This window comes from Bacillus sp. FJAT-27225 (assembly GCF_001685025.1).
In the GTDB taxonomy this organism is placed as follows: Bacteria; Bacillota; Bacilli; order Bacillales; family Cytobacillaceae; genus Bacillus_D.
The window spans coordinates 115,343-230,685 of the sequence record NZ_MAYU01000024.1 but is presented as its reverse complement, the minus strand read 5'-3'; the positions used below and the strand labels follow the sequence as shown (position 1 = coordinate 230,685).

Genomic DNA, 115,343 nt, shown 5'->3' with positions numbered 1-115,343 from the left:
ACCTCATCAATTGCTTCCTTTGTTGCCACACCTTCATACAGGGTGTAAATGGCCTCATTGATCATCGGCATCAGGATCCGGTTCGATACAAACCCAGGGAAATCGTTTACCTCAACAGGCACCTTGCCGAGGACACGCGTCATCTCTTCAATCTGGTTGTACACCTCATCAGCCGTAGCCAGTCCACGGATAATCTCCACAAGCTTCATGACTGGCACTGGATTCATAAAATGCATGCCAATTACCTTTTCAGGCCGTTTCGTGGCGGCTGCTATTTCCGTGATTGGTAGGGAAGATGTATTGCTGGCAAGAATGGCATGCGCCGGCGAATACTCATCCAGCTTCCGGAAAATATCAGCTTTTACTTCCATATTTTCAACTGCTGCTTCGATTACAAGGTCAACGGAGGCGGCATCCTCAAGTGAAGTAGATGCCGTTATGAGACTGATTGCCGCTTCCATTGCCGAAGCTTCAAGCTTTCCCTTATCAACGCCCCTGGCAAGATTTTTCTTAATTCCTGACAAGCCTCGTTCCACAAATTCCTGCTTCAAATCATTCAGTAAAACCGAATAACCCGCCTGTGCGCATACCTGGGCAATTCCTGATCCCATCTGGCCCGCGCCAATCACCATAACGTTTTTGATTCCCATCCTGTCCCCTCCATTCATGAAACTAGCAATCTATCGTTTTGGAACCTCAATCATAATCGCATCTCCCTGGCCGCCGCCGCTGCAAATTGCGGCAATTCCAATCCCTCCGCCACGCCGATTCAGCTCGTGCATCAATGTGACGATAACCCGGGCGCCACTCGCTCCAATTGGATGTCCCAGCGCAACCGCGCCGCCATTGACATTCACCTTTTCGGGATCAAGCCCTGCTATCTTATTGGAGGCAAGAGCAACCGCTGAGAATGCCTCATTGATTTCAAATAAGTCAATATCCTCAAGCGGCCTGCCTGTTTTTTGCAAAAGCTCGTTGATAACCAGGCCCGGTGTTTGCGGAAAGTCCTTGGCTTCGAGAGCAATGGCCGTATGGCCCACGATTACAGCTCCAATCTCACGGCCTTCGCGAAGTGCGCGTTCTTCACTCATTAAGACAAGTGCACTTGCCCCATCATTAACTCCAGGTGCATTACCGGCTGTTATGGTACCATCATTATCAAACGCCGATTTTAGAGTGGACAGCTTTTCAAGTGTTGTATCTTTCCTAACTGATTCATCAACTTTGATAATGATTGGGTCGCCTTTTCGCTGAGGAACTGATACAGGGACAATTTCCTCTGCGAACACGCCATTTTCCATTGCCTTTACGGCAAGCTGATGGCTTCGAAGCGCCCATAAATCCTGTTCCTCACGGGTAATCCCCATTTCCTCCGCTGTTGAATTTCCATACGTCCCCATGTGAACACCGGTAAAGCTGCAGCTTAAGCCATCCACAATCATTAAGTCCTTCAACTGGGCATCACCCATCCGGAATCCAAACCGTGCTTTCGGCATAATATATGGTGCGTTGCTCATCGACTCCATTCCGCCGGCAACGATTACTTCCCCATCCCCAACTCTGATAATTTGGTCGCCAAGTGTTACACTCCTCATCCCAGAGGCACATACCTTATTGACTGTCTCTGTCTTGACCTCCCACGGAATACCGGCAAACTTTGCTGCCTGCCTCGATGGAAGCTGTCCCTGGCCGCCCTGTAGAACCGTACCAAGAATGACCTCATCCACTTCTGTAGGTTCCACCCCTGCCCGGTTGAGCGCTTCCTTTACAGCAATGCCTCCCAATTCTGCTGCGGTGAAACTGCTCAGCGCACCGCCAAATTTTCCGAATGGCGTACGCACCCCGCTTAAAATGACTGTCCTTGCCATCTGAACATCCCCTTTGTTTGATATAATCATTGAACAAGTGAAGCACTTGACGAAATTCCTTGCGTTTTAAGAATCAACCACTCTAATCTTAAGATTTTGTTGTTTTGCGCGTTGAGACCACTCTATCAACGACCTTAATCCGGTTTTTTACTGTTTTCGGGCGTTGATACTGCTCTATCAACGACCTTAATCCGGTTTTTTACTGTTTTCGGGCGTTGATAATTCAATGACCTAGAACCTCTGGTTGGGTTTTCACTGGTTCAATACAATCGTCCTATCGACTGAACGCTCGCTCAACTGACACTCACAATGAAAGCGCTTTAACTACCAGGTATAATTTTACATGAATAAAAGCAGGAACTGAAATTTAAAACACAACATTGTTAATTTTGTGTCTCCTTCAGTCCCTGCTTTCAATCTACTAGCTAGGATACGAGTGCTGACGGCGTTCCGACCACCGCTTTCTCAAGCAGCTCGGCTACATCGTAAGTACCGACGCTTTCCTCGACTTCCTTTGCCTTCGTCCCATCCGACAACATGGTCAAGCAATATGGACAGCCTGAGGAAATCACAGATGGATTGACAGCCAGTGCCTGCTCGGTCCGCGCGACATTTATTCGATGCCCGGTTTCCTCCTCCATCCACATTAAGCCGCCTCCCGCTCCACAGCACATGCCATTTTCACGGTTTCGATCCATTTCCACAAGCTTGACCCCCGGAATTGATTTCAGGATTTCCCTAGGTGCATCATATACATCATTATATCTGCCGAGATAGCATGAATCATGGAAGGTAATGGTTTCATTCACCTCGTAGCGAGGCACGAGCCTTCCATCCCTGACAAGCTCGAATAACAGTTCTGTATGATGATAGACCTCTGCTTCAAGCCCAAAATCCGGGTATTCGTTTTTAAAAATATTATAGGCATGGGGGTCAATCGTAACGATTTTCTTTACTTCGTTTTTCTCGAACTCTTCAATATTTTTTGTCGCCAGCTCCTGGAACAGGAATTCGTTCCCAAGGCGTCGCGGCGTATCTCCCGAGTTCTTTTCCTTGTTGCCAAGAATGGCAAACTTGACGCCCGCCTCATTTAGCAGCCTTGCAAAAGAAAGAGCAATTTTCTGGCTTCTGTTGTCATACGAACCCATTGACCCGACCCAGAACAGATACTCGAACTCTTCGCCAGCCTTCTTTGCTTCTTTCACAGTTGGTACATGGACGTCATCACGGGCGTCGCGCCAGTCTTCCCTTTCTTTTCGATTCAAGCCCCATGGGTTGCCCTGGCGTTCAATATTGGTCATTGCACGCTGCGCATCAGGCTTTACCTTTCCTTCTGTTAAAACAAGATACCGGCGCAGATCAATAATTTTATCAACATGCTCATTCATAACCGGGCACTGATCCTCACAATTACGGCATGTCGTACAAGCCCAGAGTTCTTCCTCCGTAATCACATCTCCCACAAGACTAGGGCTGTAGGAAACGCTGGCTGCCGCTTCACTAGCGCCGCTTCCCGCCGCAGCCAATGCCAGTTGGTTACCGGTTGTATTGGCAAATGCATAGGTCGGCACCCATGGCTGCTTTTGGGTAACCGCCGCACCATAGTTTGTAAGATGGTCACGCAGCTTGACGATAATATCCATCGGCGACAGCATTTTTCCCGTACCTGTCGCTGGGCACATATTCGTACAGCGGCCGCACTCAACACACGCATAAAAATCTATCATTTGCAGCTGATTGAAGTCTTCAATTTTCCCGACCCCAAAGCTTTCCTGTGATTCATCTTCAAAATCAATTTTCTTAAGTTTTCCCACTGGACCTGTCCGGCTAAAGTAAGTATTGACCGGGCCGGCAATAAGATGGGCGTGCTTTGACTGCGGCACATAGACAAGGAAAGACAAGAGCAGCAGCAAGTGAAGCCACCAGGAAATATAAAACAGGGTGATCGCAGCATTCGTTCCCAGCCATCCAAAGGCAGCGGCAATTGCCGAGGCAACCGGCTCAGACCATGATTGGTCCCCTCCATGCCAAATAATCGCCATTGCATTGCCAAAAAGAACTGAGAGCATCAGACCGCCAATGAAAATCAATACGAGCCCGGACTTGAAGTTCCGCTTAAGTCGGACCAGTTTCTCAACATAGCGGCGGTAAAACGCCCAAATCACTGCAATCAGGATCACCAGCGTAACAATTTCCTGAAAGAACGTAAAACCGGAGTAAACCGGCCCAAATGGAAGGTGGGAACCTGGCTTTATTCCTTTCCAGATAAAATCAATTGCCCCGAATTGGACAAGTATGAAGCCATAAAAAAACATAACATGAATGATTCCGCTCTTTTTATCCTTTAACAGCTTCTTCTGGCCAAATACATTTGTCCAGATTTTCTGCCAGCGCTCCTTGGCGGAAGCATCAAATTCCGCCTTCTTGCCCAGCTTAATATAGGCAATGCGCGTTTTTACCACATACGCAAACAAACTGGCTGCGTAAGCGGTTACAATTAAAAATGCAATCAAGTTAACCCATAACAAGCTTTCCATGAAAGTCCCCCCTTCGGATTCTCCATTGCCTTGATAAGCCCTTTAGAATATTCAGAACTATCTAATTGTATTATAAAAATGAATGAGCATTCAGTCAACATTTAAGCGCTCATACAACCTGCCGTTTATGTAAAAGCTATCTGTAAAAAACACCTGACTAAAGGAGGCGGGCCCCATTCTTGTTCTTGGACTTTTCTTACTGATTGCTGCCTGGCTCGCCGCAGACTACCATCTTGGCCGGAAAAAGAGAATTACGTCTTCCCCACCCTCTTATCCGCGCCGATACGGGGCAGTCCGCATCTTCACCAAGGGAGGAGAGCTCTTCGCAGATTATTTTGAGGAGTTAAAACGAGCCAGGGACTATATTCATGTCATATTCTACATCCTTAAGGAAGATGCCCTAAGCAAGGAATTTCTTGAAATTTTAATTGATAAGGCAAGGGCTGGGGTCGAGGTTCGCCTGCTAGTCGATTGGGCTGGAGGGCATGCCTTGAAAAAACAAACGATATCCACCCTCATGAGTGAAGGGATTTATTTTGCTTTTACACATAAGCCCGGACTGCCTTATTTGTTTTTTTCCCTGCAGTCCCGAAACCATCGGAAAATTACCATCATTGACGGCAAGCTTGGCTATCTGGGCGGTTATAACGTAGGAAATGAATATATTGGCGGGAATCCAAAACTTGCTCCATGGCGTGATTACCATCTCAAACTGTATGGAGAGCCTATTTCAGATTTACAGCAAGTCTTCCTTACGGACTGGAAGGATGCAACAGGAGAGGATTTAAGCAATTTCCAATGGTATAAACGGAAAAACGGCAAAGGGCCGGCACTTTACCAGCTAGTCCCGACTTCATTAGGAACCGCCCTTGAGGACATGTATATTGAAACGATAGGAAAAGCTAAAGAGCGGGTTATTATTGGGTCTCCTTACTTTATTCCGTCAAGAAAACTGCTTCAAGCCTTGCTCCACTGCCTTGACCGTGATGTTTCCGTTTCAATCCTCGTTCCAGGGAATTCCGATCACCCGCTTGTTAAGGAAGCCGCCTACCGCTATTTTCGCGTGCTTATTAGAAAGGGAGCAAGGGTATACCAATTCATGAATGGCTTTTACCATGCCAAAACACTATTGATAGACCGAACAGTCTGTGACATTGGGACAGCTAATTTTGATAAGAGAAGCTTATTTTTAAATAGCGAAATTAACTGCTATATGTATAGCGAGGAACAAATTTTGGAGGCCGAGGCTATCATAGAGGCGGATATTGCCTGTTCCAAGGAATTGGAGCTTGCCTGGCTTGAGAAGCCGAACCTGATCCGCTCGGCAAAGGAGCTTGCCGCCGGGGCTATTTCGATGTTCCTTTAATTTTCGCGAGGGGGAGTAAAGTTGAAAATTCGATTTGGATATGTGTCTACCGCTCTTTCCCTCTGGGAAGCTTCGCCTTCGAGGACAATGACATTTACCCGCTACAAGCTTCTTGGAAAAGAGGAACGCAAGGAAAAACTGCTTGCCCTGACAGCAGAAAACCTGAAAAATACGTTGCGGATGCTTTATTATAATATAGCTCATGGAATTGAGCTGTACCGGCTATCCAGTTCAATTGTCCCACTTGCGACACACCCCGAAGCAAGCTGGGACTTTGCAACCCCTTTTAAAGACGAATGGCTTGAAATCGGCTCCGTTGTCAAAAAGCACGGGCTTAGAGTCAGTTTCCACCCAAACCAGTACACTCTTTTTACTTCACCAAAGACGGAAATAACCGTAAATGCGGTCAGGGACATGGAATACCATTATAGGATGTTCACCTGCATGGGCCTCGAGCGGCTCGGAACCCACAATATCCATGTTGGCGGTGCCTATGGGGACAAGGACGCCGCCATTGGCCGGTTTCATGAAAATATTAAGCTCCTGCCTGTCCATATTAAAGAAATGATGACACTTGAAAATGATGATAAAACATATACAACCGAAGAAACACTTTCCGCCTGCATAAGAGAGAGGATTCCGCTTGCCTTTGATTATCATCATCATATGGCAAATCCGTCAGAACTTCCCCTTGAGGATTTGCTTCCGTTGGTTTTTTCGACATGGACAGAAAGGCCTCACGTTCCGAAAATCCATATCTCTTCTCCAAAATCGGACAGACTCTTTCGTGCTCATGCCGATTTTGTTGATTTGGAGTTTCTAATGCCCTTACTAAAGCTGCTCAAGGATATAAACCAGGATGTGGACTTAATGATTGAGGCAAAAGCCAAAGATCAGGCACTCCTTAAGCTTGTACCGGAAATCGCTGCAATCCGGGGTATCAAACGGATTGGCGGGGCCGCAGTGGAGTGGAAATGAATGCGAACAGTGCCTGTCACTTCCCGGTTTTTCTTGTTTCACAAAATGTTCCACAGCGGAAACGTGTTACCCATCGTGTCAAAGTACAAAGCGGCCCCCTGTTTTTAGAGGGCCGCTTCAATTTCAGTCGACATCTTCTATTAAATTTAGGACTGGAACATCTCGTTCTTGTTCAGGATTTTCCTTCCAGTAAATACGCGCCATTTTGGCCGTCTCGTCCACATTTTGGATAAGGACACGTTTTCCTTCGTAGGTTACATTTATAGTTTCCGCAGACTCCATAATTTCCTTTGCCCGGCCTACATTCATGAGCTCCCACTCCTCAGATAGATTTGTCATCATTTACTATATGGAAATAGGCAAGATTTTATCCGCATTACGTACCAAGGATATCCGATACATATTGCTAGTGTTTAATAACTAAATAAAGCGGGAAAAGGCAAAATGTAAGGCTAAATACTAAAGGAGATGACATCAAATGAAGTATAGAAACCTTCTATTGTCGATCCCGTTGAGTACAGGAATGCTTTTGGCAGGTTGTGCCGGGGAACAGAATCCCCCTCCAGCTGATGATAACTTTGAAATGGAAGAAGACAATCAAGAGCCAGATGTAACTGAAGAGCCTTCAGAAGAAACCAATGATGAAGAAGAGCCAGATATGGATGAAGAACCTTCCGAGGAAGATGGAAATTAGTTTTGATATAAAGAACCTATAAAAAAGTGCCGGAGCAAAATCCGGCACTTTTTCTGTTAATTACATTCTTTCAGGTGCTGAAACACCGATAAGTGACAATGCATTTTTCATTGCTATTTGAACTGACCTCACAAGAGCCAGGCGTGCCTTTGTACGCTCACCCTGCTCAGCGTCAACGACTTTTTCAGCATTGTAGAAGCTGTGGAATGTTGAAGCAAGATCAAATACATAATTGGCAATTCGATGAGGTGTGCGCTTCTGTGCCGCTTCACCGACAGCCTGCGGGAATTCGCCGAGTTTTTTCAGCAAATCGTATTCCTTTTCAGAAGTGATTTGTGACAAATCGACATCCTTTTCAACCGTGAAACCTTGCTCCGAAGCCTGTCGTAAAATGCTTGAAATACGCGCATGGGCATATTGAGCATAATAGACAGGATTTTCATTTGATTGGGAAACTGCCAAGTCGAGGTCAAAGTCCATATGAGTATCGGCTGAGCGCATTGCAAAGAAGTAACGGGTTGCATCAAGGCCAACTTCTTCAACAAGCTCACGCATTGTAACAGCCTTGCCGGTGCGCTTGCTCATTTTCATTTTCTCGCCGTTTTTGTAAAGATGGACGAGCTGGATAATCTCAACCTCAAGCACATCTTTATCATAGCCGAGAGCCTGAATGGCCGCTTTCATACGCGGGATGTAGCCATGGTGGTCCGCTCCCCACACATTAATCAGCTTTTCAAATCCGCGGTCAAGCTTATCTTTGTGATAGGCAATATCCGGAGTCAGGTAGGTATACGCACCGTCCTGCTTAATCAGCACACGGTCTTTATCATCTCCAAATGGAGTTGAGCGCAGCCATGTCGCTCCTTCTTCTTCAAAAATATGGCCATTGTCCCGAAGCGTCTTCAATGCCGCATCGATTTTTCCATTGTGGTATAAAGAGGTTTCAGAATACCATACATCAAACGATACCCGGAAATCCTCAAGGTCTCTCTTAAGCTTCGCCATTTCAATTTTCAGTCCATGTTCACGGAAAAAGGTAAAGCGCTCCTCTTCTGGCATGGAAACGAACCTGTCGCCATGCTCGGCAGCAAGCTGCTTCCCAATCTCTTTAATATCTTCCCCGTGATACCCGTCTTCCGGCATGTCCTTATCGAGACCAAGCGCCTGGAAATAACGAGCTTCAACTGATAAAGCCAAATTATTGATTTGGTTCCCGGCATCATTGATGTAATATTCACGTGAAACATCGTAGCCAGCCTTCGCAAGAATATTTGACAGAGAGTCACCAACTGCGGCACCGCGCGCATGGCCAAGATGAAGGTCGCCGGTAGGGTTTGCCGATACAAACTCAACCTGAACCTTTTGGCCCTTGCCGACATTGGTTTCCCCATATCCGTCTCCAGCTTCAAGGACGTTCGGGATTAACCCGGTCAAATAGCTATTATCCATGTAAAAATTAATAAAACCCGGCCCAGCAAGCTCAATCTTTTCAATCGACGCTTTCGAGCGGTCGAAATTCTCAACAATTGCATCAGCAATTATACGGGGTGCCTTTTTAGCGACACGGGCAAGCTGCATCGCCATATTCGTTGAATAGTCACCATGGGCCTTTTCCTTTGGTGTTTCCAAAACCACATCGGGAAGTTGCTCTTCTGTAGCAAGCCCCGCCTTCAGCACGGCCGCTTTTATTTCATTTTTCAAGTTTTGTTGCATCTGTTCAACTAAGTTCATACCTCTTCCTCCTCAAACATGATCGCCAAGCTATATGTACCTGCGGGTGCGCCCGCTATCATCAAGTCATATTTTAGCCTGAATACGCCGCCTCTCCCGTTTTCACGGATGGCTTGCGCAAGCCGGTCGGTAACGGCTGAAACAGGCAGTGTTCCGTATTGCGTTTCATAGCTGCCCCGTGTTTCCTCACCAAGGCGAAATGGCATCCGCATCTTCACAGCCCCGCTTCTCAAAAGCAGCGCTTTGCCGCTTTCCATTTTGAGAATGGAGCGAATGCTTCCTTCGGGAGACAGTTCCTCATATTGAAGATAGGCTTCATTTCCTTTTTTATAAAAAAAGCCATTCCCTCCGGTGACAAGTTCATCCTTGTTGCCGTCCTGGGAGATTGCCGTACTCACTGTAACTATGACGGGTTTCGGATCCATCCGGCCACTTCCTTTACTATCTGTCAAAATAAAATATTTTAGTGTCTCTTTTTGCGACCAGCTCAAGCGCTTGTCATGTCTGATCTAGGTGCTTGCGCTATTGTTCTAAATATGGAATTATATCATGATTTCTAAACATGCTCTACCTATTATTTGGTCAAGACTCATTCCCTTATTATATCCTTCCTGCCCTTACAATTCAAAAAGTGCCTGCTTCGGATTGAAACAGGCACTTTTTGCGACTGACACAAAAACTTATTTGACGAATCCAAGTAACATTTCACGGATCATTTTGCTTGCGGTGTTGGCAGTTTGTTCAGATGGGTCATAGATTGGCGCGACTTCAACAAGATCGGCTCCGACAACCTTCACCTCTGAACGTGCAATTTCATGGATAGAAGCAAGCAGTTCACGGGATGTAATGCCGCCTGCATCTACCGTCCCTGTTCCTGGAGCATGTGCCGGGTCAAGTACATCAATGTCGATTGTTACGTATACCGGACGCCCGGCAAGCTTCGGCAAAATTTCCTTCAATGGCTGATGGACATCGAATTTTGAAATGTGCATTCCGACACTTTTTGCCCATTCGAACTCTTCCTTCATCCCGGAACGGATTCCAAATGAATAAACATTCTGAGGGCCGATGTGCTCAGCGATTTTCCGGATCGGCGTAGAATGAGAAAGAGGTTCTCCTTCATACTGCTCACGCAGGTCGGTATGGGCATCAAAATGGATGATGGCCATGTCAGGATATTTCTTATAGACCGCCTTCATGACTGGCCAGGAAACAAGATGCTCCCCGCCCATGCCAAGCGGGAACTTGCCTGCAGCCAAGATTTGGTCAACAAACTCTTCAATCATATCGAGGCTGCGCTGAGCGTTCCCGAACGGAAGCGGAATATCTCCAGCATCATAATAGTTTAAATCGACGAGATCACGGTCTAGATAAGGGCTGTATTCTTCAAGGCCAACGGATACTTCACGAATACGGGTCGGTCCAAAACGGGATCCGGGGCGGAAGCTGACAGTCCAATCCATAGGCATGCCGTAAAGAACCACTTTGCTTTCTTCAAAATTAGGATGGCTTTTAATAAATACATTTCCTGAATAGCTTTCATCAAAGCGCATGGTATGTTTTCCTTTCTACGTACAGCGAGAGGGAGACGATGCCTCCCTCCGCTGTGTTCTTAAGTTTAGTGTAATCTTAAAATACGACAAAGCTGCTATTCTGTATATAGAAATTTATTTGACAAGATCGCCTACAAATTTCGGCAGGACAAAGGCAGCCTTATGGAGCTCCTTTGTATAGTATCTTGTTTCAATATCATGGAAACGCTCGTCAGCTACTTCAAGCGGATCATATTTCTTTGAACCAATTGTAAACGCCCACATACCGCTTGGATAAGTCGGGATGTTTGCAATATACAAACGGGTAATCGGAAAAATTTCCTTCACATCACGCTGCACGTCGCGAATTAAATCTGCCTTGAACCAGGGATTATCAGATTGGGCAACAAAAATCCCATCTTCTTTTAAGGCCTTGGAGATTCCCGCGTAAAAACCCTTGGTAAAAAGGTTTACGGCCGGGCCGACCGGCTCAGTGGAATCAACCATAATTACATCATAGTCGTTTTCGCTTTCAGCAATATGCATGAAACCGTCGCCTACCTTGACCTCAACACGAGGATCATCAAGCTTTCCGGCAATCTCCGGCAAAAATTTCTTCGAGTATTCAATTACCTTCCCATCAATATCAACAAGGGTGGCTTTTTTTACTTCGGGGTGTTTAAGCACTTCACGGATAACCCCGCCATCGCCGCCGCCAACTACTAGTACATTTTCAGGATTTGGATGGGTGAACAACGGTACATGCGCAACCATTTCATGATAAACGAATTCGTCCTTGATTGATGTCATCACCATTCCATCAAGAAGAAGCATATTGCCCCATTCCTCTGTCTCCACCATATCAAGCTTTTGGAATTCAGTCTGTTCTGTATGTAAAGTCTGTTTAATCTTCATTGTGATTCCGAAATTATCGGTCTGTTTCTCAGTAAACCAAAGTCCTCCCATTTCCATCTTCCTTTCCATTTATTATTGCCAAGAAACGTTCAATATCCATATAACAATAATTGTTGTATAACTCTATTGCTATAGTTCCCCAAATGAATGAATGCAAACACACCCCAAAAAGGTGAATGGAAACCCCTAAAAAGTATAAAATATATGCCAAAAAAAGCAAGAAAAATATTCATTCTTCTCTCTATAAAACGTTTAAAACACTTCCATTCTTTTCATACTGATGATATGGCCCCGGATGGGCCAAATTTTTCCGATAAAGGAAACGGGGTGATGAGATGGAAGCAATCACAGGCAAAGGGTTAAAACAGGCAGTAAAGTACGTACGGGCCGGTGTTTTCCTTGGTCTGATTTTAATGGGAATTGCGACGGTGTTTGTAACCGGGATTCTCATCTATGCAAGGGTGTTAGGCTCACCCCCGCTTGCTGTACCACAATCCACCCTTTATTTCTCGGATGATGGAAAAGTCATTGGGGAAACAAATACCGGGCAAAAAAGGTATTGGGTAAAGCTCGATGATATTTCTCCCTATCTCGTTGAAGCGACCATTTCCATTGAAGATAAGAAGTTTTTTGAGCATAAAGGTTTTGACCTTAAACGGATTGCCGGTGCCGCACTTGCAGACATTAAAGCGTTTGAGAAGGTCCAGGGTGCCAGTACGGTAACCCAGCAATATGCCAGGAACCTGTTTCTTGAGCATGACAAAACCTGGAGCAGGAAATTGCGGGAGGCGATGTACGCGATCCGTCTTGAAATGAACTATTCCAAGGAGCAAATCCTTGAAGGCTATTTAAATACAATTTATTACGGAAACAGGGCGTACGGTATCCAGGCGGCCAGCCAATATTATTTTGGAAAGAATGCATCGGAGTTATCCCTTGCAGAGGCTTCGATGCTTGCAGGTATTCCAAAAGGCCCCGCTGCCTTTTCCCCGTTCGCCTCAATGGAAAGAGCAAAACAACGGCAGGGGCTCATTCTTGATGCGATGACAAAGAACGGGTATATAAAAGAAACAGAAGCAAAGGCTGCTGTAAAAGAAGGGCTTGCCCTGACAGGGACAGATCCTCATAGGGAACTCAAAGCTGCTCCTTATTTCCAGGATGCTGTTGCAAATGCGCTCCGCTATCAGTTGGGAATTGATGAGCGCACCATTGAGCTTGGCGGCTTGCGCGTTTATACAACGCTTGACCAAAAACAGCAGGAAGCAGCAGAAAAGCAAATAAAAGCGATTATTGCAGCTGACTCCGACATACAGGCCGCACTTGTTGCTGTTGACCCCAGGAGCGGCCAAATAAAAGCGATGGTCGGCGGGCGTGATTACGAAAAGAGCCCCTTTAACAGGGCCGTACAGGCAGTCCGTGAGCCGGGTTCAACGATTAAGCCACTCCTTTATTATGCAGCACTGAGCCATGGCTTCACGCCTGCCACTACGATGCGAAGCGAGCTGACAACGTTCCGGTTTGAAACTGGCGACCCTGATTATACGCCTCATAACTACAATAATAAATACGCCAATAGCGATATTACGCTTGCACAAGCTTTAGCTGTTTCCGACAATGTCTATGCTGTTAAAACACATTTGTTCCTTGGGCAGGAGACACTGGCCGAAACAGCCAAAAAACTTGGGATTTCAACAAAAATGGCCACTGTTCCTTCTCTTGCACTTGGAACCTCTGGTGTACGGGTTATTGAAATGGCCAATGCGTACGGGATGTTTGCCAACGGCGGGAAATATATTGAACCGACACTCATTACCAAGGTCGAAACCTCAGATGGAAAGATCATTTACAAAAAGGATAACAGCGAGGAAAACATCCTTGACCCAGCTAAAGCCTATGTTATGACGCATATGATGACCGGAGTGTTTGATACAAAGCTGAATGGCTATGCAAACGTCACAGGCAGCACGATTGTAAAAGGATTAACACGGCCATATGCCGGTAAATCAGGGTCCACCCCAACGGATAGCTGGATGATTGGGTATTCGCCACAGTTAGTCTCGGCTGTCTGGACCGGATATGACGATGCCCGGACAATCGATATTGTTGCCGAAAAGTCCTACGCCAAACAAATCTGGGCTAAATTTATGGAAGAGGCATTGCAAGGCAAAACCGTTAAATCATTTAAGCCACCAAAGGAAGGCGTCACCGGGGTTCATATTGACCCAGCCAATGGGAAATTGGCAACAAAGGAATGCCCAGTGAGACGGTTTACGTATTTTGTCTCCGGAACGGAACCTGATGAATATTGCACCGACCATCTCGAAAATGGCAAAACGAAGCCTGGGAAAGGACCGTGGCGTTCCGAAAAGAAATCATGGTACAAGAAGCTTTGGGACTGGGGCGGCTAAAAACAAGAATAGAGCCGGGGCATTGTGCCCGGCTCTTCCTATCTTCACTACTATTCCTCGTTAAGTCCGGTTTTTAGTTCACCTGTTGAATTCTCCCAAAATGCTTCATTGTGGGCCTTCAAGAAATCAGCGAGAATTTTTTTAGATTTGTCGTCCATATGGTCAACGATGATATGCCGTTTGAGCGATTTATCCATTCGGTTGACATGCTCTGCAAGTACTTTGTAGCCGCGCCGTATTTCACGGTTTACCGTCATTTCACAAGCGGTAACCCCGGCATAATACGGTCCATTTTCATTTCGGTCAATGGTTACCCAAACGAGCCAATACGGCTTGGCATTCGGGACTTCATCCTTATTGGGAAGGAACTTGATACCCTTTTCAACAACGCTTCTCGCATGCATCGCGCCGATATCAATAACAGCTTCTCCTTCCTCGACATCAATGATGACAGGCGCTATATTATCGAGTGTGAGTGAGCCCTTTCCGAAGCCTTTATGATTATCGAGCGGGTCATTTTTAATTATATTAAAGCCAACCTTTTTCTTTTTTTCTTCCATTCCAACAACCTCCTGAAAACACTTTTTACCTATGTGAAAAAAGGAATTAAGAACTCTTGAATATTTTTATTAAGCGCAGGCAGGACAACCTGGAAAAGCGGTGTAATCGTATAGTCTCCGAGCGGGGTGAGAACAAGTATCAGGAAAATCAACGAGCCATATTGCTCATATTGGGTCATCTTGGCCCGTAACCCGGCTGGTGCAAGGTCTTCAAGGATACGATACCCGTCAAGCGGCGGGAACGGCAGCAGGTTGAAAACGAACAGGACAAGATTAAGCCCTATAAAAACTTCAAGGAATTCTCCAAGAGTAACTGTAAATGAAGAATGACCGCCATATACAATTAAGGAAAATAAGGTGATAAATCCAATCAGTGCCAGAAAGAAGTTCTGATCGGACCTGCAGCAGAAACGACGATTCCCCCAAGCCTCGGATATTTAAAAAAGAAACGGTTTACCGGAACAGGCCTGGCCCATCCAAACCCAATCACCAAAATAAGAATCGTACCAATCGGATCAAGGTGGCGAATTGGGTTTAACGTCAGCCTGCCCTGATTCTTCGCAGTGTCGTCTCCAAATTTCCAGGCCATAAACGCATGTGCAAATTCATGGACTGCAAATGCAATTGCCAAGGATAGTACGGCAAAAATGATTCCCTCAACTGTTCTGTACGGAAATAGCAATAGTTTTCCCCCTATGATTTATCTCTCTTTATCTGATAATAGCCCGTAATCTGGCAGCCAGTTATTAAAAGTATACACGAACATATAAAGAAAGTGAAAACAGCCTGCACCTTGCTTGCGCTTTTTTTCCATTTGTGAAAAACTGAAGCTACAACCAAGCAAGGAGGAATAAAAAGATGCCAATCGTAACAGTAAAAATGCTTGAAGGCCGCAGCGATGAACAAAAAAAGGCGCTTGTTAAAAAGGTAACTGAAGCTGTAGTGGAAACATCCGGAGCACCTGCTGAGAATGTAACGGTCATCATTGAAGAGATGGCAAAGACCAATTACGGGAAAGCGGGCGTAAGGGCCAGCGACCAATAAGTTTAATAAAGATGAATATACGAAAAGCTAAGCATCCGTTAATGGAGCTTAGCTTTTTCCTTTAATGCAGAAATATAAGTATAAGCCTGGTCGACTTCCTCTTCCGTATACCGCTGGCTGCTTTTTAACGTAAAGACCTTTTCTGCAACCTCCGAACGCTCCAGGCCGTCAAAATAAAGGACAGTTGAAACAAGCTCGAGGAAGCGTGCATTTTGGCCATTCATATCTTTTAAACATTCCTCCAGATTGGGAATATCCACCCCGCTCATTACCAGGAACTCTTTACCGGCCTCTGTCAGGCAGTAGCGATACTGGCTGTATCCGCCCTTGTTTTCTTTGCACTCCTCCAGGAAGCCCATATTGCAGAGCTCCTCGACTCGAAGTGTCAATTCCTCAGAATAGGGGCCGTAAAAATGGAACTGGAAACGTTCCTGAAACGGAAAGGCCATTTTTTTCGCAATATAAATCATCTTCTGCAGTTTTTTCCTTCCAATAATCTCTCCGGAAACCAGCACTGCATGCATCAGTTTGGCATGATCATTTAACAAGCTTCTTCATCTCCTGCTCCCTCAAAGGGAAGAAAATCGTTCTCTGGTTGGGCTCGTGCCTAAAAACAGGCACTCCCACTCTGTCTCGTGTCTAAAGCAGCAAATTCAAGAACAGCTATCTGCCGCTTCCGCTTTTCTCTGTCCAGCTGCAGCGGCTAGCCAGTTTTCCTCCTGAATAGGCTACTTGAGTATCTTGTAACAAACATTGCGACAGCAATGATTGTTACAGCTCGGGGTCTCAAGCCGTGCCTCTCCGGAGGTCAGGACCTCCTGCGCGGCCTTATCTTTTGCTGGTCGGGGCTGGTCAAGCCGCTTTTCGCTTTTCTACTGTCTAGCTCCAGCGGCTAGGGGCTCGGGGTCATAAGTCAAATCTCTCCGGAAGGCAGGCCTTCCTGCGCGATTCGTCTTATGCCCGTTGCCCCTGAACAGCCGCTTCCGCTTTTCTTTCTATATCTCAAGGATGCTGCGAATTTGTTTTTTTACATTTTTTTTTGAAGACTCATCATAAAGGAAGTCGTGTGGAAAATAGAGTTTATGATCCGTCCGCCGTTTACCGGAAATCGCATCGACAATCGCCGATTCCCGGGAAAGCTCCCTAATATCACCATTTTTCATTAACAAATGGATAGGCAGGCGCTCCTCTTCCTCGCCAGGCCGGTAAAAATCATAGGGCAGGTCCGAGGATGAATCGACCACAAGGTAGTAATCCGGATCAATTCCGGCTTTCCTGAACAGCCCTGTCAATTCAGCCAGCTTCCGGTATTCCTTGGCCGGGTCAAACTCAGAAAATTTGAAGAGGTTACGGTTCACAAACCGTCTGCACAAATCACTCAAAATCGGATCGTCTTCTTCCTGCCAGGTTTGGAAATAGTAAAGGATAATCGATTCATCAAGCTTCAGATAATCGTCGAGCGTCATCGTCCCTTCAAAAATTGAATAAAAGTGAAGCGGCTCATTCCGGAAGGCATACCCATCTTCATGAAGATGCTTTGCGCGATGCAGGATTTTTGTCAGTATGACCTCTGCACCGCGCGAAACAGGATGAAAATACACTTGCCAGTACATTTGGTAACGGCTCATTATGTAATCTTCAATCGCATGCATGCCACTATGTTTAAACACGACTTGATCTTCCCGGGGCCTCATGACCCTCAATATGCGTTCCATATCAAAAAAACCATAGCTGACCCCTGTAAAATAGGCATCGCGCTGGAGATAATCCATCCTGTCAGCATCAATTTGGCTGGAAATAAGCGAGATAACCTGTTTTTTATCCGAGGTCTTCGCAATAATTTCAGCAACCTGCTTCGGAAAATCTCTCCCGACTCTGGATAAAACCCTGTTGACTTCTGTGTTGCCAAGGATAATCGAACGGGTGAATTCTTCATGGTCCAAATCAAAGACCTTTTCAAATGCATGCGAGAACGGGCCATGGCCTAAATCATGGAGCAGTGCTGCACAAAGGCTCAACAATCGGTCCTCGTCATTCCATTCAGGCCGGCCTTTAAACACATCATCTACAATTCTTCGAATAATCTCATAGACACCGAGGGAATGATTAAACCGGCTATGCTCCGCCCCGTGAAAGGTCAGGAATGTCGTACCGAGCTGTTTAATTCGCCTCAGCCGCTGAAACTCCCTTGTTCCTATCAAGTCCCAAATAACTTTGTCGCGGACATGGACGTAGCGATGGACGGGATCCTTAAAAACTTTTTCTTCATTTAGTTTTTCCGAGATTGCCATCTTTTTCCCCTGCCCCTCATAACTTGTCTCTATTATATCCCCATTTTGATTGTGAATCATCCCTCTTTCAGCATTTTCCAACAGCATTTTTCGACATAAATAATTTAAATCTTTTATAAACGTTCTACTTTCTAAGTAACTTTGCATAATAAAATTTTGTGACATAGTCGTTAATAGATGGTCTAAGTGACTTTGTATAGTAAATTTTTATGACAAAGTCACTAATAGAGGCTCTAAGTTACCTCGAATAGAGTTTTTATTTCGCTATTAATCATTTAAACCGATTTGTAGAAAAGAAAAATCACCCCAGCCTAAGCCAAGATGATTGTGATTAATTTTTTAGCTTTTTGCTAACCTTCTCCATTAACTCATCCTCTGTCAGTGCCGCAAGAGGCCTGTTGTTAACGAACGCAAATGTCTTTTTCCTGCCTGGTCCACAATAGGATTGGCATCCGATTTCTATTTTCGCTTCAGGATCGAGTTTTTTTAAGCGCGGGATGAGCGTTTTTAGATTGACTGCCTGACAGTCATCACATACGCGGAATTCGTTAGGCATTCCGGTTCAATCCTTTCGGTACTAATATTAAACCTCTATTTTACAAGATATTAATTCCATCTTGTGTGGCTGAAAGCAATATCGCCAATTACTAAAACCGCAAAGCCCTGAACGGCTTAATATGCGTATTTATCCTTTGGTATTTTACAGCTTATTGACTGCCTTTGCAAGTTGCCCTAGTTTCAGATTCTACTATCCTTTTAAACATTTCTGTATAAAACTTGAAAAACATGTCCATTATATTGCTAGGAACACAAAACTTAATTTTTGCTGGCACTTATCCGCCAGCACGGAGGCTGGTTTTTCAATGAATTCGGAAATGAAAACAGAAAAGGAGTGTTTTGAAATGAAAGTGCGCCAGGATGCCTGGACAGAAGAGGATGATTTATTGTTGGCAGAAACAGTGCTTCGCCATGTTCGGGAAGGAAGCACACAGCTTAATGCTTTCGAGGAGGTTGGTGATAAACTTGATCGAACATCGGCTGCATGCGGATTCAGATGGAATGCAGTCGTACGCCATACGTATGAAAAAGCGCTTCAGCTGGCAAAGAAACAACGAAAACAGCGTCAACGATTGCTTGGGAAGGACCAGGGCGGCAAAAAGAAACTTCTTTACACCCCACCTTTAGAAGTACCCGAAGAGTTAGTCGCGTCCGAAATGTCTATGGACACGTCTATGGAAACATCTATGGAACTGGATGTACAACCAGCTGCCATAGTGGATAGCTTTGATTTGGAAAAAATGGTTGAGGAACTGAATGGGAAGCCTGCTGAAAAAGCCCCCGCTAACAGATTTGCAGTTTCACAACCTGCAGCACCTTCCTTCCAAACAGGCTCAATGCTTCAGGCAGTACCGCAAGGGTTAACCATGCAAACGGTTATTTCCTTTTTGCAAAACTATGATAGTACAAACGTCCATGTTGAGGCATTAAAAAGCGAGAATGACAGATTGAAGCGGGAAATTGCCAATCTTCGCAAACAGAATGAAGAGATGGAAGCAAAAATTAATGATCTTGAGCAAAATACGGGTGTGATTCAGGAAGACTATGAAACACTTCTAAAAATAATGAACAAAGCACGAAAGCTAGTTCTCTTTAACGAAGAAGAAGAGCGGCCAGCTACAAAGTTTAAAATGGACCGGAATGGAAATCTTGAAAAGGTAGCGGAATGACTGCCTGATCATGATGTGAGTGTTGAAGCAGAAAAAGAAAAGCCGTAAATCGACTTCAGTCGTTTTACGGCTTTTCCAATAGGGCATTACGTTCCGCTATTCTCTCATAGTAGCCTGGCAAAAGGTCGAGCTCATGCGGTGTCAATTGTCCGGAATAGAGGTAACCGCTTCTTGCTTTCAGCTCAACAAGAAGCATAAGCATGACATCCTGGACTGTAAGCGGCTTTCCAAGCAACTCGGAAAGGCTTGCCATAACTTCAGGCCTTACAGTGGGGTATGTGAATTTTGTTATCTCTCCTTTTAAGGCAAGAGAATAAAATTCTTTTATTAACTCGGCTCTCCGTCCGCCACTGTCTTCGACACTTAGATAAATTTGAACTGCTACTCCTCTTCTAAGTCTTCTTTGGGAGATTCCTGCAAATTTTTTCCCGCCGATACTTAAGTCATAGCTGCCGGGGCAGTATGAACCGATGATTTCCCTGGCTTCAATGTTTTTTCCGCTCTCAGCGAACATCGAGCGAATAAGCTCCAACATCGCGTCATATCCCCTATTTATGTCTATCCCTTTTTCTTTTTCGGGTAAAATAAGTGAAATATTCAAGACTCCCTTATCGAGGACAACGGCAAGGCCTCCTGAATTCCTTACAATGGGCTTGAACCCTTCTGAACGAAGATAGTCAAGGCCCTCCGCAAGATAAGGCAGCTTGGTGTCCTGAATGCCCAGGACAACGGTATTGTCATGTACCCATGTTCGTGCTGTAGCTGGCGCGAGATGTGCGCCAACAGATGCACACAAGGTATCATCCATTGCAAAGGATTGAATAGCAGGCATAATCAGCCCTGTCGTGGATTGGTCAATTAGCCGCCACTGGTCCTGGCTCAGCAGCGACGGTGCACTTTCGATCATAATGGTGCCTCCAGTTCATATCTGTGCAGATATTATAGCATATTTAAAAAGAAGTCCATTGCGGTGGTTATCACCAATCAATTTCCTGCATTTGATTGTGGACTAGTAGTTTCCCATGAGATAAAATGTTTACCAAAGGAAACTTTTTAAGCCAAGCGCATATATTAATTTTACAATTGAGGCACACCTCAAAAAAAGTATCCTCTAACGAGGTTTGCCAATACTGTATAGAAGTGGTTTTATACTATGAAAGGGGAATAAATATGAGCGAAGAAATCCTTTTCGCCTTTGGGCTGACTTTGTTTGCAGGTCTCGCAACTGGCATAGGAAGCTTAATGGCGTTTTTTACCTCCACAACGAATACAAAGTTTCTCTCGGTGACGCTCGGATTTTCCGCAGGTGTCATGATATATGTATCGATGATTGAAATTTTTCAAAAAGCAAAAACGGCACTTGTTACAGCGCTGGGCGTGCAAGGAGGAAACTGGGCGACCGTTGGCGGTTTTTTCGGAGGAATCCTTTTGATTGCTCTAATTGACAAGTTTATTCCGAAACAAGGCAATCCACATGAATTGAAAAAGGTAGAGGATATGCAGCCCGGCTCGGCAGCCCAAGATGCCGCCCTGCTGAAAATGGGTACGTTTACCGCACTGGCGATTGGCATTCATAATTTTCCTGAAGGAATTGCAACCTTTACCTCTGCAATCGAGAACCCGGCTCTTGGCGTAGCCATCGCGATTGCAATTGCCATACACAATATTCCGGAGGGAATTGCTGTGTCTGTACCGGTTTATTTTGCTACAGGCGACAAGAAAAAAGCGTTTAAGTTATCCTTCCTGTCGGGATTATCCGAACCCGTCGGAGCGTTGGTGGCCTATCTATTCCTGATGCCTTTTCTTAATGACGTCATGTTTGGAGTCATTTTTGCTGCAGTGGCGGGAATTATGGTGTTTATTTCTCTTGATGAGCTGTTGCCAGCAGCAAAAAGATATGATGAAACACACCTGCCCATCTATGGATTGATTGCCGGAATGGCTGTCATGGCGGTTAGCCTGCTTCTCTTTATATAACGAATGAAAAGCCCGGACCTGTAAAGGCCCGGGCGAATTTTTTTATAGCGGGTCTGCTTCCATCGACCAGGAAGCGTATCCCTTTTTATTGCCTTAGCGCCTGTGCAGCGGTGAGCAGCGCAAGGTTATACACATCATCTGTGTTGCAGCCGCGCGACAGGTCATTGACCGGACGGTTCAAGCCCTGGAGCAGTGGTCCAACAGCTTCAAAGCCGCCTAGCCTTTGGGCAATCTTGTATCCGATATTTCCAGCTTCCAGGCTTGGGAAGACGAAGACATTTGCATCACCTTGGAGGACAGAATCAGGTGCCTTGGCTGCTGCTACAGATGGGACAAACGCAGCATCAAACTGGAACTCTCCATCGACAATCAAGAGAGGATCGCGGCGCTTCGCTTCTTCTGCAGCTGCCATAACCTTCTCTGTTTCAGGAGATTTCGCGGAACCTTTTGTCGAGAAGCTCAGCATCGCGACGCGTGGCTCCATATCAAACATTCTCGCAGTACGGGCGCTCTCGATTGCAATTTCAGCAAGGTCGTTGCTGTCAGGTGCAATATTGATTGCGCAATCAGCAAATACATATTGTTCATCTCCGCGAACCATGAGGAACACACCTGAGGTTTTCGAAACGCCTTCTTTTGTCTTAATGATTTGCAGCGCTGGCCGTACCGTATCGGCAGTGGAGTGGGCTGCACCGCTAACAAGGCCGTCCGCTTTGTTTGCATAAACAAGCATAGTCCCAAAATAGTTTTCGTCCAGCAAAATCCTGCGGGCATCTTCCTCGGTGGCTTTGCCTTTCCTTCGCTCAACAAATGATGCAACAAGCTCGTCCATCATCAGGTAATTGGCAGGGTCATAGATTTCAGCTGCCTCAAGGGAAATATCAAACTGCCTTGCCTTTTCCTGAACTTGCTCAATATTGCCGATGAGAACAGGGGTCAGGATGCCTTCTGAAGCCAAACGTCCCGCGGCTCTTAAAATTCTCTCATCCAGACCCTCTGGGAAAACAATCTTCAGATTATGTCCGGAAAGCTTCTCTTTAATTCCTTCAAATAAATCGCTCACGCTGTTTCTTCCTCCTTTTTTACACATATTCAGGATACCCCAATGGTGTCAAAATTCAAGAAAAAGACCGCTTGTATATAAATGTCGGTTTTTTCAAAAAGTTTAGAAGTGCTGACCATGGTTTTCACCTAAGAACATGACTTTATTTTCATCTTTCTTTAGACAAAATATCCTTTTTGGCCAGGAATTAAACGGACAGCCGGCAATAGGGCATCGAATGGGGATTTTAGTAGAAACTATGATATAGTAAACGAGTATAAAGAGCAGAACGAATTGGGAGTGATTTGGATGAACGAAGCAGCAAAAACGTTGGATGGATGGTATTGTTTGCATGATTTTAGAGCGGTTGATTGGACGACCTGGAAAATGACACCTGCGGATGAACGCCAGGCCGCCATAGATGAATTTAGGGGCCTTATAGAAAAGTGGAATGCTACCCAGGAAAGCAAAGAAGGCAGCCACGCGCTTTATACGATTGTCGGCCAAAAAGCTGATTTCATGATGATGATCCTCCGCCCTACAATGGAAGAATTAAATGAAATTGAAACGGAGTTCAATAAATCGAAACTGGCTGAATATACAATTCCCTCACATTCCTATGTTTCGGTAGTGGAATTGAGCAATTATTTGAATGATGGCGAAAATCCATACGAAAACCCTCATGTGCGAGCAAGGCTGTATCCTACTTTGCCAAAGGCTAAATATGTTTGCTTCTACCCAATGGATAAGCGCCGCCAGGGCAATGACAACTGGTATATGCTTCCGATGGAGGAGCGCAAGAAACTGATGTACAGCCATGGCATGATTGGACGCCAATACGCTGGCAAGGTTAAACAAATCATTACAGGCTCCGTTGGCTTTGATGATTATGAATGGGGAGTAACATTGTTCTCTGACGATGTGCTTCAGTTTAAAAAGCTTGTATACGAAATGCGTTTTGATGAAGTCAGCGCCCGCTATGGCGAATTTGGCTCATTCTTTGTTGGCAATATCTTTGGAGAAGAGAAGGTTGAAAGCTTCTTTGCAATCTAATCCCCTTACCCCTGCCTTACTGCGGCAGGGGTTTTTGTTGTTTTCGGTTCGCCTCAATATCTATGAGCCAAATCACCTTCTATATAAGACTGATATGACCCAATTTAGTATCAAATGGGTAGTATAATAATTTTATGTAATTGATTCATTGGATCAAGTAGCTGGCACTATATTTTGATTTTTGCCTGGCAGTTTTGGCTTCGTTATAGGCCTTGCACACACAAAAAACGCCTCCATAGCGTCGGGAATGTGATTGAGAATTTAGACATTTTTTAGAAATTAGACAGACCACATCCCTACCCACTTTTGAGGAAACATCAGCAGCCTAGCTCGGTTTTCCAAATAAGTCATAAAACCCTGTCTCGCCTCATATGATTGAAACAGCGAGTCTTCAATTCCAACTGGGATATTCACGAACCAGGAATTGAATAATCGGCAATTATGGCAGCGGAGGCTGACCTAGTCGGCCGACCTCCAATGCGCAACTTATGAGGAGGGAATGAAAAATGTATCCGTACGGTAATTATAGTTCAGGCCAACAAGGTTTCCAGCCCTATTCAGGAACAGGAGGGGTGCCCGCCGGCCCCGACTACGCAAGGCAACAACCATCTTTCGGAGGCGGCCAACAAATGGGCGGCTTCGGCATGAGCCCTGGCGGCGGATTTCAGATGCCTTTTCAGCCAAGCGCACCAGTAGCGGGCCAACAACCCGGAATGCTCCCCTTGGAAGAATCCTATATTGAGAATATCCTCCGCCTGAACCGCGGGAAGCTGGCAACTGTTTACATGACATTTGAAGGGACTCGGGATGGCCAGCGAAGGCAGCAAGTTTTCAAAGGGATTATTGAAGCGGCTGGACGCGATCACATTATCCTCAGTGACCCTCAAACAGGGATGCGCTATCTTCTTTTGATGGTTTATCTTGATTATGTGACTTTCGATGAGGAAATCGAGTATGAATATCCGTTTGGAGCAGGTGGCGGTGGTTTCAGCGGCAGCGGCGGCCCCGGACATGGCCAAAGCACTCAACCGCCACGGTAAGGTAGGGATAAAAAAAATGAAAGGAGGATAGGCCGAAATGGCTATCCTCCTTCTCTTTTATAGATACTTCGTTGCGCCGATGACCATCAATACCCACGCTGCCAGGAAAGAAACTCCTCCGAGCGGAGTAATTGCACCAAGGATACTAATTTTAGTTAGTGTCAATACATAAAGGCTTCCGCTGAACAATATGATCCCGATTAGCATCAGCCAGCCAGCTGTGGTGAACAAAGAACCAGCAGGTACCTTCCCGAGCAGGATTCCAATTACTAAAAGCCCAGCAGCGTGGAACATTTGGTAGGTTACCCCTGTTTTCCAGGTTTCCAAATATTTCGGTTCCACCCGCCCCTCGAGCCCATGGGCCCCAAACGCCCCAAGAGCCACTGCCAGGAATGCATTAATGGCTCCGATGATGATGAATGTTTTCACGTTAAATCCCCCTAAAAGTCAAAAATTGAATCCCCGTTCGCTCCATCATCCACATCCAGCTTTTTCGGAGGAACTGTAACAGGTCCACCATTCTCCACTCGTATGGATGGGGTTGCCGGAATTGGGTTTACTGTCGTGAAATTCGTTCCCCCTTCAGCAAGGATGACTTCGCATAATGCTTTGATTGTATAAATTTTTTCACGAACTTCCGCCTCGGTAGAGCCTGATTTTGCCCGATTCAGTTCCTCGTCCATTTTCCTTAAAAGAGTGTGTATATGTATATTCAAAAAATCAGCTCCCTGTACCATTTTGCAATATCCCTATTGTACAGTATTCATGATGAATTCGCACATATGCCGGCAAACCACTGCCTTCATTCCGGCAGTGGTTTTTTTGGCTTTTCACTTTTATAGCGGCGGCAGTGCCCAGTCGATTTCATCATATCCAAGCTGCTTTAATAGCTCATTTGTTTTCGAAAAAGGCCTGCTTCCGAAAAATCCCCTTCTTGCCGATAATGGACTCGGATGTGCCGAGGTAATAATTTTGTGCTTATTCGTATCGATCAATGAAAGCTTGCTTTGAGCCGGTTTTCCCCAAAGGATGAACACCATCGGCTCTTCCCGTCCACTGAGCTTGGTGATCACCTGGTCAGTGAACCGTTCCCAACCCTTGCCGCGGTGGGAGTTGGCCTCTCCCTGCCTTACGGTCAGAACCGTGTTCAGCAGAAGTACCCCTTGTTCTGCCCAGCTAACAAGGTAGCCATGTTCAGGGGTTTCAATATCAAGATCGCTGCATAGCTCTTTAAAGATGTTTTTAAGAGATGGCGGCGGGTTGATTCCCGGCTTCACAGAAAAACTCAAACCATGTGCCTGTCCTGGCCCATGATAGGGATCCTGGCCGAGGATAACAACTTTTACATCATCATAATCAGTAAACATCAATGCATTGAAGATATCACGGTATTCCGGATATATGGTCTTTGTCTTGTACTCTTCTATTAAAAATTCCCGCAATGCTTGAAAGTAGTCTTTTTGAAATTCTTCTCCCAAAACTTCAGACCAGCTGCCAGGCAAGTTATTCTCGAGCATATTACCCCTCCTTCTCCTCTCTATTCCCCATTTTACTGCCATTCTATCATTCTTTTACAGATTGGGCTCTTTCAGCTTTTTACATGTTTACTGTTTTGCGGAGAGGTTAAATAAATGGTGTGAGGATAATTAAGTTTGATTAGAAGGAGGAACCAATTATGTATAAAGTAGAAGTAGTGGAAAATGGAGTCCAAGCCAAGGATAAGCTGTCCCTTTTGGCAACGGAAGGCTATAAGAAGGATGACATCTATTTATTTGCACATGATAAGGAGCGCGAGTCCGATCTCGCTAAGGCGACTGGAGTAGAAGAGGTCGGATTAATGGACCAGGGCTTAATCAATTCGGTAACAGGTGTATTTAAAAAGCGGGGCGATGAACTGCGCACCCAATTTCAGTCGCTTGGACTTTCCGAATCAGAGGCGGACCGTTATGAAAAAGTGCTGGACGAAGGCAGACTTGTCCTTGTAGCATGCAAGAAATAGGCAGGAACGAACCCCGGAGAAAGACTCTCCGGGGTTTTAAATGGAATAATGCGCATTCTTTTATTCCTATTACAGTTTATCCCTCACCCAACGGCTGACAGCGATAGGTATGTCTCGAGCCTGCGTTTTAGTAAAGCGCTGTATCATGGTGGGTTGTCACGGAATACTGAGTTTTAGGAAGCCGCAAAGTCATACCAGTCCTCCTAATTCCAGATACATCCCCATCTGTATAATACCCACTAGAAATTTTGCTTATCTTTTCTCCTTTGGACCCGTATTTTTCAATCACTTCATCAGGTTGCCCCTCAGGTAAAAAATACACCTCGATCGTATAATCCTTTTCCCGGTCAGGTCTATCCATTTTCAATGTAAAACTTCCATTCTTGTCAACCTCAGCATCAGCAGTTGCCGCAAGGTTATTCGTCTCCATATCCAAGAGTTTTCCGGTGACAATCGCTCCCTTTGGAAGATTTGATTTTCCCCAAACGGTGACGAATCGGGCTGTACCTCTGCTTTTGCCTTCAAACTTTACATTCTCATTAGTGACCGTTGCTGTAGTTTCTTTTATCGAATCCTTGATACCTTTTGCCATCTCCCTAACCGGCTCCAGCGTTAGTCCAATTAACAAGAGAACGACTACTCCCCCAACAATCCAGATATACTTTTTCATCCACTTTTCCCCCTTAACTAGCAGCCATCCAGCCAAATCAAATGAAACAGCCCCTATTATTTCTCTTTACCTCTTTAGTTTATAAACTTCCTTGTTATCAAAATGACATCCATAATTCCCTATTTCACCCCAGTGTTTAATGCCACATTTTCAATATTTATCCATAACTATGTGTTCCTATTTTACTTACTATTGATTACAAAATCGAAAATTTAGGAGGAAGAGAAAATCGCGTTCCTTCGATGTTTCTGAGTGAATTAGCGGATTTAATTGAAAAATGTCGAAAGACGAAAACACCATTTTTCAAATACAAAGGCCAACCCGGCATTTCCGGACTGGCCTTTGTGTTTACCCCGCATTAACGGGCTGTAAGACCCCCACCTCAAGGCCTTAGATGATTCGCAGAAGCGTAGGTGAGGGCAACAGCCCGTAAAAGCCCGATTGGTTCAACTTTCAATCAGTGGAAAATCGCCACTGATTGGAGTTTCACTTTACCCCATAATCTTTTGATAAATCGATTTTGCATGCGTCAAATCTTTCGTTCCGTGAATGAGAGCGCGGCCATCATTAAAGATGACCATCCGTTCTTTGCCAAGCTCAACCGAAATAAGATATGGATTTCCTTTGACCGTATAGCCCAGAGAGTCCAATTGGCCTGAGAGCTGTTGGAGTGACACTTCCCCTCGTACCGATGGACGAATTTGCACCGTGTCCCGGCCGCAAAGAACAGTGGTTTTTGTCATATTTTCCGTATCCAAATATGGATAAGTACAATGCTCCCCACAGGAAAGACAGCCTGGAAATTTTGCTTTTCCCATTTTCATCGATGTAAACTCATTGCGCCACATATCAAAGCTAACAAACGCTGTCCTGACCGCATCCCAATCCTCCACCAGTATTTTGAGGGTTTCGGCTGTCTGATGGGAAATGACCATCTGCACAGCCGGACCGATAATTCCGCCTGTATCACAAGTAAGGCCCTGAAGCGGGATGGCTCTGAGCAAACAATTCAGGCAAGGAGTCACACCAGGGATAATCGTAAAACTCATTCCATAGCTTCCGACACACGCTCCATAAATCCACGGAATTTTGTATTTCTGTGAAACATCATTGATCACCATACGCGTTTCAAAATTATCGGTTGCATCGATAAGGAGATCCGCACCCTCCACAAGCTCTTCAAGTAGCTCTGGGGTGGCATCTCCAACAATAGCCTCTATAACGACATCCGAGTTAATTGCCCTAAGCCTTCTTTCTGCGGCTGCGGCTTTTGGAAGTTTTTCTGCAACATCTTGCTCAATATAAAGTTGCTGCCGTTGCAGGTTGCTTGCTTCCACATAGTCACGGTCGATGATGGTCAATTTGCCAACCCCGGCCCTGGTCAAAACTTCAGCGTTACCTGAGCCAAGCGCTCCGGCTCCAACCATCAGCACATGCTTTGAACGGATTTTCTCCTGCCCTGCCTTGCCTATCCCAGGAAAAAGGATTTGCCTTGAATAGCGTTCTATCATCCTTATGTCCTCTTTTCTATGATTCGTTCCTTCTAATTCGGCAAACAAGGCTTCCCAGTAAGGAAGCCTTTGTAAAAATTCGTCTATAAACTCAGCCGCCGCTGACTGGAGGAATGAAGGCAATTACATCGCCTTCCTTGATGGTTTCCTCATTAGTCGAGAACTCTTCATTTATGGCTGCCATAACCGTATCCATTTTTGGCAGGCTGTACTTGTTTGCCAATTCCGATTTTAGCTCCCCGACTGTTTTTCCAACTGCATTGATTTCAATGGAATCAACCCCTGCGGTATCCCGCAAATGGGCAAAAAACATCACTTTATTCATTTAAATCATCCTCCTCTGGTCTGCCTGTTGGATAAGCGACTGTTTCCAGCTGATTGCCGACCCATTCCTCGCCATCCTCCCAATGCTCTTTCTTCCAGATTGGAACGATTTCCTTAATTCGTTCAATGGCATATCGATTTGCTTCATATGCATCTGGACGATGCGGAGTCGATACCGCAATCACCACGGCCACGTCTGTTATGTCCAGCCGCCCAACCCGGTGGGTGATCGCCACTTTCGATCCCTGCCAGCGCTCCTCGATTTCACGGCCGATTTGTTCCAGCTTTTTGACCGCCATTGCTTCATATGCTTCATATATTAAAAATAACGTTTTCTTGCCATGAGTGAGTTCACGGACCGTTCCGATAAACGTTGTAATCGCGCCCGCTTCGCGCTGGACCACCTTATCAATGACAGATTGGATATTGATAGGTTCCTTTGAGATTTCAAACATGTCTTACCCTCCATGCTTACACGAGGCGTTTTGCCTTTACGTGTTTGTTATGCTGCTTCCCCTTTACAAGCCAACCTTTGGGCCAACACCGGCCACAACTTCGTATCCGCCAATCTTGTTGACTTCTCTTCTGAAGTCTTCCGATTGAATGATGGAAAGCAGCATCCTGCCTTTTTCACTCTCGTAAAAATCCTTGGTCATAATCAAATCATACTCTTCATCTGCAAGCGGAATAAACGAAAGACCCATCGACTTCGCCGCAGGATAGATACCAAGTCCGACCGATTCCTGATCGCCCTTTACCTCTGCGGCCACACTGAGGTGGGAGAACATTTCCCTGCTGTAACCGGTTATGTGTTCCGGGGTAAGCCCCGCATCCTTCAGCAGCAGGTCGAATAGAATCCTGGTTCCGGCGCCTCTCTGCCTATTTACAAAATGGGCTTCGGTTCTGGCAATATCCTCTACCGTTTCAATCCCAAGCGGATTCCCTTCCGGAACAAACCAGCCTTGTTTCCTTTTTAAAAAAGGATAAAGTACAATGTCAATTCCCGCCAAAAGCTTTTTAACATAGGGCAGATTGTATTCCTTCGTTTCAGGGTCAAGCAAATGGATTCCAGCTACATGAGCTTCTCCCTTGCGGATGGCCATAAGGCCGGCCATGCTGCCGACATGGGAAGATATGACCTTCATATCGTTCCTCTTCCGTTTTAGTTGCGAGGATAAAAGATCGATTGTTAAATCGTGGCTGCCGGTAAACACAATGCTATTCTTTATCTCTTCGAGCGGCCTGAAAAGTTCAATTTCAGCCTCATCACCCTGTTCATAGCCCAGCACATCAGAAGGAACGACCAATAAACCATCTGCCCGTACATAGGACATCGTGACTCCTGCAGCGCGTGTAAGTGGATTGGCAACATACTGGCCGTTTACATAGCCAATATTCATCCTGATAAAATCTTCCTGGCCCATTGTCGAAACAATACGGCGGCCCAGCTTAACCGTGACTGTTTGCCGTTGCGGCACTGGGATTTGCAAGTATTTGCAAATAAGCGGCTGTACAAACCATTCTAGCGCCAAATAGGCGGATACCGGATAACCAGGCACCCCAACGACCGGTTTCCCATTGATTTGCCCAAGAATGACCGGCTTGCCGGGACGCGCCGCCACCCCATGTGTAAAGACTGTACCGATTTCCTCTATAATATGGACAGTAAAGTCTTTGGAACCGGCAGACGATCCCGCATTAATAACAACAATGTCCGCTATCTCGGCTGCTTTCAAAAGTGCTTCTCTTATTTTTTCGGGCTCGTCTTTTACAATGGGGAATAAATGAGGCATTCCGCCCCATTCCTTCACAAAATTAGAAAAAACGGTTCCGTTGAATTCAATGATTTTGCCTGGTTCAGGCTTGTCTTTCACATCAATCAGCTCATTGCCAGTCGGAATGATGGCAACAGAAGGCTTTTTTATGGCCTCAAATTCAGTGATTCTGGCTGCAAGGAGCGAGCCGAGGTCAGCAGGGCGCATTTTATGCCCTTGCGGAAAAATCATTTCTTCCTGAACGATATCCTCCCCAATTGGGCGGATATGCTGCCAGGGTGTCGCTGGTTCGATGATTTCAATTGTTTGCTCATCAATCACATTCACATTTTCAATCATAATAACGGCGTTGTACTGGGATGGTATGGCATTCCCTGTATCAACATACTCAAACTGCTCCCCATGAGTCAGTCTAAGCGGATTCTTTTCATGCGCACTGTAAGTTTCCGCGGCAAGAACGGCAATACCATCCATGGCCGATGCATGATAATGGGGCATGGATGTACTCGCATAGATTGGGTTGGCTGTGATTCTGCCAAGGCCCTCATCCACGCTTATTTTTTCCGTTTGAGACGGCAGGTCGAAAGCTGCCAGCAATTCTTCCCGTGCCACAGCCCTGGACTTGTCCTCCAGATAGATTTTCCGTTTATACCGCTTCTGGTCCATTTCCCGCTCCCCCCCTACCTTGATACAATGACCGGGACATATTCGCCCTGGGCGATGCCCTCTTTTTCGGAACTAACTTCTACAATTCCATCGCTTTTTACCAATGTAGTGATTAGCCCGGATTTTCCAATAATCGGGTCTGCCCACCATTCATTTTCCTGTTCAAACAGCCTTACACGAATATAGTCCGAGCGGCCGGGGCTCGATGGGATGTTCTTTGTGATTCGCGCATAAATTCTGTCTGCCCGTTTTTCAAGGGTTTCGCCTTGCAGCCTTTTTAATACCCTCTCCCCGAACAATCGAAAAATAATCATAGCAGATGCAGGATGGCCCGGCAGCCCAATGATGGGTTTCCCATCAGCCATTGCAAGAATTGTCGGCTTGCCTGGCTTTATGGATATGCCGTGGACATATACACCCGGACTTCCCAAAGACTGGATGACATCAGTTGTATAATCCTTTGCTCCTACAGAGCTTCCTCCTGAAAGAATAAGACAATCAACCTGTTCATACAGAATGCTTGCTCTTTTTTGGAATTCTTCATAGGTGTCCGGGACGATCCCTCCATATACTATTTCAATCCCCCATTCGCGGGCGAGGCCCGCAATCGTCAGAAAATTGATGTCGCGTATTTGTCCTAACTTCAGCTCGGCTGTTTCAAACGGGACAATTTCATCCCCGGAGGACAAGTATCCTGCCTTGATCCGCCTGTATACCGGAACCTCGATTATTCCTAGTGAAGCAAGGGCACCAATTTCCTGGGGCCGCAATCGGGTGCCTGCGTCAAGAAGAAGCTCACCCGCCGCTATATCCTCGCCTTTTCGAATAATATTTTCTCCCGGAGCTACTTGTTTATAGGTATTCAGCAGGCCGCCGATTTCCTCACAATGTTCAATCATGATTACACTGTCGCTGCCATTCGGAATCATTCCGCCGGTCGGAACGTATACAGCTTCTCCAAATCCGACTGGAATAGAAGCATATTTGCCCATTTCCACTTCCCCGGCCACAGTCAAAAACCCCGGCATTGATTCTGAAGAACCAAAAGTATCCGCCGCCCTAACTGCATAGCCATCTACAGTAGACCGGTCAAACCCCGGAACGTCTTCCCGAGCCTGTACCGGCTTGGCCAATACATATCCAAGCGCATCTTCCAGTCTCCGGTTTTCAATTTCCGCGATTCCACTGACTTTTTCATCAATCAACCTGAAGGTTTCCTCGACTGTTTTGACCTTGAAAAATTGCATAAGCCCGCTCCCATTCCCTTCCCGGCAGGTTTCACTTACAACCTGTTTTTATCTTTAACTGCTTTCCTGGCATATTCATATTCTTCCGGATGGTTCATATTGAAAAAAACCTTCTCCAGTGATATAGCGGAATATGTTTGAAGTTCTTTTTTATCTATATAAACAGCATCTATGTTCCTTAAAAGATCCTTAATCCGCAGCCTTCCTTCTTCAATGCAAGACTGTATTTCTTTTATTATACTCTTTTTGTATACAGCGAAAAGGGGATGGTGCGTCCCCCCGATCATCGGAACAATTGCATCGTGATTCCCAAGCCTTCTGATAAGGCTTTCTGCTAAATCCCCGGATACAAATGGCATATCGCATGCAACGACAAAACCCGTATCATAGCTTGAGGCCTTCAGCCCGGCATGGATACCGGCAAGGGGGCCCTTTCCTGGAAAATCATCAGCCACTGTCCGGACATTTAGAAATTCATATTGCCCCGGGTCGTTTGTTACGAGAATGATCTCATCGAAAATGCCGGCCAGCTCATCTCTGATTCTTTCAATATTCGGTTTCCCGCCAATATCCAGCAAGGCCTTATTGGTTCCCATCCTGCTGGACTTGCCCCCGGATAGAAGTATTGCTGTCGCTTTCATGTTTACCATCCTCTTCTCACAAAGCCCTTTCACTGCTAGGCTTGTTCGTTATGGCCCTTATTCCCGCCAGTATAATAGCCGTGTTCCTGGGCAATAAAGTCAAGATGGATAGAATTTAAATCCAGCATCGCTGGTGAAGGCTTTTCAATATATTGGCGAGTGTCAATAATCTTAATATAGCCATGGCATTTATCACATGCCTGGATTTGGGATACTGAATCTCCCTCAACCGTAATAAATTTCATGGAATCATGATCATCATTGCCGCAATGGGAGCAGGTAATCCTTTTATCGTGCCAGTGTGCCAGGCAGCGCGGACAGTGAAGTTCCTTCTTCCCTTCCCCTTCAAGCTGCGCCAGCCTTACTGGTTCGCCGCACACTGGGCAGCCCGCTCCATGAACGCCTGAATGAAGGCCAGGCTGCGCCTTTTCAGCTGCAAGCTGCAAATACGGGCGTACAGCAGTTTCGGCAAGAAAATGAGGAATCCACTTTTCCACACCATGTTGCTCCGCAAAATCAAAGAAATACATATCGTTAAACGCAAGCGCCTCATCAACCCAGCGCCGCGCAGTATTTTCATCAATCAAATTGCTTGAAAAAGTGAGTTTATCTTCCATGCTCTGATTATTCTTCACCAACAATGCCTTCAATTCCTCTATCCACTGTAGAAATAGTGGAATATCAAAATCAAAAATCGCTACGGCTGCCAATGGCACCCCTTCAGATAAAGAAGTTTTATCCACCTTTACATTTACTGCTCGTTCGCTAAGGCTAGCTTTCCATTTTTCTTGCAGACTGATAATCTCTTTTTGTAAATTCAAATACTCTTTGGATACGACGGATGTTTTCACCCTGTGCACCTCTTTTCATGTATTGTACTGCTGAAGGACAATGCCTTCTTTAAGGTTATATCTATAATTATAAAATTAAAGAGAAAATACAATTCGAGAATTGTCCAGCTTCACAAGTAATGCTTCGGCAGCATAAGCACCGCACGAAGCAAAAGTGCTCTTCTTTTGCGAGGAGCGCCTAGCCAGTTTTCACCTAGAATTAGCATCCCTGTGTATCTTGTAACAATCATGGCTTGGGAAAAGCGATGATTGTTACAGCTCGAGGTCTTAAGCTGGTCGGGGCTGACCGGGGCGCTTACGCTTTTCTTAGAAGGAATGGCTGCCTTTACAGACAGCCATTCCCCTTTTTGCTTTTATTGAAGCGCATACAAGTATTTACTCTTATTATGCACCTTTGTGTTTTTTCTTGTCCAGCTTATCAAGGTCAGGGAAGTTACCTTTCTTCACTTCTTCATCATACCAGTCGGCATAGTGACCCTTTGCCCACCGGGCTGGGACCTTTCCAGTCACAACTCCAGTCCAGCCTGGGCGGGAATGCTTATGGATAACACTAAGATAGATGTGCCCCACAATTACTGCAATTCCTAGTGCGAAGCCGACGTTGTGAAGGAAGTAACCCCATTGCACAAGTGCCTTTGGGAAATAGGCAGGGAACCACATTGTAAACCCTGATCCAATAACCAGAATGGCACAGAACATCTGGAGAATTGAGTTGATTTTTTCACCAGCGTTAAAAAATGTTTGTCTGACATGGTCAAACTTGAAACCGAATAGTTCCTTTACAAAGTTCCCGAAAAATGCCATGTCTCGTTTTTTCCATGTAATTAATTCCTTCATCCAAAGCATAAACCACTTTGGACTAAAAATTAACAGGATAAAGGTTGGCAGTATGAAAGCAACGGCGAAAATTCTGTGCAGCAAACGTGCTCCCTCCGGTCCGCCAAGGACTGGATAAAGCCAGTCGAAGAATTCGGTGTACATAGGCAAAGCGGTAATATAGAGCGCAAAGAACGCAATACCATTTATCGCATGAGCCCAGACAAACGCCTTAGGAAAACGGCGGATTTGTACATCACTCATTTTCTGCTTACTCATTGCTGTCACCACCATTCTCATGTTCGGCAACTTCTGTCTTCTTGCTTACAATTTTATTGGTTACAAACGCTCCTACTAGCGCCATGGTCGTCGCACCCAGCATCATCTTGCCAAGTGGCTGGGCGTAGTCCTTCCAAAGGACAGCTGAAGTAGGGACTTTAGGATTTTCAGGCAAACCGTATACAGATGGCTTTTCAGCAAGGACGTAAACAGTATGGGTACCGCCTACTCCCTGCGGGTTGTAAATCATAGCATTCGGGTAGCGTTCCTTGATTTCACTCAAGCGCTTTTCTGCCTTTTTGATCATTTCGTCTTTGCTGCCAAACTCCATTGCCCCAGTGTGGCAAGTTGTTACACACGCTGGCTGAAGGCCTTCTTCAATCCTGTCTGTGCACATTGTACATTTATGGGACTTCTTATATTCCTTGCCGTTTTTGTCGATATACGTTTTTAACGATATAACATCGAACGGGCAGTTTTGGACACAGTATCCGCAACCTACACACTTTTCCTGGTCAATGACAACTGTCCCAAATTCAGTGTAGGAAATTGCATCCTCAGGGCAAACCTTTTCACAAGCCGCATCTGTACAATGGAAGCAGGCAGAGTGGCGGAACAGGTAATCAAGATTGCCTTTTGAGTCTTCATGCTCAATGTATTGCAAAACATTCCATGTATCAGCGGTAACCTTTGGATGTGACTGGACGCTGCCCAGGAAATCCGTTTCCTCTGCAGGAAGGTCATTCCAGTTCTTGCAGGCTACCATACAGGCACGGCATCCATCACATTTGGTGACATCAACATATTTTACAAATCCTGGCATTAGCCCTTCCTCCTTACGTCACAAAGGAATGCTTTATACTCTGGGATGGTTGTGTTGGCATCGCCGATATGCGGTGTCAAATGGTTTGCCGAATCCCCTGTTGCGTATCCTTTGTAACCAAAATGCCAAGGCATGCCAATATGATGGACCTTTTTGCCTTTGATTGTATATGGCTTGAAACGTTTTGTAACCATGGCGTAGGCTTCAACTTTTCCACGGGCTGATGTAACAATTACTTTGTCCTTATTCTTTATGCCTTTTTCTTTTGCCAGTTCCTCACTGATTTCTACAAACATATGCCCTACAAGCTCGGACAGCCATTGCTGGTTCCGTGTCATGGATCCGGACTGCCAATGCTCGCTCACCCGATAGGTTGTTGCAACAATTGGGAAATCTTTGTTATCGCCTTTAAGGTTAAAGTCGCCTTCAAAGATTTGGACTGCAGGGTTTAAGTTTTGCTTCGAGAATAGATTGGAAATAGGACTTTCGAATGGCTCATAGTGCTCAGGGAAAGGACCTTCATTCAGGCCAGCAAAAACCCCTGCGACTCCATCCTTCAGCATGATAAACGGATTTTGTCCGCCCGGATCGGATGGCGCCCTGTCGGCTACAAAGTCAGGAACATCGTTTCCGACCCATTTTTTCTGGGCAGCATCCCAGCTGATAACTGCTTTTTCCTGGCTCCATGGCTTGCCATTCAGGTCGGCAGACGCACGGTTGTAAATGATACGGCGATTCATCGGCCACGCATAGGACCAGTTCAGGAAGTTCGGGCCGCCTGTTTTCGCATCACGGTTTTTCGCCCTGTTCTTGCCTTCTTCAGGGTAGAAGCCTGAATAAATCCAGTTACCGCTTGAAGTTGTTCCATCGTCCATCAGTTTGCCAAAACCAGCTACCAGCTTGCCGGTTGTGAGATCATAGCCGTTAATTTCCTTACAGACAAGGTCTATATCAGGATGGTTTCCTTCGCCAAAGTTCCAATAAAGCGCATTGATTGGCTGGGCAACTGGCGTATTTTCATTTTTGTACAGAGCCTTAATCCTTGTTGCAAACTCATGGATGATTTCAAGGTCTGCCTTTGCTTCTCCCCTGGAATCGATTGCTTTCCAGCGATATTGCATCCAGCGCGAGCTATTCGACACAGACCCTTCTTTTTCAAATGAAGCCGATGCTGGGAGCAGGAATACTTCTGTTGCAATCTTATTTGGATCGGCGCCAGCTTCCTTTTTCCAAAATGCAGACGATTCTGTTTCCCACAAGTCAACTGCCACTAGCCATTTCAGGTTGGCAAGCGATTCTTTCTCTTTGCCAGCATTAGGGCCCCCTACAACAGGGTTAGTCCCAAATAGGAACAATCCATCGATTCCCTTGTTATACATGGCATGGAACAGGTTGATATGGGAGTAGTTTTTATTGCCTTTTGGCAGGTATTGATAACAAAATTCATTTTCCTTCGTAGCATTCGGGCCGTACCAGGCCTTCAGCATACTGACCAAGAATTTAGGCTTGTTGCTCCAGTAGCCTGTTTTAGGCGTTTCTTTTTCGTTGTAGCCAGCAAGAGTTGCATGTTCTGGAACAGTCGCTTTTGGCACTCCAACGTAACCAGGCAGGTCCCCGTAAAGAAGGGCGAAGTCTGTTGATCCCTGTACGTTTGATTCACCGCGCATTGCTGCAAGACCGCCTCCAGGAATCCCGACATTGCCGAGAAGAAGCTGAAGTATCGCCATTGCACGGACGTTTTGCGAGCCGACCGTATGCTGGGTGATACCCATTGCATACATAATGACACCTGATTTGCCTACCTTGCCAGTTGAACAGAAAGCTTCACAAACTTTCAGGAAGTCTTCCTTAGGAGTACCAGTTGTTTCAACAATTTTTTCGATTGTGTAACGGGAATAGTGATTTCTCATCATTTGGAAAACGGAACGCGGATGTTCAAGGGTTAAATCCTTGACCGGTGTGCCATCTTCATTCGTTTCAAAAGCCCATTGTGTTTTATCATAACTGCGCTTTGCTTCATCATAGCCAGAAAAGAGGCCATCATTGAAGTCGTAGCTGTCTTTGAGAATAAATGAAGCGTTTGTATATTTAGCAACATACTCTTTGTGGATCAAGTTGTTGTCGATTGCATAATTGATCATTCCTGCTAGAAAAGCGATATCCGTACCTGAACGAAGGGGTGCGTAAACATCTGACATTGCGGAGGACCTTGTGTAGCGTGGGTCGACCGAAACAATTTTCGCTCCTTTTTCCCTTGCCTTCGTTAGCCATCTGAATGAAATCGGATGGTTTTCAGCAGGGTTTGCCCCCATAATCAGGGCACAATCGGTATATTGCAGATCATTCCAATGGTTAGTCATTGCTCCACGACCAAAACTAGGTGCCAGACCGGCAACCGTAGAACTATGTCATATTCGTGCCTGGTGTTCGAGATAAACGACGCCAAGCCCTCTCATCAGTTTCGCGAGCAAATAGCACTCTTCATTGTCGAGCGCTGCTCCGCCCATACTTGCAATTCTTTCTGTCTTATTTACAGTTATGCCATCTTCACTTACAACAAAGGATTGATCACGGGTTTCTTTCGTACGCTTGGCAATGGTTTCATACATCCATTCCCAGTCTTTCTCTTCCCAAACATCGCTTCCCGGTGCACGGTAAAGCGGTTTGGTCAAGCGTTTTTCCGAAGTATAAAGCTGCCTTAAGGTTGTTCCCTTAGAGCAAAGTTTTCCTTCATTGATTGGGTTGTCCGGATCTCCTTCTGTGTATACGACAGTATCATTTTTGGTATGCACAAGGATACCGCACCCCACGCCGCAAAAGCAGCAAATGGTTGGCGTTACTTTTGCATTGGCTGTTTTCAGCTCTTTCGATTTCGCATGGGCTTTCTTTTCATCGAAGCCCAGCTCCACGATGGCCAATGTAGCTGCTGTGGCGCCAGACAATTTTAAGAACTGCCGGCGATTCAGGTTGATTTCAACCATCTCTCTGTCTCCTTCCCTTAATTAACTAAAGCATCCCTTAATTCCCCGAAGTGAATAGCATCAATGATGTTTTTTCCCTGAGTAATTCCCCCTTTCAATTTACTTCTGCAGCAACGGATTCTCTGAGATCACTGCGGACCCTTCCAGCAGAGGTATAAATAACAGCCATTTTCCCCCTTAAATAGCCCACTACTTCTATATTTAAATATTTGGCTAGTTGGATAGCCTGCTTTGTGGCGGCTGTCCTTGAGCCGATAACGGCGAAGCCAAACTTTGCTGCCTTGGATAGCATTTCATAGGAAACACGTCCAGTTGTAAGAAGGATTAAATCCTCGGGGTTAAGCTGGCTGCGGATTGCATAGCCAATGATTTTATCCACGGCGTTATGCCTGCCGATGTCTTCCCGGATCACTAAATTGCCTGCCTGGTCAACAATGCATGCCCCATGCATGCCTCCTGTCTCCAAATAGAGCTCGGAAGCCTGTGCAAATTCAGCACGTTTCTTCAACAAATAGCTTAAGGAATATAGTTTATTTGAGCGGTTCTTTTCGAACTGCTTTACATCTGTCATTGAGAAAAAAGTAACTCCCCGGCCGCACCCGGCAGTATAATGCTTCTTTTTCGAGAACATCTTTTCGCCATCGAAAGAATTATTCAATGTGACCTCGAGTGTTGCAGTACCTTCATGAAACTCTACATGCTTTATATCATTTGCCGTATCAATCATTCCCTCTGAAAAGAGATAACCATACACCCAGTCTTCCAAATCAGATTTCGTTAACTGGAAAACGGCAATTTCATATCCGTTGACTGCAAGATTGATGGGATATTCTTCAGGACAGCTTTTCCTGTTCATTGTCCTTCCTCCTTTTCCGTCCGGTGCCATTTCACCTATCTTCATTGTAGAAACCCCCGGCGAATGCAGCAGTGATAATTCTCACTCCTCTGAAAAATGGGCCCTTTCTTTGAAAACCCTTGCAATTCAAGGCTGGCGCAAGTGTGACTACTAAAATTTATATTAAAAACGGCCAATAAAGTGGTTTATATTTGACAGATTGATTGCACTTTTGTGTCTAAGATTTGTATATTTTGTGACTCCCAAAGATAATAACCGTGAAGATAGAAATAATAAGGCAGCGTTTTCAAACATTGCATTGCTGCCACTCTTACGGTGTATAAATAGATTAAGCTTGATGGTTTTTTTACGCAGTAATATTTATCACGTTACCGGTAATTAGACACAAAATCGTAACAATCCACCCCAACAGTGGGGATATGAGCCAATCCCAACTCTTAGTGATAAAATGCCAATGTTCTATCCTGTGTATTGATATGCTGCTCCCTTTTCTTTACAAAGGGGGCTTTAACTGAGTAAAATGAGGTGTATAAAAATTTAGTAGATCCAGGGAAAGAAAAGATACACCCTGGTTGACCTGTAAAAGGAGGCAGCATTTATGTCGATTAAAAAGGTTATGACACTTGCCGGTTCAGATACAAGCGGAGGCGCCGGGATTCAAGCCGACCTAAAAACATTTCAGGAGCTTGGTGTTTACGGCATGACCGCTTTGACAACCATCGTCACCATGAAGCCTGAAGGATGGCACCACGAGGTTCACCCGCTGCCAGTCGAAACGCTAAAAAAGCAACTGGATACAATTCTTTCGGTTGGTATTGATGCAATGAAGACAGGTATGCTTGGAACTGTCGAAATTATCGAGCTAGCTGCAAAGGTTATAAAAGAGCACAAATTGGACAAGGTTGTCATTGACCCTGTTATGGTCTGCAAAGGAGAGGATGAAGTCCTTAATCCTGAAACAACCGATGCAATGCGCGAGTTGCTTGTCCCAGTTTCTACTGTTGTCACCCCTAATCTTTTTGAAGCTGGGCAGCTTGCCAAAACCGGCCCAATCCGGACGATGGACCAGCTGAAAGAAGCTGCTGCCACCATTCACGACCAAGGGGCAAAGTATGTTGTCATTAAAGGCGGAAGCAAATTCGACTATGAAGGCGAAGCAATCGATCTCCTTTATGATGGCAAAAACTATCACCTTTACCGGACACCAAAAATTGGTACAACCTATACACATGGGGCAGGCTGCACCTATTCTTCAGCCATTGCAGCCGGCCTTGCGAAAGGCTTGGAAGTCCAGGCTGCAATTGATACAGCTAAGCTGTTCATCACTGAGGCCATCCGTGAAGGCTTCCAGCTTAATGAATATGTGGGACCGACCTGGCAAGGTGCTTATCGGAAAACCCAAAACAGTTAATCGACAAGGGCCTGGAAAAATTCCAGGCCCTTTCATTTGATTCAATTAGTGCATGGCCTTCGCATTTCAGAGCCAACTTTAGTATGATAAACAATATTAAACTGCATAAATAATCTTGGCAGACATCTGCAGAAAGGGGAGTTAGATGGAACCAGTTAACGCAAATAAAATCCAGGCCGCAATAAACAAATATTGCGGGCAGGAAGTATATATACATCTGGAAACGACCAATGGCGCCTATGCTTCACACAATGACCAATCATTCTTTTCCTCAGGCGCGTATATCCGCAATGCCAAGGTCCAATATGACTATGGAAAAATTACAGGTAACGGTCCATACAGAGTAGGGTTGAAAATTCCATTCGGCTGGGTTTACGCAGAAGGAATAACACATTATGAGGTTGATGAAAAGGGCAGGCTGCTGATGGCAGGACACGATTTTAGCGGCAAGCTTGCAGTTGCTCTTGAAATCAGCCCGGCACCGTTTGAATAAAAAGGAACAACCTAGGCTGGAGAAGAAGAGCCGGCCGACAAAAGGAGAGATAGTATGGAGAAAGAACGCCATGTACTTGTCGTCTTTCCGCACCCGGATGATGAGGCTTTTGGGGTATCAGGGACGATTGCTTCCCATGTAAAAATGGGAACCCCAGTAACATATGCATGCCTCACTCTTGGAGAAATGGGGCGGAATATGGGGAATCCTCCCTTTGCAACGAGAGAATCCCTTCCCTCTATTCGCCGTAAGGAACTTCAGGAGGCAGCGCGGGTACTTGGAATTGAGGATCTGCGTATGCTCGGATATAGGGATAAGACTGTTGAATTCGAAGATGAGGCAAAGCTGGCAGCAAACATCGCCTCCATTATTGAGGAAACAAATCCATCCCTCATCATCACTTTTTATCCTGGTTACTCCGTTCACCCTGACCATGATGCAACAGGAAGGGCAGTTGTCAGGGCAGTAAGCGGGTTGCCAAAGGAAAAAAGGCCGAAGCTTCACTGTGTCGCATTTTCCAACAATTGCGTTGAAGAGCTTGGGGAAGCAGATATTGTCCATGATATTACACCGGTAGTGGATAAAAAGCTCGCAGCAATCAAGGCCCATATATCGCAAACATCCTGGACTATTAAGGATATGGAAGAAAAGTTGAAGAACCAAGATCCTCAAATGATGGTCTGGGTCAACAATGAACGATTTTGGACATATGAATTGGACTAACAGAAAACCGGATCAGCTCAGCTGTCCGGTTTTTTAGTGCATCTTTTTCAAAGTTAAAGCGATGGCCCTGTTCCTTCCATTGAATCTTTCAAGTATATCATTTGATTCCCATCTTCTTTTTTAAGCATATTAACAATTAATCGTTTCGTCAGCATCATCTTCAGGCCAGTCGTTTTAATCGTTGCCTCAAAGTGAGCGTTTGTTCCATTTTCTGCTTGGTTAAACGTGTAGCTGTAAGTGGTCTGGAGACCATTTACTTCACTTCGGTAAGAAAAGCGTTTATTTTCTTCATTTTCGAGAATTTCAAGTTCAGTGGTTGTCTCACGGCCGCGAATGAGCCGCGTTTCTACCACCTTATCGCCTGGTTTCAACGGCTCTTTTCCTGGCTTGTCTATTTTGACTATGTTTGGCATAAACTCGGGCATGTTTTCCATGCTGCTTACATAGTGGTAAACTTCTTCAACTGGTTTATTAATGACGACACTTGATTCAAAATCGGCCAAATTCATTGCACCTCTCTCAATAACGTTAGACATTATTATAGCCTTTTTAATTGATGATTTCCTTGATTGGGGCTGACTCTGTTTCTTTTTTTCCAGTGAGGGGTAAATTTTAATAGCCAAATACAAGCCTAGGAGGTAAACTTTTTATCATTCAAAAGGGGGAGTTCCTTTGCTAAAAAAAATCTGTTTTCCCTTGCTTTTCATTGTATTGCTTGCTTCGGGATGCAACTCAGGCCCGGAATACACGGTTACCCTTATGCAGCCGCTCTATGCTTCAAATGAGGAAGTTCCGTTCACCATTCGAGTCACAGAAAATGATAAGCCGGCAAAAGGCCTGGATATTGTAGCAGAAACGGATATGGTCCAAATGGCTCACGGTGCCTCTCAAACCAGGTTTAAAGAAGAAAAGGATGGCGTCTACTCGGGCACTGTTAAAATTCCTATGACAGGAAAATACAAAATTGAGATGACGATTAAAAACGGTAATAAGGAAACGAAAAAAGAGATGGAATATACAGTAAAGCCAGCACAATAATGATCAGCAATGTCAGCCCCAATCATCCCCAGCCAAAAGCCGGGGCTTTTTTGTCGAAAAATATATTTTTTAAAAATAGTAGGTTCACTTCATTTAACGGAGCGACTATCATATAATGAACTTGAACAATGAGTGATTACTCACTCTGTTCTCCTTACTAAAGAGAGGTGGGCGTCAATGGGCTCTGAACCAATCGTTTCTATTAAAGATGTCTCTAAATCATTTGGCCGCCAGCAAGTCTTAAAGAATATTAATCTCGAAATCAGACGCGGAGAAATCTTTGGGTTGCTTGGTCCTTCGGGGGCAGGGAAAACGACAATTGTCCGGCAGTTGATTGGCCTTGAAATTCCTACGGAAGGGGAGAACTGGCTTTTCGGCGAAAAAATGCCTTCACTTAAACTGGTTGAAAAAGCCGGTTATATGTCGCAGTCAGATGCGCTTTATGCTGAATTATCGGCAAAGGACAATCTCGAATTTTTTGCGGCATTGTATGGCCTAAAGGGAAGGAAACGGCAGGAGCGAATTAGGGAAGTCATGGATCTGGTCCAGCTCGGAGATGACTTGAACAAACCCGTTTCGGCCTTTTCAGGAGGAATGAAAAGAAGGCTTTCACTTGCGGCAGCCATGCTGCATGAACCGACTCTATTAATCCTTGATGAACCAACCGTGGGTATCGATCCCGTTCTACGTAAAGGTATTTGGGATCAGTTTTATGAGCTGAAGGAAGCCGGAACAGCGATTATTGTTACGACCCATGTTATGGACGAAGCAGAAAAATGTGACCGGCTTGGAATGATCCGGAATGGTGAATTGATTGCGATTGGTACTCCAGGCGAACTGAAAGCGAATACGGGAACAGAAACAATTGAACAAGCATTTCTTGTTTATGGGGGTGCCTTCTAATGAGGATACGCGCACTTATTATCCGGATTCTTAAGCAATTTTTCCGCGATAAACGAACAATGGCGTTAATGATCCTGGCTCCGATTTTAATTCTAACTATGCTGAACCTTGTTTTTAACGGCAAGGATTATATTCCTAAGGTAGGACTCGTCGACATCCCAGAACAGCTCAAGGAACAATTGGATCTTTCGGATGCTGAAATAAAGAATTTTGACTCTGAACCAGCCGCCAAACAGGCCCTAAAGGACCGAGAATTGGACGGATATTTGATATTTGAAGGCATCAAACCATCAATTTTACTCGAAGGAAGTGACCCGACGGCGAATAGGGCTTTCATGCTTTGGCTACAGTCTGCTCTTGCTCCGGTTATGCCAAAAACTGAAACACAGGCATTTTCGGTAAAATATATGCATGGTTCCGAATCTATGAGCCAGTTTGATTATTTTGGCCCTGTCCTGCTGGCATACTTTGTATTTTTCTTTGTATTTTTGATAGCTGGTGTATCTTTCCTGAGGGAACGAACAAGCGGCACTCTAGAAAGACTGCTGGCTAGCCCGCTTCGAAGGTGGGAAATTGTACTCGGATATGTGCTTGGATTTGGAATCTTTACCACCATCCAGGCAGCCATCATCGCCTGGTACGGTATTTATATTCTTGATATGCTTATGGAAGGGTCATTCCTCCTCGTTCTTGTGACGACCCTGCTGCTTTCCCTTACCGCCCTGACACTCGGGATCCTGCTTTCAGCTTTTGCGAATAACGAAATGCAAATCATCCAATTCATTCCACTCGTCATCGTACCACAGGTGTTTTTTTCAGGGTTATTCAACATTGAAACAATGTCCGATTGGCTTAGCTGGATTGGACCATTGACTCCTCTCTATTATGCAGCTGATGCAATGCGTGATGTCATGGTGAGGGGATACGGACTAGGAGAAATTTATCCTGATTTGCTGCTTCTATTTGGATTGTCAATTCTGTTCATGGTTTTGAATAGTATAGCGATTCGAAAGCACCGAAAAATATAATGAAGGAAGGGAGGGGATACGATGGCTGATATTGACACATCCATCGAAGATCTTTTTGAAGAAGGGGAAATGACAGAAAAACAAAGGAAAATTCTGATTGCTGCCATTGAGTCTTTTTCCCAAAAAGGCTACGCTGCAACATCCACAAATGAAATTGCAAAAAAAGCCGGTGTTGCCGAAGGAACAATCTTCCGACATTACAAAACCAAAAAAGATTTGTTGATTAATATTGTATCACCTGTCATGGCAAAACTCGTGGCACCTTTTGTTATAAGGGACCTTGAAAAGGTCCTCAACAAAAGGTTCGAAACCTACGAAGAGTTCCTTCGCGCCATGTTCATCAACCGCCGTGAGTTTATAGAGAAAAACAGCAACATTATCCGAATTCTTGTCCAGGAGATTCCATTCCAGCCTGAGCTGCGGGAGCAATTCAAGGAACACGTCGCATCCAGGCTATATGAACGGTATACAAAACTTGCAGACTACTACAGGAAAAAGGGGGAAATCATCGATATCCCCACACCGAGCGCACTAAGGTTGACCGCATCCTCCATTATTGGCTTCTTTATAGCCAAATACTTATTCTTTGAAGAAGGACACTGGGATGACGATACAGAAATGGAGCGCACGATCCAATTTATTTTGCATGGGCTTGGCACTTCAAAGAAGTAATCATTAGAGCCTGCCGAAATGATTCGGCAGGCTGCACTTTTTTAGATCATTTTAACACTGGTTGAGCACGGCTTATTGCAGTTCCGTTAATAAAATCCGGTAAAGCTTATCATCTTTCTCCATAGGATCACCGCGTCCGTCCGTATTATTGCTGACAAAATATAAATATTCACCATCAACAAGTACATCACGAATCCTGCCCAACTTGTTAATTAATACTCTGGTTGTATCAGCTTTTACATCGAATTCCCGAACAGCATTTCCTCTTAATGTCGCTACATATAACTTCTCTCCATCCGTACTCATGCCGGAAGGAGCCCAAGTCTCATTCCCTGAATGAAAGAGTGGGGTTTCCATTCCTCCCTGCTTTTCATCACCGGTGATAGTTGGCCACCCATAGTTTTTACCGGCTTCTATTCGGTTTATTTCGTCATGGGCGGACTGGCCATGTTCACTTGCATACATCGTTCCATCCGATAACCAGGCAATCCCCTGAGGGTTCCGGTGGCCATAACTATATACATAGGAATTGGAAAATGGATTGTCAGCCGGTATGCTGCCATCCAGATTCATGCGAAGGATTTTGCCGCCAAGTGTCGTGGGATCCTGGGCAGTTTCCGGCTTGGCCGCGTCCCCTGCAGTAACATACAGTTTTCCATCCGGCCCGATTTCAAGCCTGCCGCCATGATGAACCGGGCCGCTTGGCAAACCATCAAGAAGTGTTTCTTCCTCCCTCCAACCGGTGCCATCATAGCTTAGGACAATCACCCGATTCTTTTGGCCGACGGCATCATGATACGTGTAATAAGCAAAGGCAGAAGTCTGCTTTGGAAAGTCTGGGTGTAGGACAAAGCCAAGCAATCCGGCTTCGGAAGCATCCGAAAGTGTTTTCTTTAGTTCAACCTTTTGCCTTTCCAATTGACTATTTTCTATTTTTGCAATTGTGCCAGGCCTTTCGGTAATAAAAAACGTTTCACCTGACTTGGCTATCGACCACGGGACCTCCAGATTTTCGGCAAGAACTTCATACCCCTGGACACTGACTGCTTCATCGCCATTTTGAACCTTACCATTTGGCGTGACCCCATCGCTGTTTGATGTACATCCTGTTAAGACTGCCGCTGTGACTGCCAAAATGGAAATCCATTTTCTCATTGATACAGCTCCTCCCGCCTTCAATGTATAAGCCCTATCCCATCAAATTAATAGCCGTACGGTCGACCTTACTATTGGCCTAGCATCTTTACAATTGCATTTGCAACACCATTCTCCTCGTTTGTGGACGTAACTTCTGAACATAAAGCCTTTATTTCATTTGGTGCATTCCCCATCCCAACTGGCAGTCCAACCTTTTTAAACATCGAAACATCATTATAATTATCGCCGATAGCCATTGTCTCGTTTAGGGATATGCCCCGCTTCTTGGTAAACGCCTCAAGAGCAATCCCCTTTTGAGCAGTTAATGAAGTGATTTCAATATTTTCTGCTCCCGATGAACTAATTGCAATATCCGGGATACCGGCAAGAGCTGTTCTTGCGTTGGCGAGAGTGTCTGGATCAAGCGAAAACGCCAGAAATTTCAGGATTTCTGTATTTTCTTCCAAAAGAGGCGCATAACTTTCAACTTTTTTTACCAGCCCTTTATGAAACCTTTCTTTAGCAGCAGCAAGGACCTTTTCTACATCTGCTTCCGGATTGGCAGTCAAAAGGATATCGGACATGATGGTAACTGCCTTATCATAACTGTCGGTGAAAGTCCCTTTGCTTGTATACAGTTCAAAATACACTCCGCTCTCCTCAAGGCACTTTGCAATTTGTCTTACTTCAGCGTTGCCAAGTGGCTGGGAAGCAAGGACCATCCCCTCCTCGGACCGTATTTCTGCCCCGTTTACGCATATCATTGGGCAAACGATACCGGCCTCTTCAAGAACAAATTTGGCTTCCAGGTAGGAACGGCCGGTCGCAACAACAAACTCGACCCCCATACTCTGGGCTGCTTTAATTGCCTCGCAGTTTTCCTGAGTAATCTCCTGTCCCGATGTAAGAAGCGTCCCGTCCATATCAGATGCAATACACTTTATCATGATGTTATCTCTCCATTCGCAAGCGTCAATCCGCCTTTCTTTCCCTGCCATTCTACCGTATTTCTTTTTATCAATCCCGTTCCAGGACTCCCTGTTGGTGAAATCCCCGGCTGTCCCGCTTACCCGAGGTATTTTGATCCTTCCCTCCTGCTTAGTGAGGCAAGCTCAGTACTCAAGATAAACTTCTTCACTGATTCTGGATTTGATTTCGAATATTCCCGGAGCGCCCAGCCAATTGCCTTTTGGATAAAAAACTCCTTGCTGTACGCATTTTGACTGATGTATGTATACAATCGTTGTTCATCTGTCTCGTTTTTATATTTAAGTTGATGCAGGATAGCTGTACGCCGCAGCCACATATTTTCAGATTTTGCCCAATCGTCCATAACACTTTGGATTTCAGGATATTGTTTCGCTAGCATTCCAACTGGCTTCGTCGCAAGCGCATCAACTGTATCCCACCAGGATTTTTCGGTAAGCATCCATGTTAAAAGAGGAAGCGACTCAGTACCAAGCCTCTTGCAGAATTTCTCTATATAACCAAGCGCCACATATTGGTATTCACGCTCCGGCAGCTTCCATAATTCTTCGACAAATGACCTGTTAAAGGGTCTTTTTAACAGCCCCGTTTTTGTATAAAATTCCCGTTCTAGCATCTTACGTTCAGGCATTTTCAAACCCAGGAACGGAAATAAATCCTTCATGTACTTTTTCATGTTCTCCGCATTAACAGGGTTTCGGTGCTTCTCAAATAACGCGCGGATTTCTTTAAGCTCATCCATCCCACATACTCCCCCCCAGTTTTCCCTCTGGATTTATCCTTTCCAAACCTTTGTTATTCAGCCCTTTTTTACTGGACGAGAAACTCCTGGCAAAGGATTTTCTCATTTTCCTCATTATCTTTATACTCCTCATAAGGAATTCCGAGATTGGTATAAACACGATGCCAAAACCTGACTGCAGGCTGATTTCGTTCAAGCTGGGCAACAAAGTAACTGCCTGGTTTTTGTTCAAATAGAAGCTGTGCCGTTCTCAATCCAACCCCTCTTTTTCTGAATCGCTTATAAATAAAAAAATCATTAATGAGATAATCAATTTTCTTGGTAAATGGAGGCTCGAGCAGGAGGATAAATCCGGCTTTTTCACCGTTTGCTAGAATAAAATACGGGTTGACTCCTTCCTTCTCCCAAAGCAGTGAGAATGAATCAAATTCATAGGTTCCCTTACTATTTTCCCTAAGGGAATCCGAAAAGGCCGATAAATCATGCAAATAAAGAGCATACATATTTTTTATAATTTCGGCATGGTCACATTCCGCCTTTATCAAAGTAATGTCCATTATTCCACTCCTAAATAGTTTCTATTTCTATTTTATCATTTATGGAACTTTGCATGATTCCCGAATTGGTTGCCAAACTACTAAGGAAGCTTGAGGGGGTGAGGAAGGTGACTAAAAAATTCAACAAGGGGAGCAATAATCAAAACTCTCCGGAGGCTGGACATAATCAAATGGACATCGCTCTTGAAAACAGTGGGGATAATAGCAAGGGGAATGTGCGGGGCAAAACCCAGAACACTAAATCAAAATAACAGAGGGTCATAAAAAATGCCCGGCTGCAGATGTCTGCTGCGGCTCGGGCTTATCTTGTTATACTCATTGATGATAATCCTCCCAAACTTGTTGATATATTTCGTGGGCCGTATCCGAAAATGCAAAGTCAATCAACGCGAGAAATATCCAAAACACTTTTTTGATCCAAATAACCTCTATCTGTGCAGTAAACAGCGCAAGGACGATGGAAACGAGAACAACAAACGTGAACACCCTTTTGCGGGTATTGCCCTTGCTTTCCGCCATGTTAACACCTCCTTTTTGCTTCGGAACTTCCTAATTTCTCCACTAACCCCTCCTTGTGAAATATTGAACAATATTTTTCCATTTAAGACCAGCACATGTAAACGTGCTGGCCTTATGTCTATACCTTATTTACGTATTGTTTCCTGTTTGGTTTCAACTTGATGCAATTAAGTTAATCCTTTGGCTGCTGATAAATATTCGTCCTCATGGTTGGGCCTTCGTCTTTTTCCCCGTAAAACTCTTCCTGTAAAGAAAGATTGGCCTGCTCCGTTTTATTTTTTGGGGTGGCATCACCCTGATTGGCACTGTTGCCGCCTGTCAATTTTTTATCCAATTCAAGATTCGTTTCAATCGCTTCATTTTTATTTTCTTTGGCCATATAGATCCCTCCTTCGTCTTATCCTAAGTTTTCTCGTTTCCTTGTTGATTCAAACCCTGACATTTCTCCATTAATGAGGAAAAAAGGGTGAGGAAAATCGAAACACCACTTTCTAAAGCTCCCTGAGGACCTGGAAGCTTTTAATGCCTCGATATCTCGTCTGGAACCAGTTTCCCGAAAGGAATGTTTTGAAAGAATTGCGGGAATTTAGGCCCCTCGCTGATGCTTCATTAACGCAATAGGGACACTGCTCAGCACTGGTTGCTGTACTTCGCAACAGCCTCGGCCGGGAAGACGATCTGGAGTTTGCAGCTTACTTTGAGAATGAATAACAAAGAGTGCGTGCAGGAAGTTGATAACCCGCACGCACTCTTTGAGTAACTAGAAGCACCTGAAGGAACGGATTCTCCTTAGGTCTGTTCCATAAAATGACCAGCGCCCTCTTCTCCAACGCCAACCAGCAACGGATGTCCTTCCTACAAATATTGGGAAGAACCAGAAGCTGTTGCCATTATTCAGCCAAATGAATGTGTAGCGGTGAAGGCAAAACCTAATCCCTCCCGGGTCAACCGCGAACGTAGCCTGGGATTCCAGCGGTGTCGCAAAGGGAGGCGGTCCGGATGGTGGTCCATCCTGGCCTCCTCCTGGAAAGCCTCCTCCACCTGGGAATCCTCCTCCGCCCGGGAATCCCCCTCCGCCCGGGAATCCTCCTCCGCCTGGGAACCCTCCTCCACCTGGGAATTGCTGAGACTGTCTTACATCATCTTGTTCCTGACCGGGAACATACCCGTATGGATAGAAATTATTAGTGTAATCCAATGTAATTCCTCCTTGAGTTTTATCCTTAGTGGACTTTTACCTCTGCCATAGTACGAATTTGGCCAGCAACCTTATCACGGATTGAATCTACCTTTTTAAAATCCATGGCAGGTATATAAATTGCTTCCAATTCATCATGCAGCTCTTTGGCTCTTGCCAAATGGGAAGTTGCTTCCTTCATTTTTGCCTTATACCTTCCTGCAATCGACTCAAGCCTACCCGCAAAAATCTCATCCGTTGCAGGCGCTATCAAGAGCTCATACATATCAATGATTTCATCTCCATCACGGCTCGGAAAGTATTCATGTGGGGAGGTACTGTCAAAAATGGCAATTCCAATCTCACGGAAAATAACCATGTCGAGACTGTGTGGATCAAAGCCACAATGGTAAACCTCAACGTCAATACCCCGGTCTTCTGCACCTTTAGCAAGTTTCTTTAGCATTGTGGACTTGCCGCTGCCAGGACGGCCCTTGATAAAATATCTCTTTTGTATATCCTCGGTAAGGCTTGGAACAAAGTCTACGGCACCTGCAGGCGTAGCCGCACCGAGGAATCTGTGGCGGACGTCGCTTGATTTATTTAGCTTGATTTTTCCAAAAAACTGATCAATCAGCTTTCCAGTCAGTTCGTCTGCCTTTTGGAAATCCATACTTTGTATATAAATCAATTCCCATTCATCGTGGATTTCGAGCGCATCCTTAAAAGTTGAATACGCCGTCTTAAAGGCTTCTGCAATTTTCTTGTTTAACCCGAGAATTTTGTCTTTTTGCAGCTTTAGAGCCGATGAGTCCCATGCTTCACCAAGATTTATATATTCTTCAATTGCCCCGGGTGCTGATGGCTCAATTACATGTGGATATGTTCCGTCTACAATACCAACCTTTAACGCTGGAATAATGACACCATCAATCGATTGATTATCTGATGAGCAATGAAGAAGCTCAATGTCTAAGCCCCGCTCGGTCCACTCCCTGCCAATTGCCTTCATTAAGGAAGATTTACCCGTCCCAGGCCCGCCCTTTAGGATGAACAGCTTTTCAAGTCCCTGCAGATTGGAGTCATACAAACTGTGAAAGCCCCTTGCCGTATTTCCACCGGCAAAGTAATTCCTAATCTTTCCCGCCACTTGCACACACCCCTTATTTAAACAAATAGATTGTTTCACCCACTATCGTATGCACGAATCCGCCCATGGGTGAATGCCCACATGGTGAAAGATTTTCACCAAAAACCAACATTCACCGCAACGAGTTTAAAACGAAATATCCCGGGAATAGTAGCTGTAACAACGCATTCTCCGCCCCGGGGCGGTTCACATATATATTAAGGAAAGGACTCCGATTCTGGAGTCTTTTTCTGCATAAAGTGAAAATCCATCAGTGATTTTTGCTAATGGTTAGTTAAACCAATCGGGCATTAAGGAACTTTTAGCCTCTGAAATAGGCTTACTGATCCTTAATGCGGGATAAAAAAGTTGCATTTCATCCGTGGATACGGACATGATAAACTCATTTGAAAAACAATTAATGGAGGAGTATGATGAGGGACGTAACACTTGAACAGATTTTCAGGCACCACATTGCTCAAAAATACTTGAACCGTTCAGGAATGGCCCATGCTATTGCGGTTGCCTATCATGCTTTCAGTTTGGCAAAAGACCACGGCCAAGACGTAGACATTGCAGCAAAAGCTGGGTTTCTTCATGACATGGGCCACTACACCTGGTATCGGAATGGCAAGTGGGATTATGATTTATACAAGAAGAATGATATTCATGCCATTAAGGGCGCCGAACGGGCACACAAGTTATTAATTAGACTTGGTGAAAATCCTGTTAAGGCGAAGACTATAGCATTGGCAATTTTGTTTCACACCGATTCTTTCCTGCCAACAAACGATATTGTCAGAACCCCCCTTCAGCAAATCGTTAAATGGGCGGATGAAAAGGATGAGGAGGAAGGTGGGGCACATCATTACAGGAAAATCGAGTACGACAGAGCATTGAATAGCTTAATACGTCTGGATTCTCGAATTGATGAAGAACTGCAAAAAGAAAACCCTGACCAGGCCTCTTAGGAGGAGATCAGGGTTTCTTATTATAAAAAACTCACTGCCATTCTTACATTCCTCTGAGTTTTAAAGGAATCGGTCAGCCAAATTTCGAGAAATCGGGGTATTTCCTAGGGAATAACTGCTGCTTTTGTCGAACAAAGTAGTATAAAGAAATTCCAAAAAAAACTGATATTAAAGTATGTACGTTAAATCTTATTTAGTTAAGTTTACTACCTCTGCACAAACGCTATCTACGAGCGTATCAGGGGAAAGTTCAATTTGCACGCCTATCTTGCCGGCGCTGACAATGATAGTTTCCTGTTCTTGAGCCTTGCTGTCCATAAAAGTCCTGTACAGCTTCTTCATACCAATTGGCGAGCAGCCGCCCCTGATATAGCCTGTAAGCTTTTGTATATCTTTAACGGGTACCATTTCAACCTTTTTCTCCCCTGCTGCCTTGGCCGCCTTTTTCAAATCAAGCTCTTCTGCTACAGGAATGATAAACACAACTATCTCCTTTGATGTCCCTTGGGCAACCAATGTTTTGAACACTTGCCCAACTGTTCGGCCAATTTTTTCAGCTACTGATATGCCATCGATTTTTCCATCACCCGTTTCATAGGAGAGCATGGAATAATCGGCCTTTTTTGAATCCAGAATTCTCATTGCATTTGTTTTCCCGACTGACATAACGGTTCAACTCCTTATAATCAAAAGCATAAGCGCCTTCGAGGCTTGTGGTAAGAGCACCTGCCTCTGCAATCATTATGCTGTCGAAGCCACTTCCTTATGTAACAGGCACAAATTGGGGTTGGTAGACCAAAATTCCTTCCCCGAGGGCGAATAATAATTCACTAAATTGGGTTTTGTGGATGAATCTCCCTCCGACCGTTCACGATTAATCCACAAACCTGGGTTTCGTAGATTAATCTCCCTTCAACCCAACACGATTAATCCACTAAACTGGATTTCGTAGATTAATCTCCCTTCAACCGAACATGATTAATCCACTAAACTGGGTTTCGTAGATTAATCTCCCTTTACCAAACCACGTTTAATGCACAAATTTCACGAAAGAGTTATCCATAGTCGTAAAATTCTATAGTCTGGTTTATTAAGAAAAAAAGGATTCGGCATCATCCCGAATCCTTTGCGTTCTATTATATAGAATACCTTCTTCATTCAAAATTTGAAGCGGAAATTATAAATTAGTGACAATATAATTATTGAAACCAGGCCTGGAACCATCGGGTTGACGCTACAGCATAGTCAGCACGCGTTACCTTTTTAGCTGGCTCAAACACCGCTTCAATCGTCGGCTTCAGATCAAAGGCTCCCTGTTTTACACTGTATTTGACGTTTAGAATATTAAGGGCAATGGCAGCCTGGACATATCCCTTCAGGTCGGCGGGAATACTGCCACTATCCTTCAGTACAATTCTTTCCCCATTATAAAGGAACGTTACATCTCCTGAATGCCCCTTGGCAAGTTCCTGCTGGCCCAATGCCTGAACGAGCGAGTATGCCAGTTCTGCCCGTGTAAACGTGCCATTTGGATTGAAGTTGCCATTGGAGTCAAGGCGCATGACTCCATTTTGTGAAATTAAACCATCCTTAATAGCTGCACCCTTTGCTATGGCTGCAAGTGCGTATGGAAGGTCAGCAGCAGCTACATCCTTTGCAGACCCTGACAGATTCTGGCGAATGCCTGCTCCCATAACAAGGTAACGGGAAAGCTCTTTTCGGAGAAGATACTGGTCTGGCTTGAAAGTTCCGTCGGTATAGCCATCCATTAACCTTTCACTGACCGCCATCTGAATTGCGGAGGCTGCAGCATGGCCGGAGATATCATTGAGCCCTGAATATCCGTTTACCTTTGTAAATGCAAGGGAACCTGTCATGGTTTCAGGCAATGCAAGCCCGATCGGATTCAGTTCATTTCCTCTTAAGCCCCTAACCTCTGCTTTCCATGTCCCTGCCTTTGGTGACGTAACTGAAACCGTACGGTCCGGATAAAGGGCAAATAGGAGATTAACTCCTGAGCTATACTCCGTTCCATCTGGCGCAATTAAAACCAGATTAACTGGGTTGCCTGTCTGTCCCAACAGTCCATAGGCATCAATTCTTGCTGTAAGCTGGGAAACCCCTTCCGAAACAGTAAATTTATGTTGGGTTGGAACTATAGGGTTATATATCACTTCGAATGGGACCCGATCTATTTTTGTATTGACGTTACTATTAAACGTTTGGTTTTCATTTACTGTTTTCCCGTACGTTTTGCCAAACAAGACCGCTTCCAGGGCAGCATACGCATTAACATAGCCCGAACCTGCTTCCCACGTTTCGTATCCTGGCATGTTGGTCGCAGTGTCCTGAAGGATTTTCTTAATTTCATCCGGTGAAAGCGCAGGGTCAGCTTCCAGCATTAATGCTACGATACCTGCTACATGAGGGGTTGCCATAGATGTACCGCTCATCGATGTATAGAAAGGCAAATAGGCTGGTTCAATCATGTTAGCGTCATCTGTAATTGCAAGTGAAGAAACTGGTGCAAGTACCCTCGTTGAGATAATGTTTACACCAGGAGCCGTAATGGTTGGCTTGTCTTCCCAGGTGTAGGTTTCGCCACCTATTTCAAATGTGCCGCCAACACCTTTAGTGCCTCTTGATGAGAAATCTGCCAATGAACCATCTTTTTCACCTGCGGCAACCGAGATCACCCATGGAGCTTTCGCATAAGGGTTATGGGTATTTTCTGCTGGCCCTTCGTTACCTGCAGCAAAAAGAACCGTAATGCCGCGATCGTGGGCCGCCTTTGATGCAATATTGATTGGATCATTCGGGTCAAAGGCTCCCGATCCGCCCCATGAGTTCGTAATAACACGGATATTGTATCTTGATTGGTTGGTAATCGCATAATCAAATCCGCCGATTCCATCAAGAACGAGCAAGGCGGCACCCGAGCCATATCCAATCAAATCTGCACCGGGAGCAACGCCTTCATACTTACCGCTTGAACTTGCCCCAGTACCTCCTACTGTACCGGCTACGTGCGTGCCATGGCCTGAATTTGTGTCTGTATTTACTACATTTTCAAGGTACGATACTGGCAGAATCCCGGGTGCAAGCGAAGCTAGATTGATGCTTCCAAGGACGTTTTGAACAAGGTTTTTGCCAAATTCATGGTCGCGGTGGGTTCCATCCACCCCGCTGTCATTGATAACAACTCCAACACCCTTTCCCGAAAGAGGGAAGCCTCCATTTGCCTTTTGCATGGCTGCATCCGTCTTGGCCTTATCCACGCCAGTTAATGCTGTTGAGTCATAGTTATAGTATTCAAGCTTGCGATTCAAGTAGAGGGACTTTACGCCTTCGGATGATGCCAGCTGCTTAATCTGGTCTTTTGTGGCAAGTACTCCTGCGATCGGCAGTGACTTCATCGTTACACCGGTCGAAATTCCAAGCTTCTTAAGCAGGTCCAACTGTGGAGTTGACGGTCCACCTTCTCCTTCAAAGGTTACAATAACCTGGAGACTGCCGGTTGCTGTTTCAAGTGCTTTTTCCAGGTGGCTGTCGACTACGGCAGGAAGAAGTGCCGCTTTTGTTTTCGTAAAACCAGGTGCAAATAATGAAAGTAATAATAACAAACTGACAATGACGGATACCCATTTTTTCATTATGCTTTCCCTCCTAAATTTATTTCGTTTCCCACTATGATTATCGTAAAAATCCGAACGGTCTACTATTCAGCAAACGGCGTAATTTGTTTTTGAAAAAGTACTATTTTGATGTCATACGAAAGTTATAGATAAAAAACCGTCTATATCCCTGGTAGTAGAAAATCCCCGCTTTGGCAGCGGGGATCTCTGATTTAGTTAGTTTTACTGAGCGGCAGGGTGATAGCTGGAGAAATAACGAGTAATCGCCACTGCGTAATCAGCTCTAGTTACTGTTTTGCCCGGGTCAAACTTTGCAGTAATAGTTGGTTTAAGATCAAAAGGTCCCTGGACAACTGAAAAGTAAGCGTTCAATATATTCATATCAAGGGCGAGTTGGACATGTCCCCTCAGCTCTGCCGGGATAGAAGAGGCATCCTGGATTGGCACCCTCGTACCATTGTACTGGACTGTCAGTACTTGCCCTTTTAATTCCCCAGCCTCTTTCTCTAGTCCCAACGCCTGAACGAGTGAGTATGCCAGCTGAGCACGCGTGACCTTTTCATCCGGTGCGAATTTTCCTGCGGCTGCCAGAAGCATAACGCCTTTATCATCCTGATTAACGTCCTTCAATGCTGCTCCTTTGCCAAGGACCGCTTCAACAAATGGCAGATCTGCTGATTTGATGTCTGATACACTGTTTACACCTGTTATAGGGAGCTGTTGCCTTACCCCGGCCCCCATTACGAGGTAACGGGCTAGCTCAGACCGCTTCAATGGTGCATCTGGCTCAAAGTTCTTTGTATTTTTTCCGTCAATTAATCTCTTGGATACAGCAAGCATGATAGCGGATTCGGCAGGATGTCCCGCAATATCATTCAGTCCTGTATAACTGCCCGCCTGTTTTGAAACAACCTCGATAGCAAGCGTTTCAGGTAGTGCCAGTGCTCCTTCAAGGCCCTCTACACTTACTTTCCAGGTACCGGGCTGTGGGTTTACAACTTGGACTGTGCGGTCAACATATAACGGGAAGAGCAGGTAAATCCCTGATGTATATCTCGTTCCATCTGGCGCAGTCAAGACGAGGTTTACCGTATTGCCGGTCTGGCCAAGCAGCCCATAGGCATTCGTACGGGCAACCAGCTCAGTTAAACCTGCAGGAACATTAAATGAAGACTCATTCGTTAGCGCCAGAGGGCTATAATCCAATGAAATCTGCTGGCTCTTGGTACTCATTTGTGCTGTAGAATTAAAAACGAGATTACTGTTCAATGTTTTTCCATAGGAACGGTTGTTTAATGCCGCATCAACTGCCGCGTATGCATTGACATAACCTGCACCCACTTCCCAGCTTTCATGGCCTGGCATATTGGTTGCAGTTTGTTCAAGTATTTGTTTTACCTGAAGTGGATTCAAGGCAGGATTGGCATCAAGCAATAGTGCAACAATTCCTGCAACATGCGGTGCAGCCATCGATGTACCACTCATTGTTGTATAATATGGCAGATAAGCCGGAGGGATAAGGTTGATGTCATCAGTTGCACCGAGAGCTGCAACTGGTGCAAGAACACGGGTAGAGATGATCGTTTGCCCTGGTGCTGTGACAGTTGGGCGATCCTCCCACTTCCATGTCTCAGAGCCAACCAGAACCGTACCTCCCTTGCCCTTTACACCCCGGGATGAAAAATCGGCAAGCTGGCCTTGCTTTGTCCCGGCTGCCACCGTGATAACCCATGGAGCTTTCTTATAGTTCCCTGATATGGTAGAGTCCCCAGGTCCTGAATTCCCTGCTGAAAATACTGTAACAATCCCTCTATCATAAAGCTTCTTGGTAGCAATATTGATTGGGTGATATGGATCAAAATCTGTACCCGCGTCACCGGTATCACCCCATGAATTCGTTATTACACGGATATTGTATTCTGCCTGGTGAGTTAGGGCATAATCAAAACCGCCAAGTGTATCAAGCATGGCAACAGCTGCCCCGGAGCCATATCCAATTAACTTGGCACCAGGTGCAACCCCTTCATATTCTCCTTTTGACATTGCACCAGTACCTCCGACAATACCAGCAACATGTGTCCCATGGCCAGAGGTTGAATCTGTATTTGGCACATTTTCAACCCAAGTAACTGGTAATAGTTCACTCAGTGCGTTTAGGTTTGTTGCCCCCAGGACATTTTGGACAAGATGGCCCCCAAACTGGTGGTCTTTATGTGTCCCATCAACACCGCTGTCATTAATGACAACCCCCACACCCTGCCCGTTAACAGGAATGCCACCGTTCTGCTTTGTAAAGGATGCCTCAGTCCTTAACCTGTCTACCCCTGTTAATTCCGTTGCTTCCTTATTTTCGTACTTTAGTTTTTTATTTGGATAGATCGATAAGACCTGTTCATGCTGGGCAAGCTTTTCGATCTGGGTCTTTGTCGCAAGTACCCCCGCAATTGGAAGTTCTTTTAATACAACCCCTTTCTCAAGCCCAAGAGAGTTCAAAAGCGTAAGAACTTTTGATTGTGTAACAGTATCATCATCTTTAAATGTAACAATCACTTGCTGGGGCTCGAGGCTCCCTGCAAGTTTGGATAAAAGTCCTTTTTCAATCACAGCTCCGCCGGTTGCAGCGGCCTTGCCCGGAACAGCTTGGAAACTACTGAAAAAAATACTGGCTATAAGCATAAAAGACAAAATCAATGATTTCCTTTTCACTATTATGACCTCCCGTCCAACTTATTAACTCTATTATTACATTAACTAAATTGGAGTCCTATTCTACACAGGGAATATTTGCGGCTGCAAAGGTACTAACTTTTAATAAGCCTAAAGTAGTAGACATCAAAAAACGCCCCGTTTAAGCAGGGCGTTACCCAAATAGTTTCGTTAAGGGAGAGGAACAAGCTGGTGCTGAACCGCATAGATAACAACCTGTGAACGGCTCTTCACGTCAAGTTTCTTGAAGATTTTGCTGACATGAATTTTAACTGTTTTATCACTGATGAATAGAGCCTGGGCAATTTCCTTATTATTCATCCCTTGGACGAGGCACAGCAGGACTTCCTTTTCCCTTTCGGTCAATGAACTATCCTTGGATTCCTTCGGAGGTTCAGGCTGGGGCTGGTTAAAGCTTAGAAATTTCTTTGTCATTGAAGGAGCAATTACTGATTGGCCCCTTGCAACCGATCGAATTGCCTCGACAACGTGCTGGGAAGGAGCATCCTTTAGAAGATAGCCATCTGCCCCTTCACGGATGGCCGACATAAAATATTCATCGTGGTCGAACATCGTAAGGACGAGTATCTTTATTTGAGGGAACTCTCTTTTCAATATCCCGGTTACTTCAATGCCGTTCTTATCTGGTATATTAATATCCATTAAAATGACATCCGGCATGATTTCAGGAACCTTTGACAGTGCGTCCTCCCCTGAAATTGCCTCACCTACAACTTCTATATCTCCTTCAAGTGCAAGGATATTTTTCAGACCATCGCGTAGTACCGCATGATCATCGACCAGCATGAGCCTTATCATCTACAATTCCCCCTTCTATGCCTAAACGCGGGACAGTCAATGAGATTTCTGTCCCCGCGCCTTCTTTACTGTCAACCTGGAGGGAGGCCTTGATTTTTTCAGCAGCCTCATTCATATGGAGAATTCCAAAATGAGGCTCATTCCTTGCCTTGATCATGGCCTGGAACAATGAAAAACCAACCCCATCATCTTTAATTTTCAAAAAGACATTCTCCCTCTGGTAGCTGAGCATCACCTCAATCTTTGATGCCTTTGAGTGTTTTATTGCGTTTTGGACGCTTTCCTGAAAAATATCAAAAATAACCTTTTCTGTCATTGAGCTTAATGGAAACTCCACTCCCCTTTTTTGAAGTTCAATATGAATGGAATGTTCTTTTTCAACTGCTTTTATCCGTGACTCAATTGCCGTCAGAAGGCCAACCCTCTCGGTTGGATAGGGCCGGAGCGCATAAATGGACTCCCTGACCTCCCTTAGGCTGATGCGGAGTTTTTCTGTACTCTCCTGGATCAGCCTTAATGAATCGTCAGGTGCTTTAGAAAATTTCCTTTCTGCTGTATCCAGGTTCAATACCGCGCCTGCAAGTGTCTGAGCCACCCCATCATGGATGTCCCGGGCAATCCGGTTCCTTTCCTCCAAAATCAGTCTCTTTTCTTCCTCTGAAAATAGCCATTTTGTTTTTATAAGTACGGCCAGCTGGTTCGCAAGTGTTACTGCTGATTGAACATCCTCTTCGGTGAAGCTTTTCGTCCTGCTTCGGCCAAAGACAAATAACCCGACAAGCTCTTCATCGAGCAAAAGCGGCGCGTACATTTTCGACCGGATTTCTTTATGAAAAAAAGGAGAAGCGGGACCGGCCTCACGTTTCGAATTAAGGTAAATTACGAACCTTTTGACAGAATCAAGTCCTTTTGAGTCGTCCTCATTTAACTCAACTGCTTCATTAATAAGACCGGTTGAGAATATGCGTTTCCAGCGGCCATTTTCTTTTGTCCATAAAATGCAGGCATCGACATCGATAAATTCGGGGAGATTCTCAACAAGGAAATCAAGCCAATTATTCGAGGCAATTTGTTTGTTCAATTCTGAGGAAATACTAAATAATGCTTTTAGCTTTGATTTTTCCTTTCTCAACCTGACTATAATTGAACTGAGCAATGCCAGCCCAACCAGGGGAGCAAAGAAGAAAAAAAATGTGATCACATCGATTTCGCCGCGATTTTGGTTGCCCAGAACCACAAACAAAACGAGATATACATACGATATCGCCAGGCTGTTCAATTCCTGGAGGGTCTTTTGCCGCCACATTTTTTTTGTGTAAGGCTGGGGCCGAACAAACAAAATGAAATCCACAAGCAGATTATTTAAAATATAAAATGGCACAATCGCCGTTGAAATATAAAGAAGTCCTGCTACCACAGCCGGTTTTGCGTCAAAGTTACCAATCCTGGCGGCCAGTTCCGAAAACTGTATGGCTCCGTAAAAGCTGATGACCAATTGGGCAGGATTAAAGCAAACAATCCTGAGGGGCCTTCTTTTTACTATATTTATGGCCAATACAATGATTCCGAAAGTCCAGATAGCATATTCCAAACTGTGCATAACATGTATCGCATAAACAATCGGGAATGAAATCGTCGTAAATCCCCGCCAGACAGGCATTGGATAAACTTCAACCACCCAAAGGAATGCTGCTAGAAGGACAAATATCATCCACTCACCTGGAATCCCTGTTCCTGGGAAGGTGAGGAGAAGGATTAACCCTCCGGCCACTGATATTCCTGCCATCGACAGTCGTGCTATTCCTTCCTTCCGCTGGACCAGCCCACTTCCAGACATCCTCGTCACCCCACAATAACCACATTTCTCAATTTTCTGTTAATTACACTGTAAGTCAATTTCGCGTTTTTGTACATTAAAAAAGCTCTTTTCTATGCTGAAAAGAACCCTTTGCTGCCTTCATTATGTGGTCTATCAATAGTTTTAGTGGTGAAATGAAAAACCCAGACCGGCCAAATGGAATTCCACTGTCCGATGCTGGGACACAAACCTTATAGGTTTGTTTGGCTTAATTATGGCAAATCCATTCTTTTCTTACTATTCAGCAAAAGCCATATTTTAAGTACTACTTTAGTAGTATAATTTATTTTACTAAAGCTGAACCCCTAAGACACTCTCACTTCATGCCGTGACATCGTACTCTCCCCTGAAAGATCTGCTACCCGTTCTGAAACCTAAAGAATGAACCAACTTTAAACAAATGAAAGGGATTATCATTTGCCACAAAATAGATAGAAATCCACTTGCCCTTTGTCACCTGATTGTCAATGAATGGCAAGAGTCACAGATTGTTTTTGTAATAAACTTAAAGTGTATTTAAAAGAACATTACTATGTATGAATACTTTATTTATGCCAATTTTCATTTGTGAAATTTATCACAATTACTATTTTTTAAGAGGGTGACCATATGATGTACGATTTAGTCCTTTTACACGCACCAAGTGTTTATGATTTTAGGGAAAACTCCCTGCTGGCAGGCCCAATCAGCGATGTTGTCCCATCTTCCCCAGTTTTCGAAATGTACCCTATCGGAATTACGTCGATAGCCGATTATCTGGAGCGTTATGGTTTAAAGGTAAGAATCATCAATATTGCCAACCGGATGCTGATGGATCCTAAATTCAACGTTGAGAAAAAGCTGAAAGGCATTAAGTCCCGTGCTTTTGGAATTGATCTTCACTGGCTTCCACATGCACATGGGAGTATTGAACTCGCTAAGATCGTAAAAAGGCTCCACCCGGATACCCCTATCATGTTTGGTGGCCTATCCTCTACGTATTACCATAAAGATTTGATTGAATATCCATGCATTGATTTTGTCATGCGTGGTGACTCAACCGAGAAGCTTGTCCTCATGCTTATGAACAAACTGGAACTTGGCAACACTCATTATGAGGATATACCAAACCTTACTTGGAAACGCGGCACTGAAATTGGGTTTAATCCTCTTTCCTATGTACCTAAAGACCTGGATGAATTCGATGTACCCGGCTATCGATACGCAATTAAGTCTGTTTTTAAATATAAAAACTTCATGGATCCCCTCCCGTATAATGGCTGGCTGCAATACCCGAACACTGCCATTCTGACGGCCCGTGGATGTACGCAAAATTGTTTGATTTGCGGAGGCTCCAAGGACGGTTATGACCAGAACTGCAACCGAAAATCCCTTGCGCTCAGGTCCCCGGAAAAATTGGTCGATGATATTCAGTTTATTCAGCGCTTCAGCCGCGCGCCTATTTTTATTCTCCATGATATTCGGCAAGGAGGCAAAAAATATGTGGAAGAGTTTTTCAGCAGACTGAAACAAATAAAACTAAAGAATGAACTAGTGTTTGAGCTATTTCAATATGCAAATGAAGATTTCTTCAAACAAATCAATGATGCAGTGCCCAATTACAGTATTGAGCTTACCCTGGAAACACACGACGAAAAAATTCGCCGCTATAACGGGAAATTTCATTGTACAAACAAAAAGGTAATTGAAACATTGCGGTCTGCATTGAAGCATGGCTGTAAGAAAGTCGATTTGTTCTTCATGATCGGCATCCCGCATCAAACATACCAAAGTGCTTTGGAAAATGTTGATTTTGCCGAGAGGATTCATCTCGAATGCGGACAGGATTCACGCCTGTTCTATTTCGTGGCACCGCTTGCCCCATTCCTGGATCCGGCAAGCGCCGCGTTTGAAAATCCCGAGCTATACGGCTACAAAAAACTGTGCCATACTCTTGAAGACCACCGCAAGGCCATTACCCAGCCTTCCTGGAAGCATATGCTAAGTTATGAAACCGTAGACATGACAAGAGACGATATTGTAAATGCAACATATGATTCAGCCAAGCTCCTGAACGAATTTAAACTGAAGTACAACTTAATTAGTCAGGCCGGATATGAAGATATCAAAAACAAAATAGAAAAATCCCAGGAATATATCATACGCATTGACCATTTGCTCACGCTCCCCGAGGACAAATATCAAATTGAATTAGCCACAATTAAGAAGGAAATTGAAGAACTCAATAAACACAGTATCTGTGGAAGCAATGAGCTAAAGTGGGAAGTTCAAAAGAATTACGCAAATTTCTTCTCGCTTGCCATGGTTGGCCTTGAACAGCTTTATCAGGATTATTCAAATAATGTCCGTTCACGCCTGCAGCCAAAAATTCGTCATGAGGTGAATCTTGACGCGTAAAGCTCCGGAGCCCATTTATGGGCTCTTTTTTCGTCGTTTCTCATTTTTGACACGGCGTTTTATCTGTTGAATTCCTTAATCAAAAAGGTGCAGGCTTATACCGGCACCCCATAATAAACAAGTTTATACAAGCTCCTGATTCTTCGTTTCCTTTCCAAGGAATAATACCGCTGCAGCACCCATTAAAATCGATATACAGAAAACTGTAAAAATAACCTGGATGGATGCACCCTGGGCGGACAAATACGGAACTAGCAGCGGCCCGAGCACCCCGCCAATCCGGCCAACCGACGCCGCCATTCCGGTACCGGTACCCCTAACAACGGTTGGGTACTGCTCTGGGGAATAGGCGTATAACGCTCCCCAAGCCCCCAAGTTAAAGAAGGACAGAAAGGCTCCAGCCACGAGCAGCATTGTAAGTGAGTCGCTTGTCCCAAAGAAAAAGGCACTGACAGCCGTTCCGGCAAGATAAACAATTAGAACGAATTTCCTGCCTATTTTTTCGATAAAATACGAAGCTGTGTAATAACCAGGTAGCTGGGCAAGGGTCATAATTAAGACATATTGAAAACTCTGAACCATACTGTAGCCTTTTCCAATTACAACGCTTGGAAGCCAAAGAAACATTCCATAATAGGAAAACACAACACAAAACCACACAATCCACAACATTGCAGTCTGGCGCCCATACTCTTTGGACCAAAGAGTTTTTATTCCTTCTAGAACAGTTGGTTTTTTTGTTATCTCGCCAGACTGGAAGCGAGGTGAGTCGGGTAGGTGGACTCTTAAATAAATCGCATATAAAGCTGGTATTGCACTAATAATAAGGGCTATTTGCCAGCCGAATTCCGGAATGATGAAGTAGGAAATGACAGCTGCAATCAGCCAGCCCCATGCCCAAAAGCTTTCAAGGAGGACGACAATTTTCCCTCTCCTATCTGCAGGAACACTTTCGGAAACAAGTGTTGAGGCGACAGGAAGTTCTCCTCCAAGCCCCATGCCGATAAGAAAGCGAAGAATAAGGAAAATACCCAGTGAAGTTGTGAAAGCAGAAAGTCCGCTGCCAATTGAAAAGAAAAGAAGTGTAATGATTAAAACATTTTTTCGCCCGATTCGGTCCGCAAACAATCCAAAAACAAGTGCGCCCACAGCCATACCAATGGAATTGACGCTTCCTATCCAGCCCATCTGTTCAGGAGTCAAATTCCAATCGGCTTTCAAAGCTGCAATAATAAAAGAAAGCATGCCCACATCCATTGCATCGAACATCCAGGCAAGGCCGGCAATTCCAAGCAGTTTCCTTTCTGAAATATTCTTTTGTTTAGCCATACTGATCCCCACATTTCTGTATCATTCTTTTAGTAGTATCTTTCCCAGAAAGGTATATTTACCTTAAACCTCTTTATTATAACAGGTGTCAAGACAGGTGGCTATTTAAAATTTATAGTTTTCATATTGTCTATTCTACACAAATAAACCCATCTCACTTGGAGATGGGCTTATGTTAATGGCCGCCAAGATAGGCCATCTTAATTTGTTCACTCTCGTTCAACTCCGCTGCTAAGCCGGATAGAACAACTTTTCCTGTTTCAATGACATAAGCGCGATGTGCGATGGACAAGGCCATATGCGCATTTTGTTCCACAAGAAGGATGGTTGTACCTGTTTCATTGATTTCGCTTATAATTCGGAAAATCGTTTTTACAAGGAGAGGCGCGAGCCCCATTGAAGGTTCATCCAGCAGAAGCAATCGAGGTCTTGCCATTAATGCCCTCCCCATTGCAAGCATTTGCTGTTCGCCGCCCGAAAGTGTCCCGGATTGTTGTTTACGACGCTCCTCAAGGCGTGGGAAAAGTTCAAAAACCTTTTGAAAATCTTCTTTAATACCTGCTTTATCCTTCCTAAGAAAAGCACCAAGTTCAAGATTTTCTTCAACTGTCATATTTGAAAAAACCCGCCGGCCTTCAGGGACATGTGAGATTCCCATCTTTACGATGGTTTGAGCTGCTTTTCCGGAAATGGACTGGTTTTGGAACTCTATTTTACCCTGTTTCGGCTTCAGCAGCCCGGAAATTGTTTTAAGGAGCGTGCTCTTGCCGGCACCATTCGCACCAATGAGTGTAACAATTTCCCCTTCATTTATTTCGATCGAGACGCCTTTTATTGCCTGGATATTTCCATAGTAGACATTGATTCCATCGACTTTTAACATTAGGATACGACCTCCTCGCCCAAATACGCCTCAATGACTTTTGGATTATTCCTGATTTCCTCAGGTGTTCCTTGGGCAATCAACTGGCCATGGTCAAGGACGTATATCCGTTCACAAACCCCCATAACAAGTCCCATATCATGTTCAATAAGCAACACTGTCAGGTGGAATCGGTTCCTAATAAAAGCAATCAGATTCATCAGGTCTCTTGTTTCCTGCGGATTCATTCCCGCGGCTGGTTCATCCAAAAGAAGAATTTTCGGGTTCGCGGCTAGAGCCCGAGCGATTTCCAGCCTCCGCTGCTGTCCATAAGGAAGGTTCTTAGCCTTTTCGTTCCTGTACTTTTCAAGCCCAAAGATTTTCAGGAACTCTACTGCCTTTTCATCCATTTCCTTTTCACCATCAAAATGTTTGGGCAGGCGGAAAATCGAACTTGGAATGCCGTGTTTCGCAAGCGAGTGATACGCAACTTTTACATTATCTATCACCGAGAGTTCCCGGAAGAGGCGGATGTTCTGGAATGTACGGCTTACACCCTTTCTCGTAATTTTAAAAGGTGGAAGCTTGTTCAGCTTTTCACCGTCAAGTACGATTTCGCCTTCTGTCGGAACATATACTCCTGTAAGAAGATTAAAGAAGGTTGTTTTTCCCGCCCCATTGGGGCCAATTAAGCCAACCAGTTCTCCCTGGAACAATTCAACATTTACATCCCATACCGCTTTTAGGCCCCCAAAACGGATCCCGGCATTGGCGACTTTAAGCAACGGTTTGTCCTTTGTCATCACTATGCCCTCCTTCCTGGTTTTTCGCCTTTTTAAAGAATGAAGTTATTTCTCTTGTTCCCATGAGTCCTTGTGGACGATAGATCATTGTCAGGATAAGAACAAGGCTATAGATAATCATCCTTGTGTCGGCATAGGACTGAAGGGTTGTAGAAATGATTGTTAAAAGAATTGCGGCAATAACTGCGCCTGATAGGCTGCCAAGCCCGCCCAGAACCACAAATATCAAGATATCAAAGGATTTTAGAAAGCCGAAGTTTGACGGCTGGATGATATAGAAATTATGGGCAAACAGCGCCCCAGCCACGCCGGCAAAAAAAGCTCCAATTGCAAAGGCAACGACCTTGTAATAAGTCGTGTTTATCCCCATTGCATCAGCCGCTGTTTCATCTTCTCGAATTGATATACAAGCACGCCCATGGGTCGAATTTGTGAAGTTTACAATGACTATGATTGTGATAAGCACACAGGCAAACGTCCAACCCCAGGTGCTCATCTGAGAAACCTGCATACCACTTGCGCCGCCAACATAATCTATGTTCAATAGTGTAATCCTGACTATCTCACCAAAGCCCAATGTAGCGATTGCAAGGTAATCCCCCTTAAGCCTCAGGCTGGGAACCCCAATAATCAGACCAAAAATCGCTGCGACAAGCCCTCCTGCCAAAAGTGCTGCAATGAACGGAAGCTCAAACTTCATTGTTGTGATTGCCGACGCATAGGCACCGACCGCCAAAAATCCCGCATGGCCGATTGAAAACTGGCCTGTAATCCCAATAATGAGATGGAGGCTTGCTGCCAGCATAATATTAATGCCAATTGTAATGAGAGTATTAATATGAAAAATATTCAGCGTACCGCCTGTAATAAGAAACTGGATGACTGTAAAGATAGCGAAGGACACGGCAAGCGAAATCCAAAAAACCTTTGATCGTTTTAAAGTAGCCATGCTGATCTCCCTCCTATACTTTCTCTCTCACGTTTTTACCGAACAGCCCAGCTGGGAGGAAAATCAGGATTAGGATCAGGACAATGAAAGCAACACCATCACGCCAGAGGGAATAGCCAAGTGCACTGACAAGGGCTTCAATGACTCCAAGCAGGAGGCCGCCAACCATCGCGCCCGGAATAATTCCAATTCCCCCCAGGACCGCCGCGACAAATGCCTTGAGTCCGGGAATGATCCCCATGAGCGGTTCGATTTTTGTATAGTACGTCCCAAATATCACTCCTGCTGCACCTGCAAGAGCAGATCCAATCGCAAATGTAGCCGAAATCGTGTTATTCACGTTGATTCCCATCAGCCTTGCAGCATCCGCATCGTGGGAAACAGCACGCATCGCCTTGCCAATTTTCGTTTTATGAACAATAAATTGAAGAATAATCATAAGTGCAACCGAAACCCCAAGAATGAACAAAGACTGGCTGCCAATTGACAAACCAAAAATATTGATCGTTTCTTTCGGAAGGACATCCGACGGATAGGCCTCAGGCTGGGCCCCCCTAAAATAAATAACGCCATATTCAATTAGGAGTGATACACCAATTGCTGTAATTAATGCCGCAATTCTCGTTGCATTCCTCAAAGGCTTATAGGCAATCCTTTCGATTAATACACCAAAAACTGAACAGACGGCCATTGATAGGATCAGCGCAGGGAAAAATGAGAGTTCAAGGATTGTTATCGAATAAAATCCGACAAACGCACCTACCATGAATATATCTCCATGTGCAAAATTAATTAATTTAACAATTCCGTATACCATCGTATAGCCAAGCGCAATCAGGGCATAAATGCTCCCAAGTGATATTCCGTTTATCAGCTGCTGTACGAATTCCATTATTAACTCCCCTTGAGGTACTTTAGTCGTATAGAAGCACACCCTCCTTAAGGAGGAATGAACCTTTTCCCGCTATTGTTTCTGCTTTACGCCGAAATAGGGGGACATTGCCCCCTATTCCTCTTCCTTATCCTTACTAGTGTGCTGTTTGTATTGGCATACAGGCGCGCCCTTTTCTTTGTCCAGCGTCAGCGCCTAGCCCCTCGAGGTCGCTTCGGTCCCTCAGTTGAAGTCAAAGAACGACTTCAATTTCTGGCCCCCCACAAGAGTATGCTTCGGAAGCATAATCATCGCACGAAGGAAAAGCGTTAGCTTTTTCGAGGAGCGCTTGTCGGGGCTGTTCAAGGCGCTTACGCTTTTCTTGTTACGGGTTAACCTTTGTTTCAAACTTTTGTTCACCGTTTTCATACTTCAAGATCGCAGCAGATTTGATTGGGTCATGTTTATCATCAAGTGTCAGGACGCCAGAGACAAGTTGCAGATCTTTGGTTTCCTCAAGTGCCTTTTGAATCTTCTGAGGATCCGCACTGCCTGCACGTTTAATAGCATCTGCCAGGTAATAGGCTGTGTCATAGCCAAGGGCAGCAAAGGCATCTGGAGATTTGCCATTGTACTTTGCCTTGAAGGCCTCAACGAATTCCTGGATTTTTTTATCCGGATCAGCAGCGGAATAGTGATTCGTAATGAATGTATTGTTCAATGCATCCCCGCCAGCGATTTCAACCAGCTTAGGTGAATCCCAGCCATCGCCTCCCATGATTGGTACTGTTATGCCAAGTTCACGGGCCTGCTTTATGATAAGGCCGACCTCTTCATAATATCCAGGCAGGAAGATGAAATCTGGATTTTTAGACTTCATACGTGTCAAAGTCGCACGGAAATCAGTATCCTTCGCTACATAAGCTTCCTCGGCAACTATGTCTCCCGAGTAAGAATCCTTAAACGCAGCTGCAAGGCCTTTTGCATAGTCACTTGCGGTATCAACGTATACTGCAGCCTTTTTCGACCCAAGTGTATCAGCAGCAAAATTCGCAGCTACTGTACCCTGGAATGGATCAATAAAGCACGTACGGAAGGCATAGGAATTTACTTTTCCGCCTTTGTTTGTAATATCTGGATTCGTGCCGGTTGGGGTGATGATCGGTACTTTATTTTTTTGTGCTACCTGGATCTGAGCAAGGGTATTGGTACTGGTGGCAGCACCAATAATAGCCGCTACTTTATCCTGACTGACAAGCTTTACAGCGCCGGAAGTTGCTTCCGAAGCCTCTGATTTGTTGTCAAACTTGATAAGCTTAATTTTCTTGCCATCAATACCCTCTTTATTAATATCTTCGAGCGCAAGTTCCAGGCCTTCAGCTATTGACTGGCCATAAGAAGCTACCCCTCCGGACAACTCAATGTTTGCCCCAATTTTAATCGTCTTGCTGTCTCCTCCCGAACCGCTTGTCCCTTGACCGCCACAGCCTGCCATGACTCCGGCTAGCAAGGAAAATGATAGAAAAATGCCTGCCAACTTTCTTTTCTTCATCCTAGTATCCCCCTCGTTTTCTTTTTTCGGATGATGATGATTCGTGCTGCGAAATAAAATCTTTTAATTCACAATAAAACCAATATTCTGAAAACATTGTACATGATAGGTTGTATTCCGTCTAGTAGAATAAAAGTTTTTTGCCATAGCTTTTTATCTTCAGGCTTCATCAATATTCGACATTCATTAAAAAGTTTCCTATTGATAATCCGTCTTTTCAGCTAATTTATATTATAATGGCACTAATAAGAAATGCTTTTCATTTCATACATAGGAGATGTGATTATGATGGAAAAGGAATTAATAGGACGGTTTATTTCATATGTAAAAATCGATACTCAATCAAATGAAGAAAGCTCCTCCTGTCCATCGACCGAGGGCCAGCTTCAATTGGCCAAGATGTTGGTTGGCGAACTTAAAGATATTGGTTTAGAAAATGTGACCATGGATGAAAATGGGTATGTCATGGCAACCTTGCCCGCCAATACCGAAAAGAACGCTCCGGTGATTGGATTTTTGGCCCACCTTGATACGGCAACGGATTTTACCGGCAAAGGGGTTAGTCCAAAAATTATCGAAAACTATAATGGCGGCGACATTGTCCTGAATGAAAAAATAGGAGTCGTTATGAAAACATCCGAGTTCCCTCAGCTTGCCAATTATGAAGGACATAAACTTATAACAACGGATGGAACCACGCTGCTTGGCGCCGATAATAAGGCAGGAATCGCTGAAATTATGACCGCACTGGCTTACCTCGTTCAAAACCCCGATATCAAACACGGAGAAATCAGGGTTGCCTTTACTCCGGATGAAGAAATTGGCCGAGGCCCGCATCGATTTGATGTATCGGCATTTGGCGCAAAATACGCTTATACCGTCGATGGCGGCCCGCTTGGTGAATTGGAGTACGAAAGCTTCAATGCAGCAGCCGCAAAGCTAACGTTTAAGGGAACAAATATCCACCCTGGCACTGCAAAGGGCAAAATGGTCAATTCAATGAAGATTGCAATGGACTTCCATCATCGGCTCCCTGCGGAAGAAGCGCCGGAACTGACTGAGGATTATGAAGGCTTCTATCATCTCCTTTCTTTCACTGGGGATGTTGAAGAAAGCAGGCTTTACTATATTATCCGGGATTTTGACAGGGAAAATTTCAATGCACGTAAGGCAAGAATGACAGAGAGTGCCGAGGAACTGAAACACGTATATGGGGAAGGTGCGATTAAACTGGACTTGACCGACCAGTATTACAACATGAAGGAAAAGATTGAACCTGTAAAGGAAATTGTCGATATTGCCCATGAGGTAATGGAAAGCTTAGGTATCTCCCCAATCGTTAAACCAATCAGAGGCGGAACAGATGGTTCTCAGCTATCCTACATGGGACTTCCAACCCCAAATATTTTTACAGGCGGAGAGAACTTCCATGGAAAATATGAGTTCATTTCAGTGGACAACATGCTGAAAGCGGTACAGGTTATTATTGGGATTGCAGAATCATTTGAGCAGCGCGCATAAGAACAAAAGCGCAAGCGCCTTGGGCATCGCCGTACAAACTGGAGGGGCTTCGACTGAGATAAAGGAATCACGAAGAGCGAAGCTACTACCTGCTTCACATCATGAAGAAGCATCTTCGAAAAAGCTACGTGGGCTTTGCGACGAGCTGAGATATGCTTCCCGAATATGCTATGGCGCAGGAGCACTGAGCGATTCGATGATGACTTATCGTAGGGAGGAGGCCTGAAGTTTGCTAGGCGATAGGCGCTCCTCGAAAAAGCTGTCGCTTTTTCTTCGTGCGATGATTATGCTTTCGAAGCCTTCCTTATGGAGCTAGACGTTGACACGCTCAATAAAAAGGGTATCCTCAGTCGCGAAATTAATAATTTCCTCTTAAAGATAAAAAAGCGGTCGTCCCTTGAGGACGGCCGCTTCAATCTTTTTTATCCCACTTTTCTTTATGCTTCAGTGCTCTTGGCCATTTTTACTACATCAACAAGATTGGTTTTACCGCTGTACCTCATGACACCTTTCGTATAAATCCGGTTTGCAACATAACTCAGAATGCCAATTGATAAAATCAGGACAACAATCGACAAAATGACTTCCAGCGCTCCAGCTTCACCAAGGACGATTCTTGAGAAAGTGACCATCGGTGAGAAAAATGGAATATAGGAACTCGCCAAAACAATTCCTGCATTCGGGTCCATCATCGTTTTAAACCCTAAGAAGAACCCGCCCATCAGCAAGATTGAAATAGGGAATATGATTGAACCGATATCCTCCATACGGGTAATTGTCGAGGTGATCGCAGCAAACAGCAGGGCGTAAACCATATACCCGAGCATGAAGTAAATGGAAAGGAACAGGAAAATCTTTGGACTTAATACCGATATATCAATAGGAAGCCCCATAAGTGTCATATCACTGGATACCCAGCCCAGCTGCCTTGCTAGAGCATATGCCAATGCAACCATTCCAATTTGCACAATACCTGATATCATGGCCGCGATTATTTTCGCATACATCATAGTGATTGGCTTTACCTTCGTAATCATGATCTCCATAACCCTTGTAGTCTTCTCACCAGCAATCCCCAGTGAGACTGTATTCCCAAACATCATGATGAACATATACATTAGGAATAGGAAAAAGTACACCAGCCCAAGAGACTCCGTTTCTTTCAACGGTACTTCATTAATTTTAACTGGAGTCAAAAGAGCTTGAGCGACTGCTGCATCAACATTATGATCATTCATTACTTTGCTTAAATACTGGGGCTGGACCACCGTATTTACCAATCCCAGCACCTGAAGGTCAGCTGTGCGCCTGAAGGAGTAATCGACATCAGGAGCACCGTCCCCAGTCTCTTTCAGTACAATCAGGGCATCACTTTTACCCTCCTCGACTTCCTTTTTTATCCCTTCAACTTTATCCTCACTAATTTCCTTAAGGTCTGCAAACTCGGCTGCTTCTTTCACAGCACTTGTGTCAAAATCATAGATTGATGATTGGTCGCTTATATACACAGTCATTTTTTCTTCTTTGTCATTAAAATGGGTGAAACCGAAATACCCAAGCACAACAGTAAACAAAACGGCTGCGATGATGATGTAACTCTTTGTTGTTAAGCCCTCTTTTAAATGAAATTTCAATACCGTTAAAAATTTGCTCATTTAACCCACCCTCTCAACAAAAATTTGATGAAGGGAAGGCTCCAGCAATGAAAAATTTTGAAGCGGCAGACCAGCAGATGCAGCGGCATTTAAAATATCCATACCTTCCTTTTCATTATGTACCTTTGCTGTATAAACGTTGCCGTTTTTTTCAAATGGCAATTGAAAATTCCCGAAAACTGGTTCAAGCTGGCGGTTCGACGTAATCCTGAGGTTTTTATAGCCGTAGTCGTCCTTTACCTGCTGCAATTTTCCTGAAACCTCTATATTCCCCTTCTTCATTAAGCAAACATTTTCGCAAAACATTTCAATCGATTCCATTCGATGGCTTGAAAGAATAATTGTTTTCTTAAGCGAAACAAGTTCTTCTATGACATTGCCCAGCATTGTGGCATTTACCGGGTCTAGCCCGCTGAATGGTTCATCCAGGATAATAATATCGGGGTCATGGAGGAGCGTGGCAATAATTTGGATTTTTTGCTGATTCCCCTTTGAAAGCTCACTTGCCAGCTTGTTTTTATATTCAGTAATCTCAAACTTCTCAAGCCAGTAATCTATCTTTTCATTCGCTTGCTTCCTGGTTAACCCCTCAAGCTCACCAAAGTACCTTAATTGTTCTGAAACTTTGGTTTTTGGATATAGGCCCCTTTCCTCGGGAAGATAGCCAATCGATAATTCCTCCCGGCGGAAGGGGCGGCCATTCCAAAGAATTTCTCCGCTATCCCGGTTCACAAGACCGAGCATCATTTTAATTGTGGTCGTCTTGCCTGCACCATTCCTTCCAAGCAGGCCAAGAACTTGACCTTCCTGCAATTCAAGGCTGATATTATTTACAGCAACGTTCTCTCCATATCTCTTTGTCAGATTGCGAATTTCCAATCCCACGTAAATCCCCCTTTTCAACTCTATTATTCTTAAAATTAATCCCACACCCCTGGCTGAAGGAAGGGATGCAGCAGAATCAATAGTAAACACTTCTTGTCCTAATGTATACGCACATAACAGCAAAGAGTTCCCAAAATATGATAAAAGAAGTACCTGAACTATCATTCAAGAAACAATCGCTGGAGGTGCTATATTGCCCAATACACCGCTATATTTCCGGTAAGGTCTTCCCTTTCTTGCCTTTTCTCTAACTTCTTTAATCCTGGTTGATCAATACAAGTAACAATCGGTATCCTTTTATCTTTAATAAATTTTACTTATGACATTTTAACTATAAATAGCGTAAAGTCTACCTACAAGGAAATTTTAGAAAATTTACATATATTTTACAATAATGTTTAATAAAACTTATAGTAGACCATTTCGAATAAAAAAGAAACCCTATCAATCAGGATTTCTTAAGATGGCAGCAGTGACTATTCTTCTAAAAACTCTTCACTACCATATGGAAAAGGGGAATAAATAGACGCGTGAAGATTGACTCGCTCGCCGGTAAATTGAACTCCTTCTTCTTCAAGGAGTTTCCGTTGCATTGTTTTGGTTTCGTTATCCCTAATCGCTATTTCCCCTTTTCCATTAACAACTCTATGCCAAGGGAGCTGGTACTTTTCACTCATGGAGTGAAGGATTCTGACAACCTGCCTGGCCGCACGTGGACTGCCCGCAAGCCCGGCCACTTGGCCATAGGTCATAACGCTGCCTTTTGGTATTTCTTTTATAATAGTCAATACCCTCTGAGTAAATGGCTTCATTCATTCACCATTCCTCTATACAGGTCAATGAGAGAATCAATCAATTCCACTTGCAGTTCATATTGCCTATAAATATTTTTAAAAGTCATTTCTGTTATTTCATCCAAATGTCCTAAAGCTGCACGTTTCGCTTCATTGCCGTTTTTTTGTTCAGTAAGTCCCGCTTTAAGAAGAACCTTTTGATGTTCAAGTGCCTCAACTGCTTCATTTGGAGCCAGATGCTGAATAAAGCTGAGACCGGTATAGAGCGTACTTGGCAAAAGGACCGAAGAAGCCTGCAGGGATTCCTTCAGAAGCTTCTGAAACTCAATTAGTCCGTTATCCGTAATTCTATATATAGCTTTAATCCGATGACCCGTCTTTTCAACTGTTTCCACCTCAACAAGCTCTTCCTTCTCCATCTTCTTTAATGCATGGTAAATCGAGCCCGGCAATATACCTGCCCAACGATCTGTTTGACTTACCTGAAGAATTTGCTGCATTTCATATCCCGACATTGATTTCATTTTTAAAAGTCCAAGGACCATCAAGCGTGTCATTTACCCGCACCTCAAAGTTAATTATTCAACGTTGAGTATTAGTCTAGCATAGTTTCTTGAAAAAATAAACTTAGGAATTCATGCTTTTTATCTTACGAGTTCTCTCCTGTTTTTCATCCCACCTGAATGTGGGTACAGCCAAAAAAATGGCTCCCGCGGTATAAACACATAGGATAAGTATTGCTTCCCCGATTGTTTCGGGATTACCATTAAGCAGATTCCTCAATCCTTTCACAAATGGGTCAAAAGGAAGTGCTTTGCCAAGAAGCCCTATCCATTCAGGTGCATTAGCGAGAGAGTAGAAGGCTTCGCTCATAAAAATCATCGGCAGCTGCAGCAGGTTGGAATACATATTTATCTGCCCTTCATTGTTTGCAAGATTGGCAATAAGGAAACCAATGCTTGTGAAACAAGTTGTGCCAAATATTATAAGTAAAAACGTCGACCCTAGTGAGAGCAGGGAGATATCGATTCCAAATAATAGGACGCCCGTGATCCATACAAACAAATTAAGGATAATCCCAATAACGGCTCTGGCAAGAACCATTATGGCTACGAACACCAGCACGGGCATTGGAGTCAGTTTGAGGAACTTGTAGACCCCTTTATTCCTATGTGAAAACACCTGAAAGGCAATTCCCTGCATACCCCAAAATATAGTACTGACTGCTGTTACACCTGATAGGATGCTTAACCGCATCTCAGGGGTTTCAAAATAATAGCCAAGCCCACTCATTAAAAGGAGCGGAAAAACTAATGCATAGAACAAGGAAATTTTATCCTTTAAAGATGTTAAAACCATTGATTTAAAAATGTACAAACTCATTATTGTCCCTCCTTTGACGTTAAAAGCAAATACAAGTTTTCCAGGTCACTGGCATGATAGCTTTTACAGATTTCTCGCGGTTTCCCTTCCACAATGACTTCTCCTTTATTAATCATAATCACCCTTGTAGCAAGCTTCATGACCTCGCCCATGTCATGCGACGTAAAAACAACGGTTTTCCCGTTTTGATGCAGACTACCAATCAATTGGTGGATCTCCATTCTAGAACGTGGGTCGAGAGCGGCTGTCGGTTCATCAAGGAAAACCAGTTCTGGGTCATGGACGAGCGATGCCGCAATCGCGAGTCTCTTTTGCTGCCCGCCAGATAATTTTGATGCTTCAACTTGGGCTGCATCCCTCAGCCCACAGCTATCCAACAGACTGTAAGCCTCTCCATCCCCCAAGTTTATTTTATAAAAAGCAGCAAAGAGCTTTATATTTTCCTTTGCTGTAAGGCCTGGAAAAAAAGGGATTGCTTGAAGCTGAACACCGATTGATGATTTGTAACGATTTACCCAATACGTTACTTTGCCGCTATCAGCTTTCCTCAATCCAATCAGCATCTCTAAAGTTGTTGTTTTTCCTGCGCCATTCGGTCCAATTACAGCAACAATTTCATTCTTTTTGATTTCTAAATCGACGCTATTTACCACCTTTCTTTGCCCATAGCTCTTTTGGATTCCTTCTGCTTGAATATACATAATCTAACCACCCTTTGTTCAATATTGATTAGTCAACGTTGACTATACAACATAATATACTCGCTCACTCATTAAATGTAAACTACATTCGTTTATTTTCGTTCGACATTTTTCGAGACCAACACTGATAAACCCTGCTTTTTTCAATAAAGAAAATATTATTTCAGATTACTCTAAAAATAGGTATATAAACCTTTTACTCTTTAAAGTATTATTAAGGTATAGGATGGGGAAGGGGCACCAACTGGAATGAGTAAAGCAAGAATCTATGATTTTGTTTTGTTTTTTTCTGCAATCGCCATTGCCTTTTATTCACGTGAGTTAACAATAGATGTAAGCCTATACATAAAAGCACTGCTCTTATTTCTGACATTTTCAATGCTATACCAGCATCTTCGGATTGTTGACAAAACCGGCAGTTCATCATTTGACTATGGGATAAATTATAGCCTTGCATTTGGAATTTTTGCCGGCCCTTTTGGTCTTTTTATTTTCGAGGCCATTTATCGGTTTATGATTTTTTTCAGGCGCAAACAGACCAAAACGGATGATCCTGAAGAATTATCGGATACATTTTACAACATTGGCGCTTTTACAATTATCTACTCCACTGGGTATTATTTATTTGATTTTTTAAGCCCAATTTTTAATGAAATCAACCCTTTAGGTTATTGGCTGTTAATTATTCTGCTTGTTTGTGTAACGTCCTTATTGATTGACCTCTTTTTAGTAGTTGCTTTTTTCTTGCTAAAGGATATAAAAACAATGGAGGAAGCCATTGATTTTTTTAAAAGCCGAAATATCCCGGATATGGCAAAAACAGCCCTGACCAACGGCTTGCTTCTTTTATTCCTTCTGGAAGTTGACTGGGATATGCTCATTGTCTTATTCTGCCTCAATTACATTGTCAGCCTTTCTTTTTATTCGAAATCACAGAGCATCAAGGATAAGTTAGATCGTGATAAATTCGAACAGATGGCTTATACAGACTTCCTGACTGGTGTAAACAATCGCGCATTTATGGATAAGAGAATGGCGGAGCTTGGCCATACACAGGAATATATTGGAATTGTCGTTGCCGATATTGATAACTTTAAGTCCATTAATGACAGCTATAATCACTCTGTGGGTGACCAGGTTATCAAGCATTATGCTAGTATGTTAAAAAGCTTTCTTAACAGTGGTGATAATTTGTTCAGAAGCGGGGGCGAGGAATTTACGATTTTTCTCCGCAACAGGAATTACAATCAATGCAGGGAACTTGTCGAAAGAATCCTTCGCGAAGTACATGAAAGAGTTGTAGAAGTCGATTTCGGGTCTGAACACATATATGTTTCCTATACTTCTTCCTTTGGGCTCTATTATTTTAAGGTTAAGAGCCAGAATTCCTTGGAAAAAGGCTATATCCAGGCGGATCAGCTTCTTCTGGAATCAAAGCGGGATGGCCGTAACCGCATTACCTCTGTGAGTGAATGTACCGGAGCCTTTCATTCCGCGCTTATTCGGTAAAATTGCCATTCCCTATAGAGGAATGGTTTTTTGCTTTAAGTACTACTTAAACTATTTGACAGTTTAAGGTATAATAAGCGAGTGTTAGTAGCATATAAATGGGCAATTCACGATTGCTTACTTTTGTGGAAAGAGAGTGTGACCATTATGGGCCGCAAATGGAATAACATTAAAGAAAAGAAGGCTTCAAAAGACGCCAATACAAGCCGGATATATGCCAAGTTTGGCCGTGAAATATATGTAGCAGCAAGGCAGGGTGAGCCTGACCCGGAATCAAATACTGCATTAAAGGTAGTTCTTGAACGGGCAAAAACATACAGTGTTCCTAAACATATTATTGAAAAAGCAATCGAAAAAGCGAAGGGCGGTTCTGAAGAAGCCTATACGGAACTTCGGTATGAAGGCTTTGGCCCAAGCGGTTCGATGGTCATCGTTGATGCGCTGACCAACAACGTGAACCGCACGGCCTCGGACGTCCGCGCCGCATTTGGAAAAAATGGCGGAAACATGGGGGTCAGTGGCTCTGTTTCGTATATGTTTGATGCAACAGCTGTTTTTGGGGTCGAAGGAAAAACTTCGGAGGAGGTTCTTGAACTTCTCATGGAAGCAGACGTGGATGTACGTGACATTATCGAGGAAGAAGATTCTGTCATCGTCTATGCCGAACCTGACCAATTCCACTCTGTACAGGAAGCATTTAAAGATGCTGGGATTACCGAGTTTACGGTTGCCGAACTGACGATGCTTGCACAAAGTGATGTGAAACTGGATGGAGATGCCTTGGTTAAATTCGAGAAAATGATTGATGCCCTCGAAGACCTCGAGGATGTCCGCCAAGTTTATCATAACGTAGATCTTAATGAATAAGGACGGACTGGCTTTCCTTTCTAGGAAGGCCTTTTTCTTTTGACCAATGAATCTTTTTACCTGTTTTTCCGTATACCTTTATACCAAGGCACAAATTGAAAGGAGCCAACATGGGCAATATACTTGTTTTTTCACTGATCTTCGGATTGCTGACATCAATCCTTCTTTTTCCTTTCTCTTCGAGTCCGATGGAGAAGAAGCCCAAAACCGCTAAAGGAAAGGCTAATAAACCTGGACTGGGTTTTCTAATTGGATTAATTATCCTATTTAGCATTGCTATTTTTATTTATTATTATATAACAAACCTGGACAGGAACCTTTCCTCCTTTTGGCTATTTTTCATCCTTATATCCGCTTTTGGAGCTTTACTTTCCCAGGGGAAGGAACAACTTGTAAAGGGATTGGTTTTCGCTGGAAGCCTTTTGCTTGGACTTTATTTCATGACTGCATTTTTATTTAATGCCGATGAGAAATACGAAACAGCAAAGATGGAACAGCAAACCGAAATTAAGTCTTTTGATGAAACAAAGACGCCGGCGAGCGTGCCTCCGCAATTTGCACGAAATAAGATGCGAAAGGCTTTTGGCCAAGTGCCAAATACGAGCTATTATGAGCTTGGCACCCTGCAGATTCAAAAAGTCAAAGATGACTATGTTTATATTGCACCTGTTGAGTTTTCTGGATTCTTCAAGTGGGTGAATGGAGATACAACGCCGGGCTATTTCACTTTGAGTGCCACTGATTCAACAGCAAATCCAAAGTTTATAAAAACAGATATGGCATATACCCCTTCTTCTTACTTTGGCAAAAATATCGAACGGCATATGCGCAATCAATACCCTGATTATATTTTCAAGGGTGATGCCCAGCTTGAAATCGATGAGGAAGGAAAACCATACTACATCCGCTCCTACGGAGATTTTATCTCCGCAAGAAATGGATTCTCTGTAGAAGGAATTGTCGTAGTTGATCCACTGAGCGGCAAAACGGAAGACTATCCTTTAGAGGATGCACCTAAATTTATAGATGGAGCTGTTTCACCAGAAGTTGTTAGCCTGCAAAATAGTTATTTTGGGAATTATGTGCATGGTTTCTGGAACAGTCTGTTCGGCAAAAAGGATGTGAAGCTTCCTTCAGATGAAGGAACCGAGGCAAATGTGACTCCAATCTTTGATGAAAACGGGATTATGTATTATTTTACCGACTTTACGAGCCCGAAAGAAGGCGTCGACTCGATGCTCGGCTATTCACTTACCCATTCACGTTCTGGCGAGGCTACTTATTACACTGGCAATCTTGAAGAATCGTATATGGATTCCGAAGGTGCACTGCAAATCATTGAAAAGAAATTCATTGAAAAGAAGTGGAAGGGCCGGATGCCAGTTCTCTACAATTTCTATGGAGAAGCAAGCTGGCTGACGCCGGTCCTTGACTCGAACGGATTTTTGCAAAATTATTTTATTGTTTCGGCTGCAAATCCGGAAATCTCAGTATACGGAACAACACCGAATGATGCGCTGCGCCAGTACAAACTCGCCTTGCAACGCGGCGGCGGCGGTGTCGACGGCAGTTCCAAAGCAGAGGAAAAGCAAATAAGCGGAACCGTTCTACGTGTCTACAAGGAAAAATCAGGTGACTTTACGGCAGTTTCCTTCCTGCTGGATAACCGCCAGAATTTTGTCGCATCATCCGAGAAGCTCCCGCTTGCCATTTATTTAACAGAGGGAGACAAAGTTAATCTCACCTATTCCGATACAGGTGAGGCATTCCTGCCTGTTAAGGAAATGCGGATTGAAGGGCTTGAGTAATACAAAGAACACGATGAGACTGCCTCATCGTGTTTTTTACTGTCTATTTAATCCACTTCCTAAGGAGGGGGCCGCTATCCCCATAGACCGGGTCGGTTTCCGGGACAGGAACATTCCTGATTTCCTGAAGCGCCTGGGCGCGTTCTCCAGGGTCTTGCTGCTTTATATTCGGTGTCATTCCATTTGGATAAGCACCAATGACTTCAAACTCTTCATTTGAATCCACAAGCTGGTGTCCGGTACCCGCGGGAATCAATACTACATCCCCTGCTTTCACGACCAGCCTTTCCCCGGTATCGCCACCAAGCAAAATGGTTGCCTGCCCAGACCTTACTCCCAATACTTCATGGGTATTGGAGTGGTAATGGTGATAGTCATAAATTCCTCCCGACCAACTGCCCGTCCAACCATGGCGGTTGAAGGTCGCTTCAATATCGTTTGGATTATCACTAAAGATCCCCTCATAAACTATGACAGGCAATTCCTGATTGTTTGGAATCCCGCCATCATCCTTTAAGAAAAATGAATGTTCATTTAATGCATAACAAAACACTCCTCTCTAATATTGATAGAATTAGTTTGTTATAGATTCCTGGCGTTGAAGGTGTCTCCTTCTTCGAGGTTTCCGGCTTCGTAGCCTTTGTAAAACCATCTTTTCCTTTGTTCCGAGGTTCCGTGTGTAAAGCTGTCAGGAACTACATAACCCTGGGAACGCTTCTGGATGGTATCATCACCTACTGCCATTGCAGCAGTTAATGCTTCCTCAAGGTCACCTTCCTCAAGATAACCTGCACCCTGTGCATAGTGGGCAAAGACACCTGCATAATAGTCAGCCTGAAGTTCAAAGCGGACCTGATATTTGTTGAATTCCTTTTCGCTCAGCGAGTTGCGCTTTTGGGCCAATTTATCACTTTGCCCAAGCAAAGTCTGGACATGGTGCCCCACCTCATGGGCAACAACATACGCCATCGCAAAATCACCCGGCGCCTGGAACTTTGTTTGCAAATCCTGATAGAAACTTAAATCGATGTAAAGCTTTTGATCTCCTGGACAGTAAAACGGGCCAACCGCCGAGCTGGCAGAACCACAAGCAGATTGTACACTTCCTGTATATAACACCAATGTCGGTTCCTTATATTGAAGCCCTTGTTCCCTGAATATCTCCGACCAAACCTGCTCTGTATCTGCCAGAACGACTGAAACAAAATCAGCCAGTTCCTGCTCTTCTGCAGTTTCCTGGTACGGTGCCGGGGATTGCAGGCCAGTACCGCCCCCCATATTATTTAAGAGGCTTCCAAGGTCCCCTCCCCCAAGAAAGGTCAAAATCAGGACTAGGACAATCCCGCCGATTCCCCCACCGAGAAGTTTCCCTCCTCCGCCCATGCCGCGCCTATCTTCAACATTGGAACTTCCTTGCCTTCCTCTCCATTGCATCTGTTGTTCCTCCCCGGAGTATATAAAGTCATGTCACTTTTACTCCTTATACCCCGGTTGACGAGCTTTTAAAATTAAAATGGCATTGACCGTTATTTTCCAATAAAAGCAAGAAGGGAGACGGCACTTACTCCTTCTCCCTCCTGTTTTTCTATTCAATTGCCCCACTGACATCGTAAGGCGCCAAATCCAGATCAGGCTCTATGCCAAGTGCAAGCTTCGCAAGCTGCGCTCCGAGAAACGGGCCTACAGTAAGGCCTGAAGCGCCGAGCCCATTTGTGAATAAAAGATTGCTATAACCAGGTATTTCACCTATAACCGGCAGGAAACCCGGTGTATATGGCCGGTATCCAACCCTGGCCTCTGTAAACGCGGCATCCGCCAATCCTGGAGCGATTTCCAATGCTTTGCTAAATACCTCATTCAGGCCGCCGGCTGTTATCCGCAAATCGAAATCCATGTCATTCTCATGGGTTGTCCCTACTACAATTTTTCCATCCTCAAATGCAAGGATGTATTGATCATTCGGAGGCATAATGACTGGCCACTCAGATGTATCTTGATTTTCAAATTGGAGATGAACAATTTGCCCCTTCTGTGAAGTAAGCTTTAGATTAATGCCAAGCGGCACAAGCAACTCTCTCGCCCAAGCCCCTGCAGTTACGATAACTTTATCGGCATAATAAACTTTATCGCCGACTGTAGCTCCAATTACAGTTCCGGTTTCAACGGTAATCTCTGCCGATCCGGTAATAAGAGCTGCACCGTGCCTGCAGGCTGAATTTAAAAGTGCATTTCTTAATGCACGGCCATCGACCCTGGCCGCACCGCCGACCTTAACAGAAGAGAACTCTCTCGAAATAGGTGGAAACAGTTTAGCTGTTTCCTCCTCGCTAAGCTGTGTAACTTCGCCAATTTCCGGTGCATCTTCGCGCCTTGCAAGAGCCCTCTGTTCCATTTTGTCCAGCTTTACGGAATCTTTGTGAAGGCTTAATGCCCCAACCCTGGCATACCCTGTCTCTGTTTCCCCTTCTTCCTCAAGCTGCTGGATAAGCGATGAATAATAGGCTGCGCCGTTTTTAGCAAGTGCATACCACGCTTTATTGCGGCGCTGCGACAGCCATGGGCATATAATCCCGGCTGCTGCGTCCGTTGCCTGGCCCTGGTCTTCCCGGTCAATAACAGTAACCTCCGCGCCTGTCTTTGCCAAATGATAGGCAGTTGATGCACCGAGGATTCCCGCACCGATTATAATGAATTTTTTCATAGTAAACACCTTTTTCTAAAATCGTTCATTTCTCTATTTTACAAAAAACAATAGCCAACTCAAAATAGGGCATTCCGGCATTGACAAATTTATGCAAAGGGAAATATACTGAATCCAGCAGCACCACAATACTGAAAGGATAGGTACAGGAGCAATGAAGCTATAATCTTATTTTTTGGAGTGAACTCATGATGAATAAAAATGAGGAAACCTGGAGAATAGGATTCGTATGCCCTTTTTTGCTTATCAAGTACCATGCCTTCCGCATGCCTTTTTTGGTATGCCTGTTTTTGGCGATGCTTGTTTAAAGGGTTTTTGCATACATATTTCCAACCTCTCCAGTAGACCTGGGGAGGTTTTTCTATTGATTATCGAAACTCAGTTTCCCTATAAATGTGCTTAACAAATTAACTGAGGTGATTATGTATGGAATTGATCCAAGTACGAAATGTAAAAAAGAGCCTTGGAGAACGCGACATTCTTAAGGATGTTTCTTTTGATATATGGAATGGTGAAAAAATAGGCCTTGTCGGCTGGAACGGCTCAGGCAAGACAACACTTATCAAGCTTATTATTGGAGAACTCGCCCTTGATGGCGGTACAGTCGTAAAAAGACCCGAAAGCCTGAGGGTTGGTTATCTGCCCCAATCAACTGAATATGATTTGACTACCTCTTTTATGGAAAATGGAAATGAGCTTTTGGAAACAGCCAGCAAGCTAGGCCTTGAAAGAATTCGGGACTGGGAAGAACAAAGGCTTGGGAGCTTGAGCGGCGGAGAGCGCCTCAAGCTGGCACTGGCTGGAATCTGGTCTCAAAATCCGGAGCTGCTTATCCTTGATGAACCGACAAACCACCTTGACCAAAGTGGATTGGAATGGCTTATCGCATCACTCAACAAGGCAAAACAGGCAGCCCTGATCATCTCCCATGACCGATACTTTCTTGATGAAACAGTGAACAAAATTCTTGAAATCGAGGATGGGATTCTTACAGCCTATGAAGGAAATTTCACTGCGTATCGGCAAGAAAAGCAGCGCCGCCGTGAGCAACAGGAACGTGATTACCAGAAGCAGCAAAAAAAAATAGAAATGATTAACCAGCAAATCGAAACCTTCAAGAAGTGGTCTGAAAAGGGACACCGTGAGGCAGGAAAAGGCAAAACCCCTGCAGAAAACCGGCAGGCAGGCTTTAAGGAATACGGACGGGTACAGGCAAAGAAAAAAGATATCCAAATCAGGTCAAAGCTAAAGCGCCTAAACCTGGAACTGGAAAAACACAAGGTTGAAAGGCCAAAGGAAGACTTGAATGTGGAATTCAATTTCGAAACAAACCGGAGCCGGGGCAAAAGGTTACTTGAGGCAAAGGGACTTGCAAAGGCGTTTGAAGAACGAAAGCTGTTTGAAAAAAGCCATTTTTATATACGGCATGGTGAAAAAATAGCATTGCTTGGACCAAATGGGGCTGGAAAAACAACGTTTATCAAAATGCTGCTTGGCGAAGAGCCTGTCACAAGGGGATCCCTCTGGAAAAGCGAATCACTGAAGATTGCCTATCTTAGCCAAGATGTAAACGACCTTCCAGAAAAAAAGACTCCCCTTCAATTTCTTGACCTTGAAAAATGGGAAGAGATAGCGAGGGCGAGAACCCTGTTTGCCAACATGGGAATGAAGGAGGAAAAGCTGGTAAATCCTATTTCTGCCCTTAGCCTGGGCGAAAGGACCAGGGTAAAACTTGTCCATATGATTATGCAGGAATACGATGTGCTCATCCTGGATAAACCGACAAATCACCTCGATTTACCCAGCAGGGAACAGATGGAGCAAACCCTTGAAAGCTTTTCTGGTACTCTGATTATCGTTTCACACGACCGCTATTTTGTTGAAAGGCTGTGCGATAAAATCCTTTTAATAGAGAACAATCGAATTCAGCGATATGAAATGAGCCTAAAAGAATTTTTGGATAAAAAATACAACCATGTGAATCTCGACGAAAGGAACCGCCAGGAGGCACTGGCTGTTCTCGATACAAAGATTGCAGAGCTGCTTGGGAAAATCAGCCTGATTCCCAAGGACAGTGTGGAGTATATGCAGGTCGATTTACAGCTTAATGAGCTGATTCAGAAAAAACGGTCATACTAGGATAGATTACCCGCTCCCTTTCCTGATGAGAAAACAGGTCAAATACAATAGGCGGAGATATTCCGTTTAACTTCTTTAAATTAGATAAAATTCAATGGTTTGGGTCATGTAACCGGAAAAACTCCCCTTATTATCGGGGAAATATCGGTATTTCTCAACTTAAGCGGAATTTTTCCGTTAAATTTCAAACAAAGGGAAATCAACATTAACAGCCAAAAATTACTGCGATTTCGTACTCTATTCCCTATTACGATTTACTGTTTGACACCTTTAAAGAGAAAGAAAGATGGAGCTATTCGAATCGAATAGCTCCATTGTTATTTTCCTAATAATTTTCCCAACATGAAAAAGGTTTCATATCGTTTAAATTCTGGGCAAAACAATATGACTACTTTTCCCAGGAGGCCTTCATGAAAAAAGTAAAAATCCTTGTCTTATTTATGATGATGTTTGCACTTGCAACCGCATCCTTCTCCCCTGCCCCAAAAGCAGCAGGAATTACTGCCGAGTTGAGCCCAGCAATCCAAAAGCTTTTAGGCACAACATTATCCGGTAGCGAGACGGAAGCCATTATTACGTATAAGACACAGCCTGTTTTAAAGGATGTACAGTTGCTCCAAAACCTTGGTTTTAAAACAAACACGTTTGATCATTTGCCAATGATTGCAGTTAAAGGAAAGCTCGGTTCGCTTGTCACCCTTCTAGCTTCATCCACTAATATTCTTTCGGTCTATGAAAATAAGGAACTTACATATTTTCTCCGCGATAGCCGCAACTTGATCGGAGCTGAGGCTGTCTGGAATGACCTTGGCTATACAGGTAAGGGCGTTACCATTGCGGTGATTGACAGTGGCATTGATGCAACCCACCAGGACTTAAAATTCGGCGATAAGGTCGTCCAAAACGTAAAATTTGTTGCTGGGAATCTGTTCGGCAATGAACCTGTTTATCTCGAGAATGTGATCAATACCGACACTACCTCCGGGCACGGCACCCATGTAGCCGGAACAATCGCCGGCAGCGGCACGTCGAGCGGAGGCCTCTATAAGGGAGTAGCTCCAGATGCTAAACTTGTCGGCCTTGGTGTTGGCGAAGGAATCAATATTTTATGGTCATTGGAAGCTTTAGATTATGCAATTGAAAATAAAGACAAGTACGGAATTGATATCATTAGCAACAGCTGGGGCACGACCGGTGAATATTCGCCTAACGACCCAATCAATGTTGCTTCAAAAGCAGCACATGATGCCGGGATGACTGTCGTTTTTGCAGCTGGCAATGAAGGCCCTGGAGATAACACACTTAATCCGTATTCTGCCGCTCCTTGGGTGATTAGCGTTGCAGCCGGGACGAAGGATAAACAACTTGCTGACTTCTCTTCCAGGGGAGTAGCCGGAGACGCACTTCTTCATCCAGACATTACCGCTCCCGGAGTTGATATTGTCGCAACCCGTTCATCAACCGGCCTTGTTATGAATCTACTCGGTACGGCAACCGATCTAACGTACCTTGATCCTGAACATCTGCTGTTTTATACGACTTCGAGTGGAACAAGTATGGCCGCTCCGCATATATCCGGAGTTGTTGCACTCATGAAAGAAGCAAAGCCGGATTTGACGCCTGGCCAGGCCCTTGACTATATGGTTCAGACGGCTGATCCGATGCCGGGTTATCAATACCATCAAGTTGGAGCAGGTTATGTAAATGCCTTAAATGCTGTTCAGGCAGCAGCTTCCGTCCAATAAAAAAACTCGCGATTAAGCGAGTTTGCCATAAGTCTATGAAAGTATATTCATATGTGCAAATTTATTGGCATCATTTCAAACTCTAATTTTACTTGAAATGATGCCAATAGCTCTTATTGGAATCGTTTTAGAGAAAATTTGGTACAAAATAGTTCCAATAGGCTTTATTGGAACCGTTTTAGAGGAATTTTCCATATGAAACGATGCCAATAGAAGCCCACATGAAAAGCGCAAGCGCCTTCGTGACAGGTAAAGTACGCTTCTCAATAGCGCCTGACTCTTCGGTGAATTATTTTGTAAGCCTTTCCTTCGTGCCCAGGGTCGTACAATGGTTTGGAAGAGTTTTTTATTATTATTCAGTTAATACGGCTTTGCCCTGCGCCGTATCCATAGCCTCCCGCTTCCGGATTAAGCTTACTAGGAAGTACACTAGCGGTGTAATCGCAATCGAGGCGAAAAACTTAAAGATATACTGAGTAACAATCATCGTTCCAAGCACAGCCACCGGAACTGTCCCATAGAAAGCTATCGCAATGAATATGGTTGTGTCAACAAGCTGGCTTAACATCACTGCCGCATTGTTTCGCAGCCAAAGCTTTTTCTGCCCATGGCGCTTTTTCAGCTTATTAAACACAAGTACATCCAGGTTCTGGCTGATCGCATACGATACGAGGCTTGCGATGATGACCCTAAAGCTCCCGTTCAGGATGGTTTCAAATGATTGCTGCTCTGTGAATACTGGGGCGGCAGGAAGCGCAACTGTAATGGAAATGAACACAAGAGCCACAACTTGAGTAATCAGCCCGGCCTGGACCGTCCTTTGCCCAGCTTTCTTCCCATACACTTCAACGATGACATCAATAATTGGATACGTAAAAACATAAACGATGACCGCAGCAGGAAGGATTGCCCAGCTGCCAATACTAAAAAGCTTAACCGCCACGATGTTTGCAAAAATCAACAAACCAACAAAAGCACCATTCAAATAAAATAACATAGATGTCCCTCCTACCTGTTGTCCACTTTTTCAGGATAAAGGTCGTGGTTCATCAAACGGAAATTCGCCATTTCTTCATACTTCGTTCCAGGCTTTCCATAGTTGCACCATGGGTCGATTGAAATACCGCCCCTCGGTGTAAACTTCCCCCACACCTCGATATAGCGTGGCTCCAGCAGCTTAATCAGGTCATTCATGATGATGTTGACACAATCCTCATGAAAGTCACCATGGTTTCTAAAGCTGAACAAATACAGTTTGAGAGACTTGCTTTCTACAATTTTCTTATCCGGGATATACGAGATGTACATCGTTGCAAAATCCGGCTGATTGGTCAGCGGGCATAGACTAGTAAATTCAGGACAATTGAATTTCACAAAATAATCCCGGTCCGTATGGAGGTTGTCAACCGCCTCCAAAACTTCAGGTGCATATTGAAATGCATAGTGTGTCTTTTGATTCCCCAACAGTGTTAAATCCTTTAAACCTTCTTCATGAGTGCGTCCAGACATAAAAAAACCCCCTCGTAAAAGTTACCGGCCCTTTACAAGAGAGTTTTAGCGAATATCTAATAAAAACAAGGATAAAAAGAAAAAGCCATGTCCGGTTATGGACATGGCAAATTGTCATGTATCCATAGTTTTTTATAGAGGGTATCAGCTATGAACCTCTCCCGTTCCAGGAACGGATTTTCATTTTCCTTTTCATATACTACAGAATAGGGCTAAAAACGTCAACCCAAACTTACACCATAATCTTGCAAATATCATTTGTGAACTCGACAGGATCCTGGATAGGCAAGCCTTCAATCAAAAGCGCCTGATTGTAAAGCAGGTTCGTATAGAGAGCCAGCTTTTCCCGGTCATTGGCCAGTGCATCTTTCAGTGAATTAAACACTTCATGGTTTGGGTTAATTTCTAGTACCTTTTCAGCCTTGACATCCTGGCTGTTTGGCATCGAGCGAAGGATTTTTTCCATCTCTATGGTCAATTCACCTTCAGCGGTCAGGCAAACCGGGTGTGACTTGAGGCGTTTCGATACCTTGACATCCTTTACCTTACCGCCAAGGACATCCTTCATGGCATCAAACAATTCCTTGTTTTCCTGCGCTTCCGTTTCGGCTTCCTTCTTTTCTTCTTCCGATTCAATACCAAGGTCGCCGCTTGCAATCGACTTGAATTCCTTCTCTTTGTAGTTCATCAGCATCCGGATTGCAAATTCATCGATATCCTCTGTGAAGTAGAGAATTTCATAGCCTTTTTCAGAGACAAGTTCTGCCTGTGGCAGCTTTTCAATCCGTTCGATTGATTCACCAGCTGCATAATAGATATACTTTTGGTCCTCAGGCATCCGCGATACATATTCATCCAACGTAACAAGCATCTTTTCTTTAGATGAATAGAACATCAGCAAATCCTGCAGAGTCTCTTTATGGGTGCCAAAATCATTGTAGACACCAAATTTCAGCTGGCGGCCAAATGATTTGTAAAACGTTTCGTATTTTTCACGGTCATCTTTCAATAAAGAAAGCAGCTCACTCTTAATCTTTTTGCTAATATTCTTCGCAATTAGCTTCAGCTGGCGATCATGCTGCAGCATTTCCCTTGAAATATTAAGTGACAAATCCTCTGAGTCAACCATCCCTTTAACAAAGCCGAAATGGTCTGGCAGCAAATCTGCGCACTTGTTCATAATTAGCACGCCATTCGAGTATAGCTCAAGGCCTTTTTCAAATTCCTTTGAGTAATAATCGAACGGAATTGTTTCCGGGATAAACAGAATGGCGTTATACCTGATTGCACCATCCACACTGATATGAATGTGCTTTAGCGGCTTGTCAAAGCCGTAATGCTTTTCATTATAGAAGTTCTCATAATCCTCGTCAGTCAGCTCACTCTTGTTTTTGCGCCAGATCGGCACCATGCTGTTGACGGTCTGCTCCTCAACAACCTCTTCCCACTCATCCTCGCTGCCCTCTTTTTTCTTGCTTGTGCTGACATCCATCTTAATCGGATAGCGAATGAAATCAGAATACTTTTTAACAATCGATTTTAAGCTGTACTGCTCAAGGAACTCGTCATAATTCTCATCTTCGGTGTTTTCTTTTACTTTTAAAATAATTTGAGTACCGACGCTCTCTTTGTCGGCAGGCTCAATTGTATAACCTTCGGCACCAGTTGATTCCCATTTGTATGCCACATCGCTACCAAGGGCGCGGCTGATGACAGTCACTACATCTGCGACCATAAAGGCTGCGTAGAATCCAACCCCGAACTGGCCGATGATGTCATGGCCATCCTTCAGTTCGTTTTCCTTTTTAAAAGCTAGCGAACCACTCTTCGCAATTGTTCCAAGGTTTGTTTCTAACTCGTCCTTCGTCATCCCGATTCCTGTATCGATAACTTTAAGCGTACGGTTCTCTTTATCTGCAACAATTTTTATGTAGTAATTGTCTTTATCAAAAATGAGCGAATCATCCGTAAGCGCCTTGTAATAGATTTTGTCAATTGCATCGGATGCGTTAGAAATCAACTCGCGAAGGAACACTTCTTTCTTTGTATAAATCGAATTAATCATCATTTCAAGAAGACGCTTCGATTCAGCCTGGAATTGCTTTTTTTCCATCAGTATTTCTCCTTTCTTTATTGTAAATATCGTTATTTAGCACTCTAAACTCGAGAGTGCTAATCCCACTATTTAAATATCATATCACAATTATGTATGTCAATAGCTGACATTTTAATAGAGAACAAAAAGGAACCCCATTCCTGGTGGAATGAGATTCCCAGTCACTTATTTTTTCTTTTTAGGGCCTTTTTCTTTCAACTTAACCTCATAAGTAAAGTCTACAGAATTTTTGTCATCAGAAGGAGCTGCATACGATGTAATCATATAGTTTTTCCCATTTTGGAAAAGCTGCCTTAATGTTAGCGCATCTTTTTCTGTCACATTGAACGGATCAACTGTGATAACTTTATAATTTGTCTTTGCACCCTTCTTGTTGCCAACTTCTGATTCATTGATGAACGTCACAGTATAGTTGACATATTGGCCAAGCAGTTCCTGCATGGACATGAAACTATCAGTTGAGCTGCCATCCGCTGTAAAGCCGATTTCTGGTATCGACACATTATCAATGTACCAGCCGCCGTCAGTATGGGCCCAGTCCGTTAGATAACGGAATGCAACATGGACCTTTTGACCTGCGTATTCACTCAGGTCAAAGGATTCCTCTTGCCATGCTTTAAGGTTACCAGTAAAGCCCGGCAGGTTTTCTTTAATCTTTGGATAGCCTTGCTCTACTACATCACTGCGAGTATTCTCATTTGAAAGGCTCTTCCATGTCTTGCCGCCATCAGCTGAAACCTGGACTACACCAAAGTCCCATTGCTCTTCAATATCAAGGTAGTTATCAAAGTTTAAAGTAGCGTTTTCTACACCAGTAAGGTCTGCTTCAAATACTAGAGCATTATCAGCTTCGTCACCGGAACCGCCCCAAAGTACCTTATTGGCTGCATCAGTTGGTGAATTAGTAGTTTTCCAAGGAGTACCTAAGAAGTCAACACCATCAAACTCAATCGATCTGATTTTATCCTGGAAATCAAGTTCTTTAAAGTCACCGCCCCACGCAGGAACGCCTTCTTTTTCAAATTTAACAGCTTTCTCAAAGTCTACTGTTTTACCGCGCTTTGTGCCTTCCTTATCAACAACAAGGTCACGAAGGTTGATGCTGTCGAAATTGTAAACTCCGCCACCAACCCGGTCAGAATCCAGTGTTAGTGCTGTAATGAAGTCCTGGTAAAGCTGAGTGAAGTCTTTTTCAATCCCATGCTTCTTCAAAGTTTCATTTACACTGTTAATACCCTGTGTTTCACTTAGTGCCAGGTCACGAATGAATTCACGGCCGAACTTGTCATTCATATAAAGTGTGAACAGGTACACTTGCCCGTAATCGGCAATCGTTTCAGGGCCTGTTTTAGCTGAACGATGGTCATCCCAGTTAACAAGGGAATTTTCAGGGTGATCCAGATAGAAATTAATTGAGCTATCATCATGGCCATAACCGCCTAGATACTCCGAGAATGTGGACATACCTTCGTTGATCCATGTTTCTTCAGCACCATCATTGTCAGCATGGATCAAGTGCTGGAGTTCATGAATAGTCGTTCCAAAGAACGTAGACTCCAGGCGGGTCTCCCAGCTATTTGTATCGATTGTAATAATGTTTCTATCAATATAGTTTTCAAGTGTCTGCCAGTAGAAGCCAGCTACAAAGAATGGATAAGTAGGATCGTTATAATTGTCATCTTGAATGTTATCTACCAGCATAATTACTTTATCACTGCCAGTGTAATAGCCCTCTGGAAGGCCTACCATTTCCGGTAAAGGAGAAAGAGAACCGTCATGAACATCCGGGGTTCCAAAAAACGCAGTAGCTTTTGGATAAATGTTTTTATCGAACTCATCACGAAGCTTGTCCACCTGAGCCTGAGTTACAACATGTGCAGGTCGTGGGTCGCCCGGCTTAAAGGCGAGGTTATCTGCAACCCAAATTTCCACATTCTCTCCCACGCTGCGGAGAGTAAATGTTTTAAAGGATAAATTTCTATTTAAAAAGTATTTTGTTCCCCCATTGTATGTAAATGAACTTTGGGCAGAAGCATTTGATGTTGCCGGTGTTTCATTAAAGTTAATCTTTGCGGCTTGCTCCTCAATGCTTTTCTCTGCCTGTCTCAAATACGACTCATTCTGCGACAGCTGGTTCAGCTGGCCATCGATGTCGACACGGTCCCCATACCGTTCAACATCCCATTTTGGAGTTGTTTTTGCCTGAACTTTGGAGGAGCTTGTCCCAAATGGCAGCGCGAGTGACAAAGCCAAGGCTCCTGATGTAAGTATTGATAGCAATTTTTTCGTATTCAATTGCTTTTCCCCCTTCATGTATAGTGCAAGAGTAATCTTAACATATTAAATTTTCAGAATAAATAAAGGAAAATTGGTAATAATCTACAGTTTTCAACATCCTCAACATTTAATCGGGACAAATTACACAGCTTTTATTGAAAAATTAAAAGAAAATCTGTCGTTAACTGACAAATCCCTTTTAATTTTTCCTTCTATCTCCCTATTAAATGTTTATATTTGGTAAAAAACAGAGTCATAATGATTATTTTAATGGATTATAGTGAATTTAGCGTTACTTGGATAATAAGAGCAATTGTAGTCAACCTAAGAATCGGCTTCACTAGCCTCGGGTTCAGCTTCTCCGCTATCCGAACACCCAACTGCGCTCCGGTGACTGATCCAATCATTAGTGCCAATGTCATTGGCCAAATGATTTTACCAGTGGCAATATAGGTTGCAGCCGCGCCAATGCAGCTTGAAAAGGTAGCAAGCCGAACCAATCCGACAGCCTTTATATAGGCTATATTTAAATGGCTGAACAAATAGAACATCAACGTTCCCTGCCCCGGCCCAAACATCCCGTCATACATGCCAATCCCATAAAGACCCGGGACACTCAATTTATTCATTCTCAGTGGCTCGGTACCTGTAAAGCCGCCTTTCCCAAGAAAGGAAGCTAGAAACGCAAAAGCCAGGAGAATAATCGCTACAATAAACATATTTTCGGAAGAAATCTTTGAAGCGATATAGCCTCCGCTCACCCCACCGACCAGGCTGACTGGTATAATCCAAACCGATTCCCTGATTGATATTTCCTTCTTGCGATAGAGATGATAAAAGCTTGAAAACGAACTAAATGTATTCGAAACCTTGTTGGCGCCTATAGCAGAATGAGGAGGCATTCCGAGAAGCAGCATCGCAGGCAGGCTAATCACCCCTCCGCCTCCTGCAAGTGTACCAAGGGTCGTTGCGCAGACTCCTATAAGAAACATCATAATAAATTCCATCATGCTCCACCTCCACTTCTAGTATAAGCACGCAACTGCAATAAGGAAATTCGTATATTTTTATAAAAAATAATAAGGAAACCTTATTAAGAAAACTGGAGATGAACAAACCAAGATTTTATATAGATAATATTAAAAAAAGCCTGATCCCCGGATACTAACAGAACCCGGGGAACAGGCTTTAAGAGAAGAAAGACATCTGGATCAGAAAAATAATCGCAAATACATAAATAAGCGGATGGATATCTCTAGCTTTACCGCTTACCAGCTTTATGACTGGATAGGTAATGAAACCAAGTGATATTCCGGTTGCGATGCTTGAAGTCAAAGGCATGGAAAGAATAATGATAAAGGCTGGAAATGCCTCATCGAACGCTTTCCAATTTATTTTTGAAAGACCCTCCATCATATAACAGCCAACAATGATTAAGGCTGGAGCGGTAATCGCTGGCAGCGCAGCGATTGCACCAACGAGAGGCGAGAAGAAAAGGGCGGCGATGAACAATCCGCTGACTGTCAGAGCTGTAAGCCCCGATCTGCCGCCGGCCGCAACGCCCGTTGACGACTCGATATAAGCAGTCGAAGGGCTTGTACCTAGGGCAGCGCCGACCGTAGTGGCAACCGCATCCGCACTTAGTGCTGCTCTTGCCCTTGTCAATTTGCCATCTTTCATCAGCCCTGCTTGCTCCGTGACACCTATTAACGTGCCTGTCGTATCAAAGAGAGTTACCAGCAGGAAGGCAAATATAACGGTAAATAACCCATTCGAAATAACGCCAGCAATATCCATATCAAAAAAGATAATGGATGGCGGCGCTGAAACAATGCCGTCAATCTTTAACCTGCCGAGGAAATAGCCAACGATTGCCGTCACCAGCATCCCGATGAATAACGCCCCTTTTACATTACGGGCAAGCAGGATAAGAGTAATGAGCAGACCGCCAATTGCCAAAAGGGTTCCCGGCTTGTGAAGGTCACCGAGTGAAACAAGCGTTTCAGGATTGTCAGCCACAATTCCGGACATTTTCAGGCCCAAAAAGGCAATAAATAAACCAATGCCGGATGTTATCGCATATTTCAATGAATCGGGAATGGCTTCAATGAGCATTTCCCGAAACTTTGTAAGCGATAGAAGCAAGAAAAGTATACCGGCCAAGAAGACTGCCCCGAATACGATTTGGTAGCTGACTCCATGAGTGGCGACCACACTGGCAAAATACGCATTCAAACCCATACCCGGTGCAATCGCTATCGGATAATTAGCAAATAACGCCATAATCAGTGTGCCGACAGCGGCAGCAATAATGGTGGCTGTGAAAACCTGGTTAAAAGGTACCCCAGCCGCCGACAGAATTGCCGGATTGACAACAATGATATACGCCATCGCCATAAATGTTGTAAAACCAGCCATCACTTCAGTCCGTATAGTTGTCTTCAAATCTTGAAGATTAAAGAAATTTTTCATAATAAATATTCCCCCAGTAAAGGCTTATGTTTTAATAGCTTTTATATTTACTACTCGCCTTTAAAAAACAACAAACCTAATAGTATGCCATATTGATTCCCAAGTCAACAACCAATGTTCGCCTTTTATGTTACTTCTAACGCTTTGCCTCGTTGTCAATCCAAATATCCACACTAATATACGAACATATAAGGTTAACCTAAATAATTCATTCGATATCTATCCTTTATATACGATTTGACATGATGTTTTATATAGTAAAGAATTGGCCCTTTTATTGTAAAATATTGATAGAGTAATACTCAGGGTGGTGGGAAAATTGTTCAAATTGCTGCTTATAGAAGATGATGAAACCTTATTTGCAGAAATGAAAGACAGGCTTACACAATGGTCCTATGATGTATACGGGATACAGGATTTTGGCCAAGTCATGGCTGAATTTACGGCAATCATGCCTGATTTGGTCATTATTGATATACAGTTGCCAAGGTTTGATGGATTTCACTGGTGCCGATTAATTAGGTCCCATTCGAAGGTACCGATTATTTTTCTATCTTCCCGTGACCATCCCGCCGATCAGGTCATGTCCATGCAGCTTGGTGCTGATGACTTCGTCCAAAAGCCTTTTCATTTTGATGTTTTAATCGCAAAAATACAGGCCATTTTACGAAGGGTCCACAACTACAATGCAGAGAAGCCCCAAAAATTAAAATTGTGGTGTGGTGCCACCATCAATTACGAAAATAATACAGTAAGTAATGAAATCGGGAACGTTGAATTGACAAGAAATGAACTATACATATTAAGGCTTTTGATTGAACAAAAGAACAAGATTGTCTCCCGTGAGGATCTAATTAGAAGCCTTTGGGATGATGAAAGGTTCGTGAGCGACAACACATTGACAGTCAATATAAATCGCCTCCGAAAAAAGCTGGATGAAATCGGACTTGGAAGATTCATTGAAACGAAAGTTGGCCAAGGATATATTGCCCTGGAAGAGACAAGCGGATATGTTTAAGGAATTTCTTATTGAAAGAAAGAGCTGGATTGCCATGTTTGTGGCACTTGAACTTCTATCCCTTTTCATCGCATATATTGATCCAACCATCCCAATCGAATCACTTCTTTATATTGTCTTTTTGTCATCCTGTCTTTTCCTAGTGTTTTTATTCTATCGCTACCATAAAGAGACCCGCTTTTACAAATCCCTCAAGGAGTCCGATATAAATTTAAATACAATAAGCAGCATTGAGGCGGGAAGCTCTTTTGAAAAATTGGTCAAAGAACGAATCATCCTGCAATCAACTGAATTAAAGAAGGATCTATCGCTTAAGCAGCATTCCTTAGAACAGAAAAAGGACGAATTATTGTCATGGATTCATGAAGTGAAGACACCTTTGACAGCTATGCAGCTGATCATAGACAGGATTGATAATAAGGATTCAAAGGCAAGCCTTCAGTATGAATGGCTTAGAATTCACCTTTTGCTCGACCAACAACTCCACCAGAAGCGAATTCCTTTCATGGAGAACGATTTGTATATTGAAAAAACAGATTTACGCCAGATCGTATCTTCCGAAATTAAGACGCTTCAATCATGGTGCATGCAAAAAGGCATTGGTTTCGAAATAGAATTCGAAAGCTCCGAAGTGCTGACTGATGCAAAATGGGCAGCCTTTATTATAAGGCAGCTGCTAACCAATGCCGTTAAATACAGCGAAACAACAGATATAACTATTCGTGGCTTCGAACATGATGGAAACATGATTCTTGAGATAGAGGATTTCGGAAGGGGGATTCCAGCAAGGGACCTGCCCCGAATATTCGATAAAGGCTATACCTCCACCTCGAAACACCACGATAATAAAGCAAGCGGGATGGGATTATATCTCGCCAAAAAAGCTGCCACCCCCCTTTTGATTTCCATTGATGTCATTTCAACTCCAGGAGAAGGATCAGTATTTACACTCACCTTTCCAAAGAGAAATGCTTTCAATGAACTAACAGGTGTGTGACAAAAATGTCACATGCCTTTCTGCTTTTGTTAGATGATTCGAAGGAAAGCAGGGTTGGAAAGCCGATATGATAGACGTATCGAAGGATTTAAAGGAGCGTGCAAGTCATGAAGATATTGGAAGCAGCGCGGATAGATAAAGCATACGGCAATCGGTTCAACAGGCAGGAAGTGCTGAAAGGGCTGGATATTTCAATTGAAAAGGGAGAATTTGTGAGCATTATGGGTGCTTCCGGGTCAGGAAAGACGACCCTGCTGAATGTACTCTCTTCTATTGATTCCGTTACTAATGGGACAATAAAAATTGAAGGTAAAGAAATTACAGGGATGAAGGAAAAACAACTTGCTGAATTTCGGAAAAACCACCTTGGTTTCATTTTTCAGGAATACAATCTGCTCGATACATTGACAGTGAAGGAAAACATCCTTTTGCCACTATCCATTTCCAATGTCTCAAAGAAGGAAGCAGATGAAAAGTTTAAACAAGTTGCCGAGGAACTTGGTATCTATGAGCTCAAGGACAAATACCCTAATGAAATCTCCGGCGGACAAAAACAGCGGACATCAGCAGCGCGAGCATTCATCCATGAGCCTAGCATTATTTTTGCTGACGAACCGACAGGAGCCCTGGATTCAAAATCAGCTTCTGACCTATTAAACAAGCTTAGCCAATTAAATGTGAAACGGTACTCAACCATTGTAATGGTTACCCATGACCCCGCGGCAGCTAGCTATTGTAGCCGGGTAATTTTCATTAAAGATGGCCAGATTTATACACAGCTGACCAAGGGCGATGAAACGCGGCAGGCTTTCTTCAAGGATATCATCAAAACCCAGGGTGTTTTGGGCGGTGTACAATATGAGCATTAATTCAATCATTTTCCGGAACCTGAAAAAGAACCTAAAGAATTATTATCTTTATGTCTTTGCATTAGTCTTTACTGTAGCGCTTTACTTCGCTTTTGTTACTCTGCAATATGATCCTGCAATGGATGAGACAAAAGGGACCATCAAGGGCGCTGCTTCTATTAGGGCCGCATCGGTCCTGCTAGTCGGAGTCGTTACAGTTTTTCTGCTGTTTGCAAATAACATCTTTATTAAGCGCCGAAGCAAGGAGATTGGCTTATTCCAGTTGATTGGTATGACCAAATCTCGGATATTCCGCATTCTCACTGCCGAAAATTGTATCCTTTACTTTTGTTCCATGGCAATTGGGATATTTGTCGGTTTTTCTTTTTCGAAACTGATTATGATGATTCTCTTCAAAATCTTGCAAATCGAGCTGGAAGCAACACTTACTTTCTCTTCACTGGCCTTCTATCAAACAGTTGGCGTCTTTAGTTTGATTTATCTGCTAATCATGGGCATGAATTATGCATTTATTAAAAGGCAAACCATCTTGTCCCTTTTCCGTGTTACTAGCTCAACTGAGACACGGGTTAAAAAACTTTTTGTTTGGGAAATTCTTATGGGAATCATGGGCATTGGATTGATTGCGACTGGTTATTACGTTTCTTCAAGGCTGTTTAGTGGTGACATTACAGAAATGAACAATCTATTCATGGCAATGATTTTTATCCTGGGATCGGTCATCATAGGAACATACTTTTTTTACAAAGGCTCAGTCAGCTTTATCTTTCAATTAATCCTTATAAAAAAAGACGGATATTTAACAGTCAATGAAGTGCTGTCCCTTTCGAGCATAATGTTCCGAATGAAATCAAATGCGCTGTTGCTGACAATCATTACAACCGTATCTGCCCTTGCAATTGGATTGCTTTCATTAAGCTACATCTCCTACTATTCTGCCGAAGAATCTGCCCGCAAAAATATTGCAGCTGATTTCGCATTTGTAACAAAGGAAGATGCCAGGCAGTTTACTAGCCTACTGGAGGAGAATACTATCCCTTTTACAAAGAAAGAAATCCCTGTAATTCAAGTTCTGGCTAATCTTGAGGAAATTATGCTAACAGAATTTGAAGGAAGAATTTCGGACTCTGACTCTATGCAAATTTCAGTTATAAGTGAGGAAAGTGTAAAAGGAGCAGCTGTTGCTCCCGATGAAACGTATTTTACCGGCTACCACGATGCACTCCAAAAGTTCATGCCTCTAAAGGATGCTGGAAACATTGAACTAAAAGGGAAGAATGTCGTGATTTCACAGTCCTATCTAGGAATGAGAAACGAGCATCATATTTCATGGTATTTTACTAGCGGTGGCACTCCTGTTGCAATCGTTGACCATAGTGTATTTGAAAAGCTTGAGAAGGACCTGTTACCAGAAATACAAAAGAAATCTTCACTCTATACCGGAATTACATTAAAACATGAAGAAAAACTAGAGGAAGCAAACGAGCTTTTCGTTGCCAACTCTTTTAGTGAACGTAACTTCAATGATTCCCGCCTTCAAATGTCAATAGATCAGAAAATGACGTTCGGATTAATTATGTTTATTGTCGGATTTTTGGGTTTGACCTTTCTAATTACCTCTGGCTGTATTCTCTATTTTAAACAGATGGATGAAAGTGAAGACGAAAAACCGAACTATACGATTTTGCGGAAACTCGGTTTTACCCGTGATGATCTGTTAAAAGGAATCCAGGTAAAGCAGTTGTTCAATTTTGGAATCCCACTTACCATAGGGCTCCTGCACAGTTATTTTGCTGTCCAATCGGGCTGGTTTTTCTTTGGCACTGAATTATGGACACCGATGATGATGGTCATGGCCCTTTACACAGCTTTGTACTCAATATTTGGATTGCTTTCAATCATGTATTACAAGAAGGTCATTAAGGAAGCTCTTTAATAGTAACCTCCAGCTGCGGAACTGCTGGAGGTTTACTTTTTATAAATGAACCGATTATGAATCTTTTGATTTGCCATCTACGATTCTACCAATGAAGAAACCATCAATTTCACTGAGCTTTCCTCTCCAGAGAATATCACCCTTTGAGGGTGTCGGTTTGCTATCGCCAACATAAACATTGGCATTTTTCAAATGAATATAATTGGCTTCGGGCTGGCTTTCCGAACCGACACTTTCTCCCGCATTTGATAACATCTCACTAAGTTTTTCTGACACATCGCTTCCATCCTCGACTGTTCCACTTAAAGCTTCAAAGTAGTCCTTAGCCGAAATGATGGTGCCTGTAATCACTGCTCCCTTGACATTTAACGTTATGTCCAGGTTAAAGCTATGGTTATTGGCAGCTTGAACAAATAACTCAAGTACAGTGTCTTTTGTTTCCGGTTGATTACTCATCTTCCTTCTTCCTTTCCAATCCTTCCAAGAGAAGGTAGGTGTCGTCCTCTTCCGAGAGAACCGTGTAACTTCCCTTTTGTTTTTCTTTATTTGTCTTGCCTGCCTTTTTGCTGGGTTCCTTGGGCTTGTCTGTATTTTCCTGGCCTTTGTGTTCATTCAACCCAGCTTGCTCATTTTCTTTACTGTTATCCTTGCCTTCCTGGTCACCTTCGGAATTGTCGTCTTCCTGTCCTTCCTGAGATGCATCTAGTTCTTCTTCCTCTTCCTCGTCTTCCTGAGAAACATCCGCCTCTTTTTCTTCTTCCTGGTTTTCCCTAGAAGCATCAGCTTCTTTTTCTCCCTGGACCTCTAGGGAAGCGTCTTCCCCTTCGCTTTCCTTATCCTGAGATTTTTCTGTTTCATCTTCCCCGTCCTGGGAAGCATCTGTTTTTTCTGCTTTAACGTCCTGACTTTCTAAAGATGCGCCTTTTTCGTTTTCGTTTCCCAGTTCTTTCGATGAAGCATCCGTTTCTTCCTGATATTTCTCGTCTTCTCCAGATGCCTCTACTTTTTCATTACCTTCCCGGTTTTCATTTGGAGAGCTGCCTTCATTGGAATCTCGTCCAGCAGATTTTTCATCTTGATTATCTGACTTTGTATCGGAATTCCCTGTATCATTGTCACTGTCATTCTCGGTTTGGCTATTTTTTGCTTCTATCAATTTTGACAACATGCCTTCTAGTGAACCTAGACGCTCTTGTAGTTCCTTATTTTGCTTTTTTAGCGTCTCATAGCCTTCATCTTTAGACGATCCCTCCTTGCCTTCACTATCATCTTGTTGTTCAGTCTGCTTTTTTGACTCTTCATTATCCCCTGAATGATCAGCTTGGGATGCGGTTCCTTCAGCCGATTGACCGGATACGAAATCTTCTTTTTCTTCTCCCTCTATTGGAGACTTCTTTTCGTCCTTATTCTTTTCTCTATCGTTTTCAGATTGCTGCGATTTACCTTCATTTGAAAGTACAAGTTGCGACTCATCCTCGGTATCTCCATTATTCTCAGAATCCGACTCCTCTTCGGAACCCTCGGAACCCAGCGCAGGTTCATCTTCATTCTCTTTGCTATCAGGATTATCTTCTGCCAGGCCCTCTTCCGCCTTCGTGGCTTTTGCACTGCTCTGACCTTTCTCCTGGCCTTCCTTTTCCTGAATGAGCTTCGTTAACATCTCTTCCAGTCGGTTCATGCGATCATCCAAACTATTATTCTCTGAATCTTCTTTTTCGCCTGAAGCAGTAGAAAGGCTCGTATCATTATCACTCTCTCCTGCCGCTTCCCCGTCCTTTGCATTTTTTCCTTCTTTATTGAATAGCTTTGAGGTAGAATCTTTTAAAGAGTGGATGGCCTTTTTTGAGTTATTCTTTGCTGCGTTGCCAAGCCCTGAAACACCATCATTAAAGCCTTCTATCACTTTTTTCCCATTCTCGGGAGTAGCCAAATATCCAAGTGCAGCACCGATCACTCCTCCGGCCAGCGTTCGTTTTAGTACTGCAGAATCAACACTCGCTTTGTTACTTTGCAAAGTTGTTTGAGTTTCCTTATTTTCTTCCATGTTCATTCCTCCATTTGCTTTTTATCGTGGTTATTAAATGTTACGCATTGAATTCAGGGGAATTTAACCGATTCCCTGAAAGCTGATTTTCCAAAGCTTCCAGCCGCTCCTGAAGTCTTTTGTTCTCTTCCTCCAGCGCCTTCGTTCCTTCATTGGCTTTTGAACTTAAGTAAGGATCGCTTTCCCACCAATCCATACCAATTTCTTTCGCCTTATCAATAGATGCGACAATAAGCCGAATTTTAATCGTTAACAGTTCTACATCTGCGATTCCAACAGTAATATCCCCAGCAATCACTACACCTTTATCTAATATTTTTTCAAGTACATCTACAATTGTGCTCGATTGCACATTATGTTCCACTGCCACTTGAAGACCTCCCTGCTATTGGTTTTTAAAGTAAGCTTCCTAAAGGGCCGAGGTCAATATTCAGATCTTCAGCATCCAAACCGAATATTTCCTTTAGTTCTTCCATTTTTTCTTCCAGATTCATCAATGCCTCTCCCAAAGCTTCAATTTGTTCATCAGTCAGCGTTCCGCCCTCAACACGCCTTATAGCATGCCTTTCAACGATTTGCCTTAGGAGCTCGATGATTGTCAAAACTAGCTGAGCTAATCCATGTTCTGCGTTATCAGGATCCAAGTTAATTCGTCCATTTGTTTGGCTGGCCGGTTGCATGGATTAATTCCTCCCTCTGTTGATCAAATTGTTCCGACGAAATTGTTTTGCCGCCTTGCTGCGCCTGGACAAGGGATTCAACAGAAGCAATTAATAACCTAAGGTCTAAATAAACGAGGTCGACTCCTGCAATCGAAATCACTAAATCTGCTTTGATTGCAACTCCCTTATCAAGGATGACATCCAATATATCAATTAACGCTATTTCTTTGTTTTCAATCGTTTCCCTTACTGTCATATCCTCATCCTCACTTATGAAAAGCTGGAAAAATGATAGGCAGGCCATGGTCCAGTAGCTTCAAACTGCCACCCCTTTTCCTTCATGTCCTTTTCATATTGCTGAATCTGCTTCAAGAAAGGTTCCACTTTTGTCTTAGGAACAAGGTACACACTATTCCACGTCATTTGATCTTTTCTGCCTGTGACATCTTTTCCCCACGTTTTCTTTACATGTCCCTCAATAGCAAATCCCTTAAGGTGCAGGTGGATATCTTCACAGACCGCAATTTTTTCCTTCTCAACCTCTTTTTCAATGAGCTGATCCAGCTTTTTCTTTTCAAAAAACTGTTTTCCTTTAGATAGACTGCTAATTTCTTCTCTTTTTTCTTCAATTGCTGGATTATTAGCGCTAACTTCTTTTTTTAATAACTCGTCATTGCAGTAGATCTTTAAATTCCATTCTTCGTTGTTGGAAATTAAGTTAAAGGTGCTTTCCATCCGTGAAGAATTGGACTGGATAGTTTCCTTTAAGCTGTCCTCATTCTTGTACAACGTACAAAATCTGAGAGGTATAATCGTATAAAGTTTTGATAGATTTAAAACCGTTTCATGATGGTGAAAAGCTTTTTCCTGCAGCCACGCCATATCATTGTCTATTCGTTCCTTAATCGTTTCTTCCGTATAACTCCCGGAATCAAGTTGGCAAACGACTGCTGTGATTCCGCTGATTTCAATTGGATAGATTTCTCCTTTGCCATCAAAATCCTTAAAGGGTGGCAATGGTTTTTCAATCAGTTCGTTTGTTGGAACCAATCCATATAAATAAATCAAGTCTTCCATTCTTTCTGCTGCCCTCATTTCTTTTTCGCCATCTCTTCCCATTGTTCCAATTCGAGCTGCTTTGCGACTTCATAACGGAGAATTAATTCCTCTTCCTTAGCCTTATATGCATCCTCCGGTATTTCCCCAAGCTCATACATCATTTGTAGCTGAATTAGTTTTTGCTGAATGGTAGGAAGGTCATAAAGTTCCTTATCCGCCTCTTCCTTAACCTTCTCTGCAATTTTTATAACAAGGTTAATAGGGGCAGAAACAAGCTTATGAATCATCCCGCATTCTCGACAGTTAACCGGATATTCACAAAGTTATATGCAGGCCATGGTCCACTGTAGTTAAAATCGACCTTATCCTTCCATTTCTCATAAGCCTCATTTACTTTTTGGTCAAACTCGGCTTCTTTCTCCCTATCTATCAAAAATGCCGCATTCAATAGCATTTTTTCACCTATCGGATCATTTACCTTTGAAGCCTCAGACAGTGTTTTTAAAGGTTCAAATATATCCTGCTCAACCTCTCTTTGAAGGGATTGAACGATTTTCTGTGCGATACCGCCTAATTGAATCCTTTCATAATAACTGGCTGCCTCGGATTTTCCTTGAACCGATTTGGTTAAATTCTCGATCTTTTCGTTTCCGCTTACCTGAGATTCTAACCATTCCTTTTTTCCGATCACTTTCAACCCAAGTTCAATCTTACCCTTGATTGCTGGGAAGAGTTTTTCAAACTGAGGATATAAATTTTCGAGAAGGACAGCAACATCTTCCCTGGATTTAAAGACATTTCCAAAGCTGACTGGGATGACTGTCTGGTTTTGTTTCATTACTTGTGAAACAGCTCCCTGATGCATCATTAAATTTTCTTTATTCGGGTGGTAAATTTTCATTGGAACTTCTGCTGCAACCATTCCCGCGTCCTTATAAGGGATCACAAACAGATCGACTTTTTCACCTTCAACTTCGACCTGGCCAAAACTTTCACCCGTATCGGCCTGTATTCCACAAAATATATAGATTCCCGCTTCTCCTTGGCTCATTCGTATGTCTCTCCTTTTACTCCTTTTTAAGTTCCAGGTTGCTGCATGCCTTTTTAATCATGCCCTTCGCTGTTTTTATTGGGTTGTCTGCATCGATAGAGCGGCTTATTTGCTGGCCAAGAATGTCGATGCAAAGCTTCTGGAATTCCAGGTCTTTTCCATCAATTTGAATACCCTCATTCTTCGCTATAGTTGCAATCATTAACGAGGCTCTAAGGCTTGGCCCGGATTCTTCTTTGCACTGTTTTCTTAACTCAGCTACCAGGTTTGTAATAGCTGCTGCTTCACTTTTACTGATATCCACTTTTCCTGATAGAATATGTGCTTCCCGTTCACTGTCTTTATGATCAATATGAATGGTAACCAGGCGGTCCAATAGCGCATCCTGCGTTACATAAACCCCTGCATACTCGGCTGGGTTACTCGTAAAAATGACTGTAAAATCAGGGTGGACGCGAATAAACGGTTCTGTTAACTTTGTGCCGTAAAGAGGAAGGATTCCTTCTTCTAGTATCGATAAAAAAATATTATTTGTTGTAGGTTTAGAGCGGGTGAATTCATCATAGATAAGCGTGTAGCCGTTCTTTACTGCTTCCAGCAGGCGGCCGTCCCTCCATGTTTCAGTGATGCTTTCATCTCTTTTATAGACAGACCGAATATAGTTATCTACTACCTTTTTGCTCGTATATCCGGTAAAGTCTCCTATCAAATCTTTCGTATTTAATTCATGATGCCCATGGATAAGCATGACTGGCCTTTTCCTCGTTTTTGCGAGCTCAAGCGCCAGAGAGGTTTTCCCTGTCCCGGAAGGCCCTGTAAAGTGGACAGGATATCCAGCCTTCAAATATCGGGATGATCGAGCCAGCAAATCCTCTGTAACGTGATCCCAAACAATTGATTGCTTTTGCTTTTTGGTTTTATTCTTTAATACTGTCACTCTTTCACCACACCCTACATTTCCAGGTTAATGGAGCTTCTAAACCGCAAATCTCTTCTTTTATAAGAGGTAATTTCCTTATCCTGATTGAGGCTTACTTCATATACACCAACCATTTCATCCTTGGCGTATTTTTTCATATACTCTTTTTCTTCAATCACTTCTACCATTAGTTTCCAGCCGTTTTCCGCTTCTTCTATAGACGTAATTTTATGAACTGGTGCCACAAATTCGTTAAAAAATTCGGTGACATTGGCGATTATCTTCTTAATTTCCATCTTGGCCTCCCAATTTAATAATGGAGGCCAGGGCATTTAAGCCCCGGCTTCTTCCATGCTTCCTATCAAATACTAAATCTTGCTCCACTTTCTTCCTGCCGTGAAGGGAGTCCATTCTCTTGAACCTCGTCCCGGAGAAGCCCCACAGCTTCTGCATAGCGCAACCAAGTATCAACACTAGCGATAACCACCCTGGCCTCTACTGTTAATATTTCAATCCCAACTACCGAAACTCTTACAAATGCATCTATGACAATCCCTTTATCCAGTATTCTGTCAATAACTTCTGCCAAGCTTGAACTGTCCGTACTTTTTTGAACTGCTGCCATCATTCATTCTCCTTTCTATATTCCTGTTAAGAGCCTATTGTCTTAATATCGTTTGAGGATTTAATAGCCGTGGCTCCTTTAATATTGCTGACACTTTTTATATCACCGACGCCTTTCACTTTACGGTCATCGGTTTTTTGAGAGGAGGAAAGCTTGTCCTGCAGCTTTTCACCCTTTTCTTTCGCCTGGCCTACCTTTTCCCTGGCTGCAAGTAGAGCTTCCTGGGTTTTGTCCTTGGCTTTTTCTGCCCCACTATTCAACTTTTCTGCAAAATTGTCCTTCTTTTCCTCCAGATGATCCGAAAATTCATGGGCTTTGTCCTGGACTTGCTCCACTACATTCTCTTTGGCCTTTTCAGCTACCACATCTTTTACTTTTTCCTTTATTGGTTCAGGGGTATGTTTTATTACTTCTTTGGCCATTTTTCCAGCTGTTTTTTTAATAGGCTTCTCCATTGCCAGCCCCTCTAATTGTTAGTTAATTTGCTTTAGCTCCAGCTTCCGTTAACTGGCCGAGCATACTTTCGATTCGGTCCAGACGGTTATTTAGCTGCTTGTTTTCTTCCTTGATTTCTTCGTATTTTGACGGGTCAGCCATTTGGCTATCTCCTAAATAACTTGAGGCAATTTGCTTAATTCCCTTTTGGGCTTGGTCGGTAAGGATTTCATTTGCAGCCTTCTTCAATTCCTGACTGGTCGTTTTAAAAAATTCTGACTCACTTAAGGACTTAATGGCCTTTTTTCCTGATCCCTGGCTGGAGAGCAGGCCAATTCCAACTCCTACCGCCCCGCCAATTAACGCCAGCGTGAGTGAATAATTTTTATTTTCTACTTTTTCATCTTGCTGATTGCTTTCTTCTTGCTTCTCATCCTGTTGATTTACTTCTTGCACATGTTCATTTTTTTCATTCTCAGCCATCTTCTATCAACCTCATTTTTGTTTATTTTTACTACTTATTGCTATCTCCCGCTTACTTCCAGCTGTAATCGTCACTTACCACTTCTGGGGACATTAACTAAATTGCGGGTTGCTTATTAAACCTCTTTTAGGCTTTTCTTCATTCTCATTCTGATATTCATCTCTTAGCAGCCCTACAGCCTCCGCATACCGCAGCCAAGTGTCAACACTTGCAATCACAACCCTGGCTTCAACTGTGAGAATTTCAATTCCGAGGAGTGAGACTCTAGCGAAAGCATCAATAACGATTCCTTTATCGAGAATTCTGTCTATAACTTCCGCAAGACTCGAACTATCTGTACTTTTTTGCACACTCATCCCTCGCTCATCTCCTTTCGTTAGGCTTGCGACAGCGGATAAGCTCTTTACTTATCCGTATAGGCATATTTACCTTTGTCAGAAAAACATAAACAAAAATAGACGAATAACATTTATGTACCTTTAAATACATATTTAGGAATTAGACTTTTTGCAATACTGGCTTACTTACTTGCTTTTTTTACTTTTCATTTATGATAAATGCCTTTTTTGGAAAAATTTCATTAGGATGGTTTGGTAGACTAAAGGTCAAAAGCGACAATTTAAACAATGTCATTCTATATGAGGATGTTCAAACGAGGTGTCATTATATAGAGGTATAAATAGAAATAACCTTAGAACGACCAAGGCCTTCTAAAAGTACTAAAAATAAAAAGGCTGATAGGAGTAGTAAAACTCCTAATCAGCCATAAGGTTTTCAGTAGTATATTTATGTTTATTCATTGAGCTGTATCTTCTCCTCAGATGTCTACAATCAGGTATTTAGTCATTTTGCTTTCGCTATACTGCACTATTGGCGGCCAAAAGCAAAAATCCTTGGCAAAATCCGCCATTAATTTCACTTGTTCATTTTTGCCAGGAAGTCTCCTAATAAATCTCCCAAATCCTCATCTGATTCTTTCTCTGGTTCTTCAAATACATCTTCCTCATTTTGCTTAGCCGTATCCCAGTCAAAAGAACTTAGATCATCATCCATTTCATCTAAGTCACGGGAAGTGGCAGCGTTGTCAGTATTAATATCCGATGGTATTTCATGATCCCTCTGATTGCTCTGGGAGAGGATTTCATTGTTTTCCTGTAAATATAAAGCTTCATCGATATCAAGCGATTTGCTGTTCATTGAAGCAAGCAATGCTGTAGCACGTACCGGATCGGTTAAAAGTTGATAAATAATATTTCCGAGCAAAGCTTCGGAATGTTCATGCTTTAGCCAATCCCTCTGTGACTTACTTAATTGATGAGGGAGAGGTATTGTAATCGTCTCACGTTCCCTTGCTGAAGACTTCCCTACTCCCTCCATCACAAAATCTGCTATCTTACTCGAAAAATTCCTGCGTTCAGTTTGCTTCAATTTCTGCAAATGCTTTAACAGATGGTCTGGCGTATCTGAAGGAATGCGAAAAGATATGGTTTGGCCTCTTTTAATTTCGCCTGAGTTTGATCTAGTCATCTTATACCTTAGCTTTTAACAGGTTCTTCTTTAGTAACTTGTTTTTGCTTTTCTACTTTCCTGGAATAATCGGTAATTAGTTTATAATAGGCATTTGCCATCATCCAGATACTTTCTTTTTCATCTTCAAAAAAGTCAATATTATATCCATCAAGATTATTGTTTAAAGTTTTAATATATTCCTTCAGAACAGTAGACCCGCCGCCAACGAAGTAACAGATTTCAGTTTGGGAATTTTTCTTCCAGACATTCCTTAACAGCCGGTATTGTTTTTTGGCTAAGTCAAGAAGAATTCGATCAGTGATATCATGTACGCTTGTCCTGTTTCCTTTAACCATGATGTGGTTTCGGTCGTTTTTCTTGGTAATGATCTCCACTACATCTCTCCGGCTATCCAATTCGACGCCGTGCTTGCTCCTAATTTCTTCCCTGATCTGTTCAAGGGACTCGGAAACGCCCAAATTAAACCCTTGTGCCTTATCATCATCGACGTTCCTGTTCCGAATTACCGCAATATCTGTAGACAAACCGCCTATATCTTGAATGATAATTCTCTTATCGATTAAATCCTTGTTAATGATCTTCAGATCATTGTCCATTACCAAATTTATGTATGCTGCAAAACCCTCTGGATACACTTTAATTTCATCAAATTTTATATTTACTTTTATTCCCTGATACTTTGGTGTCACAAGGAATTCAACCTGATGGACTGATCCAGCCAATTTTGAACGGTATCCTGCATCCTTGCCCTCTTTTACTTCACGAAGAGGGAGCCCTGTCCCGAGAGTATAGTTTGCATCAACTATATTTTTTACCTTTGGGAAATTGCTCTCCTCCCTGACTGCATCTAGGGCCAATGTTGTAAAAAGCATGATAAGCGTTTGGTCTTCTTCCGATTTACTGCTTCCTGGGTCAAGTTCAGTAGCATTATCACTTTTAGTTGCCAATGCACCAACCCGGTAAATAGCGTTATTTTCCTTTAAAGCGGGGGAATGAACCCTCACATGGATTCCATCAAGTGGATTTTTGCTGTCCAGCTCCTCTATCCCTATGACAGGGCGATCCTCTGTATCTCTGGCAATAATATTTGGGATATTTAATTCGTGTTCAAACTCTCCAAAAATAGCTTTTATTGAATCGTTTCCTACATCAACTGCTGCAATCCTGGCATTAGACATTTTCTTCATTCCCTTTCATTTTAAGATTCCTATAAAAACAGGGCTACTCTTATAGGATAAGATTGTTTTGGTGTAAGTTCAATAATTAAGGAAAAAAAGAAACAAGAATGTAAACCTGTAAACTTTTTGTAAACACTCAGCATCCTTACAACAAAAGTGTATACAAATCCGTACACATCGCTTAACAACAGCATGCAAACACAATTGTATACATGTAAACATTTTTGCATACATTTGTTTACACATTTGCAAACATGCATACAAATCTGTAAACAACAATATCTTTAATGAACCTCCTGCTTTTTTCTGCATTTCTAGTACTAAAAAAAGCCCCGACATTTATCGGAGCTTCTATTTACTATTTATTCTTATATGTTGGTCGATAAACTACATCGCTCCCAACACAAAGTAAAGCATAAAGAAGAATGCAATTACATACATCGCTGTAGAAATTTCATTTTTTCTGCCGGTGACTAGCTTAACAATTGGATAAACTATGAATCCAAATGCAATCCCATTTGCAATGCTGAACGTAAGGGGCATGACAACGAGCATAAGGTATGCCGGGAAGGCTTCTGTAAAATCATCAAATGGAATTTGTCTTAAACTTTGCGCCATCAGGCAGCCAACAATAATCAATACAGGAGCAATCGCTTCATTCGGGATTACTTTAAAAAATGGAATGAGGAACAAGGCCGGAATAAACAAAAGACCCGCTGTAAAGGAAGTGAGCCCCGTTTTTCCGCCAGCAGCAATTCCTGTTGCTGATTCAGCAGCTGTTGTAGTCGGGCTGCAGCCCACAAGACTTGCAGCAACAACAGAAAAGGCGTTTGCCTGAAATGACTTTTTAAACTTTCTTTTATCCGTAAGCATCCCCAGTTGTGCACCCATATTTTGAAAAATAATCACCATCGATAAAGAGAATACAGCCGTCCAGAAACTGACTGTCGTTAACTGGCTAAAGTCAAAAGCCATGAAAATCGAATCATAGCCTTCAAACGACAAGCCAAAGTTGCCTATCGTTGAAAAATCAACGATTCCCAGTAACCCGCCAATTACAGTTCCTGCTATAATCCCTATCAGAAAGTTCCCTCTGATGTTACGCAGAAAAAGCGGAAGCAAAATTGCTAAACTCAAAAGAGTCGTCAAAGCTCCTGGATCCCTCAAACTTCCCAAAGCGACAAAGGTCCCCTCGTTCGGAACAATTAATCCCCCATTTTTCAAACCAAGAAACGCAATGAACAGCCCTATTCCAGCCGTCATCGCATGAATCATCGACTGTGGAATCGAACGGGACAACCAGGCAGCCCCGTTTGTAACGGCAGCCAGTACAAATACGATTCCCGCAATTAACACTGCTGCTAGCGCTTGTTGCCAAGTCAGCCCAAACGCAAACACAAGGGTAAAAACAAAAAAGGCATTATCTCCCATGCCCGGAACCAGGAGGAGTGGAGAGTTTGCCCATAGCGCCATCAACATACAGCCGATAAAGCAGGAAATAACCGTCGCAATTGTAACAGCTTCATAAGGCATCCCCGCCTGATTAAGAATCGCCCCGTTGACCACTATTATGTACGCAACAGTCATGAACGCCGTAAGACCAGCAATGAGTTCCGTCCGGACAGAAGTATGTTCAGACTCAATGTTAAAAAGTTTATTCATTAATGCACCTCAATTAATAGATAACAGGCCCAAAGTGTCTTCCATACAGAAAGGCCTTGCCTATTATACCAAAGCCAATTTAAAAATGGTTAGATTTCTTTTAGCTTTCCTACTTTACCCATTAATAAAACATGCTGTTCGGCACAGCCTGCTAGTTCATTCAATTCCATAATCCTGCAATTTTATACAATAAAGCCCCTCTGCTGATTTATTGCTTCACGGTGTTAATTGTTCCTAAATTAGTCAATTTTAGAACGACTATTTCCCTTGATCTAAAGGTATGATGGCAATGTACTCTCCTCTCTTTCACCTTCTGATTCCCATTCAAATTGTTTCCCATTAAAAAAACTAAATAGAAAGCAGGCGAACGAATGAAGAAACTATCTTTATGTGCGTGCGGAAGCGGAAAGCCAACTGATTATTGTTGCAAAAAAGGTTGGCAAATCACGTCCTTTACCCATGAATTTACCTATCCGGGGGAACGTGAGGAAATGATAAAAAAACTTCAAATCAGCAAACAGTTTGAAATGAGAAACCGCGGATTGATGAAATTTTACGGTAATGACCTTATTGCCTGGAAACTCAGGAAACCGTCAGATCCTATCAGAAATGAGTTTCTCCGAATCCTTGCCGGCTTTATGGCCGATTATCTTGAAGACAATTGCCCAGACTCATGGCAGCAATGCGGTCAGCCATTTTGGGAAGAATTAGTTGCGGCCTATTTACCGCATTGTATACACATTAGCCAACAAGAACAGGAACATCGCCTTTTTCTTTCACAACTAAGAAGGTTTGCCTATTGGATAGATAAAAGGGAAAAGACCTCAATCCTGCCCACAATTGAAACCCTCAGTACCCAGCTTCAGCAAGAGCTCTCCATTTGCGAATCCCTATTAAATCGTTTGACAGAGACTGCCTATCCAGGCATTCTTTCAGGAAACCTGGATATCAATAAGACTTTAGAAAGGAACTTCCAAAAGCTTGACTCTTATTACTCTACCCTTCCCGGCTTGTTTGAAGTTTCTTCATCGATCAACTCAGTATTCAAACTCATCGACTTAGAGACAGGCAGTGCTTATCATGTAACAGGGCTTCCGGAATCTGTTCCTCCCGGTTTCCTATTACAGGGCGCGATTGGCAAAGGAAAAGGGACGATGTTTTGGGAATGGTGCTATCTGGCCGGTGTATTTCCTCCTAGTTCGAAAAAGTTTTTTAAAACTAAGGAACATGTAGTTGTACTATAAAAAATCATAAATCCTGACATAAAAAAGGAAACGGATTTTGCCGTTTCCCTTCAAAAAATCCAATGCCTTTAAGGAAGA

113 protein-coding genes, 1 pseudogene and 1 riboswitch (2 of these 115 running past the window's edge) are annotated in these 115,343 nt (G+C 43.7%); of the genes and pseudogenes, 31 read left to right on the top strand and 83 right to left on the bottom strand.

All coding sequences use genetic code 11. From position 1 onward, the window contains the following. The 3 genes from A8F94_RS22165 to A8F94_RS22155 form a co-directional block, all read right to left on the bottom strand. Positions 1-650, bottom strand: the 5' portion of a protein-coding gene (locus A8F94_RS22165; protein ID WP_066205828.1) for a 3-hydroxybutyryl-CoA dehydrogenase. 199 nt of this gene lie to the left of the window's left edge; the window shows 650 of its 849 coding nt (coding positions 1-650); it begins with the start codon at positions 648-650; the stop codon falls past the left edge of the window. Between the two features lie 30 nt (positions 651-680). Then, positions 681-1,868, bottom strand: a complete 1,188-nt coding sequence (locus A8F94_RS22160; RefSeq protein WP_066205825.1) for an acetyl-CoA C-acetyltransferase — start codon at positions 1,866-1,868, stop codon at positions 681-683. Positions 1,869-2,293: 425 nt separating this feature from the next. Continuing rightward, positions 2,294-4,405, bottom strand: a complete 2,112-nt coding sequence (locus tag A8F94_RS22155; RefSeq protein WP_066205823.1) for a (Fe-S)-binding protein — start codon at positions 4,403-4,405, stop codon at positions 2,294-2,296. Between the two features lie 175 nt (positions 4,406-4,580). On the opposite strand from A8F94_RS22155, the gene A8F94_RS22150 reads away from it, so the two are divergent. Further along, the gene (locus tag A8F94_RS22150; RefSeq protein ID WP_066205820.1) at positions 4,581-5,771 is read left to right on the top strand and encodes a phospholipase D-like domain-containing protein; all 1,191 of its coding nucleotides are present in this window, start codon (positions 4,581-4,583) and stop codon (positions 5,769-5,771) included. A gap of 21 nt (positions 5,772-5,792) precedes the next feature. Beyond that, on the top strand, positions 5,793-6,749 hold the full coding sequence (uvsE, locus tag A8F94_RS22145) for a UV DNA damage repair endonuclease UvsE (RefSeq protein WP_066205815.1): 957 nt from the start codon (positions 5,793-5,795) through the stop codon (positions 6,747-6,749). A gap of 123 nt (positions 6,750-6,872) precedes the next feature. On the opposite strand, the gene A8F94_RS22140 is transcribed toward uvsE, so the two are convergent. Continuing rightward, positions 6,873-7,058 (bottom strand): H-type small acid-soluble spore protein, encoded by a 186-nt coding sequence (locus tag A8F94_RS22140; RefSeq protein ID WP_066205811.1) that lies wholly within the window; start codon positions 7,056-7,058, stop codon positions 6,873-6,875. A gap of 169 nt (positions 7,059-7,227) precedes the next feature. Here A8F94_RS22140 and A8F94_RS22135 point away from each other — a divergent pair, with 169 nt between their 5' ends. Beyond that, positions 7,228-7,443 carry a hypothetical protein gene (locus A8F94_RS22135; RefSeq protein ID WP_066205808.1) on the top strand — a complete coding sequence of 72 codons (216 nt, stop codon included), beginning with the start codon at positions 7,228-7,230 and terminating at the stop codon, positions 7,441-7,443. Positions 7,444-7,503: 60 nt separating this feature from the next. Here the strand turns inward: A8F94_RS22135 and argS are convergent, their stop codons facing one another. The 4 genes from argS to speE form a co-directional block, all read right to left on the bottom strand. Beyond that, a complete protein-coding gene (gene argS / locus A8F94_RS22130) occupies positions 7,504-9,174 on the bottom strand; it encodes an arginine--tRNA ligase (RefSeq protein ID WP_066205805.1) in 1,671 nt (556 codons plus the stop codon). Further along, positions 9,171-9,599 (bottom strand): DUF1934 domain-containing protein, encoded by a 429-nt coding sequence (locus A8F94_RS22125; protein ID WP_066205803.1) that lies wholly within the window; start codon positions 9,597-9,599, stop codon positions 9,171-9,173. Before A8F94_RS22125 ends, argS begins: the two co-directional genes overlap by 4 nt. 255 nt (positions 9,600-9,854) lie before the next feature. Continuing rightward, positions 9,855-10,727, bottom strand: coding sequence for an agmatinase (gene speB / locus A8F94_RS22120; RefSeq protein WP_066205800.1), 873 nt, complete (start codon positions 10,725-10,727; stop codon positions 9,855-9,857). A 114-nt stretch (positions 10,728-10,841) separates the two neighbouring features. Further along, a complete protein-coding gene (speE, locus tag A8F94_RS22115; RefSeq protein WP_175384495.1) occupies positions 10,842-11,672 on the bottom strand; it encodes a spermidine synthase in 831 nt (276 codons plus the stop codon). Positions 11,673-11,956: 284 nt separating this feature from the next. Here speE and A8F94_RS22110 point away from each other — a divergent pair, with 284 nt between their 5' ends. Further along, positions 11,957-14,029 (top strand): transglycosylase domain-containing protein, encoded by a 2,073-nt coding sequence (locus A8F94_RS22110; RefSeq protein WP_066205793.1) that lies wholly within the window; start codon positions 11,957-11,959, stop codon positions 14,027-14,029. 50 nt (positions 14,030-14,079) lie between these two features. On the opposite strand, the gene A8F94_RS22105 is transcribed toward A8F94_RS22110, so the two are convergent. Together A8F94_RS22105 and A8F94_RS22100 are read right to left on the bottom strand one after the other, a co-directional pair. Beyond that, the gene (locus A8F94_RS22105; protein ID WP_066205792.1) at positions 14,080-14,589 is read right to left on the bottom strand and encodes a YwhD family protein; all 510 of its coding nucleotides are present in this window, start codon (positions 14,587-14,589) and stop codon (positions 14,080-14,082) included. Positions 14,590-14,618: 29 nt separating this feature from the next. Next, positions 14,619-15,271, bottom strand: a pseudogene (locus tag A8F94_RS22100) (site-2 protease family protein). Between the two features lie 176 nt (positions 15,272-15,447). On the opposite strand from A8F94_RS22100, the gene A8F94_RS22095 reads away from it, so the two are divergent. Continuing rightward, complete coding sequence (locus tag A8F94_RS22095; RefSeq protein ID WP_066205791.1) at positions 15,448-15,633, top strand: 2-hydroxymuconate tautomerase; 186 nt, start codon at positions 15,448-15,450, stop codon at positions 15,631-15,633. Between the two features lie 38 nt (positions 15,634-15,671). On the opposite strand, the gene A8F94_RS22090 is transcribed toward A8F94_RS22095, so the two are convergent. From A8F94_RS22090 to A8F94_RS22080, 3 genes are all read right to left on the bottom strand, one after another. Next, positions 15,672-16,181 carry a YwgA family protein gene (locus tag A8F94_RS22090; protein ID WP_066205788.1) on the bottom strand — a complete coding sequence of 170 codons (510 nt, stop codon included), beginning with the start codon at positions 16,179-16,181 and terminating at the stop codon, positions 15,672-15,674. 447 nt (positions 16,182-16,628) lie between these two features. After that, positions 16,629-17,924, bottom strand: coding sequence for an HD domain-containing protein (locus A8F94_RS22085; RefSeq protein WP_066205786.1), 1,296 nt, complete (start codon positions 17,922-17,924; stop codon positions 16,629-16,631). A gap of 331 nt (positions 17,925-18,255) precedes the next feature. Further along, positions 18,256-18,480, bottom strand: coding sequence for a DUF1450 domain-containing protein (locus tag A8F94_RS22080; RefSeq protein ID WP_066205784.1), 225 nt, complete (start codon positions 18,478-18,480; stop codon positions 18,256-18,258). Between the two features lie 346 nt (positions 18,481-18,826). On the opposite strand from A8F94_RS22080, the gene A8F94_RS22075 reads away from it, so the two are divergent. After that, positions 18,827-19,651, top strand: a complete 825-nt coding sequence (locus A8F94_RS22075; RefSeq protein ID WP_066206121.1) for an RsfA family transcriptional regulator — start codon at positions 18,827-18,829, stop codon at positions 19,649-19,651. Between the two features lie 64 nt (positions 19,652-19,715). Here the strand turns inward: A8F94_RS22075 and A8F94_RS22070 are convergent, their stop codons facing one another. Next, positions 19,716-20,555 carry a lipoate--protein ligase family protein gene (locus tag A8F94_RS22070; protein ID WP_302621324.1) on the bottom strand — a complete coding sequence of 280 codons (840 nt, stop codon included), beginning with the start codon at positions 20,553-20,555 and terminating at the stop codon, positions 19,716-19,718. Positions 20,556-20,821: 266 nt separating this feature from the next. Here A8F94_RS22070 and zupT point away from each other — a divergent pair, with 266 nt between their 5' ends. Continuing rightward, on the top strand, positions 20,822-21,628 hold the full coding sequence (zupT, locus tag A8F94_RS22065; protein WP_066205780.1) for a zinc transporter ZupT: 807 nt from the start codon (positions 20,822-20,824) through the stop codon (positions 21,626-21,628). 85 nt (positions 21,629-21,713) lie between these two features. On the opposite strand, the gene pta is transcribed toward zupT, so the two are convergent. Further along, positions 21,714-22,691, bottom strand: coding sequence for a phosphate acetyltransferase (gene pta, locus A8F94_RS22060; RefSeq protein ID WP_066205778.1), 978 nt, complete (start codon positions 22,689-22,691; stop codon positions 21,714-21,716). 288 nt (positions 22,692-22,979) lie between these two features. Between pta and hemQ the strand changes: the two genes are divergently transcribed. Both hemQ and gerQ read left to right on the top strand, forming a co-directional pair. After that, a complete protein-coding gene (gene hemQ / locus A8F94_RS22055; RefSeq protein ID WP_066205776.1) occupies positions 22,980-23,723 on the top strand; it encodes a hydrogen peroxide-dependent heme synthase in 744 nt (247 codons plus the stop codon). Positions 23,724-24,229: 506 nt separating this feature from the next. Further along, positions 24,230-24,763, top strand: a complete 534-nt coding sequence (gene gerQ, locus A8F94_RS22050; RefSeq protein WP_254660928.1) for a spore coat protein GerQ — start codon at positions 24,230-24,232, stop codon at positions 24,761-24,763. A 57-nt stretch (positions 24,764-24,820) separates the two neighbouring features. Here gerQ and A8F94_RS22045 read toward each other — a convergent pair whose 3' ends face one another. The 3 genes from A8F94_RS22045 to A8F94_RS22035 all read right to left on the bottom strand — a co-directional run bounded on the left by A8F94_RS22045 (position 24,821) and on the right by A8F94_RS22035 (position 26,280). After that, positions 24,821-25,192, bottom strand: a complete 372-nt coding sequence (locus A8F94_RS22045) for a DUF423 domain-containing protein (RefSeq protein ID WP_066205773.1) — start codon at positions 25,190-25,192, stop codon at positions 24,821-24,823. 11 nt (positions 25,193-25,203) lie between these two features. After that, complete coding sequence (locus tag A8F94_RS22040; protein ID WP_066205771.1) at positions 25,204-25,479, bottom strand: YwdI family protein; 276 nt, start codon at positions 25,477-25,479, stop codon at positions 25,204-25,206. A 120-nt stretch (positions 25,480-25,599) separates the two neighbouring features. After that, positions 25,600-26,280, bottom strand: a complete 681-nt coding sequence (locus tag A8F94_RS22035; RefSeq protein ID WP_066205770.1) for a uracil-DNA glycosylase — start codon at positions 26,278-26,280, stop codon at positions 25,600-25,602. 158 nt (positions 26,281-26,438) lie between these two features. Here A8F94_RS22035 and A8F94_RS22030 point away from each other — a divergent pair, with 158 nt between their 5' ends. Beyond that, entirely contained in the window at positions 26,439-26,762 is a 324-nt protein-coding gene (locus A8F94_RS22030) for a general stress protein (RefSeq protein WP_066205766.1), read from the top strand. A 127-nt stretch (positions 26,763-26,889) separates the two neighbouring features. On the opposite strand, the gene A8F94_RS22025 is transcribed toward A8F94_RS22030, so the two are convergent. The 12 genes from A8F94_RS22025 to fdhD form a co-directional block, all read right to left on the bottom strand. After that, positions 26,890-27,432: a hypothetical protein gene (locus A8F94_RS22025; RefSeq protein WP_066205764.1), complete on the bottom strand. Its 543-nt coding sequence runs from the start codon at positions 27,430-27,432 to the stop codon at positions 26,890-26,892. Between the two features lie 491 nt (positions 27,433-27,923). Next, the gene (locus A8F94_RS22020; RefSeq protein WP_066206116.1) at positions 27,924-28,943 is read right to left on the bottom strand and encodes a MoeB/ThiF family adenylyltransferase; all 1,020 of its coding nucleotides are present in this window, start codon (positions 28,941-28,943) and stop codon (positions 27,924-27,926) included. Positions 28,944-29,034: 91 nt separating this feature from the next. Continuing rightward, positions 29,035-29,268, bottom strand: a complete 234-nt coding sequence (gene moaD, locus A8F94_RS22015; protein WP_066205761.1) for a molybdopterin converting factor subunit 1 — start codon at positions 29,266-29,268, stop codon at positions 29,035-29,037. After that, positions 29,261-29,722 (bottom strand): molybdenum cofactor biosynthesis protein MoaE, encoded by a 462-nt coding sequence (locus tag A8F94_RS22010; RefSeq protein ID WP_066205758.1) that lies wholly within the window; start codon positions 29,720-29,722, stop codon positions 29,261-29,263. The genes moaD and A8F94_RS22010 overlap by 8 nt, the downstream gene beginning before the upstream one ends. 63 nt (positions 29,723-29,785) lie before the next feature. Beyond that, positions 29,786-31,708, bottom strand: a complete 1,923-nt coding sequence (locus tag A8F94_RS22005; RefSeq protein WP_066205755.1) for a molybdopterin biosynthesis protein — start codon at positions 31,706-31,708, stop codon at positions 29,786-29,788. A 14-nt stretch (positions 31,709-31,722) separates the two neighbouring features. Then, positions 31,723-32,955: a molybdopterin molybdotransferase MoeA gene (locus A8F94_RS22000; RefSeq protein WP_066205752.1), complete on the bottom strand. Its 1,233-nt coding sequence runs from the start codon at positions 32,953-32,955 to the stop codon at positions 31,723-31,725. 35 nt (positions 32,956-32,990) lie between these two features. Beyond that, on the bottom strand, positions 32,991-33,596 hold the full coding sequence (gene mobA, locus A8F94_RS21995) for a molybdenum cofactor guanylyltransferase (protein WP_066205749.1): 606 nt from the start codon (positions 33,594-33,596) through the stop codon (positions 32,991-32,993). A 35-nt stretch (positions 33,597-33,631) separates the two neighbouring features. Beyond that, positions 33,632-34,447, bottom strand: coding sequence for a formate dehydrogenase accessory protein FdhE (locus A8F94_RS21990; protein WP_066205746.1), 816 nt, complete (start codon positions 34,445-34,447; stop codon positions 33,632-33,634). A 384-nt stretch (positions 34,448-34,831) separates the two neighbouring features. Then, entirely contained in the window at positions 34,832-35,542 is a 711-nt protein-coding gene (locus tag A8F94_RS21985; protein WP_066205744.1) for a formate dehydrogenase subunit gamma, read from the bottom strand. Next, positions 35,535-36,365 carry a 4Fe-4S dicluster domain-containing protein gene (locus A8F94_RS21980; protein WP_066205742.1) on the bottom strand — a complete coding sequence of 277 codons (831 nt, stop codon included), beginning with the start codon at positions 36,363-36,365 and terminating at the stop codon, positions 35,535-35,537. The genes A8F94_RS21985 and A8F94_RS21980 overlap by 8 nt, the downstream gene beginning before the upstream one ends. Then, a complete protein-coding gene (gene fdnG, locus A8F94_RS21975) occupies positions 36,365-39,337 on the bottom strand; it encodes a formate dehydrogenase-N subunit alpha (protein ID WP_139070159.1) in 2,973 nt (990 codons plus the stop codon). The genes A8F94_RS21980 and fdnG overlap by 1 nt, the downstream gene beginning before the upstream one ends. A 103-nt stretch (positions 39,338-39,440) precedes the next feature. After that, positions 39,441-40,202, bottom strand: coding sequence for a formate dehydrogenase accessory sulfurtransferase FdhD (gene fdhD, locus A8F94_RS21965; RefSeq protein ID WP_066206113.1), 762 nt, complete (start codon positions 40,200-40,202; stop codon positions 39,441-39,443). 598 nt (positions 40,203-40,800) lie between these two features. On the opposite strand from fdhD, the gene pdxK reads away from it, so the two are divergent. The 3 genes from pdxK to bshB2 all read left to right on the top strand — a co-directional run bounded on the left by pdxK (position 40,801) and on the right by bshB2 (position 42,829). After that, the gene (pdxK, locus tag A8F94_RS21960) at positions 40,801-41,613 is read left to right on the top strand and encodes a pyridoxine/pyridoxal/pyridoxamine kinase (RefSeq protein ID WP_066205735.1); all 813 of its coding nucleotides are present in this window, start codon (positions 40,801-40,803) and stop codon (positions 41,611-41,613) included. 145 nt (positions 41,614-41,758) lie between these two features. After that, positions 41,759-42,106: a YojF family protein gene (locus A8F94_RS21955; protein WP_066205733.1), complete on the top strand. Its 348-nt coding sequence runs from the start codon at positions 41,759-41,761 to the stop codon at positions 42,104-42,106. A gap of 54 nt (positions 42,107-42,160) precedes the next feature. Beyond that, positions 42,161-42,829 carry a bacillithiol biosynthesis deacetylase BshB2 gene (gene bshB2, locus A8F94_RS21950; RefSeq protein ID WP_066205730.1) on the top strand — a complete coding sequence of 223 codons (669 nt, stop codon included), beginning with the start codon at positions 42,161-42,163 and terminating at the stop codon, positions 42,827-42,829. Between the two features lie 53 nt (positions 42,830-42,882). Here bshB2 and A8F94_RS21945 read toward each other — a convergent pair whose 3' ends face one another. Beyond that, positions 42,883-43,365 carry an SRPBCC family protein gene (locus A8F94_RS21945; RefSeq protein ID WP_077247861.1) on the bottom strand — a complete coding sequence of 161 codons (483 nt, stop codon included), beginning with the start codon at positions 43,363-43,365 and terminating at the stop codon, positions 42,883-42,885. Positions 43,366-43,501: 136 nt separating this feature from the next. Between A8F94_RS21945 and A8F94_RS21940 the strand changes: the two genes are divergently transcribed. The 4 genes from A8F94_RS21940 to A8F94_RS21925 all read left to right on the top strand — a co-directional run bounded on the left by A8F94_RS21940 (position 43,502) and on the right by A8F94_RS21925 (position 46,470). Then, entirely contained in the window at positions 43,502-43,867 is a 366-nt protein-coding gene (locus A8F94_RS21940) for a FixH family protein (RefSeq protein WP_066205727.1), read from the top strand. A gap of 177 nt (positions 43,868-44,044) precedes the next feature. Then, positions 44,045-44,770 (top strand): ABC transporter ATP-binding protein, encoded by a 726-nt coding sequence (locus A8F94_RS21935; RefSeq protein ID WP_066205724.1) that lies wholly within the window; start codon positions 44,045-44,047, stop codon positions 44,768-44,770. Then, positions 44,770-45,798, top strand: coding sequence for an ABC transporter permease (locus tag A8F94_RS21930; protein WP_066205722.1), 1,029 nt, complete (start codon positions 44,770-44,772; stop codon positions 45,796-45,798). Before A8F94_RS21935 ends, A8F94_RS21930 begins: the two co-directional genes overlap by 1 nt. A gap of 21 nt (positions 45,799-45,819) precedes the next feature. Continuing rightward, a complete protein-coding gene (locus A8F94_RS21925) occupies positions 45,820-46,470 on the top strand; it encodes a TetR/AcrR family transcriptional regulator (RefSeq protein ID WP_066205718.1) in 651 nt (216 codons plus the stop codon). Positions 46,471-46,542: 72 nt separating this feature from the next. On the opposite strand, the gene A8F94_RS21920 is transcribed toward A8F94_RS21925, so the two are convergent. The 4 genes from A8F94_RS21920 to A8F94_RS21905 form a co-directional block, all read right to left on the bottom strand. Next, positions 46,543-47,625 carry a PQQ-dependent sugar dehydrogenase gene (locus tag A8F94_RS21920; RefSeq protein ID WP_066205715.1) on the bottom strand — a complete coding sequence of 361 codons (1,083 nt, stop codon included), beginning with the start codon at positions 47,623-47,625 and terminating at the stop codon, positions 46,543-46,545. Positions 47,626-47,696: 71 nt separating this feature from the next. Further along, positions 47,697-48,554 carry a Cof-type HAD-IIB family hydrolase gene (locus A8F94_RS21915; protein ID WP_066205712.1) on the bottom strand — a complete coding sequence of 286 codons (858 nt, stop codon included), beginning with the start codon at positions 48,552-48,554 and terminating at the stop codon, positions 47,697-47,699. A 119-nt stretch (positions 48,555-48,673) separates the two neighbouring features. Continuing rightward, positions 48,674-49,336, bottom strand: coding sequence for a DNA alkylation repair protein (locus A8F94_RS21910; RefSeq protein ID WP_066205709.1), 663 nt, complete (start codon positions 49,334-49,336; stop codon positions 48,674-48,676). Between the two features lie 68 nt (positions 49,337-49,404). Then, positions 49,405-49,893 (bottom strand): GNAT family N-acetyltransferase, encoded by a 489-nt coding sequence (locus tag A8F94_RS21905; RefSeq protein WP_066205706.1) that lies wholly within the window; start codon positions 49,891-49,893, stop codon positions 49,405-49,407. Between the two features lie 107 nt (positions 49,894-50,000). Here A8F94_RS21905 and A8F94_RS25970 point away from each other — a divergent pair, with 107 nt between their 5' ends. Beyond that, positions 50,001-50,144 carry a hypothetical protein gene (locus A8F94_RS25970; protein WP_175384494.1) on the top strand — a complete coding sequence of 48 codons (144 nt, stop codon included), beginning with the start codon at positions 50,001-50,003 and terminating at the stop codon, positions 50,142-50,144. Positions 50,145-50,208: 64 nt separating this feature from the next. On the opposite strand, the gene A8F94_RS21900 is transcribed toward A8F94_RS25970, so the two are convergent. The 4 genes from A8F94_RS21900 to A8F94_RS21885 form a co-directional block, all read right to left on the bottom strand. After that, positions 50,209-50,412 (bottom strand): hypothetical protein, encoded by a 204-nt coding sequence (locus tag A8F94_RS21900; protein ID WP_066205700.1) that lies wholly within the window; start codon positions 50,410-50,412, stop codon positions 50,209-50,211. Between the two features lie 172 nt (positions 50,413-50,584). Continuing rightward, entirely contained in the window at positions 50,585-50,791 is a 207-nt protein-coding gene (locus A8F94_RS21895; protein WP_066205697.1) for a hypothetical protein, read from the bottom strand. Positions 50,792-51,172: 381 nt separating this feature from the next. Then, on the bottom strand, positions 51,173-51,610 hold the full coding sequence (locus A8F94_RS21890; RefSeq protein ID WP_066205696.1) for a hypothetical protein: 438 nt from the start codon (positions 51,608-51,610) through the stop codon (positions 51,173-51,175). Between the two features lie 25 nt (positions 51,611-51,635). Further along, positions 51,636-52,739 carry a PRK06851 family protein gene (locus tag A8F94_RS21885; RefSeq protein ID WP_066205693.1) on the bottom strand — a complete coding sequence of 368 codons (1,104 nt, stop codon included), beginning with the start codon at positions 52,737-52,739 and terminating at the stop codon, positions 51,636-51,638. Positions 52,740-53,152: 413 nt separating this feature from the next. Between A8F94_RS21885 and A8F94_RS21880 the strand changes: the two genes are divergently transcribed. Beyond that, positions 53,153-53,689: an HD domain-containing protein gene (locus tag A8F94_RS21880; RefSeq protein ID WP_066205688.1), complete on the top strand. Its 537-nt coding sequence runs from the start codon at positions 53,153-53,155 to the stop codon at positions 53,687-53,689. 189 nt (positions 53,690-53,878) lie between these two features. Here A8F94_RS21880 and ybaK read toward each other — a convergent pair whose 3' ends face one another. The 5 genes from ybaK to A8F94_RS21855 form a co-directional block, all read right to left on the bottom strand. Continuing rightward, complete coding sequence (gene ybaK, locus A8F94_RS21875) at positions 53,879-54,355, bottom strand: Cys-tRNA(Pro) deacylase (protein ID WP_066205683.1); 477 nt, start codon at positions 54,353-54,355, stop codon at positions 53,879-53,881. A gap of 533 nt (positions 54,356-54,888) precedes the next feature. Further along, complete coding sequence (locus A8F94_RS21870) at positions 54,889-57,342, bottom strand: S8 family serine peptidase (protein WP_077247860.1); 2,454 nt, start codon at positions 57,340-57,342, stop codon at positions 54,889-54,891. A 204-nt stretch (positions 57,343-57,546) separates the two neighbouring features. Further along, the gene (locus A8F94_RS21865; RefSeq protein WP_254660927.1) at positions 57,547-60,030 is read right to left on the bottom strand and encodes a S8 family serine peptidase; all 2,484 of its coding nucleotides are present in this window, start codon (positions 60,028-60,030) and stop codon (positions 57,547-57,549) included. A gap of 171 nt (positions 60,031-60,201) precedes the next feature. Next, complete coding sequence (locus A8F94_RS21860; protein WP_066205680.1) at positions 60,202-60,849, bottom strand: response regulator; 648 nt, start codon at positions 60,847-60,849, stop codon at positions 60,202-60,204. Beyond that, entirely contained in the window at positions 60,824-62,686 is a 1,863-nt protein-coding gene (locus tag A8F94_RS21855; RefSeq protein ID WP_066205677.1) for a GAF domain-containing sensor histidine kinase, read from the bottom strand. The genes A8F94_RS21860 and A8F94_RS21855 overlap by 26 nt, the downstream gene beginning before the upstream one ends. Positions 62,687-63,316: 630 nt before the next feature. Here A8F94_RS21855 and A8F94_RS21850 point away from each other — a divergent pair. Next, positions 63,317-65,104 carry a TIGR04190 family B12-binding domain/radical SAM domain protein gene (locus tag A8F94_RS21850; RefSeq protein ID WP_066205674.1) on the top strand — a complete coding sequence of 596 codons (1,788 nt, stop codon included), beginning with the start codon at positions 63,317-63,319 and terminating at the stop codon, positions 65,102-65,104. Positions 65,105-65,227: 123 nt separating this feature from the next. On the opposite strand, the gene A8F94_RS21845 is transcribed toward A8F94_RS21850, so the two are convergent. The 6 genes from A8F94_RS21845 to A8F94_RS21815 form a co-directional block, all read right to left on the bottom strand. Next, a complete protein-coding gene (locus tag A8F94_RS21845; RefSeq protein WP_066205671.1) occupies positions 65,228-66,433 on the bottom strand; it encodes an MFS transporter in 1,206 nt (401 codons plus the stop codon). A gap of 175 nt (positions 66,434-66,608) precedes the next feature. After that, complete coding sequence (locus A8F94_RS21840; protein WP_066205666.1) at positions 66,609-67,316, bottom strand: ABC transporter ATP-binding protein; 708 nt, start codon at positions 67,314-67,316, stop codon at positions 66,609-66,611. Next, on the bottom strand, positions 67,316-68,098 hold the full coding sequence (locus tag A8F94_RS21835; protein ID WP_066205663.1) for an ABC transporter ATP-binding protein: 783 nt from the start codon (positions 68,096-68,098) through the stop codon (positions 67,316-67,318). The genes A8F94_RS21840 and A8F94_RS21835 overlap by 1 nt, the downstream gene beginning before the upstream one ends. Then, positions 68,073-69,047 carry a branched-chain amino acid ABC transporter permease gene (locus A8F94_RS21830; RefSeq protein WP_066205660.1) on the bottom strand — a complete coding sequence of 325 codons (975 nt, stop codon included), beginning with the start codon at positions 69,045-69,047 and terminating at the stop codon, positions 68,073-68,075. Before A8F94_RS21830 ends, A8F94_RS21835 begins: the two co-directional genes overlap by 26 nt. 13 nt (positions 69,048-69,060) lie before the next feature. Then, on the bottom strand, positions 69,061-69,939 hold the full coding sequence (locus A8F94_RS21825; protein ID WP_066205656.1) for a branched-chain amino acid ABC transporter permease: 879 nt from the start codon (positions 69,937-69,939) through the stop codon (positions 69,061-69,063). A gap of 364 nt (positions 69,940-70,303) precedes the next feature. Next, a complete protein-coding gene (locus A8F94_RS21815; RefSeq protein WP_066205650.1) occupies positions 70,304-71,470 on the bottom strand; it encodes an ABC transporter substrate-binding protein in 1,167 nt (388 codons plus the stop codon). 288 nt (positions 71,471-71,758) lie between these two features. On the opposite strand from A8F94_RS21815, the gene pepT reads away from it, so the two are divergent. Then, positions 71,759-72,991 carry a peptidase T gene (gene pepT, locus A8F94_RS21810; RefSeq protein ID WP_066206103.1) on the top strand — a complete coding sequence of 411 codons (1,233 nt, stop codon included), beginning with the start codon at positions 71,759-71,761 and terminating at the stop codon, positions 72,989-72,991. Positions 72,992-73,428: 437 nt separating this feature from the next. Here pepT and A8F94_RS21805 read toward each other — a convergent pair whose 3' ends face one another. The 6 genes from A8F94_RS21805 to A8F94_RS21780 all read right to left on the bottom strand — a co-directional run bounded on the left by A8F94_RS21805 (position 73,429) and on the right by A8F94_RS21780 (position 78,409). Then, positions 73,429-74,646 (bottom strand): ABC transporter permease, encoded by a 1,218-nt coding sequence (locus tag A8F94_RS21805; RefSeq protein WP_066205644.1) that lies wholly within the window; start codon positions 74,644-74,646, stop codon positions 73,429-73,431. Continuing rightward, complete coding sequence (locus A8F94_RS21800) at positions 74,647-75,531, bottom strand: ABC transporter ATP-binding protein (protein WP_066205642.1); 885 nt, start codon at positions 75,529-75,531, stop codon at positions 74,647-74,649. 476 nt (positions 75,532-76,007) lie between these two features. After that, positions 76,008-76,343, bottom strand: coding sequence for an MGMT family protein (locus A8F94_RS21795; protein WP_066205637.1), 336 nt, complete (start codon positions 76,341-76,343; stop codon positions 76,008-76,010). Then, on the bottom strand, positions 76,340-76,882 hold the full coding sequence (locus A8F94_RS21790; RefSeq protein WP_066205632.1) for a PadR family transcriptional regulator: 543 nt from the start codon (positions 76,880-76,882) through the stop codon (positions 76,340-76,342). The genes A8F94_RS21795 and A8F94_RS21790 overlap by 4 nt, the downstream gene beginning before the upstream one ends. 70 nt (positions 76,883-76,952) lie before the next feature. Beyond that, the gene (locus A8F94_RS21785) at positions 76,953-77,708 is read right to left on the bottom strand and encodes an ABC transporter permease (protein WP_066205629.1); all 756 of its coding nucleotides are present in this window, start codon (positions 77,706-77,708) and stop codon (positions 76,953-76,955) included. Beyond that, positions 77,708-78,409: an ABC transporter ATP-binding protein gene (locus A8F94_RS21780; protein WP_066205626.1), complete on the bottom strand. Its 702-nt coding sequence runs from the start codon at positions 78,407-78,409 to the stop codon at positions 77,708-77,710. Before A8F94_RS21780 ends, A8F94_RS21785 begins: the two co-directional genes overlap by 1 nt. Before the next feature lie 249 nt (positions 78,410-78,658). Between A8F94_RS21780 and A8F94_RS21775 the strand changes: the two genes are divergently transcribed. The 3 genes from A8F94_RS21775 (at position 78,659) to A8F94_RS21765 (ending at position 82,593) form a co-directional block, all read left to right on the top strand. Next, positions 78,659-79,918 carry a GGDEF domain-containing protein gene (locus A8F94_RS21775; RefSeq protein ID WP_066205622.1) on the top strand — a complete coding sequence of 420 codons (1,260 nt, stop codon included), beginning with the start codon at positions 78,659-78,661 and terminating at the stop codon, positions 79,916-79,918. Positions 79,919-80,065: 147 nt separating this feature from the next. Continuing rightward, the gene (locus A8F94_RS21770; RefSeq protein ID WP_066205619.1) at positions 80,066-80,785 is read left to right on the top strand and encodes a YebC/PmpR family DNA-binding transcriptional regulator; all 720 of its coding nucleotides are present in this window, start codon (positions 80,066-80,068) and stop codon (positions 80,783-80,785) included. 110 nt (positions 80,786-80,895) lie between these two features. Beyond that, complete coding sequence (locus tag A8F94_RS21765) at positions 80,896-82,593, top strand: hypothetical protein (RefSeq protein ID WP_066205615.1); 1,698 nt, start codon at positions 80,896-80,898, stop codon at positions 82,591-82,593. 43 nt (positions 82,594-82,636) lie between these two features. On the opposite strand, the gene A8F94_RS21760 is transcribed toward A8F94_RS21765, so the two are convergent. The 3 genes from A8F94_RS21760 to A8F94_RS21750 form a co-directional block, all read right to left on the bottom strand. Continuing rightward, positions 82,637-83,146 carry a cupin domain-containing protein gene (locus tag A8F94_RS21760; protein WP_066205613.1) on the bottom strand — a complete coding sequence of 170 codons (510 nt, stop codon included), beginning with the start codon at positions 83,144-83,146 and terminating at the stop codon, positions 82,637-82,639. Between the two features lie 29 nt (positions 83,147-83,175). Then, positions 83,176-84,027 (bottom strand): KPN_02809 family neutral zinc metallopeptidase, encoded by an 852-nt coding sequence (ypfJ, locus tag A8F94_RS21755; RefSeq protein WP_066205610.1) that lies wholly within the window; start codon positions 84,025-84,027, stop codon positions 83,176-83,178. A 151-nt stretch (positions 84,028-84,178) separates the two neighbouring features. Beyond that, on the bottom strand, positions 84,179-85,294 hold the full coding sequence (locus A8F94_RS21750) for an NAD(P)/FAD-dependent oxidoreductase (protein WP_066205607.1): 1,116 nt from the start codon (positions 85,292-85,294) through the stop codon (positions 84,179-84,181). 426 nt (positions 85,295-85,720) lie between these two features. On the opposite strand from A8F94_RS21750, the gene abc-f reads away from it, so the two are divergent. Together abc-f and A8F94_RS21740 are read left to right on the top strand one after the other, a co-directional pair. Continuing rightward, on the top strand, positions 85,721-87,433 hold the full coding sequence (gene abc-f / locus A8F94_RS21745; protein ID WP_066205604.1) for a ribosomal protection-like ABC-F family protein: 1,713 nt from the start codon (positions 85,721-85,723) through the stop codon (positions 87,431-87,433). Between the two features lie 410 nt (positions 87,434-87,843). Then, on the top strand, positions 87,844-89,178 hold the full coding sequence (locus A8F94_RS21740; protein ID WP_066205601.1) for a S8 family serine peptidase: 1,335 nt from the start codon (positions 87,844-87,846) through the stop codon (positions 89,176-89,178). A 352-nt stretch (positions 89,179-89,530) separates the two neighbouring features. Here A8F94_RS21740 and A8F94_RS21735 read toward each other — a convergent pair whose 3' ends face one another. The 6 genes from A8F94_RS21735 to A8F94_RS21710 all read right to left on the bottom strand — a co-directional run bounded on the left by A8F94_RS21735 (position 89,531) and on the right by A8F94_RS21710 (position 97,552). Then, positions 89,531-90,175, bottom strand: a complete 645-nt coding sequence (locus A8F94_RS21735; protein WP_066205598.1) for a queuosine precursor transporter — start codon at positions 90,173-90,175, stop codon at positions 89,531-89,533. A gap of 11 nt (positions 90,176-90,186) precedes the next feature. Next, a complete protein-coding gene (gene queF / locus A8F94_RS21730) occupies positions 90,187-90,687 on the bottom strand; it encodes a preQ(1) synthase (RefSeq protein ID WP_066205593.1) in 501 nt (166 codons plus the stop codon). A 118-nt stretch (positions 90,688-90,805) separates the two neighbouring features. Then, positions 90,806-90,852: riboswitch (PreQ1 riboswitch) on the bottom strand. A gap of 67 nt (positions 90,853-90,919) precedes the next feature. After that, a complete protein-coding gene (htpG, locus tag A8F94_RS21725) occupies positions 90,920-92,800 on the bottom strand; it encodes a molecular chaperone HtpG (RefSeq protein ID WP_066205590.1) in 1,881 nt (626 codons plus the stop codon). 168 nt (positions 92,801-92,968) lie between these two features. Continuing rightward, positions 92,969-95,098, bottom strand: coding sequence for a choice-of-anchor J domain-containing protein (locus A8F94_RS21720; RefSeq protein WP_139070157.1), 2,130 nt, complete (start codon positions 95,096-95,098; stop codon positions 92,969-92,971). A 257-nt stretch (positions 95,099-95,355) separates the two neighbouring features. Further along, on the bottom strand, positions 95,356-96,087 hold the full coding sequence (locus A8F94_RS21715) for a sulfite exporter TauE/SafE family protein (RefSeq protein ID WP_066206097.1): 732 nt from the start codon (positions 96,085-96,087) through the stop codon (positions 95,356-95,358). A 181-nt stretch (positions 96,088-96,268) separates the two neighbouring features. Next, positions 96,269-97,552 (bottom strand): NCS2 family permease, encoded by a 1,284-nt coding sequence (locus A8F94_RS21710; protein ID WP_175384493.1) that lies wholly within the window; start codon positions 97,550-97,552, stop codon positions 96,269-96,271. Positions 97,553-97,871: 319 nt separating this feature from the next. On the opposite strand from A8F94_RS21710, the gene A8F94_RS21705 reads away from it, so the two are divergent. The 4 genes from A8F94_RS21705 (at position 97,872) to A8F94_RS21690 (ending at position 102,372) form a co-directional block, all read left to right on the top strand. Continuing rightward, entirely contained in the window at positions 97,872-98,570 is a 699-nt protein-coding gene (locus tag A8F94_RS21705) for a response regulator transcription factor (RefSeq protein WP_066205583.1), read from the top strand. Beyond that, on the top strand, positions 98,563-99,567 hold the full coding sequence (locus A8F94_RS21700; RefSeq protein WP_066205581.1) for a sensor histidine kinase: 1,005 nt from the start codon (positions 98,563-98,565) through the stop codon (positions 99,565-99,567). The genes A8F94_RS21705 and A8F94_RS21700 overlap by 8 nt, the downstream gene beginning before the upstream one ends. Before the next feature lie 107 nt (positions 99,568-99,674). Next, a complete protein-coding gene (locus A8F94_RS21695; protein ID WP_066205580.1) occupies positions 99,675-100,436 on the top strand; it encodes an ABC transporter ATP-binding protein in 762 nt (253 codons plus the stop codon). Then, entirely contained in the window at positions 100,426-102,372 is a 1,947-nt protein-coding gene (locus tag A8F94_RS21690) for an FtsX-like permease family protein (RefSeq protein WP_066205577.1), read from the top strand. The genes A8F94_RS21695 and A8F94_RS21690 overlap by 11 nt, the downstream gene beginning before the upstream one ends. Before the next feature lie 54 nt (positions 102,373-102,426). On the opposite strand, the gene gvpU is transcribed toward A8F94_RS21690, so the two are convergent. The 17 genes from gvpU to A8F94_RS21605 form a co-directional block, all read right to left on the bottom strand. Beyond that, positions 102,427-102,828 (bottom strand): gas vesicle accessory protein GvpU, encoded by a 402-nt coding sequence (gene gvpU, locus A8F94_RS21685; protein WP_066205572.1) that lies wholly within the window; start codon positions 102,826-102,828, stop codon positions 102,427-102,429. Then, the gene (gvpT, locus tag A8F94_RS21680; protein WP_066205568.1) at positions 102,821-104,416 is read right to left on the bottom strand and encodes a GvpT/GvpP family gas vesicle accessory protein; all 1,596 of its coding nucleotides are present in this window, start codon (positions 104,414-104,416) and stop codon (positions 102,821-102,823) included. The genes gvpU and gvpT overlap by 8 nt, the downstream gene beginning before the upstream one ends. A 40-nt stretch (positions 104,417-104,456) precedes the next feature. Beyond that, entirely contained in the window at positions 104,457-104,786 is a 330-nt protein-coding gene (gene gvpJ, locus A8F94_RS21675) for a gas vesicle protein GvpJ (protein WP_066205564.1), read from the bottom strand. Positions 104,787-104,811: 25 nt separating this feature from the next. After that, positions 104,812-105,096, bottom strand: coding sequence for a gas vesicle protein K (locus A8F94_RS21670; protein WP_066205562.1), 285 nt, complete (start codon positions 105,094-105,096; stop codon positions 104,812-104,814). Then, positions 105,062-105,334 carry a gas vesicle protein gene (locus A8F94_RS21665; RefSeq protein ID WP_066206094.1) on the bottom strand — a complete coding sequence of 91 codons (273 nt, stop codon included), beginning with the start codon at positions 105,332-105,334 and terminating at the stop codon, positions 105,062-105,064. The genes A8F94_RS21670 and A8F94_RS21665 overlap by 35 nt, the downstream gene beginning before the upstream one ends. A 14-nt stretch (positions 105,335-105,348) precedes the next feature. Further along, the gene (locus tag A8F94_RS21660) at positions 105,349-106,173 is read right to left on the bottom strand and encodes a GvpL/GvpF family gas vesicle protein (RefSeq protein ID WP_254660926.1); all 825 of its coding nucleotides are present in this window, start codon (positions 106,171-106,173) and stop codon (positions 105,349-105,351) included. Further along, the gene (locus tag A8F94_RS21655; protein ID WP_066205559.1) at positions 106,170-106,424 is read right to left on the bottom strand and encodes a gas vesicle protein GvpG; all 255 of its coding nucleotides are present in this window, start codon (positions 106,422-106,424) and stop codon (positions 106,170-106,172) included. The genes A8F94_RS21660 and A8F94_RS21655 overlap by 4 nt, the downstream gene beginning before the upstream one ends. Then, on the bottom strand, positions 106,421-107,188 hold the full coding sequence (locus A8F94_RS21650) for a GvpL/GvpF family gas vesicle protein (RefSeq protein WP_066205556.1): 768 nt from the start codon (positions 107,186-107,188) through the stop codon (positions 106,421-106,423). Before A8F94_RS21650 ends, A8F94_RS21655 begins: the two co-directional genes overlap by 4 nt. 16 nt (positions 107,189-107,204) lie before the next feature. Beyond that, complete coding sequence (gene gvpN, locus A8F94_RS21645) at positions 107,205-108,125, bottom strand: gas vesicle protein GvpN (protein ID WP_066205555.1); 921 nt, start codon at positions 108,123-108,125, stop codon at positions 107,205-107,207. A gap of 14 nt (positions 108,126-108,139) precedes the next feature. After that, positions 108,140-108,403, bottom strand: a complete 264-nt coding sequence (gene gvpO / locus A8F94_RS21640) for a gas vesicle protein GvpO (protein WP_066205552.1) — start codon at positions 108,401-108,403, stop codon at positions 108,140-108,142. Positions 108,404-108,468: 65 nt separating this feature from the next. Beyond that, on the bottom strand, positions 108,469-108,732 hold the full coding sequence (gene gvpJ, locus A8F94_RS21635) for a gas vesicle protein GvpJ (RefSeq protein ID WP_066205549.1): 264 nt from the start codon (positions 108,730-108,732) through the stop codon (positions 108,469-108,471). A gap of 26 nt (positions 108,733-108,758) precedes the next feature. Next, a complete protein-coding gene (gvpQ, locus tag A8F94_RS21630; protein WP_066205547.1) occupies positions 108,759-109,187 on the bottom strand; it encodes a gas vesicle protein GvpQ in 429 nt (142 codons plus the stop codon). A 22-nt stretch (positions 109,188-109,209) separates the two neighbouring features. Then, complete coding sequence (locus A8F94_RS21625) at positions 109,210-109,650, bottom strand: hypothetical protein (RefSeq protein WP_066205544.1); 441 nt, start codon at positions 109,648-109,650, stop codon at positions 109,210-109,212. 93 nt (positions 109,651-109,743) lie between these two features. Then, positions 109,744-110,007, bottom strand: coding sequence for a gas vesicle structural protein GvpA (gene gvpA, locus A8F94_RS21620; protein WP_066205542.1), 264 nt, complete (start codon positions 110,005-110,007; stop codon positions 109,744-109,746). Between the two features lie 559 nt (positions 110,008-110,566). After that, positions 110,567-111,178, bottom strand: coding sequence for a hypothetical protein (locus A8F94_RS21615; protein WP_066205540.1), 612 nt, complete (start codon positions 111,176-111,178; stop codon positions 110,567-110,569). An 8-nt stretch (positions 111,179-111,186) separates the two neighbouring features. Next, a complete protein-coding gene (locus A8F94_RS21610) occupies positions 111,187-112,359 on the bottom strand; it encodes a ParM/StbA family protein (protein WP_066205538.1) in 1,173 nt (390 codons plus the stop codon). A 387-nt stretch (positions 112,360-112,746) separates the two neighbouring features. Then, a complete protein-coding gene (locus A8F94_RS21605; protein ID WP_066205533.1) occupies positions 112,747-114,021 on the bottom strand; it encodes an NCS2 family permease in 1,275 nt (424 codons plus the stop codon). 371 nt (positions 114,022-114,392) lie between these two features. On the opposite strand from A8F94_RS21605, the gene A8F94_RS21600 reads away from it, so the two are divergent. After that, a complete protein-coding gene (locus A8F94_RS21600) occupies positions 114,393-115,265 on the top strand; it encodes a hypothetical protein (RefSeq protein WP_066205530.1) in 873 nt (290 codons plus the stop codon). Between the two features lie 68 nt (positions 115,266-115,333). Here A8F94_RS21600 and A8F94_RS21595 read toward each other — a convergent pair whose 3' ends face one another. After that, on the bottom strand, positions 115,334-115,343 hold the 3' portion of the coding sequence (locus A8F94_RS21595) for a DUF2179 domain-containing protein (RefSeq protein WP_066205527.1). The gene runs 509 nt beyond the window's last position; only the last 10 of its 519 coding nucleotides appear in the window; its start codon lies off the right edge, out of view; it ends in the stop codon at positions 115,334-115,336.

Coding starts and splice junctions, on each gene's coding strand:
- A8F94_RS22160 (WP_066205825.1), bottom strand. CDS start 1,868: ATGGCAAGGACAGTCATTTTAAGCGGGGTGCGTACGCCATTCGGAAAA.
- A8F94_RS22155 (WP_066205823.1), bottom strand. CDS start 4,405: ATGGAAAGCTTGTTATGGGTTAACTTGATTGCATTTTTAATTGTAACC.
- A8F94_RS22140 (WP_066205811.1), bottom strand. CDS start 7,058: ATGAATGTAGGCCGGGCAAAGGAAATTATGGAGTCTGCGGAAACTATA.
- A8F94_RS22135 (WP_066205808.1), top strand. CDS start 7,228: ATGAAGTATAGAAACCTTCTATTGTCGATCCCGTTGAGTACAGGAATG.
- argS (WP_066205805.1), bottom strand. CDS start 9,174: ATGAACTTAGTTGAACAGATGCAACAAAACTTGAAAAATGAAATAAAA.
- A8F94_RS22125 (WP_066205803.1), bottom strand. CDS start 9,599: ATGGATCCGAAACCCGTCATAGTTACAGTGAGTACGGCAATCTCCCAG.
- speB (WP_066205800.1), bottom strand. CDS start 10,727: ATGCGCTTTGATGAAAGCTATTCAGGAAATGTATTTATTAAAAGCCAT.
- speE (WP_175384495.1), bottom strand. CDS start 11,672: ATGGGAGGACTTTGGTTTACTGAGAAACAGACCGATAATTTCGGAATC.
- A8F94_RS22110 (WP_066205793.1), top strand. CDS start 11,957: ATGGAAGCAATCACAGGCAAAGGGTTAAAACAGGCAGTAAAGTACGTA.
- A8F94_RS22105 (WP_066205792.1), bottom strand. CDS start 14,589: ATGGAAGAAAAAAAGAAAAAGGTTGGCTTTAATATAATTAAAAATGAC.
- A8F94_RS22095 (WP_066205791.1), top strand. CDS start 15,448: ATGCCAATCGTAACAGTAAAAATGCTTGAAGGCCGCAGCGATGAACAA.
- A8F94_RS22085 (WP_066205786.1), bottom strand. CDS start 17,924: ATGGCAATCTCGGAAAAACTAAATGAAGAAAAAGTTTTTAAGGATCCC.
- A8F94_RS22080 (WP_066205784.1), bottom strand. CDS start 18,480: ATGCCTAACGAATTCCGCGTATGTGATGACTGTCAGGCAGTCAATCTA.
- A8F94_RS22075 (WP_066206121.1), top strand. CDS start 18,827: ATGAAAGTGCGCCAGGATGCCTGGACAGAAGAGGATGATTTATTGTTG.
- zupT (WP_066205780.1), top strand. CDS start 20,822: ATGAGCGAAGAAATCCTTTTCGCCTTTGGGCTGACTTTGTTTGCAGGT.
- hemQ (WP_066205776.1), top strand. CDS start 22,980: ATGAACGAAGCAGCAAAAACGTTGGATGGATGGTATTGTTTGCATGAT.
- gerQ (WP_254660928.1), top strand. CDS start 24,230: ATGTATCCGTACGGTAATTATAGTTCAGGCCAACAAGGTTTCCAGCCC.
- A8F94_RS22035 (WP_066205770.1), bottom strand. CDS start 26,280: ATGCTCGAGAATAACTTGCCTGGCAGCTGGTCTGAAGTTTTGGGAGAA.
- A8F94_RS22030 (WP_066205766.1), top strand. CDS start 26,439: ATGTATAAAGTAGAAGTAGTGGAAAATGGAGTCCAAGCCAAGGATAAG.
- A8F94_RS22025 (WP_066205764.1), bottom strand. CDS start 27,432: ATGAAAAAGTATATCTGGATTGTTGGGGGAGTAGTCGTTCTCTTGTTA.
- A8F94_RS22020 (WP_066206116.1), bottom strand. CDS start 28,943: ATGATAGAACGCTATTCAAGGCAAATCCTTTTTCCTGGGATAGGCAAG.
- moaD (WP_066205761.1), bottom strand. CDS start 29,268: ATGAATAAAGTGATGTTTTTTGCCCATTTGCGGGATACCGCAGGGGTT.
- A8F94_RS22010 (WP_066205758.1), bottom strand. CDS start 29,722: ATGTTTGAAATCTCAAAGGAACCTATCAATATCCAATCTGTCATTGAT.
- A8F94_RS22005 (WP_066205755.1), bottom strand. CDS start 31,708: ATGGACCAGAAGCGGTATAAACGGAAAATCTATCTGGAGGACAAGTCC.
- A8F94_RS22000 (WP_066205752.1), bottom strand. CDS start 32,955: ATGCAATTTTTCAAGGTCAAAACAGTCGAGGAAACCTTCAGGTTGATT.
- mobA (WP_066205749.1), bottom strand. CDS start 33,596: ATGAAAGCGACAGCAATACTTCTATCCGGGGGCAAGTCCAGCAGGATG.
- A8F94_RS21985 (WP_066205744.1), bottom strand. CDS start 35,542: ATGAGTAAGCAGAAAATGAGTGATGTACAAATCCGCCGTTTTCCTAAG.
- A8F94_RS21980 (WP_066205742.1), bottom strand. CDS start 36,365: ATGCCAGGATTTGTAAAATATGTTGATGTCACCAAATGTGATGGATGC.
- fdhD (WP_066206113.1), bottom strand. CDS start 40,202: ATGAACAGGAAAAGCTGTCCTGAAGAATATCCCATCAATCTTGCAGTC.
- pdxK (WP_066205735.1), top strand. CDS start 40,801: ATGTCGATTAAAAAGGTTATGACACTTGCCGGTTCAGATACAAGCGGA.
- A8F94_RS21955 (WP_066205733.1), top strand. CDS start 41,759: ATGGAACCAGTTAACGCAAATAAAATCCAGGCCGCAATAAACAAATAT.
- bshB2 (WP_066205730.1), top strand. CDS start 42,161: ATGGAGAAAGAACGCCATGTACTTGTCGTCTTTCCGCACCCGGATGAT.
- A8F94_RS21945 (WP_077247861.1), bottom strand. CDS start 43,365: ATGTCTAACGTTATTGAGAGAGGTGCAATGAATTTGGCCGATTTTGAA.
- A8F94_RS21935 (WP_066205724.1), top strand. CDS start 44,045: ATGGGCTCTGAACCAATCGTTTCTATTAAAGATGTCTCTAAATCATTT.
- A8F94_RS21930 (WP_066205722.1), top strand. CDS start 44,770: ATGAGGATACGCGCACTTATTATCCGGATTCTTAAGCAATTTTTCCGC.
- A8F94_RS21925 (WP_066205718.1), top strand. CDS start 45,820: ATGGCTGATATTGACACATCCATCGAAGATCTTTTTGAAGAAGGGGAA.
- A8F94_RS21920 (WP_066205715.1), bottom strand. CDS start 47,625: ATGAGAAAATGGATTTCCATTTTGGCAGTCACAGCGGCAGTCTTAACA.
- A8F94_RS21915 (WP_066205712.1), bottom strand. CDS start 48,554: ATGATAAAGTGTATTGCATCTGATATGGACGGGACGCTTCTTACATCG.
- A8F94_RS21910 (WP_066205709.1), bottom strand. CDS start 49,336: ATGGATGAGCTTAAAGAAATCCGCGCGTTATTTGAGAAGCACCGAAAC.
- A8F94_RS21905 (WP_066205706.1), bottom strand. CDS start 49,893: ATGGACATTACTTTGATAAAGGCGGAATGTGACCATGCCGAAATTATA.
- A8F94_RS21900 (WP_066205700.1), bottom strand. CDS start 50,412: ATGGCGGAAAGCAAGGGCAATACCCGCAAAAGGGTGTTCACGTTTGTT.
- A8F94_RS21895 (WP_066205697.1), bottom strand. CDS start 50,791: ATGGCCAAAGAAAATAAAAATGAAGCGATTGAAACGAATCTTGAATTG.
- A8F94_RS21880 (WP_066205688.1), top strand. CDS start 53,153: ATGAGGGACGTAACACTTGAACAGATTTTCAGGCACCACATTGCTCAA.
- ybaK (WP_066205683.1), bottom strand. CDS start 54,355: ATGTCAGTCGGGAAAACAAATGCAATGAGAATTCTGGATTCAAAAAAG.
- A8F94_RS21870 (WP_077247860.1), bottom strand. CDS start 57,342: ATGAAAAAATGGGTATCCGTCATTGTCAGTTTGTTATTATTACTTTCA.
- A8F94_RS21860 (WP_066205680.1), bottom strand. CDS start 60,849: ATGATAAGGCTCATGCTGGTCGATGATCATGCGGTACTACGCGATGGT.
- A8F94_RS21855 (WP_066205677.1), bottom strand. CDS start 62,686: ATGTCTGGAAGTGGGCTGGTCCAGCGGAAGGAAGGAATAGCACGACTG.
- A8F94_RS21850 (WP_066205674.1), top strand. CDS start 63,317: ATGATGTACGATTTAGTCCTTTTACACGCACCAAGTGTTTATGATTTT.
- A8F94_RS21845 (WP_066205671.1), bottom strand. CDS start 66,433: ATGGCTAAACAAAAGAATATTTCAGAAAGGAAACTGCTTGGAATTGCC.
- A8F94_RS21840 (WP_066205666.1), bottom strand. CDS start 67,316: ATGTTAAAAGTCGATGGAATCAATGTCTACTATGGAAATATCCAGGCA.
- A8F94_RS21835 (WP_066205663.1), bottom strand. CDS start 68,098: ATGACAAAGGACAAACCGTTGCTTAAAGTCGCCAATGCCGGGATCCGT.
- A8F94_RS21830 (WP_066205660.1), bottom strand. CDS start 69,047: ATGGCTACTTTAAAACGATCAAAGGTTTTTTGGATTTCGCTTGCCGTG.
- A8F94_RS21825 (WP_066205656.1), bottom strand. CDS start 69,939: ATGGAATTCGTACAGCAGCTGATAAACGGAATATCACTTGGGAGCATT.
- A8F94_RS21815 (WP_066205650.1), bottom strand. CDS start 71,470: ATGAAGAAAAGAAAGTTGGCAGGCATTTTTCTATCATTTTCCTTGCTA.
- pepT (WP_066206103.1), top strand. CDS start 71,759: ATGGAAAAGGAATTAATAGGACGGTTTATTTCATATGTAAAAATCGAT.
- A8F94_RS21805 (WP_066205644.1), bottom strand. CDS start 74,646: ATGAGCAAATTTTTAACGGTATTGAAATTTCATTTAAAAGAGGGCTTA.
- A8F94_RS21795 (WP_066205637.1), bottom strand. CDS start 76,343: ATGAAGCCATTTACTCAGAGGGTATTGACTATTATAAAAGAAATACCA.
- A8F94_RS21790 (WP_066205632.1), bottom strand. CDS start 76,882: ATGACACGCTTGATGGTCCTTGGACTTTTAAAAATGAAATCAATGTCG.
- A8F94_RS21785 (WP_066205629.1), bottom strand. CDS start 77,708: ATGAGTTTGTACATTTTTAAATCAATGGTTTTAACATCTTTAAAGGAT.
- A8F94_RS21780 (WP_066205626.1), bottom strand. CDS start 78,409: ATGTATATTCAAGCAGAAGGAATCCAAAAGAGCTATGGGCAAAGAAAG.
- A8F94_RS21775 (WP_066205622.1), top strand. CDS start 78,659: ATGAGTAAAGCAAGAATCTATGATTTTGTTTTGTTTTTTTCTGCAATC.
- A8F94_RS21770 (WP_066205619.1), top strand. CDS start 80,066: ATGGGCCGCAAATGGAATAACATTAAAGAAAAGAAGGCTTCAAAAGAC.
- A8F94_RS21765 (WP_066205615.1), top strand. CDS start 80,896: ATGGGCAATATACTTGTTTTTTCACTGATCTTCGGATTGCTGACATCA.
- ypfJ (WP_066205610.1), bottom strand. CDS start 84,027: ATGCAATGGAGAGGAAGGCAAGGAAGTTCCAATGTTGAAGATAGGCGC.
- A8F94_RS21750 (WP_066205607.1), bottom strand. CDS start 85,294: ATGAAAAAATTCATTATAATCGGTGCGGGAATCCTCGGTGCATCAACT.
- abc-f (WP_066205604.1), top strand. CDS start 85,721: ATGGAATTGATCCAAGTACGAAATGTAAAAAAGAGCCTTGGAGAACGC.
- A8F94_RS21740 (WP_066205601.1), top strand. CDS start 87,844: ATGAAAAAAGTAAAAATCCTTGTCTTATTTATGATGATGTTTGCACTT.
- A8F94_RS21735 (WP_066205598.1), bottom strand. CDS start 90,175: ATGTTATTTTATTTGAATGGTGCTTTTGTTGGTTTGTTGATTTTTGCA.
- queF (WP_066205593.1), bottom strand. CDS start 90,687: ATGTCTGGACGCACTCATGAAGAAGGTTTAAAGGATTTAACACTGTTG.
- htpG (WP_066205590.1), bottom strand. CDS start 92,800: ATGGAAAAAAAGCAATTCCAGGCTGAATCGAAGCGTCTTCTTGAAATG.
- A8F94_RS21715 (WP_066206097.1), bottom strand. CDS start 96,087: ATGGAATTTATTATGATGTTTCTTATAGGAGTCTGCGCAACGACCCTT.
- A8F94_RS21710 (WP_175384493.1), bottom strand. CDS start 97,552: ATGAAAAATTTCTTTAATCTTCAAGATTTGAAGACAACTATACGGACT.
- A8F94_RS21700 (WP_066205581.1), top strand. CDS start 98,563: ATGTTTAAGGAATTTCTTATTGAAAGAAAGAGCTGGATTGCCATGTTT.
- A8F94_RS21695 (WP_066205580.1), top strand. CDS start 99,675: ATGAAGATATTGGAAGCAGCGCGGATAGATAAAGCATACGGCAATCGG.
- A8F94_RS21690 (WP_066205577.1), top strand. CDS start 100,426: ATGAGCATTAATTCAATCATTTTCCGGAACCTGAAAAAGAACCTAAAG.
- gvpU (WP_066205572.1), bottom strand. CDS start 102,828: ATGAGTAATCAACCGGAAACAAAAGACACTGTACTTGAGTTATTTGTT.
- gvpT (WP_066205568.1), bottom strand. CDS start 104,416: ATGGAAGAAAATAAGGAAACTCAAACAACTTTGCAAAGTAACAAAGCG.
- A8F94_RS21670 (WP_066205562.1), bottom strand. CDS start 105,096: ATGCAACCGGCCAGCCAAACAAATGGACGAATTAACTTGGATCCTGAT.
- A8F94_RS21665 (WP_066206094.1), bottom strand. CDS start 105,334: ATGACAGTAAGGGAAACGATTGAAAACAAAGAAATAGCGTTAATTGAT.
- A8F94_RS21660 (WP_254660926.1), bottom strand. CDS start 106,173: ATGAGGGCAGCAGAAAGAATGGAAGACTTGATTTATTTATATGGATTG.
- A8F94_RS21655 (WP_066205559.1), bottom strand. CDS start 106,424: ATGATTCATAAGCTTGTTTCTGCCCCTATTAACCTTGTTATAAAAATT.
- A8F94_RS21650 (WP_066205556.1), bottom strand. CDS start 107,188: ATGAGCCAAGGAGAAGCGGGAATCTATATATTTTGTGGAATACAGGCC.
- gvpO (WP_066205552.1), bottom strand. CDS start 108,403: ATGGAAATTAAGAAGATAATCGCCAATGTCACCGAATTTTTTAACGAA.
- gvpJ (WP_066205549.1), bottom strand. CDS start 108,732: ATGGCAGCAGTTCAAAAAAGTACGGACAGTTCAAGCTTGGCAGAAGTT.
- gvpQ (WP_066205547.1), bottom strand. CDS start 109,187: ATGGAGAAGCCTATTAAAAAAACAGCTGGAAAAATGGCCAAAGAAGTA.
- A8F94_RS21625 (WP_066205544.1), bottom strand. CDS start 109,650: ATGGCTGAGAATGAAAAAAATGAACATGTGCAAGAAGTAAATCAACAG.
- gvpA (WP_066205542.1), bottom strand. CDS start 110,007: ATGAGTGTGCAAAAAAGTACAGATAGTTCGAGTCTTGCGGAAGTTATA.
- A8F94_RS21615 (WP_066205540.1), bottom strand. CDS start 111,178: ATGACTAGATCAAACTCAGGCGAAATTAAAAGAGGCCAAACCATATCT.
- A8F94_RS21610 (WP_066205538.1), bottom strand. CDS start 112,359: ATGTCTAATGCCAGGATTGCAGCAGTTGATGTAGGAAACGATTCAATA.
- A8F94_RS21605 (WP_066205533.1), bottom strand. CDS start 114,021: ATGAATAAACTTTTTAACATTGAGTCTGAACATACTTCTGTCCGGACG.
- A8F94_RS21600 (WP_066205530.1), top strand. CDS start 114,393: ATGAAGAAACTATCTTTATGTGCGTGCGGAAGCGGAAAGCCAACTGAT.